This window comes from Microbulbifer maximicatervae (SeqCode) (assembly GCF_052467615.1).
The window spans coordinates 3,415,515-3,530,857 of record NZ_CP174319.1 but is presented as its reverse complement, the minus strand read 5'-3'; the positions used below and the strand labels follow the sequence as shown (position 1 = coordinate 3,530,857).

General features: G+C 50.3%; 105 protein-coding genes and 4 tRNA genes (2 of these 109 cut by a window edge). 55 read left to right on the top strand and 54 right to left on the bottom strand.

Going from position 1 to position 115,343, the window contains the following annotated elements; genetic code table 11:
• The 6 genes from ACJJIM_RS15645 to ACJJIM_RS15620 form a co-directional block, all read left to right on the top strand.
• Window positions 1-471: the 3' portion of a GNAT family N-acetyltransferase gene (locus ACJJIM_RS15645; protein WP_413663127.1), read on the top strand. The gene continues 39 nt to the left of window position 1, outside the view; only the last 471 of its 510 coding nucleotides appear in the window; its start codon lies beyond the left edge, outside the window; its stop codon occupies window positions 469-471.
• Between the two features lie 1,152 nt (window positions 472-1,623).
• A complete protein-coding gene (locus ACJJIM_RS15640) occupies window positions 1,624-2,346 on the top strand; it encodes a hypothetical protein (protein ID WP_413663126.1) in 723 nt (240 codons plus the stop codon).
• A 236-nt stretch (window positions 2,347-2,582) separates the two neighbouring features.
• Window positions 2,583-3,695, top strand: coding sequence for a phospholipase A (locus ACJJIM_RS15635; protein WP_413663125.1), 1,113 nt, complete (start codon window positions 2,583-2,585; stop codon window positions 3,693-3,695).
• Window positions 3,696-3,775: 80 nt separating this feature from the next.
• The gene (locus ACJJIM_RS15630) at window positions 3,776-4,180 is read left to right on the top strand and encodes an NUDIX hydrolase (protein ID WP_413663124.1); all 405 of its coding nucleotides are present in this window, start codon (window positions 3,776-3,778) and stop codon (window positions 4,178-4,180) included.
• A gap of 247 nt (window positions 4,181-4,427) precedes the next feature.
• A complete protein-coding gene (locus ACJJIM_RS15625; protein ID WP_413663123.1) occupies window positions 4,428-6,476 on the top strand; it encodes an aminotransferase class I/II-fold pyridoxal phosphate-dependent enzyme in 2,049 nt (682 codons plus the stop codon).
• A 31-nt stretch (window positions 6,477-6,507) separates the two neighbouring features.
• Entirely contained in the window at window positions 6,508-7,248 is a 741-nt protein-coding gene (locus tag ACJJIM_RS15620; RefSeq protein ID WP_413663122.1) for an SDR family NAD(P)-dependent oxidoreductase, read from the top strand.
• 42 nt (window positions 7,249-7,290) lie between these two features.
• On the opposite strand, the gene ACJJIM_RS15615 is transcribed toward ACJJIM_RS15620, so the two are convergent.
• The gene (locus ACJJIM_RS15615) at window positions 7,291-8,949 is read right to left on the bottom strand and encodes an acyl-CoA dehydrogenase family protein (RefSeq protein WP_413663121.1); all 1,659 of its coding nucleotides are present in this window, start codon (window positions 8,947-8,949) and stop codon (window positions 7,291-7,293) included.
• A gap of 690 nt (window positions 8,950-9,639) precedes the next feature.
• Here ACJJIM_RS15615 and ACJJIM_RS15610 point away from each other — a divergent pair.
• The 6 genes from ACJJIM_RS15610 to ACJJIM_RS15585 all read left to right on the top strand — a co-directional run bounded on the left by ACJJIM_RS15610 (window position 9,640) and on the right by ACJJIM_RS15585 (window position 14,069).
• Window positions 9,640-10,323 carry a helix-turn-helix transcriptional regulator gene (locus tag ACJJIM_RS15610; protein ID WP_413663120.1) on the top strand — a complete coding sequence of 228 codons (684 nt, stop codon included), beginning with the start codon at window positions 9,640-9,642 and terminating at the stop codon, window positions 10,321-10,323.
• A gap of 4 nt (window positions 10,324-10,327) precedes the next feature.
• Window positions 10,328-10,756, top strand: coding sequence for a CsgE family curli-type amyloid fiber assembly protein (locus ACJJIM_RS15605; RefSeq protein WP_413663119.1), 429 nt, complete (start codon window positions 10,328-10,330; stop codon window positions 10,754-10,756).
• A complete protein-coding gene (locus ACJJIM_RS15600; RefSeq protein WP_413663118.1) occupies window positions 10,756-11,157 on the top strand; it encodes a curli assembly protein CsgF in 402 nt (133 codons plus the stop codon). Before ACJJIM_RS15605 ends, ACJJIM_RS15600 begins: the two co-directional genes overlap by 1 nt.
• 41 nt (window positions 11,158-11,198) lie before the next feature.
• Window positions 11,199-12,044 (top strand): CsgG/HfaB family protein, encoded by an 846-nt coding sequence (locus ACJJIM_RS15595; protein ID WP_413663117.1) that lies wholly within the window; start codon window positions 11,199-11,201, stop codon window positions 12,042-12,044.
• Between the two features lie 306 nt (window positions 12,045-12,350).
• Complete coding sequence (locus ACJJIM_RS15590) at window positions 12,351-12,836, top strand: hypothetical protein (protein WP_444911410.1); 486 nt, start codon at window positions 12,351-12,353, stop codon at window positions 12,834-12,836.
• A gap of 54 nt (window positions 12,837-12,890) precedes the next feature.
• Window positions 12,891-14,069, top strand: coding sequence for a hypothetical protein (locus ACJJIM_RS15585; RefSeq protein ID WP_413663116.1), 1,179 nt, complete (start codon window positions 12,891-12,893; stop codon window positions 14,067-14,069).
• A gap of 92 nt (window positions 14,070-14,161) precedes the next feature.
• Here the strand turns inward: ACJJIM_RS15585 and holA are convergent, their stop codons facing one another.
• The 3 genes from holA to leuS all read right to left on the bottom strand — a co-directional run bounded on the left by holA (window position 14,162) and on the right by leuS (window position 18,387).
• Complete coding sequence (gene holA, locus ACJJIM_RS15580) at window positions 14,162-15,166, bottom strand: DNA polymerase III subunit delta (protein WP_413663115.1); 1,005 nt, start codon at window positions 15,164-15,166, stop codon at window positions 14,162-14,164.
• A gap of 13 nt (window positions 15,167-15,179) precedes the next feature.
• Window positions 15,180-15,704, bottom strand: a complete 525-nt coding sequence (locus tag ACJJIM_RS15575) for an LPS-assembly lipoprotein LptE (RefSeq protein WP_413663114.1) — start codon at window positions 15,702-15,704, stop codon at window positions 15,180-15,182.
• Between the two features lie 85 nt (window positions 15,705-15,789).
• Complete coding sequence (leuS, locus tag ACJJIM_RS15570) at window positions 15,790-18,387, bottom strand: leucine--tRNA ligase (protein WP_444911409.1); 2,598 nt, start codon at window positions 18,385-18,387, stop codon at window positions 15,790-15,792.
• Window positions 18,388-18,548: 161 nt separating this feature from the next.
• Between leuS and ACJJIM_RS15565 the strand changes: the two genes are divergently transcribed.
• From ACJJIM_RS15565 to ACJJIM_RS15555, 3 genes are all read left to right on the top strand, one after another.
• Window positions 18,549-18,998, top strand: coding sequence for a zinc ribbon-containing protein (locus ACJJIM_RS15565; protein WP_108734284.1), 450 nt, complete (start codon window positions 18,549-18,551; stop codon window positions 18,996-18,998).
• A 197-nt stretch (window positions 18,999-19,195) separates the two neighbouring features.
• Complete coding sequence (locus ACJJIM_RS15560) at window positions 19,196-19,777, top strand: YdcF family protein (RefSeq protein WP_413663112.1); 582 nt, start codon at window positions 19,196-19,198, stop codon at window positions 19,775-19,777.
• 172 nt (window positions 19,778-19,949) lie between these two features.
• Window positions 19,950-20,363, top strand: a complete 414-nt coding sequence (locus tag ACJJIM_RS15555; RefSeq protein WP_413663111.1) for a hypothetical protein — start codon at window positions 19,950-19,952, stop codon at window positions 20,361-20,363.
• A gap of 10 nt (window positions 20,364-20,373) precedes the next feature.
• On the opposite strand, the gene ACJJIM_RS15550 is transcribed toward ACJJIM_RS15555, so the two are convergent.
• From ACJJIM_RS15550 to miaB, 6 genes are all read right to left on the bottom strand, one after another.
• Window positions 20,374-21,291, bottom strand: coding sequence for a TIGR01777 family oxidoreductase (locus ACJJIM_RS15550; RefSeq protein WP_413663110.1), 918 nt, complete (start codon window positions 21,289-21,291; stop codon window positions 20,374-20,376).
• A 114-nt stretch (window positions 21,292-21,405) separates the two neighbouring features.
• On the bottom strand, window positions 21,406-22,971 hold the full coding sequence (lnt, locus tag ACJJIM_RS15545) for an apolipoprotein N-acyltransferase (RefSeq protein ID WP_413663109.1): 1,566 nt from the start codon (window positions 22,969-22,971) through the stop codon (window positions 21,406-21,408).
• A gap of 70 nt (window positions 22,972-23,041) precedes the next feature.
• Window positions 23,042-23,938 (bottom strand): HlyC/CorC family transporter, encoded by an 897-nt coding sequence (locus tag ACJJIM_RS15540; RefSeq protein ID WP_413663108.1) that lies wholly within the window; start codon window positions 23,936-23,938, stop codon window positions 23,042-23,044.
• A gap of 71 nt (window positions 23,939-24,009) precedes the next feature.
• Window positions 24,010-24,480 (bottom strand): rRNA maturation RNase YbeY, encoded by a 471-nt coding sequence (ybeY, locus tag ACJJIM_RS15535; protein ID WP_413663107.1) that lies wholly within the window; start codon window positions 24,478-24,480, stop codon window positions 24,010-24,012.
• 16 nt (window positions 24,481-24,496) lie between these two features.
• Entirely contained in the window at window positions 24,497-25,552 is a 1,056-nt protein-coding gene (locus ACJJIM_RS15530) for a PhoH family protein (protein ID WP_413663106.1), read from the bottom strand.
• Between the two features lie 194 nt (window positions 25,553-25,746).
• Window positions 25,747-27,114: a tRNA (N6-isopentenyl adenosine(37)-C2)-methylthiotransferase MiaB gene (gene miaB, locus ACJJIM_RS15525; RefSeq protein WP_413663105.1), complete on the bottom strand. Its 1,368-nt coding sequence runs from the start codon at window positions 27,112-27,114 to the stop codon at window positions 25,747-25,749.
• Between the two features lie 180 nt (window positions 27,115-27,294).
• On the opposite strand from miaB, the gene ACJJIM_RS15520 reads away from it, so the two are divergent.
• The 3 genes from ACJJIM_RS15520 to ACJJIM_RS15510 all read left to right on the top strand — a co-directional run bounded on the left by ACJJIM_RS15520 (window position 27,295) and on the right by ACJJIM_RS15510 (window position 30,400).
• A complete protein-coding gene (locus tag ACJJIM_RS15520; protein WP_172975496.1) occupies window positions 27,295-27,627 on the top strand; it encodes a DUF1820 family protein in 333 nt (110 codons plus the stop codon).
• A gap of 311 nt (window positions 27,628-27,938) precedes the next feature.
• Window positions 27,939-28,730, top strand: a complete 792-nt coding sequence (locus ACJJIM_RS15515; protein ID WP_444896292.1) for a UDP-2,3-diacylglucosamine diphosphatase — start codon at window positions 27,939-27,941, stop codon at window positions 28,728-28,730.
• Window positions 28,727-30,400, top strand: a complete 1,674-nt coding sequence (locus tag ACJJIM_RS15510; RefSeq protein WP_413663103.1) for a lysophospholipid acyltransferase family protein — start codon at window positions 28,727-28,729, stop codon at window positions 30,398-30,400. Before ACJJIM_RS15515 ends, ACJJIM_RS15510 begins: the two co-directional genes overlap by 4 nt.
• An 84-nt stretch (window positions 30,401-30,484) precedes the next feature.
• On the opposite strand, the gene ACJJIM_RS15505 is transcribed toward ACJJIM_RS15510, so the two are convergent.
• Together ACJJIM_RS15505 and ACJJIM_RS15500 are read right to left on the bottom strand one after the other, a co-directional pair.
• Window positions 30,485-31,759 (bottom strand): aminotransferase class I/II-fold pyridoxal phosphate-dependent enzyme, encoded by a 1,275-nt coding sequence (locus ACJJIM_RS15505; protein WP_444911408.1) that lies wholly within the window; start codon window positions 31,757-31,759, stop codon window positions 30,485-30,487.
• A gap of 190 nt (window positions 31,760-31,949) precedes the next feature.
• On the bottom strand, window positions 31,950-32,816 hold the full coding sequence (locus ACJJIM_RS15500) for a DUF6279 family lipoprotein (protein WP_413663101.1): 867 nt from the start codon (window positions 32,814-32,816) through the stop codon (window positions 31,950-31,952).
• A 262-nt stretch (window positions 32,817-33,078) separates the two neighbouring features.
• Between ACJJIM_RS15500 and nagB-II the strand changes: the two genes are divergently transcribed.
• Together nagB-II and nagA are read left to right on the top strand one after the other, a co-directional pair.
• The gene (nagB-II, locus tag ACJJIM_RS15495) at window positions 33,079-34,077 is read left to right on the top strand and encodes a glucosamine-6-phosphate deaminase NagB-II (protein WP_413663100.1); all 999 of its coding nucleotides are present in this window, start codon (window positions 33,079-33,081) and stop codon (window positions 34,075-34,077) included.
• Between the two features lie 31 nt (window positions 34,078-34,108).
• Entirely contained in the window at window positions 34,109-35,239 is a 1,131-nt protein-coding gene (gene nagA / locus ACJJIM_RS15490) for an N-acetylglucosamine-6-phosphate deacetylase (RefSeq protein ID WP_413663099.1), read from the top strand.
• Between the two features lie 29 nt (window positions 35,240-35,268).
• Here the strand turns inward: nagA and ACJJIM_RS15485 are convergent, their stop codons facing one another.
• Complete coding sequence (locus ACJJIM_RS15485) at window positions 35,269-36,315, bottom strand: LacI family DNA-binding transcriptional regulator (RefSeq protein WP_413663098.1); 1,047 nt, start codon at window positions 36,313-36,315, stop codon at window positions 35,269-35,271.
• A gap of 828 nt (window positions 36,316-37,143) precedes the next feature.
• Between ACJJIM_RS15485 and edd the strand changes: the two genes are divergently transcribed.
• From edd to ACJJIM_RS15445, 8 genes are all read left to right on the top strand, one after another.
• Window positions 37,144-38,961: a phosphogluconate dehydratase gene (edd, locus tag ACJJIM_RS15480; protein WP_444911407.1), complete on the top strand. Its 1,818-nt coding sequence runs from the start codon at window positions 37,144-37,146 to the stop codon at window positions 38,959-38,961.
• Between the two features lie 53 nt (window positions 38,962-39,014).
• A complete protein-coding gene (zwf, locus tag ACJJIM_RS15475) occupies window positions 39,015-40,475 on the top strand; it encodes a glucose-6-phosphate dehydrogenase (protein ID WP_444911406.1) in 1,461 nt (486 codons plus the stop codon).
• Between the two features lie 69 nt (window positions 40,476-40,544).
• Window positions 40,545-41,255: a 6-phosphogluconolactonase gene (gene pgl / locus ACJJIM_RS15470; RefSeq protein WP_413663095.1), complete on the top strand. Its 711-nt coding sequence runs from the start codon at window positions 40,545-40,547 to the stop codon at window positions 41,253-41,255.
• 21 nt (window positions 41,256-41,276) lie between these two features.
• On the top strand, window positions 41,277-41,903 hold the full coding sequence (eda, locus tag ACJJIM_RS15465; RefSeq protein ID WP_444911405.1) for a bifunctional 4-hydroxy-2-oxoglutarate aldolase/2-dehydro-3-deoxy-phosphogluconate aldolase: 627 nt from the start codon (window positions 41,277-41,279) through the stop codon (window positions 41,901-41,903).
• A gap of 75 nt (window positions 41,904-41,978) precedes the next feature.
• Window positions 41,979-43,013, top strand: a complete 1,035-nt coding sequence (gene gap, locus ACJJIM_RS15460; protein ID WP_413663093.1) for a type I glyceraldehyde-3-phosphate dehydrogenase — start codon at window positions 41,979-41,981, stop codon at window positions 43,011-43,013.
• A gap of 117 nt (window positions 43,014-43,130) precedes the next feature.
• Window positions 43,131-44,567 carry a pyruvate kinase gene (gene pyk / locus ACJJIM_RS15455; protein ID WP_413663092.1) on the top strand — a complete coding sequence of 479 codons (1,437 nt, stop codon included), beginning with the start codon at window positions 43,131-43,133 and terminating at the stop codon, window positions 44,565-44,567.
• A gap of 879 nt (window positions 44,568-45,446) precedes the next feature.
• Window positions 45,447-50,285: an RHS repeat-associated core domain-containing protein gene (locus ACJJIM_RS15450; protein WP_444911404.1), complete on the top strand. Its 4,839-nt coding sequence runs from the start codon at window positions 45,447-45,449 to the stop codon at window positions 50,283-50,285.
• Window positions 50,282-50,794, top strand: coding sequence for an Imm26 family immunity protein (locus tag ACJJIM_RS15445; protein ID WP_413663090.1), 513 nt, complete (start codon window positions 50,282-50,284; stop codon window positions 50,792-50,794). Before ACJJIM_RS15450 ends, ACJJIM_RS15445 begins: the two co-directional genes overlap by 4 nt.
• 345 nt (window positions 50,795-51,139) lie before the next feature.
• Here ACJJIM_RS15445 and ACJJIM_RS15440 read toward each other — a convergent pair whose 3' ends face one another.
• From ACJJIM_RS15440 to ACJJIM_RS15430, 3 genes are read right to left on the bottom strand one after another with little or no spacing between them, the layout of a single operon-like run.
• Entirely contained in the window at window positions 51,140-51,562 is a 423-nt protein-coding gene (locus tag ACJJIM_RS15440; protein WP_413663089.1) for a hypothetical protein, read from the bottom strand.
• A gap of 3 nt (window positions 51,563-51,565) precedes the next feature.
• Window positions 51,566-51,814, bottom strand: coding sequence for a hypothetical protein (locus ACJJIM_RS15435; RefSeq protein ID WP_413663088.1), 249 nt, complete (start codon window positions 51,812-51,814; stop codon window positions 51,566-51,568).
• A 6-nt stretch (window positions 51,815-51,820) separates the two neighbouring features.
• Window positions 51,821-52,228, bottom strand: coding sequence for a hypothetical protein (locus ACJJIM_RS15430; protein ID WP_413663087.1), 408 nt, complete (start codon window positions 52,226-52,228; stop codon window positions 51,821-51,823).
• A 764-nt stretch (window positions 52,229-52,992) separates the two neighbouring features.
• Here ACJJIM_RS15430 and ACJJIM_RS15425 point away from each other — a divergent pair.
• The 3 genes from ACJJIM_RS15425 (at window position 52,993) to ACJJIM_RS15415 (ending at window position 55,450) form a co-directional block, all read left to right on the top strand.
• Window positions 52,993-53,544, top strand: a complete 552-nt coding sequence (locus tag ACJJIM_RS15425; protein ID WP_413663086.1) for a putative adhesin — start codon at window positions 52,993-52,995, stop codon at window positions 53,542-53,544.
• Between the two features lie 555 nt (window positions 53,545-54,099).
• Window positions 54,100-55,014 (top strand): zinc metalloprotease, encoded by a 915-nt coding sequence (locus tag ACJJIM_RS15420; RefSeq protein ID WP_444911403.1) that lies wholly within the window; start codon window positions 54,100-54,102, stop codon window positions 55,012-55,014.
• A gap of 34 nt (window positions 55,015-55,048) precedes the next feature.
• Entirely contained in the window at window positions 55,049-55,450 is a 402-nt protein-coding gene (locus ACJJIM_RS15415) for a hypothetical protein (RefSeq protein WP_444911402.1), read from the top strand.
• A 78-nt stretch (window positions 55,451-55,528) separates the two neighbouring features.
• Here ACJJIM_RS15415 and ACJJIM_RS15410 read toward each other — a convergent pair whose 3' ends face one another.
• From ACJJIM_RS15410 to ACJJIM_RS15400, 3 genes are all read right to left on the bottom strand, one after another.
• Entirely contained in the window at window positions 55,529-56,392 is an 864-nt protein-coding gene (locus ACJJIM_RS15410; protein WP_444911401.1) for a DUF4396 domain-containing protein, read from the bottom strand.
• A 47-nt stretch (window positions 56,393-56,439) separates the two neighbouring features.
• Entirely contained in the window at window positions 56,440-57,039 is a 600-nt protein-coding gene (locus tag ACJJIM_RS15405) for a class I SAM-dependent methyltransferase (RefSeq protein WP_413663082.1), read from the bottom strand.
• A gap of 363 nt (window positions 57,040-57,402) precedes the next feature.
• Complete coding sequence (locus tag ACJJIM_RS15400; RefSeq protein ID WP_413663081.1) at window positions 57,403-58,416, bottom strand: Vgb family protein; 1,014 nt, start codon at window positions 58,414-58,416, stop codon at window positions 57,403-57,405.
• Window positions 58,417-58,823: 407 nt separating this feature from the next.
• On the opposite strand from ACJJIM_RS15400, the gene ACJJIM_RS15395 reads away from it, so the two are divergent.
• Both ACJJIM_RS15395 and ACJJIM_RS15390 read left to right on the top strand, forming a co-directional pair.
• Window positions 58,824-60,005, top strand: coding sequence for an MFS transporter (locus tag ACJJIM_RS15395; RefSeq protein WP_413663080.1), 1,182 nt, complete (start codon window positions 58,824-58,826; stop codon window positions 60,003-60,005).
• A gap of 196 nt (window positions 60,006-60,201) precedes the next feature.
• Window positions 60,202-60,276 (top strand) — tRNA-Cys (locus tag ACJJIM_RS15390).
• 81 nt (window positions 60,277-60,357) lie between these two features.
• Here ACJJIM_RS15390 and ACJJIM_RS15385 read toward each other — a convergent pair.
• Window positions 60,358-60,918, bottom strand: a complete 561-nt coding sequence (locus tag ACJJIM_RS15385; RefSeq protein WP_444911400.1) for a disulfide bond formation protein B — start codon at window positions 60,916-60,918, stop codon at window positions 60,358-60,360.
• 10 nt (window positions 60,919-60,928) lie between these two features.
• Window positions 60,929-61,081 (bottom strand): DUF5993 family protein, encoded by a 153-nt coding sequence (locus ACJJIM_RS15380; protein ID WP_444913398.1) that lies wholly within the window; start codon window positions 61,079-61,081, stop codon window positions 60,929-60,931.
• 431 nt (window positions 61,082-61,512) lie between these two features.
• Between ACJJIM_RS15380 and ACJJIM_RS15375 the strand changes: the two genes are divergently transcribed.
• Both ACJJIM_RS15375 and ACJJIM_RS15370 read left to right on the top strand, forming a co-directional pair.
• Window positions 61,513-62,220, top strand: a complete 708-nt coding sequence (locus ACJJIM_RS15375; RefSeq protein ID WP_413663078.1) for a SapC family protein — start codon at window positions 61,513-61,515, stop codon at window positions 62,218-62,220.
• A 139-nt stretch (window positions 62,221-62,359) separates the two neighbouring features.
• Complete coding sequence (locus ACJJIM_RS15370; RefSeq protein WP_444911399.1) at window positions 62,360-63,442, top strand: sulfite exporter TauE/SafE family protein; 1,083 nt, start codon at window positions 62,360-62,362, stop codon at window positions 63,440-63,442.
• A gap of 118 nt (window positions 63,443-63,560) precedes the next feature.
• Here the strand turns inward: ACJJIM_RS15370 and ACJJIM_RS15365 are convergent.
• From ACJJIM_RS15365 to ACJJIM_RS15315, 11 genes are all read right to left on the bottom strand, one after another.
• A tRNA-Gln gene (locus ACJJIM_RS15365) sits at window positions 63,561-63,635 on the bottom strand.
• Between the two features lie 39 nt (window positions 63,636-63,674).
• Window positions 63,675-63,751 (bottom strand) — tRNA-Met (locus tag ACJJIM_RS15360).
• A 92-nt stretch (window positions 63,752-63,843) separates the two neighbouring features.
• Window positions 63,844-64,797, bottom strand: a complete 954-nt coding sequence (locus ACJJIM_RS15355; RefSeq protein ID WP_413663076.1) for a DMT family transporter — start codon at window positions 64,795-64,797, stop codon at window positions 63,844-63,846.
• A gap of 58 nt (window positions 64,798-64,855) precedes the next feature.
• Window positions 64,856-65,947: a redox-regulated ATPase YchF gene (gene ychF, locus ACJJIM_RS15350; protein ID WP_413663075.1), complete on the bottom strand. Its 1,092-nt coding sequence runs from the start codon at window positions 65,945-65,947 to the stop codon at window positions 64,856-64,858.
• A 206-nt stretch (window positions 65,948-66,153) separates the two neighbouring features.
• Entirely contained in the window at window positions 66,154-66,750 is a 597-nt protein-coding gene (pth, locus tag ACJJIM_RS15345) for an aminoacyl-tRNA hydrolase (RefSeq protein ID WP_444892988.1), read from the bottom strand.
• A 5-nt stretch (window positions 66,751-66,755) separates the two neighbouring features.
• On the bottom strand, window positions 66,756-67,376 hold the full coding sequence (locus ACJJIM_RS15340) for a 50S ribosomal protein L25/general stress protein Ctc (RefSeq protein WP_413663073.1): 621 nt from the start codon (window positions 67,374-67,376) through the stop codon (window positions 66,756-66,758).
• A 188-nt stretch (window positions 67,377-67,564) separates the two neighbouring features.
• The gene (locus ACJJIM_RS15335) at window positions 67,565-68,494 is read right to left on the bottom strand and encodes a ribose-phosphate pyrophosphokinase (protein WP_108735320.1); all 930 of its coding nucleotides are present in this window, start codon (window positions 68,492-68,494) and stop codon (window positions 67,565-67,567) included.
• 355 nt (window positions 68,495-68,849) lie between these two features.
• Window positions 68,850-68,924: transfer RNA gene (locus ACJJIM_RS15330), tRNA-Gln, on the bottom strand.
• 11 nt (window positions 68,925-68,935) lie between these two features.
• On the bottom strand, window positions 68,936-69,841 hold the full coding sequence (gene ispE / locus ACJJIM_RS15325) for a 4-(cytidine 5'-diphospho)-2-C-methyl-D-erythritol kinase (protein ID WP_444911398.1): 906 nt from the start codon (window positions 69,839-69,841) through the stop codon (window positions 68,936-68,938).
• A gap of 86 nt (window positions 69,842-69,927) precedes the next feature.
• A complete protein-coding gene (lolB, locus tag ACJJIM_RS15320; protein ID WP_444911397.1) occupies window positions 69,928-70,575 on the bottom strand; it encodes a lipoprotein insertase outer membrane protein LolB in 648 nt (215 codons plus the stop codon).
• A complete protein-coding gene (locus ACJJIM_RS15315) occupies window positions 70,559-72,376 on the bottom strand; it encodes a tetratricopeptide repeat protein (RefSeq protein WP_444911396.1) in 1,818 nt (605 codons plus the stop codon). The genes lolB and ACJJIM_RS15315 overlap by 17 nt, the downstream gene beginning before the upstream one ends.
• A 237-nt stretch (window positions 72,377-72,613) precedes the next feature.
• Between ACJJIM_RS15315 and hemA the strand changes: the two genes are divergently transcribed.
• Genes hemA through ACJJIM_RS15295 form a run of 4 tightly spaced genes read left to right on the top strand, consistent with a single transcriptional unit; the run spans window position 72,614 to window position 76,790 of the window.
• Window positions 72,614-73,891 (top strand): glutamyl-tRNA reductase, encoded by a 1,278-nt coding sequence (gene hemA / locus ACJJIM_RS15310; protein ID WP_444911395.1) that lies wholly within the window; start codon window positions 72,614-72,616, stop codon window positions 73,889-73,891.
• Window positions 73,888-74,970, top strand: coding sequence for a peptide chain release factor 1 (gene prfA, locus ACJJIM_RS15305; RefSeq protein WP_282933938.1), 1,083 nt, complete (start codon window positions 73,888-73,890; stop codon window positions 74,968-74,970). The genes hemA and prfA overlap by 4 nt, the downstream gene beginning before the upstream one ends.
• A 50-nt stretch (window positions 74,971-75,020) precedes the next feature.
• Window positions 75,021-75,848: a peptide chain release factor N(5)-glutamine methyltransferase gene (prmC, locus tag ACJJIM_RS15300; RefSeq protein ID WP_444911394.1), complete on the top strand. Its 828-nt coding sequence runs from the start codon at window positions 75,021-75,023 to the stop codon at window positions 75,846-75,848.
• Window positions 75,849-75,890: 42 nt separating this feature from the next.
• Complete coding sequence (locus tag ACJJIM_RS15295; RefSeq protein ID WP_413663068.1) at window positions 75,891-76,790, top strand: cation diffusion facilitator family transporter; 900 nt, start codon at window positions 75,891-75,893, stop codon at window positions 76,788-76,790.
• 11 nt (window positions 76,791-76,801) lie between these two features.
• Here ACJJIM_RS15295 and ACJJIM_RS15290 read toward each other — a convergent pair whose 3' ends face one another.
• The 3 genes from ACJJIM_RS15290 to ACJJIM_RS15280 all read right to left on the bottom strand — a co-directional run bounded on the left by ACJJIM_RS15290 (window position 76,802) and on the right by ACJJIM_RS15280 (window position 80,706).
• On the bottom strand, window positions 76,802-78,268 hold the full coding sequence (locus ACJJIM_RS15290; RefSeq protein WP_444892995.1) for a succinylglutamate desuccinylase/aspartoacylase family protein: 1,467 nt from the start codon (window positions 78,266-78,268) through the stop codon (window positions 76,802-76,804).
• A gap of 121 nt (window positions 78,269-78,389) precedes the next feature.
• Window positions 78,390-79,820: an MATE family efflux transporter gene (locus tag ACJJIM_RS15285; RefSeq protein WP_413663066.1), complete on the bottom strand. Its 1,431-nt coding sequence runs from the start codon at window positions 79,818-79,820 to the stop codon at window positions 78,390-78,392.
• A gap of 172 nt (window positions 79,821-79,992) precedes the next feature.
• Entirely contained in the window at window positions 79,993-80,706 is a 714-nt protein-coding gene (locus ACJJIM_RS15280) for an alpha/beta fold hydrolase (protein ID WP_444911393.1), read from the bottom strand.
• A gap of 144 nt (window positions 80,707-80,850) precedes the next feature.
• Between ACJJIM_RS15280 and ACJJIM_RS15275 the strand changes: the two genes are divergently transcribed.
• The 3 genes from ACJJIM_RS15275 to ACJJIM_RS15265 all read left to right on the top strand — a co-directional run bounded on the left by ACJJIM_RS15275 (window position 80,851) and on the right by ACJJIM_RS15265 (window position 84,425).
• Window positions 80,851-81,468 (top strand): HvfX family Cu-binding RiPP maturation protein, encoded by a 618-nt coding sequence (locus ACJJIM_RS15275; protein WP_444911392.1) that lies wholly within the window; start codon window positions 80,851-80,853, stop codon window positions 81,466-81,468.
• A 47-nt stretch (window positions 81,469-81,515) separates the two neighbouring features.
• The gene (gene rhlB / locus ACJJIM_RS15270; protein ID WP_444911391.1) at window positions 81,516-83,024 is read left to right on the top strand and encodes an ATP-dependent RNA helicase RhlB; all 1,509 of its coding nucleotides are present in this window, start codon (window positions 81,516-81,518) and stop codon (window positions 83,022-83,024) included.
• 252 nt (window positions 83,025-83,276) lie between these two features.
• Window positions 83,277-84,425 carry a hypothetical protein gene (locus ACJJIM_RS15265; RefSeq protein ID WP_413663062.1) on the top strand — a complete coding sequence of 383 codons (1,149 nt, stop codon included), beginning with the start codon at window positions 83,277-83,279 and terminating at the stop codon, window positions 84,423-84,425.
• A gap of 54 nt (window positions 84,426-84,479) precedes the next feature.
• On the opposite strand, the gene cysZ is transcribed toward ACJJIM_RS15265, so the two are convergent.
• The 5 genes from cysZ to gatC form a co-directional block, all read right to left on the bottom strand.
• Window positions 84,480-85,310, bottom strand: coding sequence for a sulfate transporter CysZ (cysZ, locus tag ACJJIM_RS15260; RefSeq protein ID WP_413663061.1), 831 nt, complete (start codon window positions 85,308-85,310; stop codon window positions 84,480-84,482).
• A 43-nt stretch (window positions 85,311-85,353) separates the two neighbouring features.
• On the bottom strand, window positions 85,354-85,650 hold the full coding sequence (locus ACJJIM_RS15255; protein ID WP_444896334.1) for a PA4642 family protein: 297 nt from the start codon (window positions 85,648-85,650) through the stop codon (window positions 85,354-85,356).
• 66 nt (window positions 85,651-85,716) lie between these two features.
• A complete protein-coding gene (gatB, locus tag ACJJIM_RS15250; RefSeq protein ID WP_444911390.1) occupies window positions 85,717-87,168 on the bottom strand; it encodes an Asp-tRNA(Asn)/Glu-tRNA(Gln) amidotransferase subunit GatB in 1,452 nt (483 codons plus the stop codon).
• A gap of 11 nt (window positions 87,169-87,179) precedes the next feature.
• Window positions 87,180-88,625, bottom strand: a complete 1,446-nt coding sequence (gene gatA / locus ACJJIM_RS15245; RefSeq protein WP_444911389.1) for an Asp-tRNA(Asn)/Glu-tRNA(Gln) amidotransferase subunit GatA — start codon at window positions 88,623-88,625, stop codon at window positions 87,180-87,182.
• Between the two features lie 72 nt (window positions 88,626-88,697).
• On the bottom strand, window positions 88,698-88,985 hold the full coding sequence (gene gatC / locus ACJJIM_RS15240; protein ID WP_413663057.1) for an Asp-tRNA(Asn)/Glu-tRNA(Gln) amidotransferase subunit GatC: 288 nt from the start codon (window positions 88,983-88,985) through the stop codon (window positions 88,698-88,700).
• 357 nt (window positions 88,986-89,342) lie between these two features.
• Here gatC and ACJJIM_RS15235 point away from each other — a divergent pair, with 357 nt between their 5' ends.
• From ACJJIM_RS15235 to msrB, 7 genes are all read left to right on the top strand, one after another.
• Window positions 89,343-90,377 carry a rod shape-determining protein gene (locus tag ACJJIM_RS15235; RefSeq protein WP_020412569.1) on the top strand — a complete coding sequence of 345 codons (1,035 nt, stop codon included), beginning with the start codon at window positions 89,343-89,345 and terminating at the stop codon, window positions 90,375-90,377.
• 139 nt (window positions 90,378-90,516) lie between these two features.
• Window positions 90,517-91,359 carry a rod shape-determining protein MreC gene (gene mreC / locus ACJJIM_RS15230; protein ID WP_413663056.1) on the top strand — a complete coding sequence of 281 codons (843 nt, stop codon included), beginning with the start codon at window positions 90,517-90,519 and terminating at the stop codon, window positions 91,357-91,359.
• Window positions 91,346-91,825, top strand: a complete 480-nt coding sequence (gene mreD / locus ACJJIM_RS15225) for a rod shape-determining protein MreD (protein ID WP_413663055.1) — start codon at window positions 91,346-91,348, stop codon at window positions 91,823-91,825. Before mreC ends, mreD begins: the two co-directional genes overlap by 14 nt.
• Window positions 91,826-91,922: 97 nt before the next feature.
• Window positions 91,923-92,534, top strand: coding sequence for a Maf family protein (locus ACJJIM_RS15220; RefSeq protein ID WP_444911388.1), 612 nt, complete (start codon window positions 91,923-91,925; stop codon window positions 92,532-92,534).
• On the top strand, window positions 92,531-94,018 hold the full coding sequence (rng, locus tag ACJJIM_RS15215; protein ID WP_413663053.1) for a ribonuclease G: 1,488 nt from the start codon (window positions 92,531-92,533) through the stop codon (window positions 94,016-94,018). Before ACJJIM_RS15220 ends, rng begins: the two co-directional genes overlap by 4 nt.
• Before the next feature lie 36 nt (window positions 94,019-94,054).
• On the top strand, window positions 94,055-98,257 hold the full coding sequence (locus ACJJIM_RS15210; RefSeq protein WP_444911387.1) for a YhdP family protein: 4,203 nt from the start codon (window positions 94,055-94,057) through the stop codon (window positions 98,255-98,257).
• 74 nt (window positions 98,258-98,331) lie between these two features.
• Window positions 98,332-98,874 carry a peptide-methionine (R)-S-oxide reductase MsrB gene (gene msrB, locus ACJJIM_RS15205; protein ID WP_413663051.1) on the top strand — a complete coding sequence of 181 codons (543 nt, stop codon included), beginning with the start codon at window positions 98,332-98,334 and terminating at the stop codon, window positions 98,872-98,874.
• Between the two features lie 59 nt (window positions 98,875-98,933).
• Here msrB and yjgA read toward each other — a convergent pair whose 3' ends face one another.
• From yjgA to ACJJIM_RS15145, 12 genes are all read right to left on the bottom strand, one after another.
• Window positions 98,934-99,449: a ribosome biogenesis factor YjgA gene (yjgA, locus tag ACJJIM_RS15200; protein ID WP_413663050.1), complete on the bottom strand. Its 516-nt coding sequence runs from the start codon at window positions 99,447-99,449 to the stop codon at window positions 98,934-98,936.
• 46 nt (window positions 99,450-99,495) lie between these two features.
• Window positions 99,496-100,863, bottom strand: a complete 1,368-nt coding sequence (mgtE, locus tag ACJJIM_RS15195; protein ID WP_413663049.1) for a magnesium transporter — start codon at window positions 100,861-100,863, stop codon at window positions 99,496-99,498.
• A 99-nt stretch (window positions 100,864-100,962) separates the two neighbouring features.
• Window positions 100,963-101,232 (bottom strand): HPr family phosphocarrier protein, encoded by a 270-nt coding sequence (locus tag ACJJIM_RS15190; RefSeq protein WP_413663048.1) that lies wholly within the window; start codon window positions 101,230-101,232, stop codon window positions 100,963-100,965.
• A 19-nt stretch (window positions 101,233-101,251) separates the two neighbouring features.
• The gene (gene rapZ / locus ACJJIM_RS15185; RefSeq protein WP_413663047.1) at window positions 101,252-102,112 is read right to left on the bottom strand and encodes an RNase adapter RapZ; all 861 of its coding nucleotides are present in this window, start codon (window positions 102,110-102,112) and stop codon (window positions 101,252-101,254) included.
• A gap of 105 nt (window positions 102,113-102,217) precedes the next feature.
• The gene (gene ptsN / locus ACJJIM_RS15180) at window positions 102,218-102,679 is read right to left on the bottom strand and encodes a PTS IIA-like nitrogen regulatory protein PtsN (RefSeq protein ID WP_413663046.1); all 462 of its coding nucleotides are present in this window, start codon (window positions 102,677-102,679) and stop codon (window positions 102,218-102,220) included.
• 3 nt (window positions 102,680-102,682) lie between these two features.
• On the bottom strand, window positions 102,683-102,973 hold the full coding sequence (gene hpf, locus ACJJIM_RS15175) for a ribosome hibernation-promoting factor, HPF/YfiA family (RefSeq protein WP_108734230.1): 291 nt from the start codon (window positions 102,971-102,973) through the stop codon (window positions 102,683-102,685).
• 196 nt (window positions 102,974-103,169) lie between these two features.
• Window positions 103,170-104,636, bottom strand: a complete 1,467-nt coding sequence (locus ACJJIM_RS15170; protein WP_413663045.1) for an RNA polymerase factor sigma-54 — start codon at window positions 104,634-104,636, stop codon at window positions 103,170-103,172.
• Between the two features lie 194 nt (window positions 104,637-104,830).
• The gene (lptB, locus tag ACJJIM_RS15165) at window positions 104,831-105,556 is read right to left on the bottom strand and encodes an LPS export ABC transporter ATP-binding protein (RefSeq protein WP_413663044.1); all 726 of its coding nucleotides are present in this window, start codon (window positions 105,554-105,556) and stop codon (window positions 104,831-104,833) included.
• Window positions 105,557-105,648: 92 nt separating this feature from the next.
• Window positions 105,649-106,206 (bottom strand): lipopolysaccharide transport periplasmic protein LptA, encoded by a 558-nt coding sequence (gene lptA, locus ACJJIM_RS15160; protein WP_413663043.1) that lies wholly within the window; start codon window positions 106,204-106,206, stop codon window positions 105,649-105,651.
• The gene (gene lptC / locus ACJJIM_RS15155; protein ID WP_413663042.1) at window positions 106,193-106,759 is read right to left on the bottom strand and encodes an LPS export ABC transporter periplasmic protein LptC; all 567 of its coding nucleotides are present in this window, start codon (window positions 106,757-106,759) and stop codon (window positions 106,193-106,195) included. The genes lptA and lptC overlap by 14 nt, the downstream gene beginning before the upstream one ends.
• Window positions 106,759-107,298, bottom strand: a complete 540-nt coding sequence (locus tag ACJJIM_RS15150) for a KdsC family phosphatase (protein ID WP_413663041.1) — start codon at window positions 107,296-107,298, stop codon at window positions 106,759-106,761. Before ACJJIM_RS15150 ends, lptC begins: the two co-directional genes overlap by 1 nt.
• A 66-nt stretch (window positions 107,299-107,364) precedes the next feature.
• Complete coding sequence (locus ACJJIM_RS15145) at window positions 107,365-108,336, bottom strand: KpsF/GutQ family sugar-phosphate isomerase (protein WP_413663040.1); 972 nt, start codon at window positions 108,334-108,336, stop codon at window positions 107,365-107,367.
• A gap of 408 nt (window positions 108,337-108,744) precedes the next feature.
• Here ACJJIM_RS15145 and ACJJIM_RS15140 point away from each other — a divergent pair, with 408 nt between their 5' ends.
• The 5 genes from ACJJIM_RS15140 to hisD all read left to right on the top strand — a co-directional run bounded on the left by ACJJIM_RS15140 (window position 108,745) and on the right by hisD (window position 113,040).
• Window positions 108,745-109,398, top strand: a complete 654-nt coding sequence (locus ACJJIM_RS15140; RefSeq protein WP_413663039.1) for an MlaC/ttg2D family ABC transporter substrate-binding protein — start codon at window positions 108,745-108,747, stop codon at window positions 109,396-109,398.
• Between the two features lie 87 nt (window positions 109,399-109,485).
• The gene (locus ACJJIM_RS15135; RefSeq protein WP_413663038.1) at window positions 109,486-109,719 is read left to right on the top strand and encodes a BolA family protein; all 234 of its coding nucleotides are present in this window, start codon (window positions 109,486-109,488) and stop codon (window positions 109,717-109,719) included.
• A 44-nt stretch (window positions 109,720-109,763) separates the two neighbouring features.
• Window positions 109,764-111,026 (top strand): UDP-N-acetylglucosamine 1-carboxyvinyltransferase, encoded by a 1,263-nt coding sequence (murA, locus tag ACJJIM_RS15130; protein ID WP_413663037.1) that lies wholly within the window; start codon window positions 109,764-109,766, stop codon window positions 111,024-111,026.
• A 50-nt stretch (window positions 111,027-111,076) separates the two neighbouring features.
• Complete coding sequence (gene hisG / locus ACJJIM_RS15125; protein WP_413663036.1) at window positions 111,077-111,715, top strand: ATP phosphoribosyltransferase; 639 nt, start codon at window positions 111,077-111,079, stop codon at window positions 111,713-111,715.
• A gap of 14 nt (window positions 111,716-111,729) precedes the next feature.
• Window positions 111,730-113,040 carry a histidinol dehydrogenase gene (gene hisD / locus ACJJIM_RS15120; RefSeq protein WP_413663035.1) on the top strand — a complete coding sequence of 437 codons (1,311 nt, stop codon included), beginning with the start codon at window positions 111,730-111,732 and terminating at the stop codon, window positions 113,038-113,040.
• Between the two features lie 47 nt (window positions 113,041-113,087).
• Here the strand turns inward: hisD and ACJJIM_RS15115 are convergent, their stop codons facing one another.
• Together ACJJIM_RS15115 and ACJJIM_RS15110 are read right to left on the bottom strand one after the other, a co-directional pair.
• Entirely contained in the window at window positions 113,088-113,516 is a 429-nt protein-coding gene (locus ACJJIM_RS15115) for a nuclear transport factor 2 family protein (RefSeq protein WP_444911386.1), read from the bottom strand.
• A 20-nt stretch (window positions 113,517-113,536) separates the two neighbouring features.
• Complete coding sequence (locus tag ACJJIM_RS15110) at window positions 113,537-114,679, bottom strand: S1C family serine protease (protein WP_413663033.1); 1,143 nt, start codon at window positions 114,677-114,679, stop codon at window positions 113,537-113,539.
• A gap of 377 nt (window positions 114,680-115,056) precedes the next feature.
• On the opposite strand from ACJJIM_RS15110, the gene sat reads away from it, so the two are divergent.
• Window positions 115,057-115,343: the 5' portion of a sulfate adenylyltransferase gene (gene sat, locus ACJJIM_RS15105; RefSeq protein ID WP_413663032.1), read on the top strand. Its footprint extends 904 nt past the window's final position; 287 of the gene's 1,191 nt are visible here — the first part of the coding sequence; the start codon lies at window positions 115,057-115,059; its stop codon lies off the right edge, out of view.

Sequence of the window (115,343 nt, the reverse complement as noted above, 5' to 3'; positions counted from 1 at the left end):
ATTAGTTTGGCGAATTATGATGACTTGCATGATGCAAAAAGCATAATTGCTTTAATGGAAGAGTATGCACTTCATCCATTTGGTGGTGGTGAAGCTCTTTCTGATCATTGTCGAACAGGGTTGGTGTCGGCACTAAGTGAATTTCCTGGAGCTTTTAGTATTTTAGCATACCGAGATAATAGAGCTGTTGGTCTTATTAATTGCTTTACTGGTTTTTCCACTTTTTTATGTAAGCCTCTTATTAATATTCACGATGTTGTTGTTAGTGAATCTGCACGAGGTTTGGGCGTTTGTACGGCTATGCTGGGTTTTCTTGAGAAAGAAGCAAAAGATAGGGGATGTTGTAAGTTGACCTTGGAAGTTCTACAAAAAAATTACACTGCGCAGGCTGCTTACCGTAAGACTGGTTTTAAACCGTACGCCATGGATGAGGAGTTCGGTCAAGCCGAATTTTGGCAGCGATATCTTTAATGTTCACCTTTTCAAATTTGTAGTCATTGTATGGAGCTATCTTCCGATAAGCCGTGGCTGTGATCTGACAGCTACGGCTGACCAATACTGTTAGATATTTTATTGGTAGCTGCTGAAGTGCGATGTACCCCAATTATTAGTTCCATAGTTTGGGTCTGTAGCCCTAAGATTTTACTGATTGATAATATTAAAAATAATGTCCATACAAACGGTGGTAGCAGTAGATACACAGAAGCTTTATGGAAGGGAATGTTTCTTGAGGTTTTGGGTGTTTTAAGAGTCCTAAATGCCAATATCATATTTCTTGACTTCGGTGACGCTAGTGCGTGAAAGCTGGTAGGAGAAAGCGACATTTATAGGGATCTAATGGTTGTATTCCAGTAACATCATGGATACCTAAAGATATTGTCTCCGTATCTCTTCTAAGAGAATTAGTAGTTAAATTAGCGATCCTCTATTCAAACAAATTTCTGACATGCCGTTGCGCCGACTTTTACTCGCTATGAAAGCCATTCACTTTGCTGTACCTGCAAGTTACTGGTTTCGATGAGTGATATGGCTAATGATAAAATTAGAGGGTTTTCTCTTTGGTCATGCTCAAGAATTAAAGGCTACCAAATATATTTGGCTCATTCCCCCGGAAATCCTGTGCTGCCAGTTGGAATTTTGTGTTTATGTTACGTGGGAAAAATTATTTGATGTTTATTGCGCCAGCTTGACGTTATTCCGCTTAAATAGCTTAAGTTTCTTTTAGGTGAATGAGAATAAAAGAAGAGGCTGTAAGTACTTTTGTAGATATAGGTTTTCCGATAATTGATAGTTGGTTCTAGGTCAGGAGTTACCTGGAATTTTGACGAGCCTAATTTCTGGATACCTTAAATGAACCTCACCAATGCTTTATATAAAACGTTCACTCTATTGGTGCATCCGGCTGGAAAATTCTTCAACTACTTCAGGTTAAGTCATTCACTTTGGGGGTGTTTCAGCTGTTTCATAGTTTTCTCCTATTTTTAAATCCTTGTGTTAGTCACTGTCTCCATAGTGTTTGGCTAAAGGAGGCGTAAAAAACGAGGTTAGCCTCCCTCCATGTGCAATACTTTTTGGGTACTGGACCGCCGGTCTGATGTACAGCGAGCAAGGAGGGAACCTGCGATGCGTTTAAATTCAACTTTGGCTCAGGGTCGCTATCACTACAGTTGTGATGGCAGGGAAATGCCTGTGCAAGATAGTTGGCAGTTAGGGAATGATGAGCAGGGGCGACGCTCGCTTGTCAGTCGGCGCTTAGTCGGGGACCAGGGGTTTGGTATCGAAGTATTTGCTCTTTTGGAAGGGGGGCTAGTGAGTGAGTGTGTTGTGCATTGGCGAGATGAAGTTGATGAGGTGAGCGCCCACTACAAGTTAATTCCAGAAGAGGGAAAGAGTCCTGCGATAGGTGATGATATTCAAGCCAGCTGGACAGGCCCCAATGGCCCTCAGCAACTCAATATCGAAGGGGAAGAGCGGCTATTGTTTCCACTGATGCGGGTTTTTATGGGGCCTGTCCTGTCGAGGTTGGTACAACATGAAAATGGCCTGGAAGTTGTATCCCCTGATATCGTCGATCCATCTCAGCGGGGTAAGTTGCTCTCTCCTAGGGTGAGTCATCGCACGGCAAGATCAATGGCGGGGGATGTTTCGAGCCAGAAGGCTCAGGAACTGGGTTCCGATATAATTGCTTACATTTACCAGGGTGATGAAGCTGAAAGAGATGCCCATTGCTATGTTGATAGTCGGAGCCTGTTAGTGGGGTACGATTGGCCATCTAGTACTGGTCGCCTGTGGCAGGTTCGGCTGAGGGACTTGGAGTGGTCGTCGAGCTTAAAAGGACTACTTTAGTCCAGCTTGAGGAAACTTTATAACGATTATTGGTCACACAAATAGTCTTAAATGAAGATTGCTGTTTCTATACCTGTCATTATTTAGTTTTTTGTTCTATCTAAGCTGAAATAAGGGCTTCTCTAGCCTGATTGGCTGTCTTGTCACGATAATCGCAAAATTATGTAGTGGGACTTGTAATCCTCTCCAGTGTAAGCTTGCATCACGATTGCAATAAATGACTGGGGGAAAGCGTTTTGTCCTACTATCGAAGAAGGGTTTTTGCCGGGCTCACATTACTTTCTTCTGTTGGGTTAGTTGCACAGTTGCCAACAGCTTTAGCTGAAGAGGCGCCAGAATCAACTTTTTCTATGGATGCGGGAGAAAACCTGCAGACCCACCATAAGCGCTGCTTGAACGAGCAAATTCTTGTTTCGGATGCCGATGTCACGATAAGGGAAATCCGACGTATCTGCGCTGAAAGAGTTAGAGCTGAACTGACTCTTGAAGAGGATCCGGTGATAGCGGACTTTATTGTCGACGAGTATGAGGAAGACCTTCCTACAGATGAAGTATTGTTAGGGGGGAGGGCTCAGGCTATCAGGGATGCTGCCAATAACCCTTTTACTTTAGCTTCCCATAAAACTAACTACGTGCTGCCAATGGTCTACAATCCAGCCCCTGAAGAGGGAGGGCTGGCAGACATTGAAGGCCTAGCTGAGGCAGAAGAGTTGGATAACGTCGAAGTTCAATTCCAGCTTTCTGTGCAGGTGCCTATTTGGCGGGGTTTTTTGGGGCAGGCTTCTGTACTGAGTGTCGCCTATACAAATCGCAGCTTTTGGCAGGCGTACAACTCCGATGACTCCGCTCCCTTCCGTGAGACAAACCACGAGCCGGAATTGATTCTGAGTTGGCTCAATGACTGGAGCCTATTTGGTTGGAATAATGTGGCTAACCAGGTAGCGATTAACCACCAGTCAAATGGGCGCAGTGAACCCTATTCCCGTAGCTGGAATAGAATATATGCGAATTTCATTTTTGAGCGGGATAATTATTCAATCAGCCTAAAGCCCTGGTACAGGGTTCCTGAAGATAAGGATGATGATGATAATCCGGATATCGAGCACTACCTGGGGCATTTTGAACTAGGTGGGCGATACCGCGATGGAGATCACACGGTTTCACTGATGTTACGTAACAATTTGCGCTCAGATAATCGTGGTGCAGTGGAGCTGACTTGGGGCTTCCCTCTCGGGAAACGCGTCGATGGATATATCCGCTATTTCAATGGTTACGGCGAGAGCCTCCTTGATTATGATGAATCAGTGCAAACTTTAGGATTTGGATTTGTATTAGCCCAGGGGTTTTAACCTTAACGACGAGGGCGTACTCTCAATGAATAGGCTCTCGTTTTTCCCTTCTTAACCTGACTTGTTATCAGGGTTTGTTCATGGCCTTTGATGATAGTTACCGCTTGAGTGCCCATGCGGTAATCACGAATACTGGCGGAGAAGTACTACAGCTGAAAGCGACTTATGCTGAGCGTAGCTGGGGCTTGCCTGGCGGAGCATTAGACCCGGGTGAAACTGCCCATGAGGCATTGGTGCGGGAGTGCCATGAGGAACTTGGACGAGAAGTTCGAATAGAGTATCTCAGTGGCATCTACTACCACAACGCTTTCAATTCACATGTTTTTATTTTTCGAGCCCATTTCATTAAAGAGGGTGACTATATTCTCTCTGATGAACATTCCCAATGGGCTTACTTTCCGCTTCACCAATTATCCCAGGTACAGCGTCACAGGGTCGAGGATTGCCTCACGTTTAATGGTATTGTGCGTAGCGCAAAGTTCTAACTTTATTATCTTCCTTGGCAATAGATCTGGTATGCCTGGGTACATTTGGCGAAAATCGCCAAATGCAATGTAGTCGCAGAATTCCCCTCCCTCCTACATTAGTATTTGCCCCCTGGTGTTTATTGCCCTGGAATTCCAGAGCCACCGCAACTCGCGGGGGCCTTATAAAAGTTAATAAAATCAAATAGTTGAATAATTGATACAGCAAGTTGTACTCACCTGCAAGCTATGCTGATGGATAAGAATTATGGGTTTGGAATTGAAGATGCCTGAGTTGGGCAACCTAAACGAAAACAGCCTTGAATTAGAGTGCCGGGTCGCTCTGGTCAGTTCTGATAGCAAATTGGCCAATGAGTGGATTACCGCTCTCAATAATACGGCAGCAGTACACGACAATCCTTTTGGCCTTCATTTTGAAGCCGTAACGCCTGCAGATGCTGAAAGGTTGGCAAAAGAAGAGGATTCCCTGCAAGCGGTCATTGTCGATGGTGGCAGTGACGGGCAGGGGCTGGATGCTGCAGATGACCTCGCTGACCGAATTCACGCTTTGCGTTCCCAGCTTAATATCTTCCTCGTAGCCCACAGTGGTTTTGCTGGAACAACCTCCAAGCCGGGCAAATCCGGTTCAAAATCCCTGGCAAATTTGCGTCGCCGCTTCGATGAGTTGTTCGACCGCCGTGAGGGCAATTTCAACCATATGTTCCGCCTGGTGCAGGCGTTTATTGCTCGAAGAGCTTCGACTCCTTTTGCCGACACCCTGAAAGAATACGTATTCTCAGCTCGGGATGCGTGGCATACACCTGGCCATTCTGGTGGTGACAGTTTGCGCAATAGTCCCTGGGTGGGGGATTTTTATCGCTTTATGGGTGAACATATCTTCAATACAGATTTGTCTGTATCTGTTCAAGTTTTAGATAGTTTACTCGAGCCCCACTCGGTTATTCAGGAGGCGCAGGATCTAGCGGCTCAGGCTTTTGGAGCTCGCCATACCTTTTTCCTGACCAACGGCACTTCTACCGCGAATAAAGTGGTTATTCAGCAAATTCTTGGCGGTGGCGGAAAAATTATCGTTGACCAAGCGTGTCACAAATCAGTTCACCATGCGATTGTGATGAATCGCTGTGAGCCGGTTTACCTGAAGTCTGTACTGCATCCAGAATTTGGAATTTACGGGCCGGTAAAGCTTTCGGATATTGAAGCTGCCCTGGATGAGCACAGTGATGCGCGCCTATTGGTAATTACCTCCTGCACCTATGATGGGTTGCGTTACGACCTTAAGCCAATTATCGACTACGCCCATGAGCGTGGAGTGAAAGTGCTGGTGGATGAAGCCTGGTTTGCCCATGGTTTCTTCCATCCCGAGTTACGGCCCACAGCACTGGAGTGTGGGGCAGATTATGTGACCCAAAGCACCCACAAAATGCTGTCGGCCTTTTCCCAGGCCAGTATGATCCACGTGCAAGACCCGGACTTTGATGAATTCCGTTTTCGCGAAAACCTGAATATGCACGCCTCTACCAGTCCTCAGTACGCAATGATTGCGAGCCTAGATGTGGCGCGTAAACAAATGGCGATGGAGGGGTATAGTCGTTTGAAGCAATGTCTAAAGATGGTGGAAGTTTTACGTAATGCCGTCAATGAGACAGGTGTGTTCCGCGCGCTAACACGTGATGACTTAATTGCTGACCCACTTGCCAGTGATAACATTCGCCTTGATCCCACCAAGGTGACTATTGATATTTCCAAGAGTGGTTACTCTGGCAATGAAATGCAGATTAAATTGTTTGATCAGTATGGCATCCAGGTGGAAAAGACCACCTACAATACCATTACTGTACTTGTAACCCTCGGTAGTACAGAGAGCAAATTACTTCGCTTGATTCATGCTCTTAAGCAATTGGCAGGAAATACTCACAAGCGTATTCATATCGGGTCGCCGAGGCGTTTGCCAGAATTTACCCGTTTTACATGTCTACCGGCAGATGCTTATTTTTCGGAAGCAGAAGAATTGCCGCTGATGGATAATGGCACAGAAGCTATTGAGAACCTGGTTGGTCGGACCAGTGCAGATGAAATTGTTCCCTATCCGCCAGGTATTCCGGTCCTTGTGCCGGGACAGGAAATTTCAGCCCAGATAGTGCAGTTTTTACAGCAGCTACTTCAGGGGCAGAATACGACAGAAATTCACGGTCTTATTTTCCGCTCTGATGAGCCGATGCTAAGGGTCGTTAAGGAAGCCTCCAAGGGCAAAGCTGAGAAAGTGCAGTCTTCTGGAGAGAAAAAGAAAGGAAAATAGTAAAACTCCATAATCCGGCATGGAGGCCGGTATGCTCGAAAGTCCACAATCTGTGTTGATAGCCGGTGCTTCCGGTGGCATAGCGCAGGCTATTGGCGCCGAAATTATTCGGCGCTATCCTCAAGTTACATTATTGACCTTGAGTCGAATCACAGTTGATATGATTCCTGGCCATGTCGGTGAGCGACACCATTTATCCGTTTGTTTAGAGCAAGCCGAGTCCATCGATATTGTTGAAAATTTTTTGGCCGAACACTCTGAGCCACCAAGTTGGGTAATCAACTGTTGTGGCATTTTACATGATGAGTTCCACGGACCGGAGAAGTCCCTATCGCAATGTGATGATCACTGGTTATTGCAGTCGATTCAGGTCAACGTACTTTCCCATTTACATTTAGCGCGCGCACTGGATGGATTCTTGAAGCGTAGACGCCCTTTGTTGTGGGCATCGCTTTCGGCAAAGGTGGGAAGTATCACGGATAACCAGCTCGGTGGCTGGTACAGCTACCGGTGTAGTAAGGCCGCATTAAATATGCTGGTTAAGAATCTGTCTATTGAGTGGGCGCGGAAACTGGAGGAAAGTTGTGTGGTAGCGATTCACCCAGGTACAACAGATACTTCACTATCCAAACCTTTTCAGTCTAATTTGCCCCCAGATAAACTCTACACCCCTGAATTAAGCGCGAATCGTATTGTAGATGTCTTGAGTCAACTGGCATCGGCAGACACCGGAAAATTACTGTCATGGGATGGAAGTTTTATACCCTGGTAGCGATCAGCGTGAAATAGGCGCGATAGTAGCTGTTATCGTATCTTAAGTTATAAGAGGGTTTCCCCGCTCCAGAATAGTGGCGATATCAATCCCAGTGGGTAGGCTTCCAGTATTGTGTGTGCCGTTAATCCCTATTCTTGATTTGATAAAGGCGTCAGTTACACAAGGGTTACTCCCCTGTAGCAGAAGGTGCGCCTGCATGGTCAGGGCCATTTGGTCAATAATATGACGGGCACGGTATTCAAATTGATTTAGGTCGGAAAGATCGTTTCTTAACTTGTCGACTGCCGTATCAAATTGTGTGTTTATGCCTCGGCTAATGTTTAACTCATCAAACCAGTGGCTAATTACTGCAGGGGTTTTAGTGATGGCACGTAACACGTCCATCGCTTGAATATTCCCTGAGCCTTCCCAGATTGCATTTATCGGAGCATCTCGGTACAGCCGTGCCGTAATAAAGTTTTCAATAGCTCCATTGCCTCCCAGGCACTCCATAGCCTCATAGGCGTGATGGGGACTGCGTTTGCATATCCAGTATTTTCCCACCGCGGCCCCGAGTCTGAGTAGCATCTTTTCGTGTTCGCTGCCCTCTTGATCCATTGCTCTGGCTATGCGCATGGTAAAGGCAATTGAGCCTTCCACCTCCAATTGCAGGTCGGCAAGCACATTTTGCATCAGTGGCTGATCAATCAGCTTTTTGCCAAATGCTTTACGCTCACTAGCGTTGTATATTGCCTGGATAACAGCTTGCCGCTGCCCTGCAGATGAACCCATCATGCAATCAAACCGTGTAATCGCTACCATCTTGATGATGGCGCTGACTCCACGCCCTTCCTCGCCGATTAGCCAGCCCAATGCGCCGCGTATCTCAACTTCTGAAGATGCATTGGAAACATTGCCACACTTTGTCTTCAGGCGTTGAATCTCCAGCTGGTTCTTCGATCCATCCGGCCTCCATCTTGGAACCAAGAAGCAGGATAAGCCGCCGGGCGTCTGGGCAAGAATTAAAAAGGCATCGCACATAGGGGCGGACATAAACCATTTGTGCCCTAATAATTCATAGGTTCCATCGGCGAGGGGAATTGCAGCGGTGGTATTTGCCCTGACATCTGAGCCCCCTTGTTTTTCGGTCATGCCCATACCGATCGTCAATGAATTTTTCTCAAAATATGGGCGATTACTTCCATCGTAAGTGCGGCTGGTTATTTTGGGTATCCATTCGATGGCGATTTCAGAGTTTAGCTCGATAGTGGGCACTGAGGCGAAGGTCATAGTGATAGGACACCCGTGACCGGCTTCAAGCTGAGTGTGCAAGTAATTTTTTGCAGCTCTGGCCACGTGGGCACCCGCGCGTGGGTCGGTCCAGGGAGAGCTGTGTAAACCTTCTGAAAGTGCCAGCTGCATTAGCTGGTGATAAGAGGGGTGGTATCGAACCAAATCAATGCGGTGGCCAGAACGATCGTGACTTTCGAAGATAGGTTTAAATTCATTAGCGGCATAACCCCGCTCAATCATTTCTGGCCTGCCACATACCTCCCCATACCGCTCCAGGTCATCTTCAGCCCAATGGGCCCCATTAATATGTACGGCTTCCTTTAACGCTTGATCAGCAATATAGAGGTTATGACCAGAAAGCGGGCTGGGCTGGTTGGCAACCTGATAGTTGGTTTTGCAATCTGATGTGTGGATCTCACTGTTCATAACTTCACCCTGGAGGATGTAGATTTCTATTTGATGCTGCAATTTAACTTGTACGGTTTTGCCAATTCCCCTAGGGGAATAGTTCAGGCATAGCCGAATATGAGCATAAAACAAGCTTTTCCTGATTACTATTTAAGCTGTTTAATTTTAAGTCGTGATTTTGCCGTTTTTATTTGCAGGGTCTGATCCTATGAATTCTCAGGTGATTTTACTCGATCAAATATGGCTTAAAAGTAATGAGGTGAAATTTATATTTTATTGCTATCGAATACCGTTTTGTCAGTCTGTCTCTGATGAGGCTCGAATCATCTTGTGTTTGTCGTCTTATTGTTGGTAGCAATTTTTTTTATCTTAAATTAGTCAAAATAAATTTATTAATAATGTGGACCAGTACAAAAAAATTGATATTTATAGGGTTCTATTGCCGATAGAAAATCTATACCAAAGCATGTTGATTTTTCTTTTTAGTTTACTGATCCATGATACCTTTGTATTACAAAATGGTATTAGAGAACCAAGTTGGCACACTTAAGATTGAATTTTTGATATCTAGATCACTACCGGTTGCAGTTAATGAGTTGATCGAATAGATTTAGCTCACAGCGTAAGATGAGCGCGGAAAATTGATAAAAAATAGTTAGGCTGGTAACAGGCTGAAACATAAAAGGACTGCACATTGGGGGAACCCAGATGAATTTGCATAAGGATTATGCACCACTAAAGGTTGTTAGCCCTAAGTCAGAAAAAACAGGGATTACAGTTGCCTTTTTAACCGCATGCGTCAATCTTCAATCCTCAATATTTGCCGGGCGAATTGAAGATGAATTTAAGACTACCTGCGCTATCCTTCAGCGCTCGACACTTTCATCCCTAAGTGGTATTAAGGCCGAATACCTTCTTCTTGATTGTGCCGATGTATCCTCTTCAGATCTCGAGAATCTTTTGAGGGAGATACACTCCCTGCCCACACCTCCTAACATAGTATTGATCAATGTCGATCAGAAGGCCGATATTGATTTTGTTCTGCATTGGGAAAAAGTTCTGGGATTAATACCCTCCGAATGCGAAGCAAAAGTCATTATGGAGAGGTTGGGTAGGATATTCTCGGGAGAATACTGGTTTCCAAGAGATGTTCTCCATAATTTTCTCAGGCAACACAGAAAGCCGAAAAAGTGGTGCGATAAGGCTTCAAACCTCACGCAGCGAGAACGGCAAATTTTACAGTTGATCTGTGACTGTAATACCAATGCCAATATAGCCGAAACATTATGTGTAAGTGAGCATACCGTTAAAAGTCATTTGTATAAAATCTATAGAAAAATAGGCTGTAAGAATCGGTTAGAAGCAAGTAGTTGGGCCAGTCAAAACTTGTAATACTATGAAATCACTATTTTTGTACGCAACTGTGTTAACAGTTGCGCTTTCGTGTATCGTTCACAAAAGTTACGCTCAAGAAACAAGTGATCAAAGCTCTGAGGAATCCCTGCTTACTGGATTGGTAATTGATAATACGGTAAGCGGTATAGGTCATGAGTTCGCTAGATCGCTATCAATTTATATAACAACTAATTTGACAGGATTCGACTACAACCTGACCGTGCATGAAAGGCCTTCGGCAAGGTGGGGCAGTGTTGTTTGGGTAACCTTTGAGAGCAAGCAAGTCTTTAAAACTGTCATTTATCCTGGGCGGAGAAAGTTCGGTGCAATTGTCGAGCAGGCTGCTTCGCAAATAAATAATAATGTGAGGCAGCAACGGTTGCAGGATCTTTTATCTCAAAATGTTGATTTGGCGGGGGATGAAATATAATGAAATTTTTATTCACAACGGCTTTTTTATTGTTTTCTGGCTCGGTGTTTGCAACAGAGCTGGTGTACACGCCTGTGAATCCATCGTTTGGGGGCAATCCTCTTAATGGTAATTATTTACTGAATAATGCTAGCGCACAGAACAGTAAAAAAGATCCTGATGCTAAGGATTCACCGTACTCTGATTCTTCTTCCCTGGATAGATTTACTGACACGTTAGAATCTCGTCTTCTCTCACAGCTGCTAACAGATGTGGGAAATGGTAATGACGGTACTTTGGTAACTGATGACTATATCGTAAATATTGTTGATATTGATGGTGAATTGACGATCACCATTACCGACGCTGTTACGGGTGAGATATCTGAAATTGTAGTTGTAGGTCTCAATCCAAGTAACTAATAAAATTATATTTGTAAGCTTAGGTTTTGTGGGGTGGTGCGATGTTATCGAGAATATTTATTCTAATTATTGTTTTTAGTATTAGTGGGTGCAGTTCTGTTAAGGAAGCGTTGTTCGGCCCTGGACAACAAAAGGCAACTTTGACGGATAGAATGAGCACCTATTCTGACTTAGTCAGTTTGCCTGCTCCTAGAGGGAAAATAGTTGCAGCAGTGTACGGTTTTAGTGATCAAACTGGACAATATCGGCCAGCGCCCTCCAGCTCATTCTCGACCGCAGTGACTCAAGGGGCTGCAGCTATGCTGGTTCAGGTTCTGAATGAATCTGGGTGGTTTGTGACTCTTGAGCGGGAGGGTTTACAAAACCTCTTAACCGAAAGGAAAATAATTAGAGCTGCACTGAAAGAACAGGACAATCCTGCCAGTCCTGTATTCGATCTGCCTTCTCTTATGTCAGCCAATATTATGTTAGAGGGTGGAATAGTCGGTTACGATACAAACATTAAAACAGGGGGTGCGGGGGCTCGTTACTTCGGTATCGGTATTTCTGAACAATATCGTGTAGATGAGGTTACTGTAAACCTGCGTGCGGTAGATGTCCGAAGTGGACGAGTTCTAAGTAGTGTTTTAACGAGCAAGAAAATCTTGTCGAGGCAAGTTCAAGGCGATGTTTATACTTTTGTGGAATACAAACGCTTACTTGAAATAGAGGCTGGGATGACCACGAACGATCCAGCTCAATTATGTGTTCTTTCTGCGATAGAGTCGGCGGTAATTCATCTTATATCCCAGGGGGTTAATGCTAATTTGTGGGCGTTGGAAGATAATAGCCAATACCCTATGTCTGTCCTCAGTGAATATTCTGCGACACCAGTAAAAATATTATAAATCTTTAGCGGATATTAAATTTTATTGGTATGTTCATTTATAGGTATATGTAATTTAGCGAAATGGAATTTTATTAAATTATATCTATGTATTTTCATGTTTGTGTGTGTAATTTGGTGGAATTGAACTGTTTTATTTTTTGTGTGTTTTGATTTGAATCACCACCTTAATACAAAAGTTTTACGTTCTTCTTATTCTTTCCGGTTAAATGTAATCTTTCTTCTGATTTAAGATATATTTTTTTTTACCTATAGTGTTCATGTTGTTTCTTATAGTTGTTAACCGTTCTTATTGGAGAGGTGGTTGGTGATTGCTACAGCTAAACGAGTAACGGCAATTTTATTTCTGTTTCTGGTTTTACCGCTTTCGCTGTGCTGGGCTTCTGATTTAGATGACCACAATGAATTGTCTGCTGGGCAGGGTGCTCTGGATCTTCTTTTGTTAAGAAAAGATTCAATTACGGGTAACTTGGCCCAGGTTTCACAAGTAGGTGATTACAACCTTGCTGAAGTTACCCAGTCTGGTCTTTACAACCAGGCTGTCCTGATCCAGGAGGGTGGCTCAAATGCAGCCTTGGTGCAACAAACAGGCGATTCTAATTATGCTGCGATATCGCAGTCAGGAGCCTACAACCAAGCTACAGCGATACAGAATGGCGTAGATAATGTGGCTTTAATTAGCCAGGTTGGTTACGGAAATTCTGCAAACATTATTCAAAATGGTGATGGATTGTTTGGTTATGTCGCGCAGTTCGGTGACGACCATGCGGTGCAACTGGTGCAGTACGATTAAGGCATTGCACTATTTTACTTGTATTTATAATTTTATTCCGAGGGAGATTGATAAATGAAAAAAATTACACTTGCTGCTGCTATTGCTTTGATTGCTAGCGCAGGCCAGGCTGTAGCCGACAATAACTACGGTGATCAGGTACAGGTCGGTGACAATAACTCTGCAAATGTTACCCAAGTATATGGAGCTAACAATAATGCTGCCTATCAGTGGCAAGAGGGCAATAATAACGTAGCTGATGCAACTCAGGATTATGCTGATGACAACTACATCGATCAGACCCAGCTCGGCGATCGCAATGCTGCTTTCACCAGCCAATCAAGCCAAATGGGCAGTGAAGCTTTGACCTACCAGGATGGGGAGGGTAATTCTGGAACTATCCACCAGTGGACCGGTTCCTATAATAGTGCCTATGCTACTCAGTTTGGTAGTGAGAATATGATCCATTTGGATCAGTATACTGACTCTAACTTTAACTATGCCGATATGTATCAGGACGGCAACGACAACATGGGCGTTCTGCAACAGGAAGGTGATGGCAACTACTTCGTCAGCACCCAGGTTGGAGACAATAACGGTGTTTGGAACAGCACCTGGTACCCCTCTTTTGACGGTTTTGTTGGTGGTCAGGTAGGTGACTTCAACGTGGGGACTGTTTATCAGTCAGGTGCTGAGAACAATGCAAACCTGATGCAGAGCGGTGATATTAACCTGCTCGACCTGTCTCAGTCCGGCATTAGCAACACTGCAACTATCTTGCAGCAAGGTGATGCTAACGCTGCTTTTGGCTACCAATCAGGTGTTAACAACGTTGCCAATATTACCCAGAATGAGACCAATAACTTTGGTGCTATGGCTCAATTTGGCAATGACAACACCGCTAACCTTGTACAAACCGGTGACATGAATAGTGCTGATTTTGGTCAGTATGGCGATGCTAACCTGGCAAATATTGATCAGACTGGCAACAGCAACTCCGCCTATGGTTATAGTGCTGGTGTTGCAAATATTGTAGATATTGATCAAGCGGGTGAGTTGAACCTGGCAGATGTTCACCAAGACTTTGGTGGCGATAACCTGATTACTGTGGCTCAAACTGGCTACGAGCATTCCGCTCATGTTGGACAGGGCGGCTATGAGAATGTTGCCACTGTTAGCCAGAGCAGTGCATACAATATGGCGAGCATTGAGCAGGTTGGTGCGAGCAACGTTGCCACCATCACTCAGAACTGATTCTGAAAAGACTCAGGTATGAAAAAACCGCCCTATTGGGCGGTTTTTTTGTGTATAAAATAGCTGCAGAGACTTCTCTAAGATTAGATTGATTAAATGGTTCTCTGCCCGCAAAAATTGAGAGTCAGCTCTAATAGCCCTGTCCATGGAGATTGCTGCCCACTACCACCTTTGATAGAGACATCTATAGCTCGAGCGCGAATTAATAAGCTTTCCAGTTGCTTCTTATTAAGTCTGTGTAGGGCTCCTTGGACCAATGGCTGTCGCTTTTGCAGCCGAACCAATCTTGCTAGAGGTTGGCCTTGATCCAGTTTTTCCATGATGTCGAGAAGAGTGCGAATTTCTCTTGCTATTGCCCAAAGTACAATGGGTGGTTCAATACCTTCGACCCTCAATCCGTCGAGTGTTTTGATGGCTTTGGCTGAGTTGCCAGAGAGTGCTGTGTCAATTAGGTCAAAAACACTGTAACGGGCGGAGCTGGTAACACTATGCTCCATCATTTCCCGGGTGATTTCTTGCCCGGGGCTGGAAAGCTTAAGTTTTTCTATCTCCTGGCTTGCGGCAAGCAGGTTGCCCTCTACTCTTTCTGCCAGGATTTGTACTGCTTCTGGCTCGGCTGAGAGGCCTGCAGATGCAAGGCGCTGGTTGATCCAGCGGGGCATTTCCTGAATCGTCACAGGCCATACCTGAACCAGTACTCCCGATTGTTCTAGGACTTTGACCCATTTGCTGTTGAGTTGCGATTTATCAAGTTTCGGTAATACCAATAAAAGCAAAAGATCTTCACTCGCCAGTGAAGCAAACTCTTGCAGGGCTTTACTGCCCTTATCCCCCGGTTTACCTCCAGGCAAACGCAGCTCGACGAGTTTTTTTTCTGCGAACAGAGACATGTTTCCAGCTGAAGCAACCAGCGTGCTCCAGTCAAAATTATGTTCTGCGTGAATAAGTTCTCGCTCGGTGAAACCGTGCTTTTTCGCTGTTGAGCGAACTAAATCGCAGCACTCTTGCACTATTAAGGGCTCATCACCAGTGATAATAAAGATTGGCGATAGGCCCTTTTTTAGATTTTGCGATAATTGATGGGGGTTAACGCGCATTAATAAAACTAACCTAGTAGCTCTTCTCTTCTAATGAAGCATTCACATCGATACGCCGTAAGCGGTCGATAATACGCCCAATAAGCTCCCGCTGCATCTCCGCGCGTAAGGTATTTTCCTCTTCACCTTTACTGACAATTTCATCGACATCCCACTGCAAGGTGCGGTAAACGTCCGCCTGTGCCTTATTTAGGAGGACTTGGCCTGAAGCTGTGCGTACGCTATAGATTGCACTGGTGATTAATTCGTATTCAGATGCTCGCCCTTCAGAGTCTACAGCTACGGTTAGTTTTCTCTCGGTTTCCTGGTGAATGATGAGCGTATAGTCCGCCTCTGCAGGAGATTCCGCCATAGGCACCCCTGCGTTATTTAGCAATCGCGTTAATTGATCTGCAATATCACTTCGAGGATCTACTGTGGATATATAGAGTGTACTGCCTGGAGGAAAATTCTTAGGTGCGCCTCTTAGATGCCAGCCGCAACCGGCAATAGTGATAGCGAGAAGAAAAATAAAGGCTCGATTTGCGATTGTTTTCATAAACTACTTGCCTTGGTCTTGTCGGCTACAGCGAGCTGACTTAAGTGAGCCGGGAGCGAAACTCCCGGCATCATATAGCGGGTCTTTACTTGGCGACAATATTAACCAGCTTGCCAGGTACGACGATTACTTTGCGCACCGTAGCTTCACCGATAAATTTCTGAACGTTCTCATCGGCGAGGGCGAGTTTTTCCAGGCTCTCTTTGTCTGCATCAGCAGGCGCATCCAGTTTTGCGCGTACTTTGCCATTGACCTGGACGACCAAAGTAATCGAGGTGCGCACCAGTGCTTTTTCATCTGCCATTGGCCAAGGAGAATCGATTAGGGCACTGGTATTCCCGAGAATTTGCCACAATTGGTGACAGATATGAGGAGTAACCGGAGCCAACAGCAAGACGGCGGTCTGTAGGGCTTCTCTCTCTACAGCCAGTCCTTGATCACTATTGCGATCTGCCAGCTTGCCAACTTCATTGAGCAATTCCATTACTGCTGCGATAGCGGTATTAAAGGTTTGGCGGCGGCCATAGTCATCCCCCACTTTTTGGATGGTCTCGTGGGTTTTGCGGCGCAGCTGCTGTTGCTTGTCATTGAGGGACTGCTGGTCAATCTGTGCTTCACTGGAGCCCGCTGCAATATGGGCGTGAACGGTCTTCCAGAGTTTGCGCAGGAAGCGGCTGGCACCTTCCACACCGGCATCATGCCACTCCAGAGTCTGCTCCGGGGGGGCGGCAAACATGGTGAACAGGCGAACGGTATCGGCACCGTACTCCTCAACCGCAGCGTGAGGGTCTATGCCATTGTTCTTGGACTTGGACATCTTTACCACGCCGCCGGCAATAATCTCTTCGCCGGTGGCTCGCTCAATCGCTTTGATCGGCTTGCCCTTGTCATCGCGCTCAACGTCCACATCGGCGGGGTTGATCCAGGTCTTGTGGCCGTGTTCTTCCTTGTAGAAGGATTCGGCTAACACCATGCCCTGACACAGCAGCTGCTTGAAGGGTTCATCGCTATTGACCAGGCCCTCATCCCGCATCAGCTTGTGGAAGAAGCGTGCGTAGAGAAGGTGCAAGATGGCATGTTCAATACCGCCGACATACTGGTCCACTGGCAGCCAGTAGTTGGCGCGGTCAGGGTCCAGCATGCCCTCTTCAAAATCGGGACAGGTATAACGGGCGTAGTACCAGCTAGACTCCATAAAGGTGTCGAAGGTATCGGTTTCACGCTCTACGGGAGTGCCGTTGAGTTCGTCTTTACGCCATTCGGGATCGGCTTTAATAGGTGATTGAACGCCGTCGAGCTCGACATCTTCCGGCAACAGGATCGGCAGCTTGTCTGCGGGTACTGGTATTTCTCCACCGTCGGCCAGGTTGAACATGGGGATGGGCGCACCCCAGTAGCGTTGGCGGGATACACCCCAGTCGCGCAGGCGGTAGTTGGTTTTAACCCGACCCTTACCTGCAGCAATCAGCGCTTCGGAGATCGCAGTAAAGGCGCTATCAAAATCCAGGCTGTCAAAACTGCGGGAATTCACCAATTTGCCTTTCTCTGTATAGGCCTCTTTCTCCAAATCGATAGACTCGCCGTCGTCAGCCTCGATAACCTGGATAACGGGCAGCTGGTATTTTTGTGCAAATTCCCAATCGCGCTGGTCGTGTGCCGGTACTGCCATCACTGCGCCTGAGCCGTAATCCATCAGAACATAGTTGGCCACCCATACGGAGACTTCTTCACCACTGATGGGGTGAATCGCCTTGAGCCCGGTATCCATGCCTTTCTTGTCCATCGTGGCCATATCGGCTTCGGATAGGGACTGCTTTTTGCACTCAGCGATAAAAGTTTTGAGTTCGGGGTTGGACTCGGCAAGCTCCAGAGCGATGGGGTGCTCGGCGGCGAGGGAGACATAGGTAACGCCCATCAGTGTATCCGGACGGGTGGTATACACATCGAAGTGGTCCATGCCCGCAATAGACTTGGGCAGAGCAAAGCTCAACTCTACACCCCGGCTCTTGCCGATCCAGTTGCGCTGCATGGTGCGCACTTGCTCGGGCCACTCGGGCAGTTTGTCCAGGTCTTCGAGCAGCTCTTCCGCATAGTCGGTGATCTTGATAAACCACTGGGCCAGCTCGCGACGCTCAACGGTGGTACCACAGCGCCAGCAGGCGCCATCTTCGACTTGCTCATTGGCCAGTACGGTCTGGTCGTGGGGGCACCAGTTCACTGCAGAGTTTTTCTTGTAGACCAGGCCTTTTTCGTAGAGGCGGGTGAAGAACCACTGCTCCCAGCGATAGTAGGAGGGTTGGCAGGTGGCCAGTTCGCGGGACCAGTCAAAGCCAAAACCCAGGGCCTTGAGCTGGCCTTTCATGTACTCGATATTGGCATAGGTCCATTTGGCTGGAGCGGTCTTGTTCTGGATGGCCGCATTCTCTGCCGGCAGACCGAAAGCATCCCAGCCCATCGGGTGCAACACGTTTTTGCCCTGCATGCGCTGATAGCGAGTAATTACATCGGTAATGGTGTAATTGCGCACATGCCCCATGTGTAGCTTGCCGCTGGGGTAGGGGAACATGGATAGGCAGTAGAACTTTTCCCTGCCGGCGTCTTCCTTTACTTCAAAGCTCTTCTCGGCCTCCCAGAATTCCTGGGCGGAAGCTTCGACTGCGGAGGGGTTGTACTGCTCTTCCATCGATTCGGGACCTATACTCTGTGATCAAAATTTGCGGGAAACTGTTCAGTGTTTATTGGGGGATGTGAACGCTTGTCAATCGGTAAAGATTGATCGCGATCAAGTTTCGCTCCCAGTGCATCTTTTACGATGCGTAAACGCGGGATTATAGGAGGGATACCGTGACGAAGGAACCAAAGTTGCCGCCGAAGGACGATCTGATTAATGAGTTTCGCGAAGACTTTGAAGATTTGGTCGAAGGTGAGCTGGCTGTTGAGAATCTCACCGCCAATAAGATGGCATTTTTGCGCGCTTGGCTGAAAGATGACCTGCATCGTGCTGCTGACTATATCCGGGGACTAGGTGGGGAATTGAAGACCCTGGAGGAGCGCAGCGGTGATTGGCTGCTGGATGCGGCGGACCCCACAGAAACCGCATGGCCAAACTTAATGCGATGCATTAAAGAGGGCAAGCCCTGGGCTTTGGCCGGCGAGTTTGTAGGGCCGGATGAGGAGTTGCAGTGTTTGGGCTGTGGATACCGAGCTATGCCGCCGGCAAATACCCAGATCACTCCCTGCCACCGGTGTGGTTATGGATGCTTTCGCCAGATTGAGGGTGGTCTCGAGTATTGAATGGGCTCTATACGGCGGCGGCCACGCTTCTGATGCCTCCAGCAGCCCCATTGTTGGGGCTGCTGGTTGCATTCCTTTTGCGATTCTCTTCATCCGGGTCCTTGCTTGAGAGATGCTCTCTACCCTTGGCTGTGATTTCCTTTTGTGTGCTTTGGTTAGGGGCGACCCCGGCATTCTCATCCTGGCTTGGGGATCGATTGGGCAAAGTACCTTATCAACCCCATATAAGGCCTGAGGCTGTTGTGATCCTTGGTGCAGGGCGTTATCGCGACAGGTATTCGAATAGGGAGAGACTCTCTGCGGCGAGTCTTGAAAGAGTTGCCGGTGCTGTCGAGCAAGCACCAAAAGAGTTACCGATTCTGGTATCTGGCGGTCGGGTTCACAGCGGAGAGCGGCTGGCAGAGTCTGATTTAATGGCTGCGTTGTTGGAGGAAGAGTTTTCCACTCCGGTCACTTGGCGTGAAGATTGCAGTCGTACTACTGCAGAGAATGCAGTAAATAGTGCTGATATTTTGCACAGTGCTAATGTGAGGTCGGTTTTTTTGGCCACTCACTGGTGGCATATGCCTCGCGCAGCGGAAATTTTTTCCCGCGCTGGCTTAGAGGTACAGCCCCTGCCGGTTGGGAGTGCCGGAGAATTGATGCCCCGCGCTCAAACAGGTGTGGGGCGCTGGCTGCCCAATGCTGTCTCCCTGCTAAGGACCCAGGTCTACTGGCGGGAAATACTGGCACGGATCTGGTATCGGTGGAGTTCGCTACCGTCCATCAGGAAATGTTGAGGTTCCATAAGGAACTTTTTGATAAATGTAATCTCAGAGGGCTACAGGATTTGAGGGATCAGGCGTCGAGCCCAAATGTTTGAGAGCTCTTGATTGCTAGTTGTACCGGGCTTAGGATGACTGGCGCCACAGGACATACCCATTGATTACCTTTTAATATGGAGTAGCGGCTGTGGATAAGAAACATAACAATAATCGAGATAACCTTATGATGAAGGGCATCCCACTTTCTTTCTCTCCGATACAGTTACATAACCGGTTGAACCGGGCTGTTTGGATTGGCTTCAAGCGGGTTGAGCAAGATGGCCGCACACTGGTTTTTCTGTGTGCCGGTGGCGATAGCGGCGCCCAACTCAGTAAAAATTTTGAGACCTTTGCCGGGCAGATAGTTCGGGAGTTCGGTTTTGCTCCCGCCGAAGTGGAGTTTATCGAGCTGCGTTCAAAAGCCGAGGAGTCCCATTGGTATCGCTGGCATGCCCAATGGGTGGGATCTGCGCCAATGGAGTGCCATGGCGACCTGGTGACCAGTGAATCTAGCCGACGCTACTTAGCCCAGGCACTCGAAAGCGATATGGCCGCCGCTTAAATTCATTTGTTCAGGCGCTGGCTTTAGTGGTAGCGCCGTCACCCTTGAGCAGGTCTGAGAGGGCCTGCTCCAGAGTTGGAAATTGGAAGGTATAACCGGTTTCCAGTGCTGTACAGGGCTCGACCCTATCACTGGCTAGCAGTAATTCATCAGCCATCTCTCCAAAAGCTATCTTTAAAGCCCAGGCCGGTAAGCGTAAAAACGCCGGGCGGTGCAACTCTTTGGCCAGGATTCGGGCAAAGCTGTTGTTGGTTACAGGTTCCGGTGCACTTCCGTTAAATGGACGGCAAAGTTGATTGTCGATGGAGTGTAATATCAGCCCGACTTCGTCTTCTTCGTGAATCCAGCTCATCCAGTGCTCGCCCGAGCCCATGGGGCCGCCAAGCCCGAGACGAAATGGTGGCAGCATTTGGGGAAGGGCGCCACCGCGCATGGAGAGAACGATAGCTGTGCGGATAATGCCTACCTTAACGCCAGAGTGCTGCAGCGGGAGCGTGGCGGCCTCCCAGTCCCGACACAGCTGTGCGGCAAAGCCCCCTCCTGGAGCGCTGTCTTCTTTCAGTAACTCCCCTCCGCGATTGCCGTAATAGCCGATTGCGGAGCCGGATAAGAAGTAGGATGGCTTGTCTCTTTGGCCCAGTGTCCAGCGAACCAGCTTCTCTGTTGTGTCCAGGCGTGAACTGCGAATTTCAGTGCGATATTTTTCTGTCCAGCGACGGGAGATGGGGGCCCCGGCAAGGTTCACAATAACATCTACGGGCTGGTTTACCTCTGCGGGATCGCGGCAGGCGTTGGCTGATTCGCCACATAAGTTTCGAACCCTGTCCGGATGTCGGCTTAATACCGTAATAGTATTGCCTCGCTCCAGCCAGCGCCGACAAAAGAGTCTGCCTATAAGCCCGGTGCCACCGCTAATCAAGCAATGCATGGGGAATCACCTTGCCTTATATTCGCTAGAAAATTGAATGAAGCATAGCAATGATATTCAGTGGCGGTAGCTTACCGATGGCCACCCCGGCAGGGAGTGGCTGCAGGGCTTGTTTTAATCGGGTAGCTCGCCACTGAGAGGGGAGTTGGATTGGGGTTCCACCCTACGGCGTAAAAACAGGGCCAGGGCCAGCATTGGGAGCGCCAAGGCAAATATCAATGAGATGCCGGCTAGCATAAACGGAGTGGCGCCACTCATCGCTCTGATATCCCCGGTCATATTCGCGCGCTCGAATTGGGGGAGTTTTTTAATAACCTTCCCCTTGGGGTCCACAATTGCCGTCACACCAGTATTTGTCCCTCTCACCAGGTAGCGACCAGTTTCCAAAGCGCGCATCTGCGCCATTTGCATATGTTGTAAGGGGCCAATAGAGGTCCCGAACCATGCATCATTGCTAATGGTCAGCAAAACCTGGGAAGACAGTGCTGAGTCGGCAACCAGCCTGGGATAGACAACCTCATAGCAGATAAGCGGCGCCCAGCTTGCACCAGCAGCATTGAGTGGTGATTGTTCGTCCGGGCCTGAGCGGATAAAGGAAGTGGGGAGATTAAAAAACTCGATAGTGCCCCGAATAAAATCCTCCAGAGGTACATATTCACCAAAGGGGACCAGGTGGCGCTTGTGATACACGCTGGGGCTCTGGCCAAAAACTGCGGCGGAGTTGTGAATACTCCGCTCCTCCTGTGCCGAACCCCGGGTGTCATAGAGAATACCGGTGATCAAATCGATGTTGGTAGTTTCAGCATTGCGTTGCAGCGCCTGCATAAGGTTGGGGGCTTGCCCGTAGAGCATGGGCAGGGCGGCTTCAGGCCAGATAATAACGTCTACATCCTGGTCGCTAAGGGCGCGAGTACCCTCCTGGTAGCGACTGATAGTTTCCCCGCGAAACTCTGGCAACCACTTCTTTTCTTGAGGAATATTAGCCTGCACCAGCCCAACGCTGATAAGAGGACCTTTTGCGGAGGTCCACTCGACTTGGGAGAGGGCAGCTCCTATTGGCCAGGGGGCCAGTGCCGCAGTGAGTAGAATGATATGGCTGTGTCGCTTGAGCGGGGATAGGCGGCCACTGACAACCAGGGCCAGCACTGCGCCGGTAAATGCCAATAGCAGGCCTATGCCGTAGACACTCAAAATCGGCGCCCAGCCCGCTAGCCAGGTTTCTGTATGGCCATAGCCGGCGAAGAGCCAGGGGAAACCGGTAAAGGCCCAGCTGCGCAGCCATTCACTGATAAACCACAATGCGGCAAAAGCCAGAGCGAAGCTGAATTTATTATCTGTGAAGCGGCCCAGAATGAAGAAGGGCGCGGCTAACAGCAGCGCCATAATAGCGACGAAGCTTCCGGTGAGGGCCAGTCCTAATGGCACCGATGAGTTGCCAAAATTTGTAATCGAAACGTAGACCCAGGAAGCCCCGCTGGCGAAGAGGCCCAATCCATAGCAGAGGGCGAGCCAGAAGCTTTTGCGACCCGGTAGCACCTGCCCTTTGGCTGCAGAGAGCAGAATCCAGGCGAATAGTGTCAGGGACAGCAGGCCGCATACCCAATAGTTAAATGGGGCAAATGAAAGTGTCATCAACCCGCCAGCTACAACGCTGGCGAGAGGAGAAAATAATCTGCGCATAAAGTTGTTGTCAGGATACCCCGTTCGCTCAGGGTATCAGTGTGTTAAGGCTTGCAGTAATGAGCGGTACTCAGCTGTCTTCTTCTGGCGGTTTGCGCATATGGGCAACCCGCAAAAGGTGTATCTGGCGGCTGTCTGCATAGAGTACCCGGAACATAAAATCACCGAGTCGGGTGACTTCGTCACGGCCCGGCAAATGGCCGAATGACTGCATAATAAGACCGCCGACAGTGTCGAATTCTTCATCACTAAAGGCGCTCTCGAAAAATTCATTGAACTCTTCAATGGGAGTCAGAGCTTTAACGATAAAATCGTTTTCCCCAACTTTACGGATATAACTATCCGCTTCTTCCTCGTCGGTCTCGTCTTCGATTTCACCGACAATTTCCTCGAGAATATCTTCGATAGTCACAACACCGGATACACCGCCGTATTCGTCTATCACGACCGCCATATGGTAGCGGTTCTCACGGAACTCGCGCAGCAGGATATTGAGGCGCTTGCTCTCGGGAATAATATTGGCTGGGCGGATCAGGTCTTCGAGCTGAAATCCGTCGAAACCTTTCAACAGGAGAGGGAGCAGGTCTTTGGCGAGCAATATCCCGCGTATATCATCAACACTTTCGCCGACGACAGGGAATCGGGAGTGCCCCGAATCAATAATTTTGGGGAGGAACTCTTCCGGCTTATCGTGAAGGCCTACCACAACCATTTGCGAGCGTGGAATCATAATCTCGCGGACTTGCTGGCTGGAAACGTCCAGTGCGCCTTCGATAATAGAGAGCGCTTCAGCATCTACCAGCTGATTTTCAGCGGCGTCCTTAATGATGTCCAATAATTCGTCGCGAGACTTGGGTTCAGCTGAAAAGGCGCTGAACAGCTTTTCCAGCCAACTTTTTTCACTCGCGCGGGATTTGCTCGCTGAGTGACTACTTGGGGGCTCGTCTGTGGTCATGGAAGTGGCCATGCTCCGGGGTTCTCTCGTTTGTAGATAAAATTCAGTAGCAGTTTGCCATTACTTCGGTGGTACAGCGGCTATCATCCCACTTCATCCAGTGGGGCGTAGGGGTCTGCAATGCCGAGGTTGGCGAGCAACTTCGTTTCCAGGCTTTCCATAACCTGAGCGTCTGCATCTTCGATATGGTCATAACCTAGAAGGTGCAGTGTGCCATGGACCACCATATGTGCCCAGTGCGCCGATAGTGATTTGCTCTGTTGCTCCGCTTCCAGTTCAACTACTGGGGCACAGATCACAAGATCTCCAAGCATTGGGAGATCCAGCTCCGCAGGGAAATCGGTAGGGAAGGATAAAACATTAGTGGGTTTATCCTTGCCTCGGTACTGGTGATTAAGTTCCTGGCTCTCACTTTCGTCCACGATTCGCACCGACAGTTCCGCTTCGTTGCGGTGGCCGGTCAAAGCCTTGGATACCCAGTTGCTGATAGCCTCATCGGAAGGGATGTCGTGGCAGCGGCTGACCCGCTGCACATCGATTGTTAAATCAGTCATAACTCAGGTGCGGACTCTAAGCGGCATTCTCATCGGCTTTATTGGAAATTCGATCTGCTGAGGCCATTTCCAGCTCAGCTTCATGAATATCGTAGGCCTCCACAATGCGCTGCACGAGGGGGTGGCGAACCACATCCTTGGCTCCAAAGTGGGTAAAGCTGATTCCATTAACTCGCCCCAGTACTCCAACAGCATGGCGCAAACCGGAAGCTTGGCCACGGGGCAGGTCGACCTGGCTGGGGTCACCGGTAATTACGGCGGTGGAGCCAAAGCCAATCCGCGTGAGGAACATTTTCATCTGCTCGCGGGTGGTATTTTGGCTCTCATCGAGAATAACAAAGGCATTGTTCAGGGTGCGCCCGCGCATATAGGCAAGGGGAGCCACTTCGATAACGTTGCGCTCGATCAGCTTGCCAACAGTTTCAAAACCGAGCATTTCGTAGAGGGCGTCGTAGAGTGGGCGGAGGTAAGGGTCTACCTTTTGGCTCAAGTCACCGGGCAGGAAGCCCAATTTCTCGCCGGCTTCAACGGCGGGGCGGACCAGGAGGATTCGCTCAACTTCATCCTTGAGCAGAGACTCCACAGCACAGGCTACCGCCAGATAAGTTTTACCGGTACCGGCGGGTCCGATACCGAAATTGATATCATTGGTCTGCACAGCGCGAACGTATTTACGCTGATTGAGACCTCTGGGGCGTACCGAGCACTTCTTAGTGCGAATCAGTACTACTTGGTCAGCTTCGCTGGAGTCACCGCTACCATCTTGGCCGGTGAGTTCTTCGACCCCCGCTTGCTGCAGAGCCAGGTGAATCTCATCTGGAGTGAGATAGTCCTTGGTACCGGTTTCCTTGTAGAGCCTACTGAGTAGTTCGCCAGCGGCACGCGCCGATTTGGCATCGCCGAAAAATGAAAACTGGTTGCCGCGATTTCGAATTTCGATATCCAGGCGCTGTTCTATTTGGCGTAGGTGTTGGTCGAACTGACCGCAGAGATTGGCGAGACGGCGTGCGTCGTTGGGCTCGAGAGTGATGCTGTGAGCGAGGGTTTGTGTTTCCAAATTGGTTTCCGGCACCTTTAATCCAGGGGTTATATTGCTAGGGTATACCCATTTTCCCTAAAGGGGAAAGAGGTGATTCCTACAAATAGGTTCTAACTTTACCTGATTTTAATTACGGGGCGTAATTTGGGGGGTAAGTTGAGCCTAATTTGGCGGCAGGATGTGCTTTCGAAGTACATCTTGCCGCTATTTGAGGTAATCACAAAGTCTTAGAACAGGTCTTCTTCCAGCTCAGATGTGACTAAAGTACCGCGCAGGGAGTTTGGCAGGGCCTCTTCAATCACAACATCGGCAAATTTGCCGATCAGGGCGAGATCGTCCGCACGGAAGTTGACTACCCGGTTGTTCTCGGTGCGGCCTTGCAGCTGTCCGGGGTCCTTTTTGGAAACACCGGTTACCAGTACACGCTCGGTGTTGCCAACCATGCGGCGTGCAATAGCTGCCGCCTGCTGGTTAATCCGCGCTTGAAGCAGCTGTAGGCGCTGCTTTTTCACTTCTTCCGGGGTGTCATCGGCCAGGTCGGCAGCTGGGGTGCCCGGGCGAGGGGAATATATAAAGCTGAAGGAGATATCGAAGCCCACGTCCTGGATCAGGTTCATGGTCGCTTCAAAGTCCCTGTCAGTTTCGCCGGGGAAGCCGATAATAAAGTCTGAAGACAGGCAGATATCCGGGCGAATTTTCTTCAGGCGGCGGATCTTGGATTTGTACTCCAGGGCGGTGTGGCCGCGTTTCATTGCCATCAGAATGCGGTCGGAGCCACTCTGTACGGGCAGATGAAGATGACTAACCAGTTCTGGTACCTGTCCGTAGACATCGATCAGCGCATCGGAGAACTCTACCGGGTGAGAGGTGGTATAGCGGATACGGTCGATGCCATCAATCGCTGCCACATAAGTGATCAGCTCGGCGAAATCCACTTCGTGGCCATCTTCTCCTGTAGCGCGGTAGGCGTTCACGTTTTGCCCAAGCAGGTTCACTTCGCGGACACCCTGGTCTGCAAGGTGGGCGATCTCTTCGAGTACATCGGCCACAGGGCGGCTGACTTCTTCGCCACGGGTGTAGGGAACCACGCAGAAAGTGCAGTACTTGGAGCAGCCTTCCATAATAGAGACAAATGCGGTGGCGCCGTCGGCCTCTGGCTGGGGCAGGCGATCAAACTTCTCGATCTCCGGGAAGCTCACATCGACGATAACTGCGCCGCTTTTTTGCTCCTTGGTCTCCATCATCTCCGGCAGGCGATGCAGGGTCTGGGGGCCAAAGATCAAGTCTACATGGGGCGCGCGCTTGGCAATCGCCTCGCCTTCCTGACTGGCTACACAGCCGCCAACACCAATCACCAGGTCGGGATTTTTTTCCTTCAGGTGCTTCCAACGGCCCAGCTGGTGGAACAGCTTTTCCTGGGCTTTCTCGCGGATAGAACAGGTGTTGACCAATAGTACATCCGCCTCGTCGGGATCGTCGGTAGGTACCATGTCGTGGGACTCGCCGAGCAGATCGCGCATCCTCGCGGAATCGTACTCATTCATTTGGCAGCCGTGGGTCTTAATATATAGCTTTTTCACCGATGTTTCGGACATATCGCGCCTGGTTAAAAACTGGTCAACAATTAGGGTGGGGCATTATAGCGATACGACCCGGCACTGCATAGATGGCTATATTAGCTGTTGCGAACCTGTGCTATTCTTGCGCGCTTTTTCGGGCTTTGCCCGTTCTTTGATCAATTTGAGCTTCGGGGTCATCCCCATCCTGAGAGACTTATGGCCAACCCGATTTATAAAGTTATTTTCCACAATCAAAACCAAGTGTACGAACTCTACGCTCGGGCCATCTATCAAAGTGATATGTACGGCTTTATCGAGGTGGAGGAGTTTGTATTTGGGGAAAAGGCTCAGCTTGTGGTCGATCCCAGTGAGGAAAAGCTGAAAACCGAATTTGCTTCGGTAACCCGTTCCTATATTCCGATGCACAGCATCGTGCGTATTGATGAAGTGGAAAAAGAGGGCACCGGCAAGATTGTTGAAGTAAAGGGTGACAAAGTTGCCAAGTTTCCTTTTGCCCCGCCTATCCGTCATCCCCAGGACACAGAGTAAGCTTTATTTTTACTCTGAATCAGGCCGGGCTCTATGCCCGGTTTTTAGCGCCAAAATCATCCGCTGCACCTTTTTTTCCTCTGCAATATAAGCTTCAATAAAAATCCTCCTGACTGTCATCAAATCGCTGCAAAGTGGTTGCGCTGACGATCAACGCCGTTCTGTATTTAGTTGATCTCAATTTGCTAGCAAGAGAGCAAATACGGATTTATCGATTTTTCTCAAGTTAGCTCAAGCGACGACCTATATTTTTGCCGCGTATCTGCCCTGATTTTTATGGGCTGATAACTGGTACAGACTGGAACTTTGCTATGAGCAATCGCTATCGCGCACTGTGGATTTCCGATGTCCATTTGGGCAGCAGAGACAGTGAGCCCCATCGACTTGCAGATTTTCTGGCTCAGAATCGCGCCGATACGGTCTATCTGGTTGGGGATATTTTTGATATGCAGGCACTCGCTCAAGGACGGGGTACATGGTGCCAGGCCTCTTCGCTGCTACTGGAAATGCTTTCCGAATTAAGTAGCCTGACGCCTGAAGTCATTTATATTCCTGGAAATCACGACGCTCCAATGCGCAGCTGGGCCGGAAAGCGGCTCGGCAATATCCGAATTGAAAAAGACTATATCCACACCGCTTCCAATGGACGCCGCTTTTGGGTAACCCACGGCGATCAGTTTGAACACCGAATTAAAATAAATCCAATCAGTTACCATATCGGCGATCGCAGTTATTACCTGATGCTGCGCTTTAATCGCTGGATCAATTATTGGCGCAATCGGTTTAACAAGCCTTGGTGGTCGCTGGCCAGCCAAATAAAAAATCGTGTGGGTGCCGCTCGACAAATGATGAGTGATTTTGAGGATGTCGCCACCCGTGAAGCGATATCGCGGGGATTCGATGGTGTTATTTGTGGCCATATCCATAGGCCTGCCCTTAGAAATAAAACAGTGTGTGGGGATGCTGTGACCTATGCGAATTGTGGTGATTGGGTCGACTCTATGAGTGCGGTTGTAGAACAACAGGATGGCAATTTAGATCTTTTACATTGGTATCGGACTCCAAAAATTGCCAGCATAATGACAGAGGTGGTTGCGGCATGATTCATCTTGAGACTCTTTTGCAGAAAAACGCCTGGTACAGCGCGGCACCACAAAAAACCACGCGAAAATTAGTTTCTGCCACAGTAAAAAAAATCTGTTGTGAGGAACAGTTACAGGAATTTACCAGCAGTTACCCCCACCTTGGCGGCCTGGATTTTATTCGCCAGGTATTCGATGACTTGAATTTTCGCTACGAATTAAATCCATCAGAGTTGGCTCGGGTTCCCACTAGTGGGCCGCTGGTGATTGTGTCTAATCACCCCTTAGGAAGCCTGGATGGTCTCGCTCTGATCGATATGGTGGCGCGGGTACGGAAAGATGTTCGAGCTGTCGCAAGCCAATTATTATGGAACATAAAATCCCTGCGCCCCTGTTTATTGCCCGTAGATAACTTTAATGGGCGTACCAGTCGAGCCGATATTGAAGGTATTTATAGCCATTTAGGTGATGGGGGAGCGATTATCATTTTCCCGGCGGGCGAAGTATCCAGGCTCACCCCCCATGGGGTTCGGGATGGACGCTGGAATTCAGGCTTTGCCCGTTTTGCGGAAAAAACCAATGCGCCGATATTGCCGGTGCAGGTTTTAGGGAGGAATTCCTGGTGGTTCTATGGCCTCTCCATGTTGAACAAGCCCCTCTCGACTTTATGGTTGATCAGGGAGATGTTTAAACAGGCCAGCCGCAGTATCGATATTCGTATAGGACGTCCCTTGGAAGCGGAACACTTTCGTAGCTGGCCGCTAACACCCCGCGCCAAGGCTGCTCTGTGGCGTAAACATGTCTACCAGTTACATCGTTCGCCCGCCCCTCTGGGGCCGGAATTAATTGTTGAAGCTGAGCCAAAAGTCGATGTAGCGCGAGTGGTTGAGTCCTGTGTATCACTCTCTGAACTGGGTAATTTTTCTGTGCGTTTATATCGGCAGAAAGCAGATTGCCCCGTCATGCGGGAATTGGCCAGAGTGAGGGAGATTGCCTTTCGCTCAGTGGGGGAGGGGACCGGCCAGAGTCGGGATTGGGATGCGTTTGATGCTCATTACGACCATCTATTGTTGTGGGATGCAGAAAATCGACAGATTGCAGGAGCTTACCGCATAGCAGCGACCGAGGCGCTCTCGGATGATCAGATATACAGCAGTACGCTATTTAATTACCCGCAGCCTCCTCGGCAGTGCCTGCCAGATTCTGCTGAGCTAGGGCGTAGCTTCCTACTGCCGGAATATTGGAGAGGGCGCGGGTTGGACCTGCTCTGGTGTGCTATTGGACAGTGGGTATTGCGCAATAAGGTACGCTACCTATTTGGCCCAGTGTCTATGCCCGGTACATTTTCCGTGAGAGCGAAGTCCGTTATTGTGCGCTATTTTTCCCATTATTTTGCTCCTGAAAACTCCTTGGGGGATGCTCGACTGCCATTTCCGGAAGCACAATCTGAACTGCCTGAATTACTTGGGGATTCGGTGTCAGATATGCGTCAATTGAAGCATATTTTGCGTGAGGAGGGCGTTATGCTACCTCCCCTATTTAAAAAGTATGCCTCTGTTACTAAAACGGGAGGGACCAGTTTCCACGCCTTTAATATTGACCCGGATTTTTGCGATGCTGTGGATGGGCTGGTCGTTGTTGATTTATCAAAAGTGGACGAGAAGTTTGCTAAACGTTATTTATCCAGCTGACTTAGAAGCGGCTCTTTATGAAAAAGGCAGCGTAAAGCTGCCTTTTTTGATGATTCAGGAAATCTCACCTGACATTTTGGATGGTTAAAGTTTGCCAAGCTTTTTACGTAGACTCACCAGTTTGACACAGAGGACGAAAACAGACATTGCGGTATCCAGTTCTTCCAGCGGTGGGAAACTGGGTGCAATACGAATATTGCTGTCCTCAGGGTCCTTACCATAAGGGAAGGTAGCGCCGGCAGGTGTTAATTTTACTCCGGCATCCGCAGCCATTTTAACCACTGCTTTTGCGCAACCGGGAAGGGTATTAAAGGAAACAAAATAACCCCCTTCAGGTTTTTCCCAAGTACCCATATCTGCATCGGTGAGGGCATTATGTAAATGCTCCAGAACACACTCGAACTTCGGGCGAAGAATATCTGCATGTTTATGCATGTGTTCTATCAGGCTGGTGTATTCGGTAAAAAATCTCGAGTGACGCAACTGGTTGACTTTGTCAGGACCAATGGTCATTGCCTGCATTTGGCCTTTGAGGGAATCGAGATTTGCCTGGCTGGCGCTCACAAACGCAATGCCTGCGCCAGCGTGGGTGACTTTTGAAGTTGAGGCAAACTGTATTACGGAGTCTGCAGTATCATTTTCCAGAGTTGCTGTGCGAATATTTGGCAGATTTACAAAGTTGCCAATGTCGTGCACTGAATAGGCATTGTCCCAAAATATCCGGAAGCTAGCGCCGGCAAATTGTCCCAGCTGCGCCAATCTTTCTACAGTTTCCTTGCTGTAAGTGGCTCCTGTTGGATTTGAAAACTTGGGCACACACCAGATACCAACAATCTCTGCATCTTCGCGCACGAGCTTTTCCACAAGCTCCATGTCGGGCCCCTGCTCTCCCATGGGCACGTTAATCATCTCGATACCCAGCTGCTCACAGATCGTAAAATGGCGGTCATAGCCGGGAACAGGACAGAGAAATTTGGGAGCTTTTAATTCGCGCCAGGGGGTAGTGCCCGCAAAGCCGAACAGGTAACCGCTGACTAGGGCGTGATACATCAGTGTGAGAGAGCTGTTGCCTCCGGCAATCACTTCGTTGACCGGCACTTGAAGCATTTCGGCTCCCAGCTCCCTTGCGCAGGTCAGGCCGATTAAACCACCGTAGTTGCGAGTGTCGGTACCGTCTGCCGCTCGATAGTCACCGGAGAGGATTCCATCAAGTTTATCGGAAAGTTTTAATTGCTCCGCCGAGGGCTTTCCACGTGTGATATCCAGGCTTAACTCGTGTTGACAGATCTTGTTGTAGTGAGTGCTTAATTCTTTTTCCCACTCGATCAATTGTTCCTGTGTGGCGGATTCGATATGCACTTGAATTCCCCTGGCTGGTAATGTGAGTTGGCGAGCTTATCAGCCTTAGGTCGCTTTCGTCAGCAGGAAATCACACATGATTATTAGTTTCTCTTGAATCTATTGCGTGGAATTTATCCTGGATATGCTAGCTTTTTGAGCTCTCATGTCGTTCATTAGCTTGGGGTGGTGTTGGGATCTGGGCGTCTGATTATTGGCTGGCTAGAGAGCGGAAGTCCTGGGCATAGTCGCGCAGAGTTTTGCTTAGATGACGACGTTGTGTGGGGCTGGTACTGGATAGAATTTGTTCTCCCAGTTCGCGAGCTTGGGTTTTGCGCTGCTCTTGCGCCTTGCGATATTCGTCGGACCAAAGTTGGTCTGGGTTTTCCAGCAGACCGCGCAACTGTTGTTGGTATCCATCAGGCTTCTGTCGGAGAAGCTCAATGGCATGTTGCTGCCAAATCATATGTTGTTCGTTACGTAATACAGGGTTGTACTCTACCTGCTTTACCCAGGCTGCGATCAGCTGCTTTTGTTGCTCGGTTAAACTTCCCAGCCATCGCCTGCTCTCCCGGCGAATTTGCCGATCGCGGTGTCGTTGTATTTTCCACGGCGAGCGCTGCCATTTTTCCAGTGTTTTCTGCTGCTTTTTGGCCAAGTTGTGTTGCAGGCGATCAATCTGTTGTGGCGTTAACTGCGCCACAATAGGAAGCATTAAGTTGAAGGCGTTGTTACTGGCGCTTTCGATGAAGTGGTACACCTCTTTTTCAACCGGAGCCAGCTGAGGATTCTCAAGTTGACCTTGATCTACTTTATCTGCCAGTTGGCTCAGGAAATCGGCATATTTTGGTAGCTGTGTTTGGCGGTGCCAGTGAAAGAAGCTGTTTAGAGCCCCTTGAAACTCCAGCTCTTGCTGGGAATTTAAGTCGACATAGTCACGAAGCTTCCAGCGTATCCAGTAATCAATGTTGTTATAGGCGAATTGTATGCTAGAGCAGCTGCTAAGTAAGCTCGCAACTACAAGGAGAATGATTAAACGCCATTTTTGTGTGGTGCAACTGCCCGGGGTTTGGGGCATTGATCCTTCCTGTAGATATGATCGGCAGCGACTGATAGGGGTGCCTTAAGCATAGATTAAAAAGGTATACCCAATTCCAGTTTTGTTGTGACAGTAATGGGGTTTCGGGTTGGCGAGCTAGTGGACGTTTGAAAACAAAGCAGGACGATTAATGGCGTCAATTAACCGAGGTGAAGTACTGCTGGGCATAGACTGATTGATGGAGCTCGGTATTAATGTGAGAACTGGGTTCATATTTTGAGTGAGTCAGGTAGGAAGTATTATGGTTACCACGGTCATGGAGGCTGAGGCTCGTGAGGCGCCGGATAGGATTGCTGAACAGCTGCATTCCAATGCCAATATAATGTCTCATCTGGGAGAGCGGCTGCGCCAGAAGCCTCCTCGTTTTGTGATGATTGTGGGGAGGGGTTCTTCTGATCATGCGGGCGTCTTTGCCAAGTATCTGATAGAGATTGAAACTGGTACCCCTACTTTTGCTGCCGCACCGTCGGTCTCCAGTGTTTATGGTCGCAAATTAAAGCTCGATGAGGCCCTGGTTATCGTCATTTCCCAGTCTGGGAGAAGCCCAGATATTCTGACTCAGGCCCGCATGGCGAGAGAGCAGGGGGCTTATACAGTCGCTTTGCTTAACGATGAAGATGCGCCGATTAAAGATGTGGTTGACCTGGTAATTCCCTTAAAGGCTGGCCCGGAAAAAGCGGTTGCAGCTACGAAAAGTTATCTGGCGACCCTATCTGCGATACTGCAGATGGTCGCCAATTGGACGCAGGATCCCGCTCTTTGTAATGCTCTGGAAAAGTTGCCGGAAACTTTGAGATCTGCGGTGCGGGCAGAAATTCAATTGCGTCCGGAAAACCTGGCCTCGGTACAAAACTTGGTAGTTTTGGGGCGGGGTCCCGGTTATGGGATTACCCGGGAACTGGCGCTGAAGTTAAAAGAAGTTTGCAATATCCATGCGGAGTCCTATTCCAGTGCGGAATTCTTGCATGGCCCCGTTACGCTGGTGGAAGGGAAATTGACAGTGGTGAATGTTCCAATCGAGGATGAGTCATTCCCCACACACAGCCAGCAGATCGATGAAATTCGACGGCGTGGGGCGGCTCTGATTAATTTGCATGTGCCGAGTAAGGGGGTTCACCCGAGGGTGGCTCCACTGGCGCTGTTGCAGCGTTTTTATATCGATGTGGCCCACGTGGCGGTAAGTCGGGGGATTAATCCCGATGAGCCGGCGGGTTTAAAGAAAGTTACTCAGACAGTCTGAATAAAACAGAAAATAGTATTTGGAGGGGGAAGTGGGGGTTATCCTGATTGCTGAAAAGCTATTTGATGGCGAGCGCATACTTGCAGATGTTGCTATCACCATTGGAGATAGCGGACTGATTTCCGCAGTGGGTGGGGGTGTGAATTCCGATGCTGAGCGCTTACCGGGTTTGTTGGTGCCGGGCTTTATTGATATCCAGGTCAATGGTGGCGGTGGTGTACTGTTTAATCAGGAGCCCTCAGTTAATGCGCTTCAGCAAATAAGTGAAGCCCATTGTCAGTTTGGTACCAGTGCTTTCCTGCCCACCTTGATTACGGATAGCTTTCCAGTGATGCAGCGGGCAGCCGATGCGGTAAGTGGGGCCTTGTCCAGCGGTGTTCCGGGTGTGATTGGAGTACATTTTGAGGGGCCGCATTTAAGTGAGGCCAAAAAGGGTACCCATGAAGGAGGGTTTATCCGCTCTTTGAGTCATGAGGAGCTTTCCATCTACGCTCGGGAAGATCTTGGAATCCGCTTGGTCACTCTGGCGCCAGAGTGTGTATTGCTATCCGATATCCGAAAGTTGGTTTCCCTGGGGGTTCATGTTTGCCTCGGCCATTCGAATGCGAGTGCTGAAGTTGTTGAAGCTGCGTTGGATGCTGGAGCGACAGGATTTACCCACTTATATAATGCAATGTCCCCGCTTCATTCGCGTGAGCCGGGTATGGTGGGGACAGCCCTGATCCGGGATGATGCCTGGTGTGGATTAATTGCCGATGGCCACCATGTCAGTACCGGCGCTATGGCGTTAGCTTTGAAAGCAAAACCTCGCGGTAAGTTGTTACTGGTAACCGATGCAATGTCGCTAGTGGGCAGTGATGCCACCAGTTTTCCCCTATTTGATCGAGTGGTTACACGAGAAGGGGATAAACTGACCTCCAGTACCGGAGAATTAGCGGGTTCTCACTTGGATATGATCGGCGCGGTTAAAAATATCCGCGACTGGTGTGGGATTGAATTGCCGGAAGCACTGCGCATGGCAAGTTTGTATCCGGCGCAGTTCCTTGATCTGGGAGCAGGTGTAATCACTGAAGGGGCCCGAGCGGATATGGTTTTATTAGGTGAGGATCTGCAAGTGAATAGGACCTGGAGCCTGGGGCGTGAAATTTATCGACGAAATTAACTTTCCAGATCTCTCTTAAGCTGAAGGGGTTATGTGGGCGCGGGGCCTGTGGATTGTCGAATAATTAACTCGGGGGTGAAGCTACGGTATGTTTCACCCTCTTTCCCGGAACCATTGAGTTCTTTTGAACTTTTACACTGAATTTTCTCAAGCAGTAATTCTGCTGCCGAACGGGCGATTTCCTGGTTGGGTTGGTGTGCGGTTGTAAGTTTAGGCCAGGTTTGTCGAGAAAATGGGCTGTCTTCAAATCCTGCGATAGAGACTTGCCCGGGAACATCAATCTTTAACATACGGGCGGCAAATAGAGCGCCCGCTGCGATTTCGTCATTAGCGGCAAATATTGCTGAGGGAGGTTTGTCGCTGTCGAGGATCTTTCTCGCATTGATCTCGCCCGATTCAAATGAATATTTCCCTTCAACAATCAAATGTCGGTCTACTGCTATTCCTGCATCTTCGAGTGCCTGGCTGTATCCATTTTGACGCCCCAATGTGGAAAGGTGCTCCTCGCCTCCGCTTAAGTAAGCGATACGTTTGTGCCCGAGTGAAAGTAGGTGCTGGGTAATATTGTAGGCGGCCTGGCGGTCGTCAATCTGTATAGATTTTCCCTTTGCTTTCTCTGTATTGGTGGAAGAAATAATTCGCACAAATTCCACATTCATGGATTGGAGCGTATCGATAAAAGAAGGTGACTCTGAAAAAGGGGGGGTCAGGACCAATCCGGCTACTTTGCCGTGCTCGACAAGTTTATTTAGGTCGCTGTGGATAACTGGAGATTTTGAATTACAAGGATGGATAAGTAGCTCATACCCTTTTGCTCTGCAGGCTTCCAATATGCCGTTTTGCATATCGATAACGTAGTGGGCATTAGGGTTGTCATAAATAAATGCGATGGAATAGGAGTGTGTCCCCGCCAGATTCCGCGCTGCCAGACTGGGTGTGTAGTTCAGGCTTTTGACTGCGTCGAGTACTTTTTGCCGAGTGGCTGCGCGTACAGAGGGCTCATTATTGATCACCCTGGACACTGTTTTGATAGATACGCCGGCGCGCTCGGCAACATCGTTAATTGTGACTTTCATGCATCAACTAGTTCTATCTGAGCCTTGGCCTTGCTGGCATCGACAAGTAAGTATTGCTGGAAGGTGGGATTTTAACAGTTATGAGTCTGCAATTAGCTTATGGGGTGCGCCTCCTTTCTTAATTTGTGGGTAATTTGTAGTTTTTTATCCCAATTCTTTGAGATTCCCAGACCTTATCATTTGTCTGTAAAAATCCTACACCTAAGTAAGGCCAATCTTTCTCTTTGTGACTGAATGAAGGCATTAAGTTTCCCAGTATTAAAGAAAATGATGGCTTTTACGCCAAATACTTCCTATATGCCTGTCTCCTCTGGTCAACATCTTCAATCACTATTTGAAGCCTCTTGAAAATTTTTGTAGTTTTACTACATAATGCGCATCAATAAGATTGAGTGGCTACAGATTGGGTGAATTACTCAAGCCGGGCGTCCAAAGTCTCTACCACCTCAGCGGGGAGGAGGTTCCGGCATTGTTGGATCACTAACATTCAGCTCTAAGAGCGGGAAGAGGTTCGGAAGTGAGATTTCTACCCGATAACAGGATTTCCCATGAGTCTCCATAAGCAGTCTTGCCGTGGGCTGAAAGGTTGTCCGCTGGAATGATTGGGTTTCCAGCGATCTGATAAAAGCAACTTTGTCCCTCCTGCTTCAGATTTACGATTGGGCAATAGGACATTGATGGCACTACAACCAAAGGGTTGCAGTGGGAGCCATTCCGCCGAAAGGCGCTCCACGGAAAGATAATCACAGGTGGCTGATGCCACTGAAATGTGACCCTGGTGGTTTTTGTAACTAGAGACCACCTCAACAGAGTTATTACGGAATAGTCATGGTTCACAGCAAGCTTCAGACCGTTACCGAACGCATCATTAAGCGCAGCGAAGAAACTCGTGCAGAGTATCTGGCGCAGGTTGAGAAAGCGCATATTGAAGGGCGGGCAGCGGCACATGTGTCTTGCGGAAACTTGGCCCACGCAATAGCTGCATCTCCGGAAGGTGATAAGCAGTTGATCGCCTCGGGGCGGGGGCCGAACCTGGGTATCGTCAACGCATACAACGATATGTTGTCCGCTCATCAGCCTTATGGTGCCTACCCTGCTCAATTGAAAGAGGCAGCTGCGCGCAATGGCGCAACGGCCCAGGTTGCCGGTGGCGTACCGGCAATGTGCGATGGGGTGACTCAAGGGCGTGCAGGGATGGAACTCAGCCTGTTTTCGCGAGATGTGATTGCCATGTCCACAGCAATCGCGCTTTCGCATGATGTTTTCGAAGGAGCCATATTCCTGGGTATCTGCGACAAAATTGTCCCCGGCCTGGTTATTGGTGCTCTTTCTTTTGGCCACTTGCCTTCAATTTTTGTACCTGCGGGTCCAATGCCCACTGGCCTGTCCAATGCGGAAAAAGTCCGGGTTCGCCAGCTCTATGCTGAAGGCAAAGTAGGGCGCTCTGAACTATTGGAAGCCGAGAGTGCTTCCTACCACAGTGCCGGCACCTGCACCTTTTACGGCACTGCCAACAGTAACCAGATGTTGGTAGAAATTATGGGACTGCAACTGCCCGGCAGTTCCTTCGTAAACCCCGGTACCGAATTGCGCTCGGCATTAAATGAAGCTGCCGTGGCGCAATTGGTAAAAATTACTGAACCGAGCCGGCACACTTCGGTAGCTAAAATTCTCACCGAAAAAGCATTTGTCAACGGAGTGGTGGGACTGCTCGCTACCGGTGGATCCACAAACCACACATTGCACCTTATTGCGATGGCGCGTGCAGCAGGTATTCAGTTGACTTGGCAGGATATGGCCGACCTCTCTGAAGTGGTGCCGCTGCTTTGTCATGTGTACCCGAACGGCACTGCGGATATCAACCACTTTGCCGCAGCTGGCGGTATGCAGTTCCTGATTCGCGAACTCCGCTCCGCTGGCCTTTTACACGATGATGTGCACACGGTACTCGGTAATTCCGGTCTCGAACCCTACTGTGAAGACCCCTTCCTCAACAGTGATGTTGGCGGTGTGGTTTGGAAACCCACTCCAGAAGAGAGCGGTGATACGACGGTCATTCGTCCAGCCACAGACCCTTTCTCCCAGCATGGTGGTTTGCAGTTGCTCGAAGGAAATCTTGGGCGCAGTGTAATCAAAGTCTCTGCGGTTAAATCTGAGCACCTCAAAGTGAAGGCTCCGGCCATTGTTCTGGATAACCAGGACGACCTGCTCAAGCGATTCAAAGCCGGTGAGCTAGAGCGTGACTTTGTAGCTGTAGTGAGATTCCAGGGACCTCGTGCCAACGGTATGCCGGAACTGCACAAGTTAACACCGACGTTGGGGGTGCTGCAGGATCGTGGCTTTAAAGTGGCATTAGTCACTGATGGGCGTATGTCCGGCGCTTCCGGGAAAGTCCCTGCTGCCATTCATATGTCACCGGAAGCCGTAGAAGGCGGTGCGATTGCCAAGGTGCAAGAGGGCGACATGATTGAACTCGACTCAGAGGCCGGTATTTTACGCGTGCTGGTAGATGAAGCTGAATTTAATGCCCGCCAACCGGCCCAGTGTGACCTGTCTAAAAGTGCCCGTGGTACGGGCCGTGAACTTTTCGCTAATATGCGCGGGCTTGCCAGTGGTGCAGAGACCGGTGCAAGTATTCTTTATTGATTATTACGGAGCCAAACAGGCTCCGAGAAAAGAACGATCTCAGAGCAAAATTTATGATTAACCCTTTTGATATGGTGTTATTTGGTGGAGGCGGAGACCTTGCACTGCGCAAGTTACTACCGGCACTTTACCGAGCATTTAGAGAGGGCAGCTTGGTTGAGGGCTGTCGCATCCTTCCGGTGTGTCGCCGCCAATCAGATGTTGATCAATATATCGATACAGCCCACCAGGCACTGCAAAAATATCTCCGTGAGGGTGAGTACAGTGCTTCGAGCTGGGACCAATTTAGCCAATTACTTTGTCCGATCGCACTGGATATTGCCGTACCGGATAGCCAGTGGGATCACCTGGCAGAAATTCTCGGTTCCGACTCAGAGCGGGTTCGTATTTTCTATTTGGCAATACCGCCCGCGGTATTTGGCCCCTGCTGCGAAAACCTCTCCGTAAAAGGCCTTATCACTGGAAATTCCAGGGTCGTGGTAGAAAAACCGCTGGGCTATAACGCCCAAACTTCTGATGAAATTAACAGTAAAATTGCCAGTTACTTCCCAGAAGATAGTATCTTCCGTATCGATCACTATCTAGGTAAAGAAACTGTTCAAAACCTTCTTGCACTGCGTTTTAGCAATGTATTGTTTGAGCATCTTTGGGATGCAAAAACCATTGATCATATCCAGATCAGTATTTCAGAAACCGTAGGCCTGGAAGGGCGTGCGGGCTTTTATGATGAAACTGGTGCTATGCGGGATATGGTGCAAAACCATCTGCTGCAACTGCTGTGCCTTATCGCCATGGAATCTCCCAACAGCATGTCGGCGAAGAATATCCGTGCAGAAAAAATTAAGGTGCTTGAGGCTTTGCGCCCGCTTACCGGTAATTTGGTCGATAAGAACGTTGTGCGTGGCCAGTATATAGCTGGGCAAATCAATGGCAATGATGTTCCTGGTTACCTCGATGAACTCGACGGTGGAACCAGTTCAACCGAAACCTTCGTTGCAATTCGAGCGCATATCGATAGTTGGCGTTGGGCAGGGGTGCCGTTTTACTTGCGTACCGGCAAGCGCATGGAAAAGCGTTGTGCCGAAATTGTAGTGCAGTACAAAAATGTTTCTCATCATGTATACGATGAGTCAGCCGGAAAGGTTGTCCCCAATCGCTTGGTTATTCGCTTACAGCCGGAAGAAAGTATCAAGCTGGTTTTGATGGCGAAAAAAATGGACAGTCTCACCACTGAGTTGCAACCGGCCGAATTGAATTTAACCCTTTCTGATACTTACGACAGTTTCCGCAGCGACGCTTATAAGCGCCTGATGTTGGATGCTGCAGCAAATAATCCCGCGCTCTTTATCCACCGCGACGAAGTTGCCGCTGCCTGGGCGTGGGTTGATCCAATTATTGAGCATTGGCGCGAAACGGCTAATCAGCCGCAGCCCTATCCTGCAGGTAGCTGGGGGCCAGAAGAGGCAGAAAAACTGCTGTCACGCAGTGATCGTCATTGGTTTAACGCGCAGTAATAATCTGGAAAGCCGGCGCAGCTATTAATTTTACCGCGCCGGTTTCCACTAAGAGAAATGGAAGAATCCATGGCTGAAGAAAAATTTTTCCAAGATCGCGAGCGCCTGGTGCAGGCTCTAGCCCACGATTGTGCTTGCGAACTGCAAAAAGGTATTAAAGAAAATAATCACGCAAGTTTCCTGGTATCTGGCGGCAGTACGCCGGAACCAGTATATCGCGAGCTATCCAAACGCCCGCTTCCGTGGTCGCAAATTACAGCGGCTCTCGTTGATGAGCGCTGGGTAGAAAAAACCGAAAGCGGTAGTAACGCAGCTTTTATTGAAAAGTCGCTTTTACAGAATTTTGGCGCCGAAGCCAATTTTCTGGGTATGAAAAATTCACATGCATCAGCCGCTGAAGGTGAAGAGGCCTGTGAGCGCGCATATGGCGAGTTGCAGAAACCGTTTGATGTTTGTTTGCTGGGTATGGGCAGTGACGGCCACACCGCATCACTATTCCCCCATGCACAGGGCTTACAGGATGCACTAAATCCTGAATCACAAAAGTTGTGCAAGGCAATTACTGCTAATCAAAGTGAAGTTACCGGCTCCAATACCGAGCGTATGACTTTGACCCTGAGTGCAATTTTGCAAGCGCGCAATATCAAGTTATTGATCACTGGCGAAGAGAAGCTAAAAGTTTATCGCGAGGCGTTGCTCGGCAGTGATGAGTTAGAAATGCCGGTGCGCAGTATTCTTAAGCAGGGGCTGAAACCAGTCACTGTTTACTGGGCGCCTTAACGAAAGATTTGGAATTATCTGATGCAGAAAAATATCGCCGAGATTTTGCAGGTAGCTGGCGTTGTCCCAGTACTGGTTGTAGATAAAGTTGAAGATGCCCTCCCTCTTGCCGGGGCTTTGATTGAAGGTGGCCTGAAAGTACTTGAGGTAACCCTGCGCACTGAGGCAGCCCTGGAAGTTGTTGAACAAATTGCAAAACACCTGCCGGAAGCCCATGTGGGAACTGGCACGGTGCTAAATGGTGATGATCTGCGTCGCTCTATCGAAGCCGGCGCCAGCTTTATGGTGAGCCCCGGCGCAACCGACCGCCTACTGAATGCTGCTGAAGGCAGTGAAGTACCGCTGCTGCCCGGTGCTGCCAGTGTTTCAGAAGTGATGCGCCTCTACGAGCGTGGTTATCGCTACCAGAAATTTTTCCCAGCCCAGGCGGCAGGGGGAGTGCCAATGCTGAAATCCATTGGCGGTCCGATACAAGACGTTCGCTTTTGTCCCACCGGTGGTATAGGGCCTCAAAATGCCCCGGACTTTCTGGCTCTGAACAATGTGGTTTGTGTCGGTGGTTCCTGGATGGCGAGCAGCACTCTGGTTCGTGAAAAGAACTGGGCAGAGATTACTCGTCTGGCAAAACAAGCTGCGGAATTGAAATAACACACACTCGGTATGGTGCACTCGCAAGCGGGTGCCACTTGAAAAACCAGAAGCATATAAAGAGGGTAAAGCGAGATGAAAATTAAAATTGCCATTAATGGTTACGGTCGTATCGGTAGAAATGTCACCCGAGCTATCTATGAATCAGGCTACAGCGATCGTGTTCAATTGGTCGCGATTAATGATCTCGCTCCGGTAGCTTCTAATGCTCACCTGACTCGCTTCGATACTATTCACGGTCGCTTTGGTACAGACGTCAAAGTCGATGGTGATGCTCTGGTTATTGGTGGTGATCGAGTTCAGGTTTGCCAGGAGCGCGACCCTTCCAAATTGCCTTGGAAGCAACTGGGTGTGGATTTAGTCCTGGAGTGTACTGGCCGCTTTACCGATCGCGCTTCCGCTTCTGCCCATATAGAAGCCGGTGCCGCTGCAGTGCTGATTTCTGCACCCTCAAAAGATGCGGACCTCACAGTTGTTTACGGTGTAAACGACAGCAATCTCACTGCGGATCACCGTGTGGTATCCAATGCATCTTGCACTACCAACTGTCTGGCACCTGTAGCTCAGGCACTGCATCGTGAATTGGGTATTGAGCGCGGCTTTATGACCACCGTGCATGCCTATACCAATGACCAGAATACCCAAGATGCAGTGCACGCAGATATTTATCGTGCCCGTGCGGCGGCGGATAATATGATCCCTACCAAAACAGGTGCGGCTGCAGCGGTAGGTTTGGTATTGCCTGAGTTAAAAGGTCGCCTCGATGGTATGGCCGTCCGTGTACCGGTAAGTAATGTGTCTCTGGTGGACTGTCAGTTTATTTCCGGCCGTGACACCACCGCCGAAGAAGTTAACCGCATTATGCAGGAAGCTGCTAAGGCCAGTGGCGGTGTACTGACCTACTGCGATCAGCCCTTGGTATCCGTGGACTTCAATCACACCAGTGCCTCCAGTCACTTTGATGCGAACCACACCCGTGTGAATGGTAACTTGGTGAAGGTCATGGCCTGGTACGATAATGAGTGGGGCTTCTCCCACCGCATGTTGGATACCAGTCTGGCAATGGCTGAGTCACTTCAGTTGAAGCAGCCTGTTGCTGAATCCGCCTGATCCCCCTCATTTACCATATTTTGGTAATTCAATTACTGAGGGCCATTAAATGGACATAGAATTCCTGTTTGATAGCCCTCTGAACCTCCTTCTCAATTTATTAGATGACGGGATCTTATGATTCGCCATACAAAAATCGTAGCAACCTTAGGCCCGGGTACGGACAAGCCTCGCGTAATTGATGAAATGATTCGCGCAGGGGTGAACGTTGTACGTCTGAACTTTTCTCACGGATCGGCAGAGGATCACCGACGCCGCGTTACAGAGGTGCGCAACGCCGCCGAAGCGCAGGGAAAAATTGTTGCGGTTTTGGGGGACTTGCAGGGTCCCAAAATCCGCATTGCCCGTTTTGCCAAGGGCAGTGTACAGCTTGAAAACAATGACGAATTTACCCTCGACCTGGATTGCCCGGTTGAAGGGGGAGATGAGCACCGCGTTGGAGTGGATTATCCAAGCCTGATTAGCGACTGCCAGTCCGGCAATATCCTGCTGTTAGATGACGGCAAGATTCGTCTCGAAGTAACCGGCACTACCCCAAGCAAGCTCTATTGCCGGGTTTTACAGGGCGGTAAGCTGTCGAATAACAAGGGCATCAACTTGTTGGGCGGCGGCCTGTCTGCACCGGCTCTGACAGAAAAAGACTACCGGGATATCAAGCTGGCAGCAGATCTCGAAGTGGATTTCCTCGCGGTCAGTTTTCCGCGCTGTGCAGAAGATTTGGATACTGCTCGCAAAGCCATGGCAGAGGCTGGTAGCCAAGCGGCGATCGTCGCCAAAGTTGAAAGGGCCGAAGCTGTTGCCGATGATGAGCAAATGGACAGCCTAATCCTGGCTTCCGATGCGATTATGGTAGCTCGCGGTGATTTGGGGGTAGAGATCGGAGATCCTGCTTTGGTCGGGGTGCAGAAAAAACTGATCAACCGCGCAAATGCTCTCAATCGCGGCGTAATCACTGCAACACAAATGATGGAGTCGATGATTACCAGCCCGACTCCCACCCGTGCCGAGGTGATGGATGTTGCCAATGCGGTGCTGGACGGTACCGATGCAGTTATGCTATCGGCGGAAACAGCAGCGGGCGATTACCCGGTTGCCGCTGTGGAATCTATGAGTGAAGTGATTATCGGCGCTGAACAGTATTTGGGTAGTGTTCCCTATACTGCAGAGGACCACGGTTCTTCAGCTTTAATCGATACTGTGATTGCCCAGGCGGCGATTGATGTTGCAACGCGAGTGGAGAACCTCTGTGCTGTAGCCGCATTGACCGAGTCTGGCCGCACACCGAGAATGATGTCCCGTGCAAATACTCGCTTGCCGATCTATGCACTAACCCGGCACCCTAAGATCGCTCGCCAGCTGATGCTGTTACGGGGAGTAGAGACAGTGAGCTTTGATCCGGCTTCAGTTCCCCTGGGACATTTAACCGAAGCGGTTATCGAGGTATTAAGCTCTAGAATCGATTTGCAGAAAGGGCAGCGGGTACTGATTACCCAGGGGGAACGCCTCAATATGGGTGGGCACACCAACTCCATGCGGATCAAAGAGATCGAATAGGCTTTCTGAAAAAAGGCCCAGGCACCTGATAATGAGGTTACTGGGCCTACTTCAACCCATAAGCGCTTTATTTGCAGTTAACGCTATTTTCCAGCCATTCATGTTTGCTGATTTTCCCCTTTCCCTCAGCCTGTAATTGAATTATTTTGTGATGAGTGTCACAAATCTAAAAATTCAATTTCGCGGTCCGCCAAACGCTATCTAATTAGATACTTTTATCAATAATGGAATATTGATACTCGCTGTTGAGAAATTATCCAATTACTTTAATCAACTGAACAATAATTGTTCATAGAAGTTGTATTGCGGGATATTTTTCTAATACGCAGGTACTATATTTATTTGATTATTAAAAATTAATCGATGATGGTTTTAGTCTAATTCTTCATTACTGAAGTTTTGATCACTGTTCCCGAAAGCTTCGCTACTCAGCTTAACACTTGCTATCTACCGTATTTTCCTAATTTGCGGTAACCTCGCGAAGTAGATCTCAGCCCTATGTTTTATTCGGCGCCACTTGGATTCTTGACCTATTTAGATTGAAAAGGAAGATAAGAATCTAATCGTTAGTATTCTTCTAGCACAGTAGCCCTTAAGCTCCCTTTTTTGGATAGAGAATGTTCTTCTCAGCGGCTTCGTTGTGTAATGGCGTGGTATTGGCTGGTCTTTCAATTTCGATTTTAATCGACGCCGACAAAGCCCGGAGGAATTATCAGTTGAAGTCACGCTGGTTTCAGCTTAAGGGTATTTTGTTCGAAAAATAGACGGAATCGAAAGCTTACCGGAGTTCTTTGGGGGTTCCCTGATGTTCGCGGGTGAGAGTTAACTGAATTAGGTCCCCACTAGGTCCAGATAGGCGTAAGTGTTTAAAGGATTATCATGCAGCTACGTGTTGAAAATAAGCAAGGCATCCAGTACGAAGTGAGAGTAGGGTGGACGTACCCGCTGGGAATTCCTATGCAGGTCGATGTCGGCCACTTGCTTTCGATGTTCGACGATGCGGTTATTGAGAAAATTTACCAACACTTTTTCAGCCTGGGAGGTAGCTCCTGCAATTTGCTCAGTACCAGTATTCAAGCGGGTACTTCGGGCACAATCTTCCTGGGGCCCCTATCTGAGCCGCCTGGCCACTTGTCCTCTTCTGAACGAGAGATTTATCGCGCTTTAATTCAGAATCGACTGATTATTGAAGAAGCGCCAACGGCAGCTACCGTAATTGCTGAGAAACAGGCTGAGTTGATTGCCAAGATTCGTATCGGCCTACAGCAAATTATTGCCCAGGAGAGGGCAGAGGCGGCTCAAATCCAGCAGCAGCATGAGAAGCGCTCAATGCTGGAAAAAGTGGGTGCCTATATTGAAAGTGGCGCGACCGGTTTTGGCAATGCCGCCTGGGGCTTGGCGGTATGGACAAAAGATGTGCTTGAAGTGGCGCAAATGCTGAATCCTCTGCGTCAGTCGCATAGGTTGGGTGTTGCCACAGCAAATTACTTCTGGAATGACAAGAGCTTCGCAGAATCTGGCCAGGAGTACGTTACGGATCTGCAAAAAGAAGTGGTGGATGTACTCGGTTTTGACCCTTCAAAGGTTACTCGGCAGCAATTGGATTTGGCATTCGACGTTGCTCAAATTATTTACGATGATCCGGCCCTGCGCGGGGTTATCTTCCGTTTTGCCGAGGATTATGTAAAAGCACAACACAGCCTGGAAATTACAGAAATAGCCGGCGGTGGTGCCTTTGAAATTATCCTCACTATCGTCCTAGCGGCGATTACTGGAGGCGTCGGCGCCGCTGTAGCTATGGCCAAAAATGCGCGCCTGCTGAAGTCCTTTAAAAATGTCGGCGAGCTGATGTTGGACTTGGCCAAACTGAAGAAGCAGCAACAGCTAGTTTCCAAGAAAAAGGGTGGCAACGCTAAAGGAGGGGAAGGCGCTAATTTCTCCGATTTGAGTTCCTCAGAAGCGGCGGCTCCGCCAGCCAGCTCTGGCAGTTCTGGTGGCTCAGGGGCCAGCAGCACTACCTCAAATTCCAATCAAAGCAATAGTGGTTCCAATAATAATTCAAGTGAGTCGCAAGGTAGCCAAGCGAATAATAGCAACGAGCCGGACAATACCAATAGCGATACCGGGGAAAACCAGAACGGTGACACCTCCCAGTGCAATGCCAATGCCTGTGAAGGTGGTGAACCGATCAACTTAAAAACAGGTGAAGAGCGTCTGACTTTGGTGGATACGGTGCTGGATGGCCCACTGCCACTAGCTCTGGCGCGAACTTACCGCAGCAGTAACGCCAGGGATTTCGGTTTGGGCCACGGCTGGACCCACACGTTGAATGAGCGCCTGGTATGGCGTCCAGGCAAAGCGGTACAGTTTCATGATGCCGAGGGCCGGGTAATCAGCTTACCTGCACCGGGTAATAGCGGCCGCAGCCACAATGTGGTGGAAAATTTATCGTTAACTCGCGTGAACGATGAGCACTGGGTTGTAACTCCCTATGGAGCCCAAAATGGTGTGCAAAAACACTTCAAGGCGACAGGTACTAAAGGGGCTCTAAAACTCTCTGAAATCCGCGACGGCTACGGTAACTATTACCTCTTCCACTATATTGATGAGCGCCTGATTTGTATCGAGAGCAGCCTCGGTGAAGCTCTGCATATCAGCCCGCCCGAAGGGCAGCCCAATAGCCTGCGTATTGGCGAGTTAAAGAAAGAAACTCGCGATGGTCGCATTAAAATACTGGCTCAGTACGAATACAGTGATGAAGGTGATCTGATAAAAGCCACCGATGCGGATGGCTACAGTGAGCAATATGAATATCACCAGCATGTTATTTCCAAGCGCATCCTAAAAACCGGTTACCGCTTTTACTTTGAGTGGGATAAAGAAGGCCCATCTGCCCGTTGCGTACGCCAATGGGGTGATGCTATCGACGGGCAGGCTACCTACAACTACAAATTTGCCTGGGATGAGGATGGCCACGGCGTTACCGTAACGGATACTCGTGGGGGACAGGAACGTTACCGCTTTAATGATCGCGCCCTACCGATTTATCACCGCGACCCTGAAGGTGCAGAGACCCTCTACAGCTACAACGATCTGGGCCAAGTTACCAAAGTACAATTGCCTAGCGATGATGGCAGTCGGCGAGAAGAACTCTATAAGTATGATGACCAGGGTCGCTTGATACAAAAGACCGATGCCGCTGGCAACAGCCACCGCATCGAGTACAACGGTGAAGGTCTGCCTGCCAAAGTGACTGATCCCGCCGGTAACTCCTGGCAACGTGAATACAACAAGAAAGGCCAGATCGTCACCACCAAAGACCCTCTTGGCAGTAGCACCCGATATAGCTATAACCCGGTAGGATTGATCGGCAGTGTTACCGATCCCTTGGGCAACGCCACTCGCTATCTATGGAACCCGGAAGGTAAGCTGGCAGCGGTCAAAGACCCCATGGGCCGCACCCAGCACTATCGTTATGACGGTGCACGCCGCCTGGAAGAAGTTCAGCATGCCCCCGGCCAGATAACCCGCTATGAATACGACGCCCAGGATCGAATCCATGCAGTTATTACCCCGGATGGAGCCAGGACTCAGTACAGTTACAACCCCCAGGGGCTGCTTGCGGAAGTTATGGACTCCGAAGGCCGCAGCACCTGCTACGCCTACGACGGCCTCAGCCAGGTTAAGATGCGCACTAACCCGGACGGCAGCCGCCTGGAGTACCACTACGACGGCGAGCGCAACCTTGTGGGCCTCACCAATGAAAATGGTGAGCGGTACCAGCTCAAATACGACCTGAACGAACGCCTGATTGAAGAAGTGGGCTTCGATGGACGCGTGACTCGCTACGCCTATAACCGCGCCGGGCACCTGATTAGTTCCAGGGCAGTGACTGATGCTGATACCGGCAAAGGTGTGGATACCATCTTTGAGCGCGACCCCTTTGGCCGCCTATTGGAAGAAGTCACCCCGGATGGTGCAACCAATTTCCGCTATAGCCGCAGCGGCCAGCTGATCGAAGCGGAAAATGCCCACCGCAAGCTGCGCTGGGAATATGATGCTAACGGACGCGTAACTGCGGATTGGCAGGGCAAAGATAAACTCAGCCATAACTATGATGCTGCCGGCAATCGCATCGCCACGACCTTGCCCGATGGTGAAGTGCTCAACTTCGCCTTTAACCCCGCCGGCCAATTCGAGAGCCTGCACCGCCGCCCGGTAGGCAGCAACTCCGATCAGCTGATTACCAATATCAATCATGATGAGCAGGGCAGGGAGAGTCAGCGCCAGCACGGCAATGGGCTGGAGAGCCAGCGAGATTATGACCCTCAAGGGCGGCTGCAAAGGCTATGTCTAAACAAAGCTAGTGGCCCAGTCTCCGACCCAACTCAAAACTCTCACTCAATCCTGGAGCGAAGCTACCACTACAATAAAGCTGGCCAGATTGCCAAAATCGAGGACAGTCTACGTGGCACCCGCAGCTACCACTACGACGCCCTGGATCGCCTCACCCAGGTTGATGGCCCTAACCCAGAGCATTTTGTGCACGATCCCGCACACAATATTCTGGCCGCCGCTAATTCAAAGGATGAAGCCAAGCAACAGGCCAGCGCCACCCAGGTCAAAGGTAACCGTTTAGCCTTCCGTGGCGATACTCACTATCGCTACGATATCCACGGCAACCGTATCGCCGAGCTGCGCGGTAAAGGGCAGAAGCTTCAAACCCGCTATCAGTACAACAGTCGCCAGCAGTTGGTGCGGGTTGAAAAACTCGAGGTAGAAAAGGGCGGCGAAAAGCTTCAACAAGAAATTCACTACCAGTACGATCCACTGGGTCGTCGTGTTGGTAAGAACACCAACAGTGAACAAACCAGCTTCCTCTGGGATGGCGATGTTCTGCTTCGTGAAAATAAAGCCGATATCCATACGCGGCAGGACCTGAATACCCGCACCTACTACTTCGAGCCGGGTACCTTTAAGCCGGTTGCTCTAAAAGAAGATGAGCAGGTTTATCACTACCACCTGGATCATCTGGGAACGCCTGATACCCTTACCAATCAGGAAGGTGAGGTGGTTTGGAGTGTTGCTTATCAGAGCTATGGCAATATTGCACTGGCTCATGAAAACCAAATAGAGCAGCCTATTCGCTTCCAGGGGCAGTACTTCGATGAAGAAACTGGACTGCACTACAATCGGTTTAGGTACTATGACCCAGAAGTTGGGGAGTTTACTCAGCAGGATCCAGTTGGCTTGTTGGGGGGGATAAATAATTATCGGTATGTGACTAACCCATTAGTTTGGATTGACCCATTCGGGCTAACAGCGCTTGATGAAACGGGGTTTTCCGTTTATGGCTTGTACGAGCCTGGAGCAGATGAACCCTATTATATAGGGATCTCTAATGATCCTATTCGTAGGCTTGATGAACATACACGTTCAGGTCGTTATGATCCGAGAACAGGTGAGCAAGTAGTTTTAAAGAGGGATTTAACTTTTGCACAAGCCCGGGGATATGAGCAGGCATACATAGAAAAGCACAGTACTTTAACAGGAGTTATAGGGGAGCCAATTTCTGAGACGAATAGAGGCAACAAAGTTAATTCTTTTGATAAAAATAGAACGGATGAAAGGGGGGTTATGTTTAATCAAGAGTATGAGAGTGCGGTTATTGAAATCACCCCTGCTAAATCGATAGGTCGAGGATGTAAAGAAAAATGAAAAGTTTAAAACTTGAAGATGGAGATGTATATTTCATTCCATTATTTTTGACAGAAGATTATAGTCTTAAAAGCTATTCTAGGTTTAAGTTTGGTGAGGGCGATCAAGAGTTTTGCTTTTGTAGAATAGTAGCTAGTGAGGGTGGGGCGGGTATCCTCATCGAGATTTTTGATTTTGTTGGACCTGCCGGCTCAGATATTGAGTCAATTATTAATAGGCCTCGTCTAATTGATCCGGTCTATATAGTCGGGGACGGGATATCTAAAAAAAGATGGCGGAAAGTTGGATCATCAAAAAGTTATAATAGAGAGAAAGATTCTGGTTATAGCAAAATTAAATTTGTTCTTGGTCGAGGTGATGATCGGCGTGTTTGGTGTGATGGAAAAGAGTTTCCTTTTGACAAAATTAAAAATGCAAAATCAATAGAGTCGCATAAACTATGGACTGCAGCGCAATTAGAAAATAGATTGGTTAATGAGTTATCCAAAGAGCAGTATAAGTCAAAATAAGCAATCCTGGACATCCAAAGAATGGAGAGTCGGAAACTAGACAAGAATTTTTGTGCCACTACTTGGTAGCTGGTATATCTTTCTCAAAATAGATGGCAATTTGGCGTTAAAAGATCTTATGGGGAGCCCGTAGGGAATTAGGGGAGAGTAGAGTTAGGGCGATATAATCTAGGGCAGCTGATAAGCGGGTTTCTGTAATTTAGCAGGGGGTGGGGCTAAGAAAGCGCTGGCAATCCGCAGCCCGTGTACCTAGCGTTTATTTTGCCGCGCACAGACCTGGTGTACCGCTTCCGCTGAGTCCACCAAGCGTTTAAAGCGGCTTTCAAAATTATGGTTTAGATAGAGTCAGTGTTTTGGCGAAATACCCAGCCGATTTAAAATAGGTGGGATGTTTTCGGAAATAGCGCCGCGCTTTTTAGGGTGCAGCTGCCGGCCACTCCAGTCTACTAGCTCTAAATAGTGATCCAGCTGAAAAGGCAAGCCTTTAAGCATATCCCGGTGCTCCCCGCCCACCAGTGGCATTAGGCTTTTGGGCTGCTCGCCTGAGATGGCTGTGTGAATGCGTTGCTGGATCGAAGTGTAATCGGATTCTTCTGACGTTTTAGCGATACCGGCACGGATAGGGTTGAGGTCCACGTAAGCGAGGCAGGCGGCAAGGGCTCTTTCATCCAGCGAGGCCTGAGACTTGAAACGCCCTTCCCAGAAACAACCGGTGCAGTTGTCCTCGGCATTGGCCTGGCGGGCGATGGACTCGTTCAGGCAGCGCATAAATCAGCTGATATTCATTAGGAGTTCCCGCCATAGAAAGGCGACTTCTTTTAGTCTGTTTACTTCAGCGTGATCGAGGGTATCGCCTTGAATATAGCGCTGGACTAAGCTAGAGGCTTTGAAGAGCTTTTGCCAACGAGTAATTACCTTATCATCAGAATCTGTGTCGATGTATAGCATTATGTGGTAGTGATTACTTATTACCGCATAGGCAGCAATATCTAGCGCAAACACCTCGGCCAATTTATGCATACGGCTTTAAATCAATTCGTGCCGATGCTCGTATTCTTTTCCGGATTCAGTATCTCTGGCACAAAGAAATGCACGCCGCACACAGATGGCAACATTTAAAGATAGAAAAGTATCAGGAAGGAAAAACTTGTAAACTGAATTTGACCTGACGGAGCACCTTTTTAAAAACTGGTAACTGTCAGACCGAGTCTGAACTACTACATTTAATACATACCCTTTAAGCCGATTTAAAGTCTCCGCTGCCTTCAAATAGTGAGGCAGTTTAGTTTGTCCCTGCCAAACAGTTTTGACATCAGGCTCACCATCGCTGTTTCGCTCCAGAAAGCCTCCAATGCCTGGTAACATACGATTTATATCTTTCATATTTGGAGGTTGATTTGGTGAGGAGTTTTTATCTTGTTTTATCCATACCATATGCCACTCTTTTTCAGCTTAGACATTCGTCCACAGCTCATCAATTCTTTCTTATCAGCTTAAAATAGTAATCCAACTGAAAGGGTAGGCCGTAAAGCTGTTTAAGTCTTAGCCGTCTGTGAGAGATTTCTCTCTAGTATGTTTGTAAAAAAATAACTCTGCATTTCATATAGTGTTGCTTATGTTGTCAATCTAGATTTTTGTAGCTTATTGACCTTTCTTCCTAGAGCAATGATGAGGGGTGGCATGCCCTACACCTCTCACTTTAGTCAAAAAAATTGAACAAAGAGTTTGCTAGGTGTGCTTGACTATATGATGGTTGTAACAGGTAAAAATGTTGTCTTTTATGTGTGATAGAACTTTTTGTCGTGCAAAATTTAGTCTCAGTTTCGAAGGTTACATAACCATTTTTTTGTGAGGTTTTTCATTTAGCTTAAATCCTTTTACTCCTAGTTTGAAATGTGGATGAAAAATTCCTTAATTGAGGTTTTGTAATTATTTTGGGTTTTTGTATGATGTTTGTTTCGCAGCTGGTGGTTTTTCTACTTTTTCTGATTATGGTTTTGCTTTAATGGGAGGGTGGCAATGAAGGTTGGATTTCAGTCGCTTACGTAGATTTTATTTCCATTGATCTAACTTTGTTTATCTGCAACTATTAAAAACAATTAAGCTTAGCTTAAAATGAAGAATCTAAAATTTATGACCGTGCCTTGGTGTTGTAGTCAAAAAATAGATTCTGTAACCTTTGAACGATAGGGATTGTGATGAAAACCATTCAGTTTGGAAAAGTAATAATTCATAAAAAAGAACAAGCCAATGGTAAAGAGGCGATTCTTTACGCACATGGTTCATATGATAAGGGATCTTTTGGTGAGGCCAAAGTGCCAGAGACATTAGCTCTATACTTCTACTCTTTTCATGGCTCTGCATCCTCTGATCATGCAGTCAGAAGCTTGACAAAAACAGGCGAGCCTGCGGACGGAAAAAATAGTGTAGCAGATTTTGGAGCTAAACAGTTTCTCAATATGGGATCAGGAAAAGTGCACTCTATAGCTGGTGGTGGTTCTGAGGTTTACAATTATAATCTTTCATATAATGAAAAAAGTCCAGGTCATATGGATAATATAAAAAAGGCATGGGAGAGCGGTCTTCATAATCATGATTTGATTTTGGTTGAAGAAGGAGCCCATATTCATTTGGATGATGTCCTAAAAGCCATTACTGAAAATAAGCTAGGTTATAACAAGCTTCACTTTACTGCCTGCCGCTCGCCGAGCAGCGGAAATGATCTTAGCTCTCAAAAACAGTGGGGCTAATTTAGAGTAGAGTGTTCACTCTAGTTTAAAAGCTGCAAAATTTATAAAGGCCACTTATCTCCATGACCACAGGAGGTAGGTGGTCTTTGTTATTTGTGATTGGTCTTTTGAATTAGATACTTTAGTGATTGGAATATCTTTTTATTATTAACCCCAGTTGGTGCGAGCTATTTTTGCGATGATGTATCATAAAAAATATAATTGTCCGCTTTGTTGAAATAAAATTCGGTATTTTTTTATTGGGATTTTACCTGTCAGTAATTTCAGGTTCCGCGAATTTTCATTCGTATTTTTAAGTGAGTTGCACCTTGTTTTTCCATGAAAAAATTTCATGTGTAACTAATTTCAGCGGAAAATGTATCTGCATTTTATTTTTTTGAGTTTATATTTTTTTGGATTTACATTTTTCTTGTTGAACGTTACGCCTTATTAAAGAGTTTGATGTCATTATTATCAATTTAAGAATTGGTGCTATTGACAAAAGTTTATGGAAGCGTGGAAAGTTGGCGGGCTCTTATGGGAGTGTAAATAAATAATAAAATTAAGGCTTAGGTTATGAGAAAGGCTGTTTCCAATATCTCGATAAAAACTGCTCTATCATTGTGCGTACTTGCGTCATCAACTATAGGTTTTGCTCAAAGTGTTTCTTCGGTTGAGGCTGCCAACAATGGCGTTGGGCTAAAGCGCTGCGGTACAGACCACCCATCAATTCAGGAAGCTGCATTAAAAGAGCAGCATTTTTCTACTCTGCGTAGTGTATCAAGTGATAGAAGTGTGGCGCACGCATTGCGCCCTGCAGGTTCTGTAGAAGTTGATGTTTACTTTCATGTAATTACTGACACAGCTAATAATGGAGCGCTTTCTAATAGTGAGATTAATGCGCAAATGGATGTGTTGAATGATGCTTACGCAAATACTCCATTTAGTTTTAATTTAGTTTCAACCACTGTTACAGCAAATAATTCTTGGTATAACGTTGGTTACAATTCTTCGGCTGAGCAGTCAATGAAATCTTCCTTACGAGTTGGCGATGCCGGGGATTTGAATATCTATGTAGCTGAAATTAGTGATGGCCTACTTGGGTGGGCTACATTCCCAAGTAGTTACTCCTCTGATCCACTTGATGACGGCGTAGTAATTTTAACTGGTTCTGTGCCTGGAGGTGATGCTGCGCCCTACAATGAGGGGGACACCTTAACTCATGAGGTTGGCCACTGGTTGGGTCTTTATCATACGTTCCAAGGTGGATGTTTTGGCCGGGGAGACTACGTCTCAGATACTCCTGCGGAGAGATCGGCTGCTTATGGCTGCCCTGTTGGTCGGGATACCTGTACCAGGGGAAGAAATGCTGAAGGGGAAGATCCGGTAACTAACTTTATGGATTACACTGACGATAGCTGTATGTATGAGTTCACTGAAGGTCAGGCCACTCGCGCGGATGAGCAAAGCGCGACTTATCGTGGTCTTTAACAGTTAAGGGGGGCTTGTTCCCCCTTCTTTAATTATGAATAAAGAACATTATTTATTTTTAGTGCTGAGCTTATTTGTTTTTGCTAGCCCGGATCTTTTGGCTCAAAGGCTAGCTGTTCCAGAGTACGTGACTTGTGATCGAAACCAATTAACTTCATGGCAGGGAGACATCACAAAACTTGTGCGAGTGAAAGATGGAGTCAAGCTTTGGATTGCTACTGACCATGGAACAAATGAGGTTCTAAATTTGAATATGCCAAATTGGCAAGAGGTTCTAGCGCAGTTCCGTATCCATGGCCGCTCTTTTCATTCCAGCGATTGGGAGAAATTCATTGATAATAAGGGGAAGCTTAAGGTTGGCATAAAAGCGATTGTTTGGTTATGTAATACTGAAGGTATAAGCCCGGTAATCAATTGGCAACCAGCCTCAGAGTGAAATCTTACTATAGGCGGAGAAAGAAAATTTTTGAATCTTATGCTTAAGCGATTATTTTGAGTGCATAAGGTTCTTAGATCAAAAGTATATTGGTGTGATTTTATCCGTGACATAAATTGCAAGAAAAAGAACTATAAAAGTGCCCGTTATCCATATACTTGATTCCATTATAGATAGAGAATGCATTTCCATTTTATGGGTTTCTGCTTGTGAGGTACCATAGGTGTGCGGTGCTGAATTTGGGGCACATTCATGAGAGCAATGACCAAGATTAGGCGCGGCTCCATCTTTTCCCGGAAGGGTCATACATCCATGTTTTAAGTGATTTTTTACCAGCCAATAGTTAATAGGGTAAGCAGTGATACCTCCAACAATACTTGCCAAGCTCATACGAAACCAAAAGGTAGCATTTGATGGGTCTTCAGAGTTTGGCCATAGAGAAGTCAGTATAACCATAGCGGGTATCATTCCAGCCATAACCATATTCATCGATACAGTTTCAGCAAAGAAAGTTTTACCCACTGCTTTTAAGTAGTTTCCCTGATACATATTTCGCATCATCAATGCCTGAAAAATAAACAGACCACAAACAAAGCCAGCCAAGTACTCAATTATGGAGTCCCATCCATTGGTGAGGCCCAGTGTGGGTACAATAGATGCTGCGATAAGGATTCCAGTTGCATCACCTGCAAGACAATGCATTTCGCTATTTACACTTTGCTTCCATGTGGCCCTAGTGAATTGATCGTGGCCGCCAGGAAAAGGACGGCGACAGGTGAGTAGGTAGAAGATTAAGCCGATAACACCGGTATAAAGAATTACTAATACCCAAGCCAGGCGCTGAACCAAGCTGGTTGGCGCATTAGTGATTGAGTCCCAAATAACAAAAACTAGGCTGAGACCCGTAAGAATAAACCAAACAAGCATTGCTCCGGTTAACATATAGGCTACCCATGATTGAGGGGACGGGGCCCGTGTATATAAAATAATTATATCTTCTGAGCAATCAAGTAGGCGTGTAATTCTGACTGTTGATCGTACTCCAGATGTCTACAAATACAACCAGATGAAATAAGGAGTTGTACAAATTTATTTGTGCCTAAGGTGGAGTAATATAATTCCGGTCCCATCGCATCATTCGTATGATAGTCCTCTTTATCTGTTCCACCAAAGGAAAATATTAGAACGCCTTCCTTGTTTAAGTAAGACGCTAGATTCCTTATTGTTTCCTCTTGTTTTTCAATTGGTATATGCCAGATGCTATCCCACGCACTTATAAAGTCATATTTTCTTGTGGCTTTCCACTTACATATATCCTCTAGATAGAAGTTGACATTAGGGTACTTATCCCTGGCGATCTCTATCATTTTCTCAGAAACATCAATTCCCTCGGGAGAAAATCCTTCAGTTAGCAGAAGCTCGATATGCCTTCCTGTGCAGCCACACCCTACATCTAGTGCGGAGCCTCTATTTTTTACAAAGCCAAGTGCCCGCTTATACTGGCTAATACCGTTGTTCCTGTTGAACTCTTTACGTTCCCATAGATGTGTGATGGTATCGTATGCTATCCCGGTTTGTTTCGGTTCCATAATTGTAAATTCTGTTTACGAGTTTTATTTAATGATTGCTGCACGCTTTTTGTTTTGTAGATTCGTTAGAGTTTGATTTATTTGAGGCGAATACTTCAACACCTATAATTATAACGGTCGCCATGAGTATCCACACGAGCTACTTCATGCCATTTTAAGCTAGTGTAACTTGTAGTGGGTTGCCAATAAGGTAATCCATCAATGGTTGCCTCATAGGGCGCCGTGAATGGCTGTTAGTAGAGCTGAAAAAATTAGAATTCTAAATGGAAGTCTGCATTTGAATAGTTTGTCCTGTATCAGGATATATAGAACTATTGCAGTGACGCCATACATCGATTGATATCAATAGAGCTATATATACTTCTATTTTGGTATTCCCTGGTCGATAAATCCAGAATCAACACCAAACCAAAAGCTTCCATCCATATTGTTAAAATACATATATCTTATATTTCCACCACTTGGAACTGGGGTCTTGCTTGTAAATTTCTCTTTTTCTGTGTTAAAGGCAAAAATGATGTTTGGAATCTCTCCAGTATCAGCGAGCCAAAGTTGGTTATTGTTGTCCAGTGCTGTTCCGTAGGGGCGTGGATTCTTACTGGGTAGCTTCCACTCTTTAAACTCCTTGGTCGTCGGAGTATAACGCCCCAAATAGCCTTCTGGATAATCAACGTACCAAATATTGCCGGTAGGATCGATTTCCAGTCTGCGAGGGCGAGCATTTGGGCGTGGCAGGTTAACCTCACTTATGGCCATGGTTTTTGCGTCTACTCGCGCTAACTTGTTGGTGCCAAATAGAGCTACCCAGGGGTTTCCCTGAGCATCAATCTTAATACCATAGGGGCGAGCATTAGCGGTTGTTGGGGTGGCACTTAGAACTTTGCCACTCTGTATATTTAGCAGGCCTATGCGGTTACTTTGCTGGGCCGTGAACCAGATATTTCCCTCTCGATTGAAGATTAACGTATGTGGGTCTTTGATACCTTCAGGCATTGGATACTGTTTAATTTGCCCATTCTTGGTGTCTAATCGCCCAATATGCGCATTGCGATTACCTGCATACCAAACAATATCGTTTGAATCCACAATCAGGTTATGAGGGTGAGTGCCTTCAGGTATTTCATACTGCTTAAACTCTTCAGAGGTCGGTGTAAACTTTCCGATGTAGTTACCCGCTTGTCCACAGAACCAGACATTACCTTTACTGTCTACATGCGGGTCTCTGGGGAGTCCCTCCCAGGGCACCTTCCATTCGTTTAATTTAAGTTTGTCAGGTAAGTTATCTTCTTGAGCAGCGGCGTTCGTCAGTAGAAAAGGGAGTGTGGTAAGTAGCATGACTAAGGTGAGATGATAAATTCGCCAGGAATGAATGCGCATTTTTCTCTCCAAGAGTTATCTATGTTGGTAATCAGTCATGCTGTGGTGTAAGGCGCCTAGACATATAGCAGTTAAAGGATAGGTGAATTTAGGTTGGAGTTGTCTGATTCTAGTCATTATATGTAGTGAGCTAAGCTTCCTCATCTCATTAAAAATACATGATTAGCGGGAATTTATACATAATTAGATGGCTTGCTACTTTTCCAATTGGTACGTCTTGTTCACCGTTTTTCGGGCAGTTGAGCAAGTTGTTGGTCGGTGTTACCACTATTTAATGGCTTAATTAGTATTTAATTTTATGAGCTGCAATATTCTCGATGAAAACTCATTCTTCAGTACTATTTTTATAATTTTACAGTTGGATATTGAGGGCGTATATTGCGGGCCTTAGCTATAGGAGGTCATTTATGCTACAACGTCTTCGCCGGCCTGAAATTCTTTTGCTTATTCTGGCAGCTTCGATGCCGCTCTCATTTGCTGTTTGGAATACGTTACTTAATAACTTTGTTATTGAAAAGGCAGCATTTACCGGTGCAGATATTGGTTTGTTGCAAAGTGTGCGTGAGATACCTGGCTTTTTGGCCTTCCTAGTGGTCTTTGTATTACTTTTTGTCAGGGAGCAGAGACTGGCGATAATCTCCTTGGTAGCAACTGGCCTTGGGGTGATGCTAACGGGGCTGTATCCTTCATTGACCGGGTTGTTACTCACTACACTTTTAATGTCTACGGGATTTCATTTTTATGAGACCTTGCAGACTTCCCTGGCACTCCAGTGGTTTCCCAAACAAACAGCAGCAGTTTGGATGGGGCGTATGGCTGCCGCAGGTTCCTTTGCCGCGCTTCTGGCTTATGGTTTGGTATGGGGATTAATGAACTTCGCAGGTTTGGATTATTCCTGGGTTTATTTAATTGGTGGTGGCGCGACCATTGTCATTGCTTTAGGTGCCTGGGTCCTTTTCCCTCAGTTTGCTCAGCCCCACAGCCAGCATAAGAAGCTTATTCTGCGGAAACGCTATTGGCTCTATTATGCGCTCACGATGATGAGTGGGGCTCGCAGGCAGATCTTTATAGTATTCGCTGGTTTTTTGATGGTGGAAAAATTTGGATACAGTGTGGGGGAGGTTGCTGCTCTCTATACGGTAAATCATTTACTTAATTTGTATATCGCACCGAAGATCGGACAGTTTATCGTTCGGTTTGGCGAGCGCCGTATCCTCACTTTGGAATATATTGGCCTGATACTGGTATTTGCGGGTTATGCGCTGGTAGAAAGTGCTGCGCTGGCAGCGGCATTATATATTATTGACCATTTGTTTTTTTCTATGGCAATTGCGATTAAAACCTACTTCCAGAAGATAGTCGATGAGCGAGATATCGCAGCTTCAGCTGGAGTCAGCTTCACTATCAATCATATTGCCGCAGTGGTTATCCCTATAGTATTCGGCCTGCTGTGGCTTGTCTCTCCGCCAATGGTATTCTTTGCGGGGTCTTTAATGGCCTTAATTTCTCTTGGGCTGGCACAGCTGGTTCCAGAGCAGCCGTTGCCCGGTAATGAGGTTAGGGTTGGGCAGTATTCTGGGGCTACCTAGAAAGAGTTGAAATGGAGTTTTTGTTCCATTATTCTTGGCGGCAACTTAAACAAGACAATTTACTATGAAATACGCGCAAGAACTTCTGTCTATATGTTGCTGTCAGGCAGCCTGCGTGCTTCTGTAAATTTATTCGGAAGCGTTTTTGCTTCCGTAGAGTCAAAGAACCCGGAGCGAAAGCGCCGGGTTTTTTTGTGGCCAGGTGGCAGAGAGGAAATGCGACGGTCTGCAACACCGTTTTTCACCGGTTCGAATCCGGTCCTGGCCTCCATTTATTCTGTTGATCTATGGATATATGCTTGGCAAGCTGTCTTTTGTATAGCCCCGCCCCTTTTCTTTTCTCGGCTTGCTGTTAAATTCCGATGATCCCGCCAAAGAGCCAATAGTTGTCTGGATTATCCGGGCAGGCAGTAGGTCCACACTCTGCGAAGGTTATGAATATATTAAGTGTGGTAATTGAAAATGCAGTCACTATGGCCGTTTTTCCGAGTGCTCTCTGATCTCGAAAGCTAATAAATATGGGTTTCCCATATTGCTTATTAAATGCACTGATAATTGCGATGCCAATAATTGTCATGTAGAAGATAATCAGTGCCCAGGTGTAATAGTGATATCCCATTAATGGATCGCCATAACCTGGTGTTCCGGGAATAACATGTAGGCTGACTTGGCGCAGTGCGGTAGCGGCACCAAATAGCGCTGACAGTGTAGCCAGGCTGTAATGTAGTGGGCGATTGCCATAGAGTACATTTAGCATCAGGCCAAATAAGACTCCTGTGAGCCCAATTCGTTGAAGCAAACAGAGAGGGCAGGGCATTTCTCCATTCACTAATTGAAAGTACTCTGCGGCGACGAGTACGGCACATACGGCGAGTATGCCCAGTGCATTAAGCTCTCGAAATGTTTGCCCCATTCACCATCCTCTACAAGGCTAAGTTGAGATTGTCGCCGGTGTGATAGCCCAGCCAGGCGATGCTTGATATCAAGGCAAAAATGAATGTTGCGGTTGCTAGGGTGTGGTAATTCTTCACGGCTAGAGCCATTGCAAGGAGATGGAAGAGAAATAGTAGGCTCATCATAATGAGGCGCCCCTCGGTTTTTGCATCGAACTCACTCCAACCACTTCTTCAATCGTATAAAAAAACACCACTTCTTACGATAGTTGTAGAGGTGAGGGTGGGGCGATACAGGTGATGACCTACCTGTCAGGGTTGGCTAACTGATACTCGATTCGTCGATTTTGAACATTGCTGAGTCGTTTGAAGGGAGGAGCAGTGAATTTAGTTGGTTCGACAGTCTTGAATAGTGCGAACTTAACCAAATAAATTTGTCTTTAGGTTAATGTTGGCGGACTTTGTTTGCCAGCTGGGCTTCTTCCCTGTTTAATGCTGGCTTTGGTTTCCGGCGACTGTCGGGAAGCACTTGTCATCGTAGATGCGTAGAAAAGTGGTACGTTAGGGTATCTCTGAAAATTTAGTAACTATAAAAGTAGCTAGGAGTTGTACTTATGGCACAGATCAAAGCTTTGGATAAAAAGGCACATGGCAACCTGAAACTCACCCAAGACATTACTTTTGACCATGTAAGCAGTAATCACGTCCTGCCGCTGGTAGTTCAGGAGATAGTACAGGCAGCCCAGAGCTACCCGATCCTGTTCGTTAAAGACCAGAATGCTGATCAGTTTAAAGTTGTGGCGCTCACGGGCTTGCGCCCTGGTGAAAACCTTTTCTCGGGCGCTGATGGCTGGAATGGCAGCTACATTCCGTTGCAAGTGCGTACTTATCCGTTTGTTTTGGTGAAGAACCCAGACAACGCTGATCAGGCCATACTGTGTATCGACGAAGACTCCAAGATGTTGAGCGACTCTGAAGGTGAAGCGCTGTTCGATGGGGAAGGCGAGCAAACTGACTTCCTGAAGAATCGCGCCCAGGCGGTGGTTGAAACTGCACAGCGTGTTGCAGTGACTGACTCTTTTATCGAGTTCCTGGTTTCCAAGGACTTGCTGACCCAGAAGAAACTGACTCTCCGTGTTAGCGAAGATGACAAGCCTTACGATCTGACAGGTTTCTTTGTTATCGATGAAGAAAAGCTTAACAAGCTGTCTGATGAAGACTTCTTGGAGCTGCGTAAGCGTGGCGCGCTGCCGGCAATCTACGCCTCTATGATGTCCTCTATGCAGGTTCAAAACCTGATCCGCAAGAAGCGCTTGAACTAATTGCGCTTTGCCCGGCAGCTGAGTCTGCCGGGCGACCCTTCTAGCCGTGACAGGCGAACTCGCCAAATCTTGTCTTGATCCCATCTCACACTCGTACCACTATTGTCTCCCTCTGACGCTTTAGCTCACAAATAATAAGATGAAAAACGTGGCGCGATTCTCTCTTCGCTATTGGTTCGCTTGGTTGGTTCTGTTTTACGGTGTTTGGTTGTTCCTGATTTTACAGGGCGAGAACCTGGCCCTGGCGCTCGAGCATTGGTCCATGGCCCTGGCGATGGCGCTGGGTAGCTATGCCGCAGGTTCTACGCCGATGGGAGGCGGGACAGTTGGGTTTCCCGTGTTGGTGCTGTTTTTTGATATGCCGGCAAGCCTGGGTCGCGACTTTAGTTTTGCGGTTCAGTCGATAGGGATGGTCAGTGCCAGCTTGTTTATTCTCTGTCGGCGCCAGCAGTTGGCCTGGTCGATGTTGCGGGGGGCACTGCTGGGCTCTCTTCTGGCGACTCCCGCCGGTATCCTACTGTTTGCCCCTCTGATACCCGAACTCTGGGTGAAGCTTTCCTTTGCCGTCCTCTGGGGCAGTTTTGGCATTTTTCATTTGTATCGCCTCAGCGAAATTACTGATTGTGAGCACGCGGGGGACCCTCAGTGCCCAACAGATTTTCGTGTCGGCTTGCTATTGGGTGCTTTTGCCGGCTTTTGCGTGGTGGCAGTTACCGGTGTGGGTGTGGACATGCTGGTGTATGCGGCTCTTGTGTTGTTGAGCAGGGTGGATCTCAAGGTGGCGATCCCTACATCCGTGGTGATCATGGCATTTTGCTCGGTACTCGGAGTAATAGTGAAGTCGCTGGCGGGAGATTGGCAGCCTGGGGTGTTTGGGAATTGGCTGGCGGCGGCACCCGTAGTGGCCCTGGGGGCGCCTCTGGGCGTATTTGTTGTTAGCTTGCTGGGACGCAAACCGACCCTGTTGATTGTGGCCTTCCTGTGCGTTGTGCAGCTTGTGTGGACTTGTATGTCCGAGAGTGAGGCTATGAAGGGATATGGCGGTCCGCTAGTAATACTGGCATTGCTGTGCTGCCTGGCGGGGTTTGAGTGGTTGCGGGCCCTTGGTTTGCGCAGGGAACAAGTGCGAACGCCTGCAGCAACTTCAGGTACTACTGCCCTTGAGTCTGATAGTGCCGGAGCAACCGTTATGGAAGCGAATGGTGTGGTGCTGCCCGAGTAGTTGATTTTTGGATTGCGTTCGCCGGGCGAATTCTGGCGAACTATTCTCAGAATCAGATAAAAACTGTTGAGCTTTTGATTGCTGCCCAGACTTGGGCCTGCTAGATAATTTGGGAATATGGCTGGGGCGGAAGGATTCGAACCTTCGCATGACGGGATCAAAACCCGCTGCCTTACCGCTTGGCTACGCCCCAGTTTCAAGGTTCACAAAGAATAGTCTCTGTGATTTGAAATGGTAGCAAGGGGGAGACTCGAACTCCCGACCTCAGCATTATGAGTGCTGCGCTCTAACCGGCTGAGCTACCTTGCCATTTCTTTTGTTGTCTCGGCTGTCCCGAGGGCGCGCATTATTAAACGATGGGCCGGGGGTGTCAACACTTTTTTTGTATTCTTTTCAGATAGTTAGCGATTTTTTTCATCTGATGCCCGGGACTGCTCAGAACCACGCTTGGAACTGATTGCGGCGAGGGCAGAACCGAGTACTACGGCGCCGGCGCCGGCCCAGCTAATCCAGTTGAGCGGCTCAACTGTAATATAGTTGGGCCAGATAGAGCTAATCAGCGTACTGAACAATAGGGTGATGACTGGCACTAATGACAGGGTTGCGCTGACACTGGATGCCTCCCAGTGCGCTAGTGCCTTGCTAAAAGCCCCATAGGCGATCAGCGTATTGGCGGTGAGAAACGCTAAAAGCGCCCACTCGAGCCAGCCCAGGTGGGAAACCTTCATTGGCTCCGCCATGGGCAGGAAGAACAGGGTCCCTGCGATATAAATCACTACCAGTAAATCCTGGGGTGTTGCGCGGCTCAATATTTTCTTCTGGAAAAAACCGTAAATAGCCCAGGTGACAGCGGCGATCAGGATATAGCCGAGCCCTAGCAGGTATTCGCCGCCGGCGCCACTGGTCAGCTCTTCCAGGCGCTGGTTAAAAAATAGCAGTAGCCCGATTACTACCAGTACCACGCCGCTCCACTGACGCAGAGAGAAGCGCTCTCCCAGCCAAAGCACGCTGGATATCAGTAGAAGCAGGGGGGCCAGCTGGATTACAACCTGAGCGGCACCAGGGGTGATGTAATTGAGTCCACTGGCGTAGGCGAGGTAGTTCACAAGAAGGCCGGCAACGGCTAGGAAGGTGAAAAGCAGTAAGCCGCGACTGAATAGTGGCTTGAGCTGTAATTTGCGCGCTTGTCCGTAGTAGGCGCCCGCTAACAGTGCTGCACCGGCAAAGCGATACCAGGTGGCGGTACCGGGACTGATGTATTCGAGAAGTCCTTTGAGAGCGATGGGCAGGGTTGCCCACATAAATACGGTAATCAGCGCCAGGGGCAGGCCGACTTTCCAGTTTGATTGAGCCATGGAATTTACACGGGTGGCGCGCCTCCCCGAGGTGGGGAGGCAAAAAAAGGAGAGGCGGTTAGACGTTAAAACGGAAGTGGATTACGTCGCCGTCGGCGACAATGTAGTCCTTGCCTTCCAGGCGCCATTTACCCGCGTCTTTAGCGCCGGCCTCACCGTTGTTGTCAATGTAATCGCTGTAGCTGATCACTTCTGCGCGAATAAAACCCTTTTCAAAATCGGTGTGGATTTTACCGGCGGCGTTGGGAGCGGTGGCGCCCAGTGGGATGGTCCAGGCACGAACTTCCTTCACGCCAGCGGTGAAGTAGGTGTGCAGGCCCAGCAGTTGGTAGCCGGCGCGGATCACGCGATTCAGCCCCGGCTCTTCCATACCCAGTTCTTCCAGGAACTCCTGCTTCTCTTCGTCGTCCAGCTCGGCAATTTCCGCTTCGAGCTTGTTGCAGATAGGTACCAGTACCGCGTTCTCTTCAGCAGCGATGGCAGCTACAGCATCCAGGTGCGGATTGTTCTCGAAACCATCTTCGTCCACGTTGGCGATATACATGGTGGGCTTGATAGTGAGCAGGCTCAGTTCGCGCAGGTCCGCCAGTTCGTCTTCTGAAAGCTCGAAAGAGCGCAGCGGCTTGGCTTCATCCAGGTGTGGCTGGATTTTTTCCAGCAACGCTTTCATCTTGATCGCGTGCTTGTCCTGCCCCTTGGCGGCGCGGGTAAAGCGCTGTAGGGCCTTTTCCACAGTGTCCAGGTCGGCCAGGGCCAGCTCGGTGTTGATCACCTCGATATCCGCTACCGGGTGTACCTGGTTGGCGACGTGGATAACGTTATCGTCTTCGAAGCAGCGCACAACGTGGGCGATAGCGTCGGTCTCGCGGATATTGGCGAGGAACTTGTTACCCAGACCTTCACCTTTGGAGGCGCCCGCAACCAGACCGGCAATATCGGTAAATTCCATGGTGGTGGGAATTACCTTTTCCGGCTTGACGATCTCAGCCAGCTTGTCGATGCGGGGATCTGGTACCGGCACGACCCCTGCATTGGGCTCGATGGTGCAGAAGGGGAAGTTTTCCGCATCGATACCCGCTTTGGTCAATGCGTTGAATAGGGTGGATTTGCCCACATTAGGTAGGCCGACAATACCGCAAGTAAAACCCATGGTGATATTTTTTCCGTTTGCCCGAGGCGCATACAGCGCGCTCTGCTAATTGCGTTTGAGGTCCGGTAGTGGTTGCGCTGGCGGGATTTTGGATGGGCGGGATGTCTCGGCCACCACAGGGTCCGGGCCAGCCGGGAAAATACCGGCAATTTAGCGCAGCACACTATCGAGATTTCCGCGGCAAAAGGCAAGCCGGCGGGTGGGATCTATTTGTTGGTGTGCAGCGTTTTCATGGCTGCGCCCCAGTCGCCGGAAGCGGCGGTGGGCAGAACGTCGATCGAGCGATCGATCGCATCAGCCAGTGTTTCCTGTTCCGCCCTGGGGGCTCGCTGGAGTACAAACCGGGCCACTTCGCTCGAGCTGCCGGGGTGGCCAATGCCGAGTCGCAGGCGCATAAAGTTTCGGTTGTTGCCCAGTGCGGCAATGATATCCCGCAGGCCGTTGTGTCCACCGTGACCGCCGCCGGCTTTCAGGCGCGCGATACCGGGGGCCAGGTCCAGCTCATCGTGAGCGACCAGAATGGCTTCCGGGGGAATCTTGAAGAAGTTCGCCAGCGGGCCGACAGATTGGCCACTGCGATTCATATAGGTGGTGGGAATCAGCAGCCGGATATCCTGGCTGCCGACCCGCACACGGCCAGTGAGGCCGTGATACTTGCTGTCGAGGCTGAGCTGGGTGCCTTGTTGGCGGGCCAGCTCGACAACAAAGTCGGCACCGGCGTTGTGTCGCGTCCGATCGTATTCCGGTCCGGGGTTTCCCAGGCCGACAATCAACTGGATCGGAGTATCCGGTGCCGCAGCCAAGGCGATTACTCTTCGCCTTCGCCAGCTTCGGCTTCAGCTTCCACAGCGCCGCGAGGCTTGTGGATAGAAGCTACAACCAGGTCGTGGTCTGCACCGTGGCTCAGCGCCACAGACTCAACACCTTCCGGCAGTTTCAGGTCGGAGATGTGCAGTACGCCGTCCATCTCCAGGTCGGCCAGGTCCACTTCGATGAACTCAGGCAGCTTGCCGGCAGGAGCGTTAACTTCCAGCTCGGTCAGGGTGTGGGAAACGATACCGCCAGCCTTAACACCTTTGCTGCTCTCTTCGTTCAGGAAGTGCAGAGGTACTTTAACGTGTACTTTGGTGTTGGCAGATACGCGCTGGAAGTCGATGTGCAGCAGCAGGGCTTTAGCCGGGTGACGCTGCAGGTCGCGCAGGATAACTTTTTCTTCTTTGCCGTCTACGTCAACAGTCAGCATGGAGGAGAAGAAAGCTTCGTTTTCCAGAGCTTTGGTCAGGTCTTTGTGCAGCACGGAGATAGAAGCAGGCTCTGCTTCACCGCCGTAGATGATGCCGGGTACACGGCCTTCCAGGCGACGCAGGCGGCGGCTCGCACCTTTCCCTTCATCGCTGCGGGCAATGGCGTTCAATTTAATATCAGACATGGGATAAACCTCGGGTTGTCTGTCCAGAGTGACCTGCGACCGGACCGCTCTGGCATGGATGTTAAATGGGCACTGGGCCCAAAGTAATCGCCCGGCAGTGCCGGGCGGGCGCGTATTCTACGGGAATCAGCGCTAAAGGCAAAGTGCCCCGGCATGCGGGGCGCAGGGATACCTTGATCGGCAAGTTCCTAGCGGAACATTGCGGACAGGGATTCCTCATTGCTGATACGGCGCATGGACTCGGCCAGCATTGCAGACAGGGTCAGCTGGCGAATTTTTGGTGCCTTCTCCATTTTGTCACCCAGGGGGATGGAGTCGGTAACCACCAGCTCATCCAGAACGGAGTTGTTCAGGTTGGTGATGGCGTTGCCGGACAGTACCGGGTGGGTACAGTAGGCGACAACTTTCTCGGCGCCGTGCTCTTTTAGTGCGTTGGCGGCGTTACACAGGGTGCCGGCCGTGTCGACCATGTCGTCTACCAGCAGGCAGGTGCGGCCGCTGACTTCACCGATAATGTTCATGACTTCAGCAACATTGGCGGCTGGGCGGCGCTTGTCGATAATGGCCAGGTCGCAGTCGAGGCTCTTGGCCACGGCGCGGGCGCGCACAACACCGCCGATATCCGGGGATACCACCACCAAGTTCTGGTACTTTTGGCGCTCGATATCGTCGAGCAGGACAGAGGAGCCGTAAACGTTATCCACAGGAACGTCGAAGAAGCCCTGGATCTGTTCCGCGTGCAGGTCGACGGTTAATACGCGGTCGATACCTACGCTTACCATCATATCGGCAACCACTTTTGCGGAAATCGGCACGCGCTGGGATCTTACGCGGCGATCCTGGCGGGCGTAGCCAAAGTAGGGGACTACAGCGGTAACGCGGCCGGCGGAGGCGCGGCGCAGGGCGTCTACCAGCAGGATCAGTTCCATCAGGTTGCGGTTGGTGGGTTGGCAGGTGGATTGCACCACGAAAACGTCGCGGCCGCGTACGTTATCGGTAATTTCTACTGCAATCTCGCCGTCGGAGAAGCGCTTGACCGTGGCTTCACCCAGGGGGATCGCCATATGGTCGACAACCTTCTGTGCCAGTTCCGGGTTTGCGTTGCCGGTAAAGACCATTAAGTCAGCCACTGCGAGTTCCTTTAATTCTGTCTTGAAGTGAATTGAAGTGTAGATGCCTGCATATTTGCTAGCAGTCAGGGTTTTTGCTGCAACACTTTTGTGTTGAGCGGCGCACTGTTGCGCGGATAAAAACAGGGTTTTGGCCACAGTTTTTTTCCTTGCTCAACGGGTTGCTCTGGGTGCGTGCTCGCACAACCATCGGGCGCTTGCATTCAAGCCTGCCTTCAGGATTCTTTAAAAATTGGGGAGTGGCTCTGTAAAGCCCTGTGCGAATGGCCTGGGCCGGCTGGATCAGCGTAGACTGAATCATGTCGGAACCGGTTTTTGACTGTGCCATTGCATATAAAGAAAGTGGCTGGGGCGGAAGGATTCGAACCTTCGCATGACGGGATCAAAACCCGCTGCCTTACCGCTTGGCTACGCCCCAGTAATGTTTCCTCAAAAATCTGAGGAGATTTTCGCTAGCGCTTGATGTGTCGGTGAAACCAATACACCCGCTGCTGTAAAACCCTGCCACACTTCAGGCAGTTTGGCGTGTGCCTCAATGGCTGCCTCTGCCGTAGGGAATGCCGCAAAAATGCAGCCCCCGGTGCCGGTGAGTTGTGCTGGAGCAAATTGCTCGAGCCATTCTCTGGCATCGCGTATTTCAGGGTAGAGCTTTTCAACTAATGGCTGGCAGTCATTGCCGGAAAATGTTTCCAGTTTTTCGCTGCCGAGTCGCATCTCGTTGGCCTGCTCCTCGCGAAGGGCCGCTAATGTAATTGCGACTGAATCTCTTGTCAAACGTGAATCGCGAAAAATTTTTGCAGTGCTCACTTCGCAACCAGTTGAGACAACCAGGTAGTGGCGTTGCTCGGTGGTTATTGGGGTTAATTTTTCACCAACCCCTTCCGCCCAAGCGGTGCGCCCGCGCACAAAAACTGGAACATCCGCGCCCAATTGCCGCCCCAGCTCCGCCAGTTTATCGATCGATAAATTACACTGCCATAAGTGGTTGAGCCCGAGCAAAGTGGTGGCGGCATCGCTACTGCCTCCACCGATGCCGCCGCCGTGAGGCAACTTCTTTATCAACCGAATAGAGGCGCCGAGAGAATTTTGTCGGTCCGGCTCAGCTTGTTTGCGCAGCAATTGGGCTGCGCGATAAACCAGGTTGTCTTCTTCAGCTACATCCAGCTGGCCGGCATCGACACTGACAATGCCATCGCTGCGCTCACTGAATTCCAATAAGTCGCCGAAATCGAGAAGTTGGAACAGGGTTTGTAACTCGTGATAGCCATCCGGGCGACGGCCGAGAATGCGCAGAATCAGGTTGAGTTTTGCTGGAGCGGGCAGGGTTAGCAGCATGAGGCAAAAAGGAGTCAATCAATTACAGGATCGCCATAATACCTGCATGCTGTGATTTGGGCATTGGCAGAGTTATGTGAAACTCTCTACAAACCCCAGTCTTTAATCACCAGGGTGACGGATACCGGGCCAGTGGGACTGTTGGTTTGTGCTTTGATCCGGGTTGGCAGCATAAAGGAGCCTTCGCTGCGATACTCACTAAAACTCAAGGCCCAGCCGGATTGTTGTAGGCTTTGCAGCTGGCCCTGGGCGTTGCGCTGCTCACCACTTTTGGCGCCGGGCGCGGGAAGACCGCGCACCCAGTAGAACATCTCCCGAGCGGGCAGGGGCCAGCCCAGTGCTTCCTGGGTTAGCTGTGCCGGGTTGCGCGCATAAATTGGCGGCTCGCTACCGCGCACCAAACTGACTCCACCGGCTGAGCCGGTGATGACGGTAGTGCCCGCTCCGAGCGGACCGCTGAGATGCAGGCGAAAATTCTCTGCACCGCCCTGAAGCCAGGCCAGGTTAGCGCTGCCGTTTTCTTTGGGGGAGCGAACACCCAGCTTGCCCTTGAGATTCCACTGGGTAAATTCAGCTACTGTTTGCGGTGCCGGATTTTGATTTTCAGTGGGGGAACCTGGCTCCGGTTCTTGTTTGGTTTTTTGTCCGGCACAGGCGGAAATCATTATTGCCAGACATGCCAGCAATAACAGATAGAATCTTCGCGCGGTTGTCTTGTCAGCTATCTGATGCATGTTGTTCCAGTGACTCTTCGATTTGTAGGCGCTTCATGGCAGCCGGAATAATTTTGCTGTGGGGATTCAGCAGAAGACCTTTTCTCCACATTTTCATGGCGGCTTCTCTGTTTCCCTGAACCCAGAGTACTTCACCGAGGTGTGCGGCAATTTCGTGGTCGGGCAACTTTTCCATCGCCTGCCGCAGATACTTTTCCGCAGCTTCGTGATTGCCGAGACGGTACTCTATCCACCCCATGCTGTCGATTATTGCCGGGTCCTCAGGCTCGAGTTCCAAAGCGCGGCTGATCAACTGGTAGGCTTCTGCGTGCCGGGATTTATCTTCAATCAGTTTATAGCCGAGTGCGTTGAGAACTGTGGCGTTATCGGGATTTCTTTCCAGCAGGTCTCTCAAGTCCTTTTCGAATTGTTGTGCGTTGCCGAGTTGGTCATGCAACAGCGCGCGGGTGTACATCAAGCGACCGCTGGTGCTGTTGGTTTGTAATGCCTCGTCTACTCGCTGTAAAGCCATACTGGCTTCACCACTTTTGCGAAGTAATTCGACCTCCATCAGGTAAAAATGTTCTTCCTGAGTGGGGTGTTTTTTTCTCAGTTCAGCAAACCACTCCCGGTTAGTGTTGTACTGTCCGAGGCTCGCCAGTAATTCCGTACCGCGAGTAATGGCTTCTACGTAATCACTACCAGGCCCCACTTCGCGGAAATATTTAATTGCATGGGAAAAATCTCCAGATTTTTCTGCAATGCTGCCCAGGTAAAAATAAGCAGCGGATTCGTGCTGCTGTAATTCAAGTAGTTGGGTAAAGAGGACTTTGGCCTCGTCAGTTTGCTCGGTCTCGTACTGAATTAGGGCCAACGACAAAATCAGGTTGCCATCTTCAGGGCGCTGCTTAACCAGTTCGGCAAACTGCTTGCGTGCTAGGGCCAGGTCCTCCCGAATCAACAGGCGGGCATACTGAAGGCGCAGGCGGCTCTCGGAAGGATGGATGCCGACGAGTCGCTCGAGAAGGGAAATGGCTTCCTTGCGCTTGCCCTGATCAACCAATAGATGACTTTCCAGCAGTGGTGCATCCAGTTGGTCTGGATGGTGCTCTTGGACGCGGCGCACCAGGGACAGGGCGCGGGCGAATTCCCTTTCGGTGCGCAGTACCATGGCATAGGCGAGCACAACCTCGTCATCGAGGGGATAGACTTTTGCCAGTCGGGCAAACTCCCGCTTGGCTTGTTCCGTGAGTTGCTCGTGCCCAATAGCGGTTGCTGCGAGAGATTGCATGGGTGGGTTGCCGCCGAGTTCCAGGGTTTTACTGGCGTGAATCAGGGCTGTGTGTAAGTCGCCGGACAAAGTCAGCTCGGCTGTGAGGGCTAGCTGTGCATCGGCGTTTTGTGGCTCAAGCTCTACCCATAGCCTGGCTGAATCCAAGGCGGCCTGGCGGGCATTTAAAAAGCGGGCAATGCGTGTAGCGCGGGCGGCAACCCCGGGATCTTTGGTGACCTCCGCCTGGTGGTAGTAATTGGCTAGTGCAACGTCGTACTGCTCGCGGATACCGGCGACTTCGGCCACCAGAAGGGTGTAGAAGGTATCAATAGGGAAAGTTTTAGCTTCCGGCCCTTCTGACTCAGTGGTTTCCTTTCCCTTAAGGTTGCTCGGCTCCAGTGCTGTGTTCACGGTTTCTGTAGAGGGGGCCGCCGACGTCTGGTGCTGGGTACAAGAAGCAAGCATTACGGATACTACAAGGAATGCGGCAAGCTTGAGCAAGTGGCTGGAAATTCGGGCCGGAAGCTGATGTGCGCGAGGTGGGAGCATAGATCGTGTCCATACGTTACGTTGTCGCTGAAAGCTGGGTATTACTGGCGTGTTTTAAACGATTATCGCCATATAATTCTAGTCGTGAATCGGGTTTGGAACGGTAGTGGGCAGGGGCTCTTGCCAAATCGGCGGGCAATTTTACTGCCTCTTACGCTTGCAAGGGAGACGGCTGCCTATGAAAATGCGCTCCCAGTGCGGTTTCCGCCTTTTAAGATTTAATACTAACGGAAGTCTATGCCAATTCTTACCCTGGGTATCAACCACGATAGCGCGTCGGTCGAAGTGCGCGAGCGGGTGGCCTTTGCCCCCGAGGTGATGCCCGGCGCACTGGGAGATGCGCGAAAAGCACTGGGGTGCCGCGAGCTGGCCATCCTGTCTACCTGCAATCGCACCGAAATATACGGAAATGTGGAGCCAGAAGCCTTGTTGCAATGGCTATCTGAATACCACCAGGTGCCCCTGGAGCAGCTCAAGGGCTGTGCCTATGTGTACAGCGATGAAGAAGCGGTACGCCATATGATGCGCGTTGCCTGTGGTCTCGATTCCTTGGTGTTGGGTGAGCCGCAGATCCTCGGCCAGATCAAGTCCGCCTATGCGGTGGCGCGGGAATCCGGCAGTGTTGGCAGTGAACTGCACCGGGTATTCCAGCGGGTGTTTACCGTCGCCAAGAAGGTTCGCACCGAAACTGCAATCGGTGAAAACCCGGTTTCTGTTGCCTACGCTGCTGTTTCTCTGGCTTCGCGTATCTTCACCGACCTGAAAAAGCAGACTGCCCTGTTGATCGGTGCGGGAGAGACCGTGGAGCTGGTTGCCCGCCATTTGCTCGATCAGGGAATCAAGCAGGTCATTGTTGCCAACCGCACATTGAGCCGGGCCCAGTTGCTCGCAGAGAGCTTTGGGGCCGAGGCAATCCTGCTTGCGGATATCCCCGAGCATCTGGCGCGCGCGGATATCGTTATCAGCTCCACCGCGAGCCAGCTGCCGATCCTGGGTAAGGGAGCGGTCGAATCGGCGCTGCGCAAGCGTCGGCACAGCCCCATGTTTATGGTGGATATTGCGGTACCCCGTGATATCGAATCAGAAGTTGGCGAGCTGGATGATGTTTATCTGTATACAGTGGACGATCTGCGCGGGGTTATTGATGAGGGCAAGCGCTCCCGAGAGAAAGCAGCGGAGGCCGCTCAGGAAATCGTAAATGCTGCAGCGGCTGAATTTACCAAAGAGAGCCGCTCTTTGGAGGCTGTGGATAGTATTCGGAGCTACCGGCAGCGAGCCCAGGAAGTGAGCACTTCCGAACTTGAACGGGTACTTTTGCAGCTGGAAAAAGGCGAGGACCCTCGTCGACTGATGGAGCAGCTCGCTCGCTCTCTCACTAATAAATTAATTCATGCACCCACCGTCAGTCTGAAAAAAGCCACGGCGGAGGGTGATATTGAGCGTTTGCGTATCGCTCGCGAGGTCGTTGGGTTGGATGATCTCACCGATATCGATTTAGAGAAAAAGCATCAATGAAAGAATCGTTACTGAATAAACTGGAAACCTTGCTTGAGCGCCACGAGGAAGTATCTGCGCTGTTGGGCGACGCCGACGTAATTGCTGATCAGGATCAATTCCGCGATCTTTCCCGCGAGTATTCTGAGCTGGAAGAAGTGGTGAAATGCTACGGCGCTTACAAACAGTTGCAGGAAGATATGGTCGCGGCTCGGGAGATGCTGGGGGAAGATGACCCGGAAATGCGCGAAATGGCTCAGGAAGAGCTGCGCGAGGCTGAAGGTCAAGTGGAGCCGCTGGAGCGAGAGCTACAGACTTTGCTGTTGCCGCGCGATCCTAACGACAGAAAAAATGTCTTTCTGGAAATTCGCGCAGGAACCGGTGGTGATGAAGCAGCTATTTTCTCCGGTGATCTGTTCCGCATGTACTCTCGCTATGCGGAGAAGCAGGGATGGCGAATAGAAATTGTCAGCGAAAATCTCGGTGAGCACGGCGGTTACAAGGAAATTATCACTCGCGTCGCCGGTGAAGATGTCTACGCAAAATTAAAATTTGAGTCCGGTGCGCACCGGGTACAAAGGGTTCCTGAAACAGAATCCCAGGGTCGTATTCACACTTCGGCTTGTACGGTCGCGGTGATGCCGGAGCCGGATGAGCGCGATGCGATTGAAATTAATAAAGCGGATTTGCGTGTGGATACCTACCGTGCATCCGGTGCCGGTGGTCAGCACGTTAACAAAACCGATTCCGCTGTGCGCTTAACCCATATTCCCACGGGGATTGTGGTGGAGTGTCAGGACGAGCGCTCCCAGCACAAAAACAAAGCCAAGGCGATGGCACTGTTGCAAGCGAAGCTCAATACTGCGCAGGAAACGGCGGCGGCCCAGGAAATTTCCGATGCCCGCCGCAGCCTGGTGGGCAGCGGTGATCGCTCTGAGCGAATCCGTACCTACAACTATCCCCAGGGCCGGGTTACCGATCACCGTATCGGCCTCACTCTCTATAAACTCGATGAGATTATGCAGGGGTCTCTGGGGGAGGTGATCGGGCCATTGCGTACGGAATACCAGGCCGACCAGTTGGCGGCACTGGCCCAATAAATCCAGATTTTTTACGCCGCCTCGAGCGGCGTTTTTATAGGTTTTTCTCCATGACCAGCGTCAAGGAAAATATCGCACGCTGCGCCCAATTAACCGATAGCGACAGCGCGCGCCTGGATGCAGAGCTTCTGCTCGGCAGTGTGTTGGGGCGCGAGCGCACCTGGCTCTATACCTGGCCGGAATACGAATTGAATGAAGCTGAGCAAGTGCGCTATGAGCAGTTGCTCCAGCGCCGGCAAGCGGGAGAGCCGGTGGCACACCTTATCGGTGAGCGCGAATTTTGGTCCCTATCGCTAAAGGTGGATTCCTCCACCCTGATCCCCCGCCCGGACACTGAATTGTTGGTGGAGACCGCGCTGGAGTTTTTCCCCCAGGGCAGGTTGCGAGCACTGGACCTGGGCACTGGCACTGGTGCTATTGCACTGGCTCTGGCGTCGGAGCGACCGGGATGGGAAATTATTGCAGCGGAGAAATCATCCGCTGCGGTAGCACTGGCAGAGGAAAACCGGCGCTCCCTCAAGTTGCAAAATGTGCAAGTTATCCAGAGCGATTGGTTTTCCAGTTTAGAGCCACAGCCGTTTTCCCTGATCGTTAGCAACCCTCCCTATATCGATGCATCTGACCCGCACTTGGTGCAGGGCGATGTGCGCTTTGAGCCCCGCACTGCGTTGGTGGCAGAGCGACAGGGTTTGGCAGATATTGAGCATATCGCCACAACCGCTAGCGATTACCTGGAAAACGATGGCTGGCTAATGGTGGAGCACGGTTGGCAGCAAGCTGAGAGCGTGCGGGATATTTTTTCTGCGGCGGGATTGAATAAAGTTTCAAGTCGCAGGGATTATTCCGGTTGGGAGCGAATTACCTTAGGGCAAAAATAGTGATACCTGCGGAGCTGCCACAGGGATTTGAGGAGGGAGCCTATGCATGATCATGTCCACCACCGAACCGGCAATGGGGCTTTGCGCCCATTAATTGTTGCACTGGTTCTCACTCTCAGTTTTTCCATAGTTGAAGCCATAGGTGGCTGGCTATCTGGTTCCCTGGCATTGCTCGGCGATGCCGCCCATATGCTGACCGATACTTTTGCCTTGGCACTGGGGGCTATTGCCGCAGTACTGGCGAAAAAGCCCGCTGATCGGGAATTGTCGTTTGGCTGGGGGCGAGCGGAGGTTTTAGCTGCGGTAACCAACGGCCTGATTATGCTACTGATCGTGGTCGGTATTTCTTTTATGGCCATTGATAGGTTGCGCAACCCACAGCCGGTGCACGGCAGTACGGTGATGTTGATTGCGGCCATGGGGTTGCTGATTAATATTCTGGCGGCCTGGGTTTTATTAAAAGGCGAGCGCACACTCAATATTCGCGGTGCGCTTTTGCATGTGATGGGCGATATGCTGGGCTCTGTTGCGGCACTGGCTTCCGGAGCTGTGATTTATTTTACCGGTTGGGTACCCATCGACCCCCTGCTTTCACTGCTTATTTGTCTGTTAATCCTGGTTTCCTGCGTGCGACTGCTCAGGGATGCGATCGATGTATTGATGGAGCGGGTACCCAGGGAGTTGAGCCTTCCGGTTGTGGGCGAGACACTGGCGGCGGTAACCGGGGTACGCTCTGTGCACGATCTCCATATTTGGCGCTTGGATTCCAGCACTATTTCACTGTCGGCCCATATTGTGGTGGATGACTTGCAGGCTTGGCCCAGCGTACTGGAGCGCTTGCGGGAAACCCTGGTCAAGCGCTTCGATATCGATCATATCACCCTTCAACCGGAACCTTTGGCAATGCCCGAAGTGACGGTGATCGATAAAGTCAGTGATTAATAGGTGGGGATTTACTCCTCACCTTCTGTCGGCGGTTGGCGGTTTTCTGGAGTGGCCGGTACTTTGCTCTCTGATTTGTCAGCGACTGACTCTTCCGCTACTACTTCCTGGGGCTGGCTGATTTGTTCCTGGGGAGCCTGGATGCCGATATGGTAGGCGGCAAACCCCGGTTGCACGACCTGGTTTAATGCCATGCCGAGAATGCGGCCGTTGTGCTCAGAGCGAATTTCTGTGCGCACATTGGTAATAGGGTTGGTTACCGTTCCCAGTAAGTCGCCTTTACGCACAAACTCACCGAGCTGTACCTCACTAAAGATAACCCCGCCGGTAGATGTCCGCTGCCAGGTGGAGGTGTAGTAAACCGGTTCGGGATCGCCCCAGAGGCGGAATTTACTCACCATACCCAGCTGGTTGAGCAGAGTGCGTATACCTTTCACGCTGTGACTTACCGATAGCTCATCCAACACCATGGGTGCTCCGGCTTCCAGAGTGACGGTGGGGATACCAGCCTCCACAGCGGCGCGGCGCAGGGTACCTTTGGCTCCGGCGCTGTGCAGCACCACCGTGGAGCCAAAACCCTGGGTCATTTTCACTACCTTGGGATTGGTTAAGTCGCCGCGCAACTGTGGCAAGTTGGTGCGATAAAAAGAACCCGTATGCAAGTCCACCACGGCGTTACAGTGGCTGATCACTTCGTGGAAAAATGAATTGGCAATTCGCGAGGCCGAAGAGCCATTGGGATCGCCGGGGAAGTGCCGGTTCAGGTCGCGTCGATCAGTCAGGTAGCGGGAGCCTCGATGGAAGCCTTGCAGGTTGACGATGGGTACGCCAATTACCGCACCGCTCAAATGGTCTGCGTCGAGGTCGTACATAACCCGTCGCACAGTTTCCACACCGTTCAACTCATCACCGTGCACTGCAGCTGTAAGGCAGAGAACCGGCCCTGGTTTGGCGCCGTTAACCACCAATACAGCGGTGGGGCTATAGACGCCTTCGAAGTGTTGGCTGGGAGACCAGGCCAGGCGCGTGGAGGTCGCAGGGGGAACCTCTGAGCCTAACAATCGCAGCGGCTTGGCAGTCTCTCCCGGAACCAGGGAGATGGTGCCGGGCTCCGGTAATTCGGGTTGAGGTTTAACTGTTTCAGTTTCTTTATCGGCAGTGGGAGCAGTCTCGGTGGGAGATGTCGGTTTATCCAGTTCCTGGATAGGTTGGTCCAGCTCCAGATTTTCCGCTTGGGGCAGGGAAACTTCTTCAGAACCAGCATCTGTCGACTGGGATTGATCTTCAGTAGGGGCAACGTTGGTGGGTGGCCCCAGCTCTGTGATCACCGGTTGGTCCAGCTGCATATTGGCAGCCTGGGGGACCGCTTCTGTCTCTTCGCCTGTGCTGTCGTCGGCGCTCAGGGCCTGGGTGGATGAAAGCAGTAAAGCCAGGCTTAATAGGTGTCGGGTCCTTCGGGAGGATTGGCGCGGGATCATTCGGCACTCCGGTCAACTTCGTATATCTGGGTGTGCCGGAGAGCCTTGTGTCCGGCACAGATTGGGACTTTGGAGCGCCAGTATAGTCAATACGTTCCCGAGGAATGTGATACGCGCCGAATTACGCGTATCCGTAGGTTCGCTCGATGGCTTTGCGGCTGGTTCGCCAAAAGCGAATTCCCAGCAGGATTGAAGCCGTTCCCAAGCCGATACAGACACCGGTCCAATAACCGTATACCCCCCAGAAGCTCTCTCCCAGCCAGTAGGCGGTAGAAAGCCCCACCAGCCAGTAGGAAAATAGCTGTATAAACATGGGCGCACTGGTGTCCTTATATCCGCGCAGTGCGCCCCAGGTCATTGCCTGGGTGACATCCACCAGCTGGAATGCGGCACACAGCAATAGCAGGTTGGTGGCCACCGCGATAATTTCTTCATTGCTGGTGTAGGCCTGAACAAACAGGGTGCGCAGGGTAATCAAAAGTACACCGGTGCCCAGTGCGTAGATTAGCCCGCTACTGATGCCCACTTTGCCACAGAAGCGCGCGCGCTTTGGCCGTCCCTGACCGAGTAGTTGGGCGGTGCGGATACTCAGGGCCTGGGCCAGTGCTAGTGCGACCAAGTAAAAAATCGAGCCCACATTCATGCTGATCTGATGGGCGGCGACAATGGCTGCGCCATAAGGGGCAAGCAAAATAGTAAGGCTGGCAAAAAAAGTAACTTCACTGGCTGCACCCACACAAATTGGCAGGCCAACTGCGAGCAAGTGGCGGAGGGTTGGCCAGTGGGGGCGAGGCGGTAACAGCCTAAGTTTTAGCTTGTGGTAGACCGGATCAGTGTTCGCGTGCCAGAAGAGTGCCAGTGCGATCAGGCAGCTGACCGCTGCGGTCGCCCACCCACATCCTGCCCCTCCCATTGCCGGTATGGGGCCGGCACCAAACACCAAAAGAATATCCAGGGGAATATTTAAAATTGCGGCAGTGATATAGATGCGCATTACCGGGCGCACTTGTCCCATACCCTCACAGTAACCGCGCAACGCCGTGCCGAGTGCAAAAGGCAGGGTGCCGACAGTCAGGGCCAGTACATAGCCCTCCATCACCTTGCGGACAGGCTCTTCCGTGTCTATCCAGTGGCTCCAGATAGGAACCGCAAGCAGGGCGGAAAACACCAGGATGCCACCGATCAGTGCGATCCACAGCGCCTGGTGCAGTTGCCTGGCGCAGCCAGCTTCATCGCGGCCACCGCGCAAGTGTGCAACAACCGGGGAGATAGCAGCGAGCAGGCCGATTAGTGTCACTGCGCAAACAGCCCAAATACTGGCCCCCAGGGCGAGCCCAGCGAGACTTACTTCTCCAGCGCGTCCTGCTACCAGAGTATCGACAACTCCCATGCTCACCACAGCCAGGTTACTGACCACCAGAGGGCCTCCCAAGGTGGTTAGGTGCGACAGTTCGGTTTTAGTGGCATTTCGGTAAAGCTTGAACAAAGAAAAACCTGAGCTCTTGTTACTGGTCTCGATAGAGGGTTCTGGGGTCTGGGCTAATTTTGACAAAAAATTAATCCTGCGGGGGGTTGTTAACAGGCCCTGGCCTTCGCAAATACAGCTGAAAACGGGCGGCGAGCCAAAGTTCTGAGAGGCTTTCAGTCTGCCGGGAGAAGGCGGGGTAGTACTGCAAAAAGGTTCGACATTCTACGGTACAAACGGCGCCTGCGCCCAGTGCTGATTACGGACTTTCCTCAAGTAGTTTGGCCACAATTTCTGCCTTATTAATGATGCAGTCGTGGTTTATTGCTACCTCCCGATAAAGCCACCCGCTTATCCGCTTTGCTTTGCGGCTACTGTAGACGGCTGGTGGGTATTCGGGTTGGGTACAGTGAATGAAAGTACACGGCGGGCCCTGTTCAGGAGAGCGTTTTAAGTGGATGGGGTCCAGTAGCGTTTTGATAGGGTGCGGGGTCATACGGCGTTTTAGCCAGTTGATATCATCTGGCTGGGTTATCCCCAAGGCTTCTGGAGATGGAGGCATAATACAGAGAGTACCGTCGATATCCTGTGCCTGCTTGAGCCGCTGCTCTTCAATACCGCTGGGGAGTTGGCTGCTGAATGGGCGCCCGGGCTCTGGAACAGCGCCATCCAGGTAGATCAAGCGGTGCACCCGCTCGGGTAGAGCGTCGGCGGCACCGGTTGCAGCCATTCCCCCAAAGCTGTGGCCCACAAGGGTGACTTGCTGCAACTCCTCCCAGAGGATTGTATTGACTAGGTCCTGGATAAAGGTATCCAGGCCAACGGAGGGGGAGAGTAGGTGTTTGCGTTCCCCCAGGCCAGTATGGGTGGGGGTGAGTACTCGATGCCCATTACGCTGCAAGAGGTGGGCGACTCTGCTCCAGCACCAGCCTCCATGAAATAGCCCGTGGACCAGCACGTAAGTTTTCCCCACTAGGTTGCCCTCAAGTTACTTGGGTTCTGCAAGCATAGATGTGCTTTCTGGGGCGCTGAGATAGTGCAGTGTAAGAGTTGGCGATATCACTCGACTAAAGTGAACAAAGACACTGATAAGAGAGTGAGCTAAATGAGTGGAGCTATGAATAGTCTGAGCGGTTGGTACAACTGCTTTGTACATTATGTACGCAAAATAGACTGGCTGGGGCCATTATTACTACGGATTTATTTGGCGCCAATTTTTATCCTGGCCGGCATGAATAAGATGAATAATATCGAAGATGTTGCTGCCTGGTTTGGCAATCCCGATTGGGGGTTGGGGCTTCCAGCGCCGATGTTGATGGCGTGGATAGCTGCATTGGTGGAATTCTTTGGTGGTATCGCTATCTTGCTGGGCGTAGCGACTCGGCTGGTGGCGATTCCCCTGATGTTTGTGATGGCAGTGGCAGCCTATACGGCCCACTGGGAGAACGGTTGGTCTGCGTTGCCGGATAAAACCTTGAGTGTGCCCTGGGAGTGGCGCAAGGACCTTATCGATGAAGCTTCGGTGCGTAAAGAGAAGATTGTTGGTTTACTCAAGGAGCACGGCAATTATGAATGGCTTGTGGAAACTGGAGGAGTGACCATCCTGAAAAATGGTATTGAGTTTGCAGCTACCTACTTCATTATGCTGCTGGCGCTATTTTGTAGTGGGGCGGGGCGGTTTTTCAGTGTGGATTACTGGCTGTGCCGTCACTATAGCGGGCAGGGATCCCCGTAGAGATGTTATACTCGCCGATTATTTGAACATTTGAGCGAGTATTTCACTTGATAGGAAAGTTGTTCCGCCGATCCTCCTCCAAAGAGGATAAGGGCTCCCGCCGGGGAGAAGACAGCTCCGGACGCCGAAAAGAAGGGCAAAAGCCGTCTGATAAGGCTGCCAAGGGGCGTACAAAATCCGCACAGGCGGAGGGGAAGTCGCGCCGGGGCGGTAGCAGAAACGCTCAAAAAGGGCGCCAGCGTAGCAGAAAGCCAGCGGCACCCGCAGCGCCCTGGTCCCTGGATGAATTCCAGGTTCCAGAACAGGAGGGCAAGGTCCGCTTCCACGACCTGGGACTGCCCAACGAGCTGATGCACGCTATTCACGACCTGGGTTTTCAGTATTGCTCGCCAATTCAGGGTCGCTCCCTTCCCCACACCCTCAATGGCCACGACCTGGTGGGTAAGGCACAAACCGGTACCGGTAAGACAGCGGCCTTCCTGATCACAGTGATTGACGATCTGCTCAAGCACCCGTTTGAAGGTGAGCGCTATGCCGGCGAAGCCCGCTCCCTGATTATCGCTCCGACCCGTGAGCTAGTAATGCAGATTGCCGATGATGCCAAGGCACTGTGTAAACACACCGAGCTGGAAATTCATACCCTGGTGGGCGGTATGGATTATGACAAGCAGCAGAGAAACCTAAATGAGCGGCTGGTGGATATCCTGGTGGCGACGCCGGGTCGCCTGCTGGACTTTGTCAGCAATCGGGATTGCTTCCTGGATCAGGTAGAAGTCCTGGTGATCGATGAGGCGGATCGCATGTTGGACATGGGCTTTATCCCCCAAGTGCGCCGCATTGTTCGTCAGACGCCGCGTAAAACTCATCGCCAAACTATGTTCTTCTCCGCCACATTTACTCCCGAAGTGGATGATCTGGTGGAGCAGTGGACGGATGATCCGGTAGTTGTGGAGATTGAGCCGGAGAGGGTTGCCACGGATACCGTAGAGCAGCATGTCTACCTGTCCGCCAGCGAAGAAAAGTACACCTTGCTTTACAACATTGTGCAGCGGGACGAGGTGGATAGCCTGATTGTTTTTGCCAACCGCCGCGACCAATGCCGCCGCTTGCACGAGCAGCTTCTCGCTCACGGCATTTCTGCGGGCCTGTTGTCTGGTGAAGTGGCGCAAAACAAGCGGGTTCGCACCCTTGATGACTTTAAGTCTGGTAAAACCAAGGTGCTGGTAGCTACCGATGTCGCCGGGCGTGGTATTCATATCGACGGTATCAGCCATGTGGTGAATTTCACTTTGCCTGAAGAGCCGGAGGATTATGTTCACCGCATTGGCCGAACTGGCCGGGCGGGTAAAACGGGCACTTCTATCAGTTTCGCCTGTGAAGATGATGCCATGCGCCTGGAACCTATTGAGCAGTTGCTCGGTGGTAAGCTCAAGTGCGAAGTGCCGCCAGAAGAGCTTTTGGTTGAACCGCCCAAGGTGAAAGTTCAGCGCAGTCACGGCGATCGCGATGGGCGTCGCGGTGGCTCTGGAGGCCACCGTCGTCCACGTCGGCACTGATTTTTTTTCTTATGCTGCGAGGGAGTTTGTGTCCCTTGCAGCCCCCCAATTTACCAGAGAAAGTCATTGTTAATTCTTACTTTTCAATGCCTTAACTTATTGTGGGATTTGGAATATATATAATAATTACGTTAGTGATTTTATTTCCCCCTAAATTAAAAAAGATATAGTTGATTAGAATCAAAGCTCAGCAGTTGGAGGCTAACTCTGTAGTGTTGGGCTTACAATAAAAAGTTAGTAAATACTCGAATAATGCGTACCCTCTATCTACATATAGGTTTCCATAAAACCGGCTCAAGTTCTCTTCAGTTAGCGATGAAAGAGCAGGAACAAGCTCTGAGTGAAGCCGGGTATGAGTTTTTGTCCTTGGGAAAAAAGGGTAACTCTTCGGGATGTGTGGAAGTCTCTAGCTGTACTGGTCAGCTCAGATTTCAGTTGAATACAAGACTGGATGAATTGCTCGCATCAAGTAGCGGTGAGAAAGCGATAATATCGGCAGAGCACCTCTGTTTTTTGCATCAACGTGAAAGTGTCGAATTGGTTCGGCGTACCTGTGCCAAGTATTTCGATAAAGTTAATGTGATTGTGTATTTACGCAGACAGGACTTGCAGGCGATATCCTTTAAAAAGCAAGGAGCCAGAGGAGCTGTTGCTTACCGCAGCTCTTCCAGTAAATTGTTTGGACATAGTGAAGGTGCTTTCCCAGCTTTCACTAAGGATATCGAGACTTACTATGATTATTTCTCCAAGTTAATTCTGTGGGAGTCTGTGTTCGGCAAGGCTGCTTTAAGCGTTCGCTCTTTTACCCGTGAGGCCCTTCAGGGGGGAGATATTGTCAGTGACTTTCTCGCATTGCTGGGAGGTAACATAGACATTTCAGGAAGGCGGGTCAATGAGGGGGTGGGAAGAAGGGAATTCCTATTGACTCACAAGTTATTGGAATTGGGAGTGGCTGAGTCGGAGCTGCTGAAGCTGAAACCAATGATGCTGGAAGAAAATACTCGGTTGGTACCTTCTGAAAAGGATGCCCAAAGTTTCTTTATGCACTTTAGCGATTCAAATCGCCAATTGAATGATCACTTTTTGAAGAATCAATCTGGCTTGGCATTTGATAGTGATTTTTCAGGATATCCTGAGTGGGGAAATGACCGGATTACAGCGCAGGATTTATTCAGTTGGAGCCCGCAAATCTTGGCGTCTGGAATTCAAAAACCAGAGGGTTTACGCGATGCATTACTGGCTGACAGGATTCGACAAATACGGAGCAAGAGTCTCTCGGGCGAGGTGCTTAACAGTGAGCTGGAGTACTTGGAAAAATGCTTGTCGGCTACAGCTTGTGTTTCTAAGGGTAGGCAACCTTGGTATCGCTGGCTGAAAAAGAAAAAAGCTACAGGCCGCTAATATAAAAAGCCCTCTATTCCTGAGGGCTTTTTTGGGGGAGTATTTGAAGTTAGATTACTGAAGAATAGGAGTTTCAGTTCCCAGATCCCCTTCAATACGCAATCTTTCAATCCACAGAGCCGTACCGCCAGCAACTGCCGCAGGCATAATAAAGATATTTAAAATCGGCACCATTTTGGCAAGCATCACGGTCCCGCCAAAGGTAAGGCTAGTGAGTTTACGGCGGCGCAGTACCGTTTTTAATTCATCGAATGGCCGCTGGTGGTTATCCAGTGGGTAGTCAACGTATTGAATAGCCATACACCAAGCGCCCCAAACTGCGGTGAGCACTGCGGGGATAATAATGGTCCAGCTGGTGATGGTGGCAATTATAAATACGATCAAACCCCAAAATATAAAGTAACCCAGCTTACGCAATTCCCGGCCCAGGGTACGCCATACCATTTGCATTATCGGCTCGGCAGGAGGAGCTTTACCGGTTAGCAGTTCCTCTACTTTCTCAGCGAGCAAACCGTTAAAGGGGGCGGCAATAATGTTGGTGATGACGCTAAATAAATAGCCGTAAGCAAGGAAAAATAGGAAAAGCACTATTAGTGCAATAATCCAGGCCAGCCAGCGAAAAACACTGGCGGTCCATGCTGCACCCTTGGCCATAATGGCTTCCCACCAGGACATATTCTCCGTATTTACTGGCGTGTGGGAAAGCAGGCTACTTATATAATCGGTAAGCCCTCCGAGCTGTGAAATCATTATGCTACTGATAATAATAAACAGCACCAGATTTATTAGTAATGGCACCAGGATAAATGGGCGTAACTCACGCCGGGTAATCAAGTGGATACCGCGCACCAATGCGTCGATACCGTGAACGGGATTTGAAGTCATACTCTCACCTTTCGCTGGTACGATGCCTAAATTTCCAGAGTTCTCAGTTGGCGCCAGCGGCTTTTAAAATCTCGCTATATTCTGCGCCCTGGCGGTGTTCAGCAATACGTGCCAGCAGAGTTTTTCCATCGGGACCAGGACTGTTCAGATCCAGGCCTTCAGCGAGAAATAATTTTATAAATGTGGCAAAGCTCTCTGCTTTCATACTTCGGTAGGCGCGCTCGAGAAGATGAAAATCCCGGTTTACGCCTGCGGGAGCTTCGCCAATCAAGAATCCAGCAATACGCTCCTCGTCAAAAACTTCTCCGAGTACTTTCTGTTTGTCTTTTTTCAGGCTCAAAACTATATCCTTGCTACATAAATAGGGGGCGGGCGAAGCCCGGCCCAGGTCTTGAAATGTTGAGGGTTAAAGCAGTGCGTCCAATTTTTGTTTGAGGATTTTATTAATCATCTGTGGGTTTGCCTGCCCTTTGGACGCTTTCATGATTTGCCCGACGAAATACCCCATCATTTTGGGGCGCTTTGATTCATCGGCCTTGCGGTAGTTTTCTACCTGGGCATCGCTTGCAGCGATCACCTCATCCACCATTTTTTCGATAGCGCCGGTATCCGAAACCTGTTTCAGCCCACGCTTTTCGATGACTTCGTCGGCACTGCCCTCTCCGTCGGCAATAGCCTCGAATACCTGTTTGGCGATTTTGCTGGAAATGGTGTTGTCTTTGATGCGCGAGATTAGTCCAGCTAGTTGGTCGGCAGAAACCGGCGATTGTGAAATAGTTAGTTCACGACGGTTGAGCAGCGCTGCCAGTTCACCGTTAATCCAGTTGGCGGCAAGCTTGGATTCGCCACAGGATTTACTCACAGTTTCAAAATAGTCTGCACTGGCACGCTCCTGTGTCAGCTGGTCTGCATCATAAGCAGATAGCTGGTATTCCGCTTGGAAGCGGGCTGCTTTTGCATCAGGCAGTTCTGGCAGGATGCTGCGCAGTTGCTCGACATATTCATCAGTGAGTACAACTGGCAGAAGGTCAGGGCAGGGGAAGTAGCGGTAATCATTGGCCACTTCTTTACTGCGCATAGAGCGGGTTTCATTTTTGTCCGCGTCGTAGAGGCGGGTTTCCTGGGTAATGGTGCCGCCGTCTTCCAAGATATCGATCTGACGTTCAGCTTCGACTTTAATTGCGCGCTCGACAAAACGGAAAGAATTGATGTTTTTTAATTCTGTACGGGTGCCGAGTTTTTCTTCGCCTTTCAAGCGCACGGATACATTGGCATCACAGCGCAGTGAGCCCTGGGACATATCACCATCGGAAATGCCCAGGTAGGTTACGATGCTGTGAATTTTTTTCAGGTAGGCCACAGCCTCGGCGGCACTGCGCATATCCGGTTCAGAGACAATCTCAATCAGTGGCGTACCTGCGCGGTTCAGGTCGATACCGGACATTCCGTGGAAGTCTTCGTGCAGGGATTTACCGGCATCTTCCTCCAGGTGAGCGTGATGCAAACGCACCTTCTTACTGCTGCCATCTTCCAGGTGAATTTCCACTTCACCTGGGCCGACAATCGGCTGTTCCAATTGAGTGGTTTGATAGCCCTTGGGCAAGTCGGGATAGAAGTAATTCTTGCGTTCAAAAACAGAGTGCTTGCCGATCTCTGCGTTCATCGCCAGGCCGAACATTACTGCAAAGCGAAATGCTTCCTCATTCGGTACCGGCAGTGTGCCTGGCATGGCCAGGTCCACAGCGCATGCCTGGGTATTCGGCTCGGCGCCAAAGCGGATGCTGGCGCCGGAAAAGAGTTTTGACTGGGTGGAGAGCTGGACGTGAATTTCCAACCCGATAACGATTTCCCATTCCACAATTTATCTCCTTATACGGCGCTGGCTTTGTGCCAGTCGGTTACCTGTTGGTATTGGTGGGCGATATTGAGCATGCGCGCCTCTTCCAGGTAATTACCGGTTATTTGCAGGCCCACTGGCATATTGCCCACCAGGCCACAGGGTACAGACATGCCAGGTAGTCCGGCGAGGTTGGTGGCGATGGTGTAGATATCCTCCAGGTACATAGCTACCGGGTCAGCGCTCTTTGCGCCAAGCTCGAAAGCAGGGGAGGGGGTAGTGGGGCCCATAATCACATCCACTTTTTCGAATGCTTCGACAAAGTCCTGCTTGATCAGGCGTCTGGCCTGTTGGGCTTTGTTGTAATAAGCATCGTAATAACCGGCGGATAGGGCGTAGGTGCCTACCAGGATGCGACGCTGTACTTCTTCGCCGAAGCCTTCACCACGGGAGCGCATATAGAGATCGCGCAGGTCTTTGGGCTCTTCACAGCGGTAGCCGTAGCGCACCCCATCGAATCGAGATAGGTTGGCAGAGGCTTCAGCGGGGGCGATCACATAGTAAGCAGGTATCGCTAACTCGGTATGTGGCAGGCTGATATCGACCAGTTGTGCACCCAGCTTTTCAAACGCTCTCAAAGCCTCCTGAACCCGGCTTGCGGTGTCTGGGTTAAGCCCCTCCCCAAAGTACTCTCGGGGTACTCCGATCCGCAGCCCGGTGATCGGGTTATTCAGTTCGGCGGTAAAGTCTGTGGGCTGTTGCTTCAGGTTGGTGGAATCTTTCGGGTCGTGGCTGGCCATCGCGGACAGCAGGTAAGCCGCATCTTCGGCGTTGCGGGCGATGGGGCCAGCCTGGTCCAGGCTGGAGGCGTAGGCCACGATGCCATAGCGGGAAATACGCCCGTAGGTGGGCTTCAGCCCGGTGGTGTTTGTCAACGCTGCCGGCTGGCGAATAGAGCCGCCGGTATCGGTAGCTGTGGCGCCGGGTATCAGTTGTGCAGCAACTGCCGCAGCTGAGCCACCGGAGGAACCGCCGGGCACACAGCGGGTATTCCAAGGGTTTTTTACTGGGCCGTAAAAGCTGCTTTCGTTGGATGAGCCCATGGCGAATTCATCCATATTGGTCTTGCCCAGGGAGACGGTTCCGGCAGCGTTGAGGTTATCTACCACCGTGGCATCGTAGGGAGGGATAAAATTATCCAGCATTTTTGAGGCGCAGCTGGTGCGCACGCCGTTAGTGCAAATAATATCTTTGTGGGCGATGGGCACACCGCACAGTGCTGGTGCCTCCCCGTTGGCCAGGCGTTGGTCAGCGACCGCGGCTTGTGCTAGGGCGCTCTCTTCGGTGACGGTAATAAAACTGTTGTAGTTGCTGTCCAGTTGCTGGATGCGGCCGAGTAAATGGCGGGTTAGCTCTGTACTTGAGAACTCTTTGCTCCGCAGTCCACGGATGATCTCGGCGATAGTAAGCTGATGCATGTTATTCCCTTAAAGGCTCTAGACGGGCTGAGGGCTTGGGTATTTAGGTGAACTTAGTCAGTGTTGGGCCGGCTAATCAATTACTTTGGGAACCAGGTAGAGGCCTTCTTCGGTTTGGGGAGCCAGTTCTAGGAAGTCTTTGCGCTTGTCAGCCTCTGTCACTGCGTCGGTACGCAGCTCCTGGACCTCGTCCAATGGGTGCGCCATCGGGGCGATGCCATCGGTATTGGTGGATTGCAGCTGGTCGACCAGTTGCAATACATCGCCGAGGCGGTTGCTGACTTCTTCGATGGTTTCTTTGGATATGGCGATACGGGCCAGTTCCGCGAGTTTTTCTACAGTTTGCGTATCCACTGCCATGGTGATGGACTCCTCCAGCTTGAGTTGCGAGTCGAAAACTGCCCGGATTATTTGCGGCGGGCAGAACCGGCAAATTTAGCACATTGGGGTTATATTCTCACCGGCTCCGGCAGTAATGGATAGTGGGCCTCAAATGAACTCCCTTCAGCCTTGCCCTGATGCCTAGCGGTTGTTAGAGTTTGCCGAATCCTGCCGAGTGATGAGAGACTCCGGTGTTTTGCGTAGAATCCGATTCGAAATGCGGCTCGGAACTCAGAATTATTTTTGCGGACTAATTAGGATTTGTATCCATAAAAGAAGCCGCGCCCGCAGTGCCCGACCTGGGGGCTGATAATTAGTACAAGGTAATCGAATTCCATGTTTAAACGTTTGCGGGGTATGTTTTCCAGTGATCTCTCCATCGACCTGGGAACTGCCAACACGCTGATTTACGTTCGCGATCGCGGCGTAGTACTCGACGAACCCTCTGTCGTCGCAATCCGTCACTACAATGGCCAGAAAATCGTTGAGGCTGTCGGAGTAGAAGCCAAACGCATGCTCGGCCGGACTCCTGGCAATATTACCGCTATTCGCCCGCTGAAGGACGGTGTTATCGCCGACTTCCAAGTGACCGAGAAAATGTTGCAGCACTTTATCAAGAAAGTGCATGAAAATAGCTGGATGCGCCCGAGTCCGAGAGTGCTGGTGTGTGTTCCCTGCCAGTCCACAGAAGTGGAGCGCCGCGCGATTCGCGAGTCGGCCCTGGGTGCAGGTGCTCGCGAAGTGTCACTGATCGAAGAGCCCATGGCCGCTGCCATAGGCGCAGGCTTGAATGTCGAGGAAGCGAGCGGCTCCATGGTGGTGGATATCGGTGGGGGCACCACTGAGATCGCCATTATCTCCCTGAATGGTGTGGTTTATTCCGATTCGGTGCGTATCGGCGGTGACCGTTTTGATGAAGCTATCGTCAACTACGTGCGTCGCAACTACGGCAGTGTGATTGGTGATGCAACTGCTGAACGGATCAAAGAGGAAATTGGCTGTGCTTATGCAGGCAGTGAAGTTCGCGAAATCGATGTGCGCGGACGTAATCTGGCCGAGGGCGTGCCTCGCAGCTTTACCTTGAACTCCGACGAAATTCTCGAAGCCCTGCAAGAGCCTCTGACTGGTATTGTGCAGGCTGTTAAAAGTGCGCTGGAACAATCCCCTCCTGAATTGGCTTCTGATATCGCTGAGCGCGGTATGGTGCTGACTGGTGGTGGTGCTCTGTTACGCGATCTGGACCGCCTGTTGATGGAAGAATCGGGCTTACCTGTGATTGTTGCCGATGACCCGCTGACCTGTGTGGCGCGGGGTGGCGGCAAAGCGCTGGATATGTTGGATCGCAGCCGCCTCTACCTGATGTCTAACTAGTAGACATCGCTATTATGTGACCTGCGAGGGAGCTTGTGGCTATATCCGCAAGCTCCTTGTAATAAAAAAATGCAAGTTATCTTTTGTGGCTTGTACTGTTCTCACCATCTTTGATTGACCTGTTAAGAGGGGATTGCCTGTGAAACCGCTATTTACCCGCGGTCCCTCTGCCGAATACCGCCTGGGCTTTCTCATCATACTCGCGATCTCGCTGATCGTTTCCGATCATTACACCAATTGGTTTCAGCCTGTCAGAGAACGCTTGTCAGGAGTTATTGCTCCACTGTACTGGGTTACAGGAGCCCCCGAGCGTGTGGGCGATTGGGCCGATGAGCAGTTTCGCTCGCGCGAAGAACTGCAAGAGGAAAATAGCCGCCTCAAGCGCCAGGTTTTACTGCTGGAACAGCGCAGCCAACTATTGGCGGCCGTAAAAGCGGAAAACACTCAGCTCAAAGAACTGATGAACTCAGCAGAAATGGTCGATGACCGAGTACTGGTGGCTCAGGTAATTGGTGTTACCCCGGACCCTTTGGAGCATGTGCTGCTGATTGACAAAGGCCGCGATGACGGCATTGATATCGGTACCCCGGTAATGGATGCCAGTGGATTGCTGGGGCAGGTGATTGAAGCTGGTGACTCCTACAGTCGTATCCTGCTGATAACTGATTCCAGTCATGCCATTCCCGTCCAGGTTCTACGCAACAGTATGCGCACCGTCGCCGAGGGTACAGGTGATCTGTACCGCTTGAAGTTACGCCATCTTGCTAATACCAGTGATATTCGCGAGGGGGATCTACTGCTCAGCTCCGGCTTGGGTAGCCGCTTTCCCGCAGGTTATCCGGTCGGGGAGGTCATTTCGGTACAGAGAGACCCGGGTAAACCTTTTGCGGAGGCTGAAGTGTTGCCGAGGGGACGGATGAATCGCAGCCGCTTTGTATTGGCGGTCATTGGCAGCGGAGGACATTCTGTTGCAAGCGAATAACCGCTGGTTTATCGCGGTCACTATTCTGCTGTCACTGCTTCTCTCGGTTATGCCCCTGCCACAGCAGTGGCTCTGGTTTCGGCCGGCATTTCCGGCTTTGCTGGTGATATTCTGGATTACCCGAATGCCCCAGACCTTTGGGGTGGGGTTCGCTTGGATGATCGGTATTGCCCAGGATTTGGCTACGGGGGCGAGCTTGGGAACCCATGCCCTGGCCCTATCGGTACTCGCCTATTTCAGCTTACTGACTTACCAGCGCACTCGGGCATTTAATCCGGCCCAGCAATTGTTGTGGGTATTTGTTCTGGTGGGCATTCATCAAGTGGTGGGTAACTGGGTGCACGGCCTTGAAGGTAAATCGGTACCCGGGCTGACGTTCCTTTGGCCCGCCCTGACTACAGCCCTGCTCTGGCCCTGGGTGACCCCGTGGCTCAGGGGGCTTTCCGGGCGTTTACACGTTCGTTGACCGTCTCGTCGGCACTGTAAATCAGTGTAAAAAATCGATCATTTTTCGAACAGTGCCGCTATAATCAGCCGCTGACCCACAGGGAATATGTAATAGAGTGACAACAAGCGCTTCAGAAAATCGACTTCTTTTGGCCTCTGGTTCGCCGCGCCGCGCCGAACTGTTGGCCCAGATTGGGGTGCCTTTCTCCCAATTGTCCCCCGCTGTTGTAGAACAGCGCCAACCTGCTGAAAGCCCTCTTGAGTACATAGAACGCTTGGCCCACGACAAGGCTGTCGCCGGGTTTCAAGTCGCTGACAGCCCGCAGGGACTCTGGTCTTTGGGAGCGGATACGGTGGTTATGGCAGGTGAGAGGCTGCTGGAAAAACCCCAAGATTTTGCTGACTTTGAGTCCATGATGCTGGCGTTATCGGGAGGAGAGCACTCTGTTTTCACGGCAGTGTGCTTGCGTTCACAGGATCGACAGTTTAGCCGAGTAGTTGAAACTCGAGTCAGGTTCCGCCACTTGTCCAAAGTTCAAATAGCGGATTACTGGAGTACCGGAGAGCCTGTCGATAAAGCTGGCGGTTACGGTATTCAGGGTTTTGGTGCCGCCTTAGTAGAAGCTTTTAGTGGCAGTTACAGCAATGTTGTAGGGCTCCCATTGGAAGCTGTAGTCCCCATGCTGGATCATGCGGGCATTCCCTATTGGCAGGAGGGCCAATCTTGAGCGAAGAGCTGTTAATTAATGTTGCGCCGACTGAGACCCGGGTTGCGCTGGTAGAAAATGGTGTGCTCCAGGAGGTCTACCTGGAGCGGAGTGCGCGGCGAGGGATTGTAGGAAATATCTATAAGGGAAAGGTGATTCGCGTACTGCCCGGAATGCAGGCCGCTTTTGTCGATATAGGCCTCGAGCGCGCGGGCTTTATCCATGCCTCGGATATCGCGCCTCTCGACGAAGAAGGTATGGAGGCGCGGGATGCCGAGGTGGCGGATATCCGCGCGCTAGTCAGAGAGGGGCAGTCACTGATCGTGCAAGTAGTGAAGGACCCTATCAGCAGTAAAGGTGCCCGGCTGACTACCCATCTGTCGGTTTCTGCACGTTACCTGGTGTATATGCCGCAGACGCGCCATATCGGTATCTCTAATCGAATTGAAGACGAGAACGAACGCGAGCGATTGCGCCAGTTGGTTGAAGCAGCTTCTCTACGCCTCGCGGAAGATGGTTTGTCGGCCGATGGGGGCTTTATTTTGCGTACCGTTGCCGAGGGAGTGAGTGAGGAAGAGCTGCTGAGAGATATCCCCTTTCTGTACAAATTATGGGGGGAGCTGGATGAGCGCATTAAGGAGCGTCCAGTGCCTTCGGTTATCTATGAGGACCTTCCACTATTTATGCGCGCATTGCGTGACCTTGCGCGCCCTTATACCGAAAAGATTCGTATAGACTCCCGAGAGGCCCACGGCCGTGCGGCAGAATTTGCCGGTAAATATGCGCCGGAAATTGCCGGTCGCCTGGAACACTATCCCGGTGAGCGCCCACTGTTTGACTTATACGGCGTTGAAGAGGAAATAAGAAGGGCACTACACAACAAAGTCACCTTGAAGTCTGGCGGCTACTTGATCGTAGAGCAGACAGAGGCGATGAGTACAATTGATGTCAATACGGGTGCTTTTGTTGGGCATCGAAACCTTGAAGAGACTATCTTCAAGACCAACCTGGAGGCCGCTACAGCGATTGCCCGCCAGCTGCGTTTGAGGAATCTGGGTGGGATTATCATTATTGATTTTATCGATATGAAAGACCCCGAGCACCAGCGACAAGTCTTGCGCACCCTGGAAAAGACCCTGGAGCGCGATCATGCCAAGTCCAGTATCACCGGGGTCTCCGAATTGGGGTTGGTGGAAATGACTCGCAAACGCACCCGTGAGTCACTGGGGCAGATTTTATGTGAGCCTTGCTCTGTTTGTAGTGGGAGGGGCACCTTAAAGAGTGCGGAGACAGTTTGCTTCGAGATTTTCCGCGAGATTATTCGAGAGGCGCGCTCTTACGATAGTGAAAAAATTATGGTACTGGCCAGTCAGGTGGTAATAGATCTTTTGCTGGATGAAGAGTCGGCTAATGTCGCCGATCTTGAAGAATTTATTGGTCGGCCGATTCAGTTCCAGGTAGAGCCCATTTACAACCAGGAGCAATATGACATTGTTCTTGTGTAATCCATTATTCACTCGCCAGCAAGCTAAGAGAGCTTATTGTCAGCGCTCGGTCCGTGCCTGTTTGGTGGTGAGGGTATAGCGATGGTTGTAATACGCTGGATTGCAAGAAAGTTCTGGTTACTGTCGGTAAGTTTGGTGATTGCACTGGCAATCATCGTGCAAACAGGCCGACTGCTGTCCCCGCAGGTAGAGAACTATCGCCCGCAGATTAGTCATTGGCTTAGTGAGCAGCTAGGCGTTCCTGTACAGATGGATCGTATTTCCCTGCGTTGGGAGGCCCTTGAAGTTGCATTGCAGCTGGATGGGTTGCGCCTGGGGGAGCACGGTGAGCTGAGAATGGGGCACGGCCTGTTCCAGCTGGATCTACTTTCCAGTCTCTGGAACCGGGAATTGGTCTGGAAAGACCTGCAAATGAATCAGTTTTCGGCCGGGCTCAACCGCGATGAAAATGGCCTCTGGTATCTGCAGGGGTTTCCCGATGCCCCGCTTAAGCTTGAAGGCAGCACTGCACCCAATCCCGAAGCGGCAGATCCGGCCCGCCTATTCCAGTTGAGCCCCAAAATCCAAATCAGTGATGCAGCGATCACTGTGCGCCTTCCCGATGAGCAGCTGGCAGAAATCAATTTGCCTGAAATCCAGCTGGAAAATAGCGGAGATTTTCACCGACTGACTGCACGGGCTTTTATTTCCCGTGAAGGGGAGAGCAGCCAGGTTGATGAAGAGACCCTACGGGTTGTGTTAGAGGGGCGGGGCAATCCCAAAGATAAAGAGCACTTCTCACTGCGCGGCTATATGCAGCTTAATGAGTTGCTACTGGATGAAGACATTGTCAGCTTGCTTCACGAACTCACCCCGTTACCTGACCGGTTTCACTGGCAGGGGAAGAAGTGGGCAGACGGCCGCTTGTGGTTGCATAGTGATGCCGTAAGTGGGTATCGCATAGTGGGCCAGGTGGACTTGGCCCAAGTAGAAAGCCTGACCGATATGCAAAGGGCAGGAGATGATATAGAAGAGCATACACTGGCTCCGTTGCGCGCTTTTTCTGGCAACTTGTCGGGCCGCTGGTTGCCGGGAGAGCATTGGCGATTAGCGCTGCAGGATATTGAAATCGATTGGCAGGGCTTGAAAATGCCATCGCTGAACCTGCAGGTTAACAGTGACCAAGAGGGTATAGCCCTGATGGCCGATCTGGTCGATCTCGCTGGTTGGAGCAGTATCTTAAATCGCTTGTCGTTACTAGAAGGAGCTGCAGATGAATGGTTGCGTGCACTAAAACCCCAAGGTCAGTTGCGCAGCCTGCGTCTGCGAGCTGGCGCAGATCGGCAGTTAGAGATCAGCGCAAACTTGGAAGATATTGCGGTCGAGGCGTTTCGAGGAGCCCCGGCAATTACCCAGTTGAGTGGATATCTACAGGTTGAGGGCGCCAGTGGCCGGGTTGAACTCGACGGTACCCCCCTCGGAGCGCACTTTCCCAGTCTGTATAAGAATGCTTTTGGGTTCGAGCAAGCCAGCGGCACCATAGCCTGGGATGTCGATAAGGCGTTGAACGAAGTCTACGTATTGTCGGGCCCGCTGATGCTTGGCGGTGAACTTGGTCAGGTCGGTGGTCAGTTTATGCTGTCACTACCCTTCCACGCCCAAACACGACCTGTGGATCTGGTGCTTTCCCTATCGATAAAAGATGCGGGGGTTATTACCCAGGAAGAGCTGGTGCCATTTGTGGTTAGCGATGATTTGCGCAGCTGGTTGAAAACTGGCCTGGGTAAGAACAATCAAGGGCGCGTTGAGAGTGCGGCCTTTATCTATCGCGGTAGCAGTTATAGCAAAGAGGGTAAAGAAGAATCCCTTAGAGCATTCGCGACTCACCAGAAGCGCAGAACGATTCAGCTGGCGCTCGACTTTTCAAATGCGAGCCTGGACTACGCCAGTGAGTGGCCTGAGGTCAGGGATGTGGATGGTCGCTTGTTGCTTGATGATGAAACTGTGCGAGTCAATGCTGATAAAGCCAAGCTCTGGAATATGGATGCTGGAAATATTCTGGTTGCGGTAACCCCTCAGAAGGGTGGAGGCTCACGCCTTGATGTACAAACTGAGGTGGTTGGACCCGCTGCTGATGGGTTGCGACTATTGCGTGAATCACCACTCAGGGATCACCTTGGAAGTGCCTTTGATGATTGGAGTCTGACAGGGAATTTGGATGGCGCTGTATCCTTAACTCTTCCCTTGGGACAGTCATCAGTAGTTCCCGAGCAACAGGTTGAAGTCAACTTGCAGCACGGTGACCTTCAGCTGAAAGGGCTCCGCCTCGATGCGACTGCGTTGAATGGTTTGGTGAAATACGATAGTGCGACAGGCCTTGAAGGAACCCAACTGAACGGCAAATTGTGGGGCCGCCCGCTGACTGCTCGTATCCAACATATTGGTGAGGGGGATGCACGGAATACCCAGGTGGTTATCGACGGCAATGCATTGGTTGAGTCGGTACACGCTTGGAGTTCGCGGCCAGAACTGCAGTGGCTGGAAGGAGAAATGGATTATCAAGCCTTGGTGACCATTCCTGCAAAATCAGCGAAAACCCCTTACGCCGCAGTATTTGAGCTCACTTCCAACCTGGCCGGTGTGGCTGTAAACCTGCCTGACCCACTTGGTAAGACGGCGGAAACAGAAACTAATTTTGTATTGCGAGTGCCGATTGGAGAGCAGGGCAGCTTGTTCCACTTGGACTATGGAGAACATTTACAGGGTCAATTCTGGCTGATTGATGGAGAGTTAGATCGGGCTGCAATCGCCTTGAATGCTGAGGCAAATTTGCCCTCCAAACGGGAGTTGACGGTCACTGGGGATATTTCCACTGTTGACTTGTCTCGCTGGCAGTCTCTGTTGGATATTTATCAGTTGCCTGAACCAGCGAAGCCAAGCGCTGCCAGTTCTGTTGCAAGTACCACAGAAAACCCAGGAGAGGCTGAGGATAGTGCCAATGAGCCACTTCCGATGCGCCTGGATCTCAGTACAGACCTGCTTCGGTTGGGCTCTGCAGAAATTGAGCATATACATGTTACCGGTGAGGGAGTGGGGACAGATTGGAAGCTCAAATTTGACAGTGAAATGATTGCAGGAAATCTAACAGGCTTATTGGATGGCAGTGCACCGTTACGCCTCAAGCTGGCTCATTTGCGTCTGCCTCAGCCAGAGAAACCGGCGGAAGTCAGTGATGAAGCTTTTCCCTTAGACCCCTTTGCGGAGGAGGTAGTAGCGGATCCTTTGGCGCAGTTTGATTTTACTAGTTTGCCACAAATCGATTTTAGTACTGATAACCTTCAAATAGGTGAAGAGGCCTTGGGTCCCTGGTCATTTAAGTTGAGGACAGCTGCGGATCGTTTGGTGGTGAGTGATATCCACGGCACGGTGAGAGGGTTCCGCATCGAGGGGCAGGGCAAACACAGTGGTGAGCTAGGTGCAGAATTAGTGTGGATGAGGGATGCCGAGGGGCAGCAGTCATCACAATTTATCGGCCGATTGGTGGCTGATGATCTTGCAGATATCCAGCGCAAGATGGGCCATGAGCCATTGATTGAGAGTAAGTCGGCGATCTTTGAAACTGCTTTGAAGTGGGAGGGGGCTCCGACTCAGGTGAAAGGAAGCCTTCTCTCCGGAGAGCTTAAGGTTGATATTCGCGATGGCCGATTCCTGCGATCAACCGGTGCGACAGGCTCTACCGTGTTGCGTCTATTGTCACTGTTTAATTTTGATACCTGGGCGCGACGCTTGCGTCTTGATTTCACCGACCTTTACAAGAGTGGTATGGCTTTTGATAGGGTGCGTGGTGAAGTGGTCTTTGAAGGAGATGGTCAGCTTTTAATCGCTGTACCCATCCAGGTAGAGGGACCCACCAGTGAACTGCAGATGGCGGGGCGGGTTAATTTAGTCCGCGAAGATCTGGATTTAACGTTGGTGGCTACTTTGCCAGTTGGGAATAACCTGGCTTTGGTTGCAGCCCTAGCCGGTGGTTTGCCTGCAGCTGCGGGTGTCTACCTGATCAGTAAGGCATTTAAAAAGCAGGTTAAAAAGGTCGCTAGTGTCAGTTACCGAATTAGTGGCGGTTGGTCAGACCCGCAAATGCGATTTGAGAAATTGTTTGATGGAGATGGCGCCAAACGTGAGGGCGCGGTTCTGGACCATGAGGGGAACAAGACACAAGTTGGGGTCGGCTCTGAAGAGAAGTCCCCACCTGCAGCTTGAGTTTTAAAATCCAGAGGCAGTGTGCAATAGCCATCTAATCTTAGTGATGATCCCCTGTAAAAGGAGCACTGTAGATGGCGTTGCATTCATTATTGCCCCTCCTTCTTTTTACAGCTGTCACCCTTTCGGCATGTTCTGAGGCAGATGACCACCAGCGCGACCAGAATATGACGGTCGCTCAAGCTGAAAAGCATATTGCAGAGGGGACTGATCTCGATCAGATCCCTAAGTCTGTCTGGAAGCAGATCCTGCCAGAGGATCGCTATAAGGTTCTCTGGAAAAAAGGTACCGAGCCCGCTTTTAGTGGCAAGCTTCTGAATAACAAAGAGAAAGGTGTTTATGTCACTGCGGGTTGCCGTTTACCGGTTTTCAGCTCTGAGCAGAAGTTTGAATCGGGTACTGGTTGGCCCAGCTTTTGGGATGTTGCCTACCCACAAAATATTGTCTTAAAGGACGATTACAGCTGGGGCTTGAAGCGGACTGAGGTGTTATCAAAGTGCGGGGAACACTTGGGGCATGTTTTTAAAGATGGCCCGGAGCCCACTGGTTTGCGCTACTGTCTAAATTCTCTCGCCCTGGACTTTGTGCCGGCTTCTGGGGATAAGAAAGCGCAATAACTTCTGGTGTCTAGATTGCGGGCGCTGCCAGCAAGTTCACTCTGGAGCGCCCGGAGCCCTTATTCCGCTTCCTGGATAAAGAAGTCGCGAAGATAGCGGAATAATTTTCGTTGATTTGTTGGTGGCTTATTGTTTTTGATTTCTCGATGGGAATCCCTAATCAGTTGGCGCAGCTGTTGGTGGTCGACACCGGGATATTGGTCAAAAAACTCACCCTGGGCACTATTGCCTTCCTCCAGTAGTCGTTTGCGCCAGTCTTCAGCCATTTTATCGAAACGCAGGTGTTGTTGGTCTCGCTCTTTAAAGCGGCTCAGCACAGCTTCTATCGCCTCTTGGTCGGCACTGCGCATCAACTTGCCGATGTACTGCATCTGGCGCCGGCGGGCTTCATTGGATTTGATCCGATGTAGCGTAGCAATAGCCTCCTGCAAGTCCTCATCTATGGGGACTTCAGCCAGTTGGGCCTTGGAGAGCTCGGTTAGTTGTTTGCCGAGATCCTGCAGCTCGTGCATTTCTTTTTTGACCTGAGTTTTACTTTTCGGCAGGTCGTCATCGTAGTCGTCGTATTCGTACATCTTTGATTCGCTTTCGGTAAATAAGGGGGCTTGGTTCAGAGGTGGTTTAGCTAAAGTACCAAGTGGCCAAGCCCAGAAAAGACATAAAGCCTACTACATCGGTGACTGTAGTAAGGGCTACCCCGCCGGCCAGTGCTGGGTCTATATTCATGGCACGCAATGCTACTGGTAATATCGCTCCGGCGAGTGCGGCGGTTAATAGGTTGATTATCATGGCGGCAAGGATAATTACCGCAATCCATATATCGCCAAACCACATGGCGGTTATCAAGCCCATCACAAGCGCCCACAAAAGAGCATTGAGTGCCGCCGAACCCAGCTCACGGGAAAGTAGCCAGCTTAAATTACTGCGTCCTATCTGGCCTAAGGCCATACCGCGAATGACCACTGTCAGCGTTTGGCTACCGGCCACGCCCCCCATGCTGGCGACGATGGGCATTAGGACTGCTAGGGCTACCACCTTGTCCAGGGTATTTTGGAACAAACTGATCACCCAGGAGGCAAGCAGAGCTGTGAGCAGATTAATACCCAGCCAAACGGCCCGGCGCCGAGCAGTGCGCCCTACTGGGGCAAAGGTGTCTTCCTCCTCATCGAGGCCGGCAAGGCTCATCAGGGAGTGATCTGCATCCTCTCGGATAACATCTACTACATCGTCAATAGTGATTCGCCCCAGCAGGCGGTTATCTTCATCGACTACCGGTGCGGTAATCCAGTCATATTTCTCAAATAAGCGCGCGACTTCTGTGTCGGGCATATCTGCGGGTATTGGTTCCACATCGGTATTGACCACTTCGCGAACTGTCACCGATGGGTCTGTGGTGAGAAGTTTGGATAGTGGCAAGAGACCGATATATTGGCCCCTCCGGTTAATCACAAAAAGGCTGTCGGTAGATTCCGGTAGTTGTTCATGGCGCCTAAGGTAGCGAAGTACCACATCGAGAGTCAGGTTGGGGCGGACAGAGATGGTGTCCGTATCCATTAAACCGCCGGCCGTGTTCTCATCATAAGCGAGAACACTTTCAACCCGGAGGCGGTCGGTTTCCGTCATTGATGAGAGCACTTCGGCAACAACTCGCTCCGGCAGCTGCTGAAGTATATCGGCGATATCGTCGGCATCCAGGCCTTCCATCACCTCCACCATCTCCTCGGTATCCATAGTCGCGAGGATCTGGCTGCGCACATCGTCGGTGAGTTCCTGCAGGACCTCACCCTCTATTTCCCTGTCCACCAAATTCCAAAGTACCTGGCGGATACGGGGTGGAGAGCTCTCCAGCAATTGCGCAACACTCTGGGGAGTCAGGGTCTTGAGCATGCGCCGGACTTCTTGTCCCGTACCGCTATCCAGCGCGGCATACAGCTCACCCAGCTGATTCTGTGCGCGGAATTTGATTTCGGCTTGGGGAGAGCTGGGCACAACAAGTCCTTACTGCTAGTGGTGGATTTGGGAGGCGATGTAAAAGCTTAGCGATTTAATGTTAAGAGTGAGCTTTTCGTGGCAATAGTATACTGGCCTCTATTCAGCTTCGCCGAATCGATCGGAGATCAGTGTGCTGATAGCTTCCAGGGCGGCATTTTCATCTGTCCCCTCTATTTCCAGTTCCAGCTCCGTGCCTTTGCCTGCAGCTAGCAACATTAGGGCCATCACGCTTTTTCCATCTACGGCTTTACCCTGGCAATGCACTTTAATATTGGAGCAGAATTTGGAGGAAGTCTGCGCGAACTTGCTTGCAGCGCGGGCGTGCAAGCCGAGTTTATTGATGATGGTCAGTTGGTGTTTCTGCATTGCGCTGCTCGACAAAAATCTATTTTTGTTGCTCCCTGTGGCGTATCTGGACGTTATCAAACTCTTTGGAAAATTTCTTTACCAGCTGTTCAACCATATAAACTGATCGATGTCGGCCCCCAGTGCAGCCGATAGAGACACAGGTGTAGCTGCGATTACTTTTCTGGTAGGAGGGCAGCCAGTTTTCCAAAAAGTTGGTGATGTCACTCTCCATCTTTGCGGTCTCTGGGTGAGAGCGCAAGAATTCAGCGACCTCGATATCCTTACCGGTTTTTTCTCTTAGAGCTGGTTCCCAGTAGGGATTGGGTAGACAGCGCAAGTCAAAAATCAAGTCTGAATCCACAGGTACCCCATACTTGAACCCGAAGGACTGGAAAAGAATCGCCATGCTGTTTGATTGTTCACCAACAACACGATTTTTAATAAGTTCGCGCAGTTGGTGCAAACTCAAGGTGCTGGTATCAATAACCATATCCGCGATGGTTGAGATAGGGGTGAGCAGCTCTTTTTCCTGGTTGAGAGCTTCTAGCAAATGGGTGCAATCATTGCTGAGAGGGTGTTTCCGTCTGGTCTCACTGAATCGCTGTACTAAAACCGGTTCGCGGGCATCGAGATAGATAACATCACATTGAACCCCTGCCTCGCGCAAGGACTCAATAACACTGGGAGCCTGTCTAATGTCTTGCCAGAGATTGCGGGCATCGACACCCAGGGCCAGAGGTGTGTTTTCTTTTGGCGGTTGTGCCTTGACCCTCTTAACCAGCTCCGGGAGCAGGCTGGTGGGAAGGTTGTCGATACAATTGAAGCCGACATCTTCCAGTAATTGCAGTGCAGAACTTTTTCCGGAGCCGGAGCGTCCACTAATTATCACCAAGCGCATGGAGAGCCCTTTTCTTTGATCAAGTTTTTATTATTTCGCTTGTTGCACTACCTGAACAATGAGGCGAATGTCAGCTCTGAGACTCAGTTACTAACAAAACCTCCTCTAGGCGGCTGCGGTACTATCAATAGCGAGGGCATATAGCTCATCACTACTTTGTGCTTGCCTTAGCTTATCTCTAACCAGGCTGTTGGAAAACAGAGCGGCGATTTCGGCTAGTGTATCCAGATGTTCCTGTTCAGCATCTTCGGGGACCAGAAGAGTAAATAGCAAATCGACAGGCTGACGGTCGGCAGAGTCAAAATCAATGGCGGGCTGGGTGGTACAGAGAACCCCAATGGGGCTATCACAGCCGGGCAGCCTGCAATGGGGAATGGCAACTCCATCGCCGATACCGGTGGAACCAAGGCGCTCACGGGCGATCAGTTGATTAAAAACTGTATCGGAGTCGTGTTGAGGATATTGTTCGGCGATGGCCTGGGCAATATTGAGCAGTAGCTTTTTTTTGCTGCTCCCCGCCAGATGGCAAAGGCTAAGGCGGGGAGAGAGTAATGCTTCCAGTGTCATAGTTCAGCGATGGTTCTGCAACTTCTCTTTGTGTTTTTTCAGTTGGCGGTCCAGCTTATCGGTGAGCGCATCAATTGCCGCGTACATATCTCTGTCTTCGGATCCAGCACAGAGGTCGTGACCGTTTATATGTACCGTCGCCTCAGCCTTTTGGATCAGTTTTTCGACAGATAAAATTACTTGCGCGTTGGTGATGTTGTCGTAATGTCTGGACAGCTTCTCCATTTTGCTTTCGCAGTAGCTGCGCATAGGTGAGGTAACGTCGACGTGGTGGCCACTAATATTGATCTGCATGGATTTCTCCTTAAAGGTGCATCACAAGCCGGCGCTCACCCCCTATCGGGTCGCAACCCTACTAGGAAGTGGGCCAGAATGGAAGGATACACTCAAATTTTGGATTTTGGTTGCAGGTTGGGGGCGGAAGGCGCCAGTGGCGCATGACTGGAGGTGGGTTAGGGGTCAGGTTAATTGGCTGTGTTTGGGTTGTGGTTTAAATGAGCCTCTTTCTCTCACTTGAGGAGGGGATGCCCATAGATTCACGGTATTTCGCTACCGTTCGGCGCGCAACCTTGATGCCTTGCTTGTCCAGCTCCTGAGTGATCTTGTTATCTGATAGCGGCTTTCGAGGTACTTCCGTATCAATCAGCTTGCGAATCAGGGCTCGAATGGCGGTGGATGAAGCATCCTCACCGGAATCTGTACTGACGTGGCTTGAGAAGAAATATTTGAGTTCGAAAACTCCCCGTGGAGTCAGCATATATTTTTGAGTGGTCACTCGGGATATGGTGGATTCATGCATGCCAATGGTTTCAGCAATATCTGCCAGAACCATTGGTCGCATTGCCTCTGGGCCTTCTTCAAAAAAGCCTTGCTGCTTATCCACAATGGACGTAGCGACCTTTAGCAGGGTGTCGTGGCGGCTCTGCAGGCTCTTCAAGAACCAACGGGCCTCCTGCAAGTGATCCCGCATGAAATTGTTTTCTCGGGAGTTGTCTGCCCGTTTTACCAGGGAGGCGTAGTGGCCATTAATCCGGATCTTGGGAGTGATTTCTGGATTGAGTTCGACCAGCCAGCGGTGATCCTTGCGGGACACAATAATATCGGGAATGACATATGCGGGCTGTTCCCCGCTGAACTCCTCACCTGGATTGGGGGTTAGTGTCTGGATAAGGCGGATTACTTCGCCGAGCTGGGCTTCGTTGAGACGTGTGCGTCGGGTGAGTTGCCTGAAATCCCTTTTTCCAAGTAATTCCAAGTGGCGCTCAATGATGGTCTGCGCTTCGTTTAGCCACGGAGTTTCCGCTGGTAGCTGCTTGAGCTGGAGTTGAAGGCACTCTTGGAGGCTTCTGGCCCCACAGCCAGCTGGTTCGAATTGTTGCACAGCTTTAAGGACTGCAACTACCTCATCTTCTTCGAGCTGAAGGGAGTTGGCCACATCATCAACGGTGGTGTTGAGGAGACCGTTTGGGTCGATGGCGTCAATAAGGTGCTCGCCGATCCATTTATCGTGACTGGAAAGTGCTGTCAGGTTTAATTGCCAGCGCAAGTGGTCTTGAAGTGTGTCGGTGGAAGAATTGCGCTCAAAATTGGGGTCGTCGCCCTCGGCGGGACCACTATAGCTGCTGTAAATGTCGTCCCAGTGAGAATCAACCGGCAGCTCTGTTGGAATATCCTGGTTCCATTCAGAATCACCAAGCTCTTTTTCCTCAGCGGCTGTGTGGGTTAAACCCTCCCCTGCAGCGGCTGGCGGCTCTTGTTGTGCGTTGCTCTCAGTATCGGCAGTTACTTGTTGAGCCAGATCTTCACCCTCAGCTTCCAGCATTGGATTGTTGTCGAGGGCTGCCTGGACTTCTTGCTGTAAATCTAGTGTGGAGAGCTGCAGGAGGCGTATTGCCTGCTGCAACTGGGGGGTCATGGTTAGCTGTGCGCCGAGCTTGAGCTGGAGAGACTGCTTCATAATTTAAAGTTGCAGGCCAGTGCGACAAAGGGTTCGTCAAAATTAACCCGAGATGGCGCAGACTACCTTGGCCCTCAAACTATTACAAGCAATAAGCGTGCCGACTATTGCCTGCCAGAAGGTCAATTTCTATGTGGGGTATGATATGTTTTTCGAGATTTTGCCTATTTTGTTACACTTGTCATCATTTGCCATTAAATCGTGAATTCATGTCCCAAATAGACTTCGCGTACCTGTTGGTTAGCGAGAACATCATCGGGTGTGCCTGAGGCAATAATATGCCCCTCGCTGACGATATAAGCAGTTTCACAGATATCCAGGGTTTCTCTCACGTTATGATCTGTGATCAAAACGCCGATATCCCTGTCCCGCAAGTGGCGAATAATGTGTTTGATGTCGTTCACTGAAATAGGGTCTACACCAGCAAAGGGTTCATCGAGCAAGACAAAGCTTGGGTCTGTAGCCAGGGCTCGTGCAATCTCCACCCTGCGCCGCTCTCCGCCGGATAGGGCCATTCCTAGGCTGTTTTCAATGTGTGTGATATTGAACTCTTCGAGCAACTCCTGGGCCTGCTCTTCGCGCTTTGCACGATTGAGTCCTTTTCGGGTTTCGAGGATTGCGAGAATATTGTCACGCACTGACAGGCGTCGAAAAACAGAGGCTTCCTGGGGCAGGTAACCGATTCCCTTGCGGGCGCGCCCGTGCATTGATAGGCGGGTAATATCTTCGTTGTCGATTAGGACTTGCCCGGCATCGGCCTGCACCAGCCCTGCGATCATATAGAAGCAGGTGGTTTTCCCGGCTCCATTGGGGCCAAGTAAGCCAACGACCTGCCCACTTGAGACGCTGACAGAGACATCTTGGACAACTTTTCTTTTTTTATATTGTTTGGCGAGGTGTAACGCTTGTAGCGTTGGCATAATGAGTCCTGAAATCTAACCGCGGCCGAGAGGGGTAGCGGATTACATCATTGTAAGTAGCGCTGTTTTGCAGGCACTGAAATTTGGATGAATTACTGGTCTGTGTCGGTATTAGCTTCAGCAGGCTCGCTGGTTTCGGTGCTCTCAGGTTTCCAGATCATCTCAACTCTGCCTTGGCCAGGCTGACTGCGAGCGCTCATTTGCTCAGTTGCGAGATCGTAGTCGATTTTCTCCGCAGTTAGGGTGTTGCCATCGCGATCGATATAAGCTTGCCCTGTGAGCTGCAGTTCTTCAGAGCTGATGACATACTCGATGCGCTCAGCACGGGCTTTTACAGGCTCTTCGCTCTCCAATATCTTTTGTTGGAAGTGCGCGGGGCGGCCCACAGCAATCACCCGGCTGATTTCATCGCTGGCCGTGAAGTACACTTCCACGCGATCTGCCTTGATTTGGAGGGAGCCCTGTGTGATGACCACGTTGTCACTATATACCACTAAGTTATTGGCGCGGTCGGCTGACATAGATTCCGAGCCCACAGAGATTCTCTGGGTTCTGTCGTCGGGTAAAGCCTGTGCTGCAGTGGCAATAGCTGCCAGCGCAATTGCAGTAACGGCCTTAAATATTGAGGGATAGCGGTTATTGGGTGTCATAGCTGCTCTTCACGTCGGATAGAATTTCCATCCGGTTTTCTTTCAGGTAGGCGCGCATGCCCTTCCCTTTGGTGTGGTTAGGGCCAGAGCTAATAGTAACAACTTTGTCGGTTTCGGCGAATTCCCTGTCAGGGAAGATCGTAATACGTGACGTCTTCAGTTGGATGCCATCAGGGGTGGGGAGTTCATCAATTTGAACTGCACCGCTGAGAACGATGCGTTCTCCGCGATTGAAAGCGATGCCTTGCCTGGACCTGGTGGCCCACTTGGGCTGGTCATCCGTATAGAACATCATGCGCGGTTTTTGAAGATTGGCTCTGTCACGGCGCTTGAATTGAAAGTAGGTGATTTGTTCTGCATCCACTCGATAAGCTAGGTTGCCTGCCTGGTCAAAATGGCGGGTTTCAGCCCCTTTGATAATAAGGTCCGCTGCCCGATTTTGTTGTTGAGGGGTTGGTCTTTTGCTTAAGAATTGCTCTGGAGGACTCTCAGAGAACCAGAGTCCGGCACTTATAAGTAGAATGACCAGTATGAGAGGCAACCACGAGCGCATCACTTTTCTCCGATATAGGGGGCGAGCGCCGCATCAAAGGTCCCTTGTGCAATCATAATGCGGTCGCAGACCTCGCGTACAGCACCCGCGCCGCCGCAGGCCTCTGTGATCCACAGGGCTCTCTCCCGTACGGGTGGGGCTGCATTAGGTGGTGCAATGGGGCACCCGATCTTGGTCATTACCAATAGATCGGGGTAATCATCCCCTATATAAGCGATATCTTCCAGACGGCATGACTCTTCAGAAAGTAATTCTTGTAGTGCGACAAACTTGTCCTCCCGGCCCTGAATCAATTTATTGATCCCCAGGTCGTGCGCACGGCGCTCTACAACATTACTGCGTCGGCCAGTAATGATTGCTACGCGCACCCCAGAGTTTTGTAGCATTTTAATGCCGTGCCCATCCAGAGTGTGAAAGGTTTTGAGTTCGTTACCGCTATTGTCAAAATAAAGCTTGCCGTCTGTCAGGACACCGTCCACATCCAGAACAAGCCAGCGGATATTTTTCAGGGAGTCATTTAATTTTTGTTCGGGTATCACCGGAGTAATCTCTCTTCGCCTTTAATTGTGAGGGCAAAACCTGCGTATTAATTGTCCAGTATTATCTCAGATAACTCCGGCGCGCAGAATATCGTGCATATGGAGTACGCCAACAGGGTGGTGGGCTTCATCTTCTACCACTAATGCAGTGATTTTATAGTCCTCCATAATCCTCAGGGATTCTGCAGCGAGGGTGTCAGTAGAAACCGTTTTAGGGCGGCGACTCATGACCTCTTCCATTAATGCTTTATCGAGTTCGATTTTTTGATCTATTACTCGGCGCAAGTCACCGTCGGTGAAGACGCCCAGTAATTCACCGTCGCTATTTACAATTGTTGTCATGCCGAACCCTTTGCTGGTCATCTCTAGCAGGGCTTTTGATAGCAGCGTCTCTGGAGTTACCTGGGGGAGTTCGTCGCCCGCATGCATCACATCCTCAACCTTTAGAAGAAGCCGGCGCCCGAGGGCACCGCCGGGGTGAGAGAAGGCAAAATCTTCGGCAGTAAAACCCCTGGCCTCGAGCAGGGCGACTGCGAGTGCATCTCCCATCACCAGAGTAACTGTTGTTGATGAGGTGGGGGCCAAGTTGAGGGGGCAGGCCTCTGTGGCTACCGATATATCCAAATTGACTTCCGCAGCTTGAGCCAGAGGGGAGTCGGTTTTTCCTGCCATGCTAATTAGTGGAATGCCCAGGCGTTTTAGCAGAGGCAGCAGGGTGAGGACTTCAGCGGATGAGCCAGAATTGGATATGGCTATGACAACATCATCCCGAGTGATCATGCCGAGATCACCGTGGCTCGCTTCGCCGGGGTGAACAAAAAAGCTCGGTGTGCCAGTGCTGGCAAGGGTAGCGGCGATCTTCCGGCCAATATGCCCAGATTTCCCCATGCCGGTAACAATTGTGCGGCCGCGACATTGCATGATCATTTCACAGGCTCGCTGGAATTCGCCATTAACTCTGTGTTCCAGTGCCGCCACCGCTTCAGTTTCCATGCGGACGGTGCGACGCCCAGCTTCCAAAATCAAATCCTGTGTCATCAACTGCCTCAATCGCTTACTAGTGCTCTAACAAGTTCTCGTAAAACTGTCTTATTATGCGACAGTTTCGATATTTACTTATGCGACAGCGTGGATAATTTTTGTCATATGAGTCCAGTATTTAAAGGTGACTCGACTTTTTGCTGTCGTGCTAATCTATATTAGCGGGCTGCTGGCGTCGGAAAAAGCCAGTGTGCATTTTAGATGTGTCAAATGACACGCTCGTACACCGCCACATTACCGGGTGCGGCCATGGTATAGTTTGCCGTCTCCGCTGTCAGCTATGTCACTCAATGGATGATCGACACACTCTCAGTTGGGCTGCGGGAAGGTTGATATGTGGTATTGCTATGGCACTAAATTCTGCCATATGCGTCCAAGGAATGATTTGCTAACTGGAGATAATTTGTGAACGCATCATTTTGGATTGGCCGGAACGGTTTGTCGCGGTGGGTTAGATTTGCGCTTTGTGTTGTTTTTGCTTCTGCGGTGGTGCCTGCAGCCAATGCGGCTCAAAATCCATATGTAATGATTAAAGGGGTTTCCGATGAGCTTTTGGGGGTAATTCGTACCAACGCTCAGTATGCAAATTCAGACCCGCAAAGGTACTACAGTGCTGTTGAAGGGGTGCTGACCCCGGTTGTTGATTTTGACTTTATCGCTCGCGGTGTAATGGGGCGCTATGCCAAGCAGGCGACTGCTGATCAGCGCTCTCGCTTTACGGATGCTTTTCGGCGCGATCTTGTAGCCACATTTGCTCGCGGCGTGGCAAATTTTGGCGACCTGGATGTAAAAGTGGTCAATCCCGGCACTACACCTCAGGGTAATCGTGTAAATGTGCTGCAAGAAGTTCGCAGTAAAGAGGGTATAACAAAAGTTTCGTATACCTTGGTGCGCAATCGTGCAGGCCAATGGAAGTTGATCAATGTGATTCTGAATGGGGTTAACCTGGGTAAGACTTTCCGCAGTCAGTTCTCGCAGTCAATGCAGACTTATGGGGACATCGACAAGGTGATTTCTAATTGGTCAGCGGCAGACGATGCTGCAAATAAAGTGAGTTGATCTGCGAACTTTGGAGTGCGTAGCTGCGCACTCCGCTTGATTCAAGTACACTTGCGTGCTGTTTTTAACTAATCGCAAGTCCCTCCTATGCAACCAGACGAAATCAAGGCCCTGATCGAAGGGCACATTCCCGACAGCACTGTTGAAGTGGCTTTTGAAGGTAGTCACCTGATGGTCACTGTAGTGAGCAGTTCCTTTGAGGGTCTGAGTCGTTTAAAAAAACAACAGCTTGTCTATGCCGCTCTTGGTGAAAAAATCGCCGATGGCACCTTGCATGCCGTGCAAATGCAGACTCTGACTCCAGAAGAAGCCAGTCGTTAACTCGCCATTGCCGCTGAGGTGTTGGCTATCTAGAAAGAAATTGAATGGATAAGTTGATAATAGAGGGCGGCAGCCCAATTTCCGGGACTCTGCGGATTTCTGGAGCTAAGAATTCAGCCTTGCCGATATTGGCTGCTGCTTTGTTGGCTGACGGGCCCGTGCAAATCGATAATTTGCCGCATCTCAACGATATTACCACCATGATTACCCTGCTCCGGTGTATGGGGTGTGATGTCACTATTGATGAAAAACTGGGTGTTGAAATTGACCCTCGCTCAGTCAATGACCTGACAGCTCCCTATGAACTGGTTAAGACTATGCGGGCCTCAATCCTGGTTCTTGGGCCCCTGCTGGCTAGGCATGGAGTTGCTAATGTCTCCTTTCCCGGTGGTTGTGCAATTGGTAGTCGCCCAGTCGATATTCACCTAAAGGGCCTTGAGGCAATGGGGGCTGAGATAACCATCGATGGTGGTTTTATTCGAGCGCGCTCCAACGGTCGCCTTAAGGGAGCCAATATTGTCATGGAGAAGGTGACAGTTGGCGGCACTGAAAACCTGCTGATGGCAGCGGTACTGGCAGAGGGAACTACGACTTTGCACAATGCCGCTCGCGAGCCTGAAATCGTCGATTTGGCAGAGTTCCTTATTGCTATGGGGGCTCAGATTGAAGGGGTTGGCACTGACACCCTACGTGTTCACGGTGTACCTAAGCTTACTCCCTGCAAGTTCACTGTTATGCCGGACCGTATTGAAACCGGAACCTTCCTTGCGGCAGCTGCAGCGGCGAGGGGCAAAGTGCGCCTGCTCAATACTCGTGCCGATATCCTCGATGCGGTTATGGTTAAGTTCGAAGAGGCTGGAGCTCATATCAGTTGTGGTGATGATTGGATTGAGCTGGATATGAAAGGCAATCGCCCTAAAGCGGTGAGCTTCCGTACAGCGCCTTACCCAGCCTTCCCTACAGATATGCAGTCCCAGTTCACAGCAATGAATGCTGTAGCCGAAGGAAAGGGGACTGTAGTTGAGACAATCTTTGAAAACCGCTTAATCCAGGTTCATGAGCTGAATCGAATGGGAGCGGATATCACTCTGGAAGGCAATACGGCAATTGTTACCGGGGTGGAGAAGCTTAAGGGTGCTCCAGTAATGGCTTCAGACCTGCGCGCGTCAGCTAGCTTGGTAATTGCTGGTATGGTGGCAGAGGGCACTACTATGGTGGATCGAATTTACCATATTGACCGCGGCTACGAGTGTATTGAAGAAAAGCTCCGACAGCTGGGCGCGAATATTCGGCGTGTTCCCGGCTGATTGCTACGAAGTTAATCCCAAGAGCCAATGACGGACTGGCGTAAATCGAAATGACTGCACAAATTACAATCGCACTGACAAAAGGACGGATTCTTCAGGAGACCCTACCGCTTCTTAAGGCAGCAGGGTTGGAGCCTGCTGAAGACCTAACTAAAAGTCGAAAGTTGATATTTCCGACGAATCGCGAAGGGGTGCATCTCCTCCTCCTGAGGGGAGTGGATGTACCCACTTATGTGCAGCATGGAGCCGCAGATATTGGTGTGGCGGGGAAAGACACTCTACTCGAGCATAGTTCTGATGGTATATACGAGCCTCTCGATTTGGGCATTGCCCGCTGCCGCCTGATGACCGCTGGTGTTAAGGGGGGGCAACTGCCCAGTGGCCGAATTAAGGTCGCTACCAAGTTTGTACAGAGTGCCAAAAAGCACTATGCCTCGATTGGCCGTCAGGTTGACATTATTAAGTTGTATGGGGCTATGGAGCTTGCTCCGCTAATGAATTTGGCCGACGAGATTGTCGATATTGTAGATAGTGGCAATACGCTAAAGGCCAATGGTCTTGAAGCCCGAGAGACTATTGCGCAAATCAGCAGTCGATTGATCGTCAACAAGGCAGCCATGAAGATGAAATATGCGCCAATCAATAGTTTGATTGAGAAGTTGGCATCGGCTGTAGCACAAACCAAATAGATACCCGAAGCATTATGACGAGCAAAGTAATTCGTCGGCTAAATACGGTCGATAGAGATTTCGATGGCCAATTGAAGCAGCTATTGGCTTGGGAGGCAGTGGCAAATCAAGAGGTTGAAAGTATCGTTGCAGAAATATTGCAGCGTGTTCGCGCTCATGGTGATAAGGCTGTTATCGAGTTCACCAACCGCTTTGATCATCGGCACCTGGAAAGCGCGAAAGACTTTGCTTTGCCGGCTGCTGAGCTTACCGCGGCTCTAGACCGTATAAGTACCGAGGAGCGTGAGGCCCTGGAGGCAGCTGCTAATAGAGTGAGGCGTTACCACGAGTATCAAAGACAGGAGTCCTGGCGCTATACGGAGGCCGATGGGACTGTGCTGGGGCAGCAGATTACCCCAATGCAAAGTGTCGGCATTTATGTTCCTGGAGGTAAGGCGAGTTACCCTTCTTCCGTGCTTATGAATGCAATTCCTGCAAAAGTTGCTGGGGTTGATGCCGTAAATATGGTGGTGCCGGCTCCGAAAGGGGCGCTGAACGACCTGGTGTTGGCGGCAGCGGCAATAGCAGGGGTGGACCGGGTGTTTACGATTGGTGGTGCCCAGGCAGTAGCGGCACTAGCCTATGGTACTGAGTCTATTCCCGCGGTGGATAAAATTGTTGGTCCGGGGAATATCTTTGTGGCCAGTGCTAAGCGTGCTGTTTTTGGTCATGTTGCTATCGACATGATTGCGGGCCCTTCTGAAATTCTGGTTATTTGCGATGGGCAAACAGATCCTGACTGGATTGCCATGGATCTGTTGTCACAGGCTGAACACGATGAGCAGGCGCAGTCAATTCTATTGTGTCCTGACTCCAAATACTTAGATCGGGTTGAGAGTTCGCTGCAAAGGCTTTTGGCCGAGTTACCCCGAGCTGAAATCGCTTCCCGCTCCCTTGCTGATCGTGGGGCGTTGATCCAAGTGGAGTCTATACAGCAGGCGATAGAAATCTCTAATCAGATTGCACCGGAGCACCTGGAGGTTTCAGTAGATAATCCTGAGGCTTACCTTACTGAGATCCGGAATGCCGGAGCCATTTTCCTTGGGCGCTATACGGCAGAGGCATTGGGGGACTACTGTGCTGGCCCCAATCATGTCCTTCCTACTAGTGGCACTGCCCGTTTTTCCTCACCGCTGGGAGTTTACGATTTCCAGAAGCGCAGTTCGGTGATCTACTGTTCTGAAAAAGGTGCTGATACCTTGGGGCGTGTAGCGCATACTCTTGCGCTCGGTGAGGGGTTAGAAGCTCATGCCCGCTCTGCGGGTTTTCGGGTCAAGGGTTTCTGAGTAATACACTCTGGCAGATTCCTCTATGTAGGGTGTATATAGTGCGCTTATTCTGTAGGGGGTATACGGGTAGCCTGCCAAGCTAGGGCACGCCACTCACCATCTCGTTTAACAAACGTACCAGTGTTGAAGTAATAGCTTGGTTCCCCCTTGCTGCTGTCATTAGCCGATAGTTTAAATGCAACAACAGCGGTATCCCCTAGCAACCGAATGTCAATTTCCTCGGCGGAATAGCTCGTTGTCACTGGTTCTGTGGGAGGTGTTTGCATTCCTTGCATAATTTCGCTTTTGCCAAAGCGTTTTCCACTTGAACTGGTATACACCAGGTCTTTGGCCCAAAAGCGTTGGTGGGCCAGAGAGTCTGAGGCAGCTTTGCTGATAAAATCAATCAGCAACTGTTGTAAGTCTTCCTTATCTCCCGCTACTGCGGGAATCGAGGTCATTATAAAAAGCAGAGCTAAAACCATTGAGCGCATGGAGACTCCTCCTTGAGGGTTTATTCTATTGCTGTTTTTGTCTGTGGCTCTTCTGAAACTGTGGCATTAACCGTATGGGAAGTGCCTTCTCTAATGAAGGTTATTGAGATGGTGTCACCGGGGCGCAGAGTGGCCATAGTGGCCTCGCCCTGTTTGCCATCGCCGATAGGGAGACCGTCAATATGTGTGATGACATCTCCTGGCTGAAGGCCTGCAATGTGCGCGGGGCCCTCGTTGTAAATAGCTGTTACTAATACGCCACCAGTAGAGTTTAAATTGAACTCCTTGGCCATTTGAGGGCTAATGCCAGTAGCTTCAATGCCCAGCCAGCCGGGTACGACGCGACCATAAGCAATAATATCCTGCATTACCTTGAAGGCAATATTGGCGGGAATGGCAAAGCTGATCCCGCCTGAATAGCCGGATTGGTTGAGAATTGAGGTGTTGATGCCGAGTAGGCGCCCTTGTGAGTCAACCAGTGCGCCACCAGAGTTTCCAGGGTTGACCGCAGCATCTGTCTGCAAAAAGTTCTGTAAGTAGCTGCCGGTACCTGAGTTTTCAAGGTGGCGGCCTTTCGCACTGATAATACCTTGAGTCACGGTTTGCCCAACTCCAAAAGGGTTGCCGATTGCTAGGACGACGTCGCCCACTTGTGCCCTGTCGGGCTCGCCAACAGAAATGGAGGTCAGGCCGTCGAGGTCAATTTTGAGGACGGCTAAGTCAAAATCTGTATCGCTTCCGACGAGTCTTGCTTGCGCTTCCCGCCCATCAGCTAAAAGAATAACAATGGCATCTGCCTGGTCGACTACATGATGATTAGTCAGGATATAACCGTTGTCACTGGCAATGACACCTGAGCCAAGATTGGATTGCATCCTCTGTCTTTGTGGGACATCCATGTTGTCGAATAAGCGCCTAAAAAGGGGGTCATTAAACAGGGGGTGCTGGCGCTGCGGCATGGCCATTCGGGTGTAGATATTGACTACAGCTGGGCCTGCCACATTGACAGCGTGGGCATAGGAAACCGGACCTTGGGTATTATTTCCATCGGCCTCGGGGGCGACACCGCGCAGTTGTGGGAATATAACCAAGAGCAGGGCAGCCATGGCAAGGCCTACCAGGGTTGGTAGGATCCAATCTTGTAAAAATCGGTTTTGGGACACTCGTGACTCCTCTTTGCGCTGATTATACACACGTCTCTGAGCGGAATCGCTGCACATGGCGTTTGCGGGAGGAAATTGTTGCGTTTGATGGAGTGAGTTTTTCGCGGTAATAACTTCTTAGCAACCTGGGTTGGTTGTTGGGCCAGTTTTTGAGCGGCTATGGGGTCGTTTATAATTCTAGTCCTACCGTATAGCGATTATTCGGCATCTAAATGTGTTCACTGAGCTGGGGAGGCCTTGGAGTTACTCAGGGGTTGTATTTGGAGGGTATAATGTGGCTCCTGTATGCCATTGGCATTGGTCACTTGCGATAGATGCGTATAATGGCCAATCGAAATTTTAAGACTAACCGGTAACTACTGTTTTTGGAGACCTAAATGTCCCTAGTCCGCCCCCATGGCAGCGTTGAGCTTCAGCCACGCTTTGTATATGACAGTGAAAGGCATCACCAGTTGATGCATGAAGCGGAGTCCCTGCCGTCAATCGTGGTCAGTTCGGCAGCCGCCGCTAACGCGGTGATGCTCGGGGCGGGATACTTCAATCCGTTGCACGGCTATATGAATCTGGCAGATGCCATGAGTGTTGCTGAAACCTTGCGCACAGTAGACGGCCTGTTCTGGCCGGTGCCGGTTGTTAATGTTGTTAAAGACGCTAGTGAAATTGA

What these genes read in the sequence shown, in the direction of transcription:
- ACJJIM_RS15640 (WP_413663126.1), top strand. Translation starts at nt 1,624, where the DNA reads ATGCGTTTAAATTCAACTTTGGCTCAGGGTCGCTATCACTACAGTTGT.
- ACJJIM_RS15630 (WP_413663124.1), top strand. Translation starts at nt 3,776, where the DNA reads ATGGCCTTTGATGATAGTTACCGCTTGAGTGCCCATGCGGTAATCACG.
- ACJJIM_RS15625 (WP_413663123.1), top strand. Translation starts at nt 4,428, where the DNA reads ATGGGTTTGGAATTGAAGATGCCTGAGTTGGGCAACCTAAACGAAAAC.
- ACJJIM_RS15620 (WP_413663122.1), top strand. Translation starts at nt 6,508, where the DNA reads ATGCTCGAAAGTCCACAATCTGTGTTGATAGCCGGTGCTTCCGGTGGC.
- ACJJIM_RS15615 (WP_413663121.1), bottom strand. Translation starts at nt 8,949, where the DNA reads ATGAACAGTGAGATCCACACATCAGATTGCAAAACCAACTATCAGGTT.
- ACJJIM_RS15610 (WP_413663120.1), top strand. Translation starts at nt 9,640, where the DNA reads ATGAATTTGCATAAGGATTATGCACCACTAAAGGTTGTTAGCCCTAAG.
- ACJJIM_RS15605 (WP_413663119.1), top strand. Translation starts at nt 10,328, where the DNA reads ATGAAATCACTATTTTTGTACGCAACTGTGTTAACAGTTGCGCTTTCG.
- ACJJIM_RS15600 (WP_413663118.1), top strand. Translation starts at nt 10,756, where the DNA reads ATGAAATTTTTATTCACAACGGCTTTTTTATTGTTTTCTGGCTCGGTG.
- ACJJIM_RS15595 (WP_413663117.1), top strand. Translation starts at nt 11,199, where the DNA reads ATGTTATCGAGAATATTTATTCTAATTATTGTTTTTAGTATTAGTGGG.
- ACJJIM_RS15585 (WP_413663116.1), top strand. Translation starts at nt 12,891, where the DNA reads ATGAAAAAAATTACACTTGCTGCTGCTATTGCTTTGATTGCTAGCGCA.
- holA (WP_413663115.1), bottom strand. Translation starts at nt 15,166, where the DNA reads ATGCGCGTTAACCCCCATCAATTATCGCAAAATCTAAAAAAGGGCCTA.
- ACJJIM_RS15575 (WP_413663114.1), bottom strand. Translation starts at nt 15,704, where the DNA reads ATGAAAACAATCGCAAATCGAGCCTTTATTTTTCTTCTCGCTATCACT.
- leuS (WP_444911409.1), bottom strand. Translation starts at nt 18,387, where the DNA reads ATGGAAGAGCAGTACAACCCCTCCGCAGTCGAAGCTTCCGCCCAGGAA.
- ACJJIM_RS15550 (WP_413663110.1), bottom strand. Translation starts at nt 21,291, where the DNA reads ATGCATTGCTTGATTAGCGGTGGCACCGGGCTTATAGGCAGACTCTTT.
- lnt (WP_413663109.1), bottom strand. Translation starts at nt 22,971, where the DNA reads ATGCGCAGATTATTTTCTCCTCTCGCCAGCGTTGTAGCTGGCGGGTTG.
- ACJJIM_RS15540 (WP_413663108.1), bottom strand. Translation starts at nt 23,938, where the DNA reads ATGGCCACTTCCATGACCACAGACGAGCCCCCAAGTAGTCACTCAGCG.
- ybeY (WP_413663107.1), bottom strand. Translation starts at nt 24,480, where the DNA reads ATGACTGATTTAACAATCGATGTGCAGCGGGTCAGCCGCTGCCACGAC.
- miaB (WP_413663105.1), bottom strand. Translation starts at nt 27,114, where the DNA reads ATGTCCGAAACATCGGTGAAAAAGCTATATATTAAGACCCACGGCTGC.
- ACJJIM_RS15520 (WP_172975496.1), top strand. Translation starts at nt 27,295, where the DNA reads ATGGCCAACCCGATTTATAAAGTTATTTTCCACAATCAAAACCAAGTG.
- ACJJIM_RS15515 (WP_444896292.1), top strand. Translation starts at nt 27,939, where the DNA reads ATGAGCAATCGCTATCGCGCACTGTGGATTTCCGATGTCCATTTGGGC.
- ACJJIM_RS15510 (WP_413663103.1), top strand. Translation starts at nt 28,727, where the DNA reads ATGATTCATCTTGAGACTCTTTTGCAGAAAAACGCCTGGTACAGCGCG.
- ACJJIM_RS15500 (WP_413663101.1), bottom strand. Translation starts at nt 32,816, where the DNA reads ATGCCCCAAACCCCGGGCAGTTGCACCACACAAAAATGGCGTTTAATC.
- nagB-II (WP_413663100.1), top strand. Translation starts at nt 33,079, where the DNA reads ATGGTTACCACGGTCATGGAGGCTGAGGCTCGTGAGGCGCCGGATAGG.
- ACJJIM_RS15485 (WP_413663098.1), bottom strand. Translation starts at nt 36,315, where the DNA reads ATGAAAGTCACAATTAACGATGTTGCCGAGCGCGCCGGCGTATCTATC.
- edd (WP_444911407.1), top strand. Translation starts at nt 37,144, where the DNA reads ATGGTTCACAGCAAGCTTCAGACCGTTACCGAACGCATCATTAAGCGC.
- zwf (WP_444911406.1), top strand. Translation starts at nt 39,015, where the DNA reads ATGATTAACCCTTTTGATATGGTGTTATTTGGTGGAGGCGGAGACCTT.
- pgl (WP_413663095.1), top strand. Translation starts at nt 40,545, where the DNA reads ATGGCTGAAGAAAAATTTTTCCAAGATCGCGAGCGCCTGGTGCAGGCT.
- eda (WP_444911405.1), top strand. Translation starts at nt 41,277, where the DNA reads ATGCAGAAAAATATCGCCGAGATTTTGCAGGTAGCTGGCGTTGTCCCA.
- gap (WP_413663093.1), top strand. Translation starts at nt 41,979, where the DNA reads ATGAAAATTAAAATTGCCATTAATGGTTACGGTCGTATCGGTAGAAAT.
- pyk (WP_413663092.1), top strand. Translation starts at nt 43,131, where the DNA reads ATGATTCGCCATACAAAAATCGTAGCAACCTTAGGCCCGGGTACGGAC.
- ACJJIM_RS15450 (WP_444911404.1), top strand. Translation starts at nt 45,447, where the DNA reads ATGCAGCTACGTGTTGAAAATAAGCAAGGCATCCAGTACGAAGTGAGA.
- ACJJIM_RS15445 (WP_413663090.1), top strand. Translation starts at nt 50,282, where the DNA reads ATGAAAAGTTTAAAACTTGAAGATGGAGATGTATATTTCATTCCATTA.
- ACJJIM_RS15440 (WP_413663089.1), bottom strand. Translation starts at nt 51,562, where the DNA reads ATGCGCTGCCTGAACGAGTCCATCGCCCGCCAGGCCAATGCCGAGGAC.
- ACJJIM_RS15435 (WP_413663088.1), bottom strand. Translation starts at nt 51,814, where the DNA reads ATGCATAAATTGGCCGAGGTGTTTGCGCTAGATATTGCTGCCTATGCG.
- ACJJIM_RS15430 (WP_413663087.1), bottom strand. Translation starts at nt 52,228, where the DNA reads ATGGTATGGATAAAACAAGATAAAAACTCCTCACCAAATCAACCTCCA.
- ACJJIM_RS15425 (WP_413663086.1), top strand. Translation starts at nt 52,993, where the DNA reads ATGAAAACCATTCAGTTTGGAAAAGTAATAATTCATAAAAAAGAACAA.
- ACJJIM_RS15420 (WP_444911403.1), top strand. Translation starts at nt 54,100, where the DNA reads ATGAGAAAGGCTGTTTCCAATATCTCGATAAAAACTGCTCTATCATTG.
- ACJJIM_RS15415 (WP_444911402.1), top strand. Translation starts at nt 55,049, where the DNA reads ATGAATAAAGAACATTATTTATTTTTAGTGCTGAGCTTATTTGTTTTT.
- ACJJIM_RS15410 (WP_444911401.1), bottom strand. Translation starts at nt 56,392, where the DNA reads ATGTTAACCGGAGCAATGCTTGTTTGGTTTATTCTTACGGGTCTCAGC.
- ACJJIM_RS15405 (WP_413663082.1), bottom strand. Translation starts at nt 57,039, where the DNA reads ATGGAACCGAAACAAACCGGGATAGCATACGATACCATCACACATCTA.
- ACJJIM_RS15400 (WP_413663081.1), bottom strand. Translation starts at nt 58,416, where the DNA reads ATGCGCATTCATTCCTGGCGAATTTATCATCTCACCTTAGTCATGCTA.
- ACJJIM_RS15395 (WP_413663080.1), top strand. Translation starts at nt 58,824, where the DNA reads ATGCTACAACGTCTTCGCCGGCCTGAAATTCTTTTGCTTATTCTGGCA.
- ACJJIM_RS15385 (WP_444911400.1), bottom strand. Translation starts at nt 60,918, where the DNA reads ATGGGGCAAACATTTCGAGAGCTTAATGCACTGGGCATACTCGCCGTA.
- ACJJIM_RS15380 (WP_444913398.1), bottom strand. Translation starts at nt 61,081, where the DNA reads ATGAGCCTACTATTTCTCTTCCATCTCCTTGCAATGGCTCTAGCCGTG.
- ACJJIM_RS15375 (WP_413663078.1), top strand. Translation starts at nt 61,513, where the DNA reads ATGGCACAGATCAAAGCTTTGGATAAAAAGGCACATGGCAACCTGAAA.
- ACJJIM_RS15370 (WP_444911399.1), top strand. Translation starts at nt 62,360, where the DNA reads ATGAAAAACGTGGCGCGATTCTCTCTTCGCTATTGGTTCGCTTGGTTG.
- ACJJIM_RS15355 (WP_413663076.1), bottom strand. Translation starts at nt 64,797, where the DNA reads ATGGCTCAATCAAACTGGAAAGTCGGCCTGCCCCTGGCGCTGATTACC.
- ychF (WP_413663075.1), bottom strand. Translation starts at nt 65,947, where the DNA reads ATGGGTTTTACTTGCGGTATTGTCGGCCTACCTAATGTGGGCAAATCC.
- ACJJIM_RS15340 (WP_413663073.1), bottom strand. Translation starts at nt 67,376, where the DNA reads ATGTCTGATATTAAATTGAACGCCATTGCCCGCAGCGATGAAGGGAAA.
- ACJJIM_RS15335 (WP_108735320.1), bottom strand. Translation starts at nt 68,494, where the DNA reads ATGGTCTTTACCGGCAACGCAAACCCGGAACTGGCACAGAAGGTTGTC.
- ispE (WP_444911398.1), bottom strand. Translation starts at nt 69,841, where the DNA reads ATGCTGCTAACCCTGCCCGCTCCAGCAAAACTCAACCTGATTCTGCGC.
- lolB (WP_444911397.1), bottom strand. Translation starts at nt 70,575, where the DNA reads ATGCATCAGATAGCTGACAAGACAACCGCGCGAAGATTCTATCTGTTA.
- ACJJIM_RS15315 (WP_444911396.1), bottom strand. Translation starts at nt 72,376, where the DNA reads ATGCTCCCACCTCGCGCACATCAGCTTCCGGCCCGAATTTCCAGCCAC.
- hemA (WP_444911395.1), top strand. Translation starts at nt 72,614, where the DNA reads ATGCCAATTCTTACCCTGGGTATCAACCACGATAGCGCGTCGGTCGAA.
- prfA (WP_282933938.1), top strand. Translation starts at nt 73,888, where the DNA reads ATGAAAGAATCGTTACTGAATAAACTGGAAACCTTGCTTGAGCGCCAC.
- prmC (WP_444911394.1), top strand. Translation starts at nt 75,021, where the DNA reads ATGACCAGCGTCAAGGAAAATATCGCACGCTGCGCCCAATTAACCGAT.
- ACJJIM_RS15295 (WP_413663068.1), top strand. Translation starts at nt 75,891, where the DNA reads ATGCATGATCATGTCCACCACCGAACCGGCAATGGGGCTTTGCGCCCA.
- ACJJIM_RS15290 (WP_444892995.1), bottom strand. Translation starts at nt 78,268, where the DNA reads ATGATCCCGCGCCAATCCTCCCGAAGGACCCGACACCTATTAAGCCTG.
- ACJJIM_RS15275 (WP_444911392.1), top strand. Translation starts at nt 80,851, where the DNA reads ATGAATAGTCTGAGCGGTTGGTACAACTGCTTTGTACATTATGTACGC.
- ACJJIM_RS15265 (WP_413663062.1), top strand. Translation starts at nt 83,277, where the DNA reads ATGCGTACCCTCTATCTACATATAGGTTTCCATAAAACCGGCTCAAGT.
- cysZ (WP_413663061.1), bottom strand. Translation starts at nt 85,310, where the DNA reads ATGACTTCAAATCCCGTTCACGGTATCGACGCATTGGTGCGCGGTATC.
- gatA (WP_444911389.1), bottom strand. Translation starts at nt 88,625, where the DNA reads ATGCATCAGCTTACTATCGCCGAGATCATCCGTGGACTGCGGAGCAAA.
- gatC (WP_413663057.1), bottom strand. Translation starts at nt 88,985, where the DNA reads ATGGCAGTGGATACGCAAACTGTAGAAAAACTCGCGGAACTGGCCCGT.
- ACJJIM_RS15235 (WP_020412569.1), top strand. Translation starts at nt 89,343, where the DNA reads ATGTTTAAACGTTTGCGGGGTATGTTTTCCAGTGATCTCTCCATCGAC.
- msrB (WP_413663051.1), top strand. Translation starts at nt 98,332, where the DNA reads ATGGCGTTGCATTCATTATTGCCCCTCCTTCTTTTTACAGCTGTCACC.
- yjgA (WP_413663050.1), bottom strand. Translation starts at nt 99,449, where the DNA reads ATGTACGAATACGACGACTACGATGACGACCTGCCGAAAAGTAAAACT.
- ACJJIM_RS15190 (WP_413663048.1), bottom strand. Translation starts at nt 101,232, where the DNA reads ATGCAGAAACACCAACTGACCATCATCAATAAACTCGGCTTGCACGCC.
- rapZ (WP_413663047.1), bottom strand. Translation starts at nt 102,112, where the DNA reads ATGCGCTTGGTGATAATTAGTGGACGCTCCGGCTCCGGAAAAAGTTCT.
- ptsN (WP_413663046.1), bottom strand. Translation starts at nt 102,679, where the DNA reads ATGACACTGGAAGCATTACTCTCTCCCCGCCTTAGCCTTTGCCATCTG.
- hpf (WP_108734230.1), bottom strand. Translation starts at nt 102,973, where the DNA reads ATGCAGATCAATATTAGTGGCCACCACGTCGACGTTACCTCACCTATG.
- ACJJIM_RS15170 (WP_413663045.1), bottom strand. Translation starts at nt 104,636, where the DNA reads ATGAAGCAGTCTCTCCAGCTCAAGCTCGGCGCACAGCTAACCATGACC.
- lptB (WP_413663044.1), bottom strand. Translation starts at nt 105,556, where the DNA reads ATGCCAACGCTACAAGCGTTACACCTCGCCAAACAATATAAAAAAAGA.
- lptA (WP_413663043.1), bottom strand. Translation starts at nt 106,206, where the DNA reads ATGACACCCAATAACCGCTATCCCTCAATATTTAAGGCCGTTACTGCA.
- lptC (WP_413663042.1), bottom strand. Translation starts at nt 106,759, where the DNA reads ATGCGCTCGTGGTTGCCTCTCATACTGGTCATTCTACTTATAAGTGCC.
- ACJJIM_RS15145 (WP_413663040.1), bottom strand. Translation starts at nt 108,336, where the DNA reads ATGACACAGGATTTGATTTTGGAAGCTGGGCGTCGCACCGTCCGCATG.
- ACJJIM_RS15135 (WP_413663038.1), top strand. Translation starts at nt 109,486, where the DNA reads ATGCAACCAGACGAAATCAAGGCCCTGATCGAAGGGCACATTCCCGAC.
- murA (WP_413663037.1), top strand. Translation starts at nt 109,764, where the DNA reads ATGGATAAGTTGATAATAGAGGGCGGCAGCCCAATTTCCGGGACTCTG.
- hisG (WP_413663036.1), top strand. Translation starts at nt 111,077, where the DNA reads ATGACTGCACAAATTACAATCGCACTGACAAAAGGACGGATTCTTCAG.
- hisD (WP_413663035.1), top strand. Translation starts at nt 111,730, where the DNA reads ATGACGAGCAAAGTAATTCGTCGGCTAAATACGGTCGATAGAGATTTC.
- ACJJIM_RS15115 (WP_444911386.1), bottom strand. Translation starts at nt 113,516, where the DNA reads ATGCGCTCAATGGTTTTAGCTCTGCTTTTTATAATGACCTCGATTCCC.